100 protein-coding genes, 3 tRNA genes and 1 riboswitch (2 of these 104 cut by a window edge) are annotated in these 115,343 nt (G+C 44.0%); of the genes, 42 read left to right on the forward strand and 61 right to left on the reverse strand.

Translation table 11 applies throughout. From position 1 onward, the window contains the following. Both ITG09_10850 and ITG09_10855 read left to right on the forward strand, forming a co-directional pair. A protein-coding gene (locus ITG09_10850; GenBank protein UPR51206.1) for a DNA polymerase Y family protein crosses the window boundary here: on the forward strand, positions 1-212 show its end. Its footprint begins 1,258 nt before the window's first position; the window shows 212 of its 1,470 coding nt (coding positions 1,259-1,470); the start codon falls outside the window, past its left edge; its stop codon occupies positions 210-212. A 96-nt stretch (positions 213-308) separates the two neighbouring features. Beyond that, entirely contained in the window at positions 309-3,401 is a 3,093-nt protein-coding gene (locus ITG09_10855; protein UPR51207.1) for an error-prone DNA polymerase, read from the forward strand. A 333-nt stretch (positions 3,402-3,734) separates the two neighbouring features. Here ITG09_10855 and ITG09_10860 read toward each other — a convergent pair whose 3' ends face one another. Beyond that, positions 3,735-4,676 carry a chemotaxis protein CheV gene (locus ITG09_10860; GenBank protein ID UPR51208.1) on the reverse strand — a complete coding sequence of 314 codons (942 nt, stop codon included), beginning with the start codon at positions 4,674-4,676 and terminating at the stop codon, positions 3,735-3,737. A 167-nt stretch (positions 4,677-4,843) separates the two neighbouring features. Next, on the reverse strand, positions 4,844-6,061 hold the full coding sequence (locus ITG09_10865) for an ROK family protein (protein UPR51209.1): 1,218 nt from the start codon (positions 6,059-6,061) through the stop codon (positions 4,844-4,846). 319 nt (positions 6,062-6,380) lie between these two features. Between ITG09_10865 and pyk the strand changes: the two genes are divergently transcribed. Then, entirely contained in the window at positions 6,381-7,829 is a 1,449-nt protein-coding gene (gene pyk, locus ITG09_10870; protein UPR51210.1) for a pyruvate kinase, read from the forward strand. Positions 7,830-7,989: 160 nt separating this feature from the next. Here pyk and ITG09_10875 read toward each other — a convergent pair whose 3' ends face one another. Together ITG09_10875 and ynhF are read right to left on the reverse strand one after the other, a co-directional pair. Continuing rightward, a complete protein-coding gene (locus ITG09_10875) occupies positions 7,990-9,204 on the reverse strand; it encodes a patatin-like phospholipase family protein (protein ID UPR51211.1) in 1,215 nt (404 codons plus the stop codon). Between the two features lie 41 nt (positions 9,205-9,245). Then, positions 9,246-9,335, reverse strand: coding sequence for a YnhF family membrane protein (ynhF, locus tag ITG09_10880; GenBank protein ID UPR51212.1), 90 nt, complete (start codon positions 9,333-9,335; stop codon positions 9,246-9,248). Positions 9,336-9,480: 145 nt separating this feature from the next. Here ynhF and ITG09_10885 point away from each other — a divergent pair, with 145 nt between their 5' ends. Beyond that, positions 9,481-10,074: a porin family protein gene (locus ITG09_10885; protein ID UPR51213.1), complete on the forward strand. Its 594-nt coding sequence runs from the start codon at positions 9,481-9,483 to the stop codon at positions 10,072-10,074. 95 nt (positions 10,075-10,169) lie between these two features. On the opposite strand, the gene ITG09_10890 is transcribed toward ITG09_10885, so the two are convergent. The 15 genes from ITG09_10890 to yceD all read right to left on the reverse strand — a co-directional run bounded on the left by ITG09_10890 (position 10,170) and on the right by yceD (position 23,220). Further along, positions 10,170-10,574 carry a hypothetical protein gene (locus ITG09_10890; protein ID UPR51214.1) on the reverse strand — a complete coding sequence of 135 codons (405 nt, stop codon included), beginning with the start codon at positions 10,572-10,574 and terminating at the stop codon, positions 10,170-10,172. Between the two features lie 229 nt (positions 10,575-10,803). After that, a complete protein-coding gene (ptsG, locus tag ITG09_10895; protein ID UPR51215.1) occupies positions 10,804-12,234 on the reverse strand; it encodes a PTS glucose transporter subunit IIBC in 1,431 nt (476 codons plus the stop codon). A 445-nt stretch (positions 12,235-12,679) separates the two neighbouring features. Continuing rightward, on the reverse strand, positions 12,680-13,447 hold the full coding sequence (locus tag ITG09_10900) for a YchF/TatD family DNA exonuclease (GenBank protein ID UPR51216.1): 768 nt from the start codon (positions 13,445-13,447) through the stop codon (positions 12,680-12,682). Next, on the reverse strand, positions 13,438-14,403 hold the full coding sequence (locus ITG09_10905) for a DNA polymerase III subunit delta' (GenBank protein ID UPR51217.1): 966 nt from the start codon (positions 14,401-14,403) through the stop codon (positions 13,438-13,440). The genes ITG09_10900 and ITG09_10905 overlap by 10 nt, the downstream gene beginning before the upstream one ends. Positions 14,404-14,409: 6 nt before the next feature. After that, complete coding sequence (locus tag ITG09_10910) at positions 14,410-15,042, reverse strand: dTMP kinase (protein UPR51218.1); 633 nt, start codon at positions 15,040-15,042, stop codon at positions 14,410-14,412. A 10-nt stretch (positions 15,043-15,052) separates the two neighbouring features. Then, entirely contained in the window at positions 15,053-16,069 is a 1,017-nt protein-coding gene (gene mltG, locus ITG09_10915) for an endolytic transglycosylase MltG (GenBank protein ID UPR51219.1), read from the reverse strand. Further along, positions 16,066-16,890 (reverse strand): aminodeoxychorismate lyase, encoded by an 825-nt coding sequence (pabC, locus tag ITG09_10920; GenBank protein UPR51220.1) that lies wholly within the window; start codon positions 16,888-16,890, stop codon positions 16,066-16,068. Before pabC ends, mltG begins: the two co-directional genes overlap by 4 nt. A gap of 104 nt (positions 16,891-16,994) precedes the next feature. Then, positions 16,995-18,239: a beta-ketoacyl-ACP synthase II gene (gene fabF / locus ITG09_10925; GenBank protein UPR51221.1), complete on the reverse strand. Its 1,245-nt coding sequence runs from the start codon at positions 18,237-18,239 to the stop codon at positions 16,995-16,997. A gap of 93 nt (positions 18,240-18,332) precedes the next feature. After that, positions 18,333-18,566: an acyl carrier protein gene (gene acpP, locus ITG09_10930; GenBank protein UPR51222.1), complete on the reverse strand. Its 234-nt coding sequence runs from the start codon at positions 18,564-18,566 to the stop codon at positions 18,333-18,335. Between the two features lie 166 nt (positions 18,567-18,732). Continuing rightward, positions 18,733-19,467, reverse strand: a complete 735-nt coding sequence (gene fabG / locus ITG09_10935; protein UPR53628.1) for a 3-oxoacyl-ACP reductase FabG — start codon at positions 19,465-19,467, stop codon at positions 18,733-18,735. A gap of 25 nt (positions 19,468-19,492) precedes the next feature. Further along, positions 19,493-20,416 (reverse strand): ACP S-malonyltransferase, encoded by a 924-nt coding sequence (gene fabD / locus ITG09_10940; GenBank protein ID UPR51223.1) that lies wholly within the window; start codon positions 20,414-20,416, stop codon positions 19,493-19,495. Positions 20,417-20,495: 79 nt separating this feature from the next. Continuing rightward, the gene (locus ITG09_10945; GenBank protein UPR51224.1) at positions 20,496-21,446 is read right to left on the reverse strand and encodes a ketoacyl-ACP synthase III; all 951 of its coding nucleotides are present in this window, start codon (positions 21,444-21,446) and stop codon (positions 20,496-20,498) included. 5 nt (positions 21,447-21,451) lie between these two features. Then, positions 21,452-22,477, reverse strand: a complete 1,026-nt coding sequence (gene plsX, locus ITG09_10950) for a phosphate acyltransferase PlsX (protein ID UPR51225.1) — start codon at positions 22,475-22,477, stop codon at positions 21,452-21,454. Positions 22,478-22,486: 9 nt separating this feature from the next. Then, positions 22,487-22,657 carry a 50S ribosomal protein L32 gene (gene rpmF, locus ITG09_10955; GenBank protein ID UPR51226.1) on the reverse strand — a complete coding sequence of 57 codons (171 nt, stop codon included), beginning with the start codon at positions 22,655-22,657 and terminating at the stop codon, positions 22,487-22,489. 35 nt (positions 22,658-22,692) lie between these two features. Further along, entirely contained in the window at positions 22,693-23,220 is a 528-nt protein-coding gene (yceD, locus tag ITG09_10960; protein ID UPR51227.1) for a 23S rRNA accumulation protein YceD, read from the reverse strand. Positions 23,221-23,369: 149 nt separating this feature from the next. On the opposite strand from yceD, the gene maf reads away from it, so the two are divergent. Continuing rightward, entirely contained in the window at positions 23,370-23,951 is a 582-nt protein-coding gene (gene maf, locus ITG09_10965) for a septum formation inhibitor Maf (GenBank protein UPR51228.1), read from the forward strand. A 183-nt stretch (positions 23,952-24,134) separates the two neighbouring features. On the opposite strand, the gene rluC is transcribed toward maf, so the two are convergent. Beyond that, positions 24,135-25,079, reverse strand: coding sequence for a 23S rRNA pseudouridine(955/2504/2580) synthase RluC (rluC, locus tag ITG09_10970; protein ID UPR51229.1), 945 nt, complete (start codon positions 25,077-25,079; stop codon positions 24,135-24,137). Between the two features lie 618 nt (positions 25,080-25,697). On the opposite strand from rluC, the gene rne reads away from it, so the two are divergent. Both rne and ITG09_10980 read left to right on the forward strand, forming a co-directional pair. Beyond that, positions 25,698-28,832: a ribonuclease E gene (rne, locus tag ITG09_10975; GenBank protein ID UPR51230.1), complete on the forward strand. Its 3,135-nt coding sequence runs from the start codon at positions 25,698-25,700 to the stop codon at positions 28,830-28,832. Positions 28,833-29,090: 258 nt separating this feature from the next. After that, positions 29,091-30,638 (forward strand): SulP family inorganic anion transporter, encoded by a 1,548-nt coding sequence (locus ITG09_10980; GenBank protein ID UPR51231.1) that lies wholly within the window; start codon positions 29,091-29,093, stop codon positions 30,636-30,638. A 109-nt stretch (positions 30,639-30,747) separates the two neighbouring features. On the opposite strand, the gene ITG09_10985 is transcribed toward ITG09_10980, so the two are convergent. Then, positions 30,748-31,197, reverse strand: a complete 450-nt coding sequence (locus ITG09_10985; protein ID UPR51232.1) for a low molecular weight phosphotyrosine protein phosphatase — start codon at positions 31,195-31,197, stop codon at positions 30,748-30,750. 84 nt (positions 31,198-31,281) lie between these two features. On the opposite strand from ITG09_10985, the gene cobO reads away from it, so the two are divergent. Then, positions 31,282-31,887: a cob(I)yrinic acid a,c-diamide adenosyltransferase gene (gene cobO / locus ITG09_10990; protein UPR51233.1), complete on the forward strand. Its 606-nt coding sequence runs from the start codon at positions 31,282-31,284 to the stop codon at positions 31,885-31,887. 224 nt (positions 31,888-32,111) lie between these two features. On the opposite strand, the gene ITG09_10995 is transcribed toward cobO, so the two are convergent. From ITG09_10995 to apbC, 3 genes are all read right to left on the reverse strand, one after another. Next, positions 32,112-34,238, reverse strand: a complete 2,127-nt coding sequence (locus tag ITG09_10995) for an AsmA family protein (protein UPR51234.1) — start codon at positions 34,236-34,238, stop codon at positions 32,112-32,114. A 106-nt stretch (positions 34,239-34,344) separates the two neighbouring features. Next, a complete protein-coding gene (udk, locus tag ITG09_11000; protein ID UPR51235.1) occupies positions 34,345-34,986 on the reverse strand; it encodes a uridine kinase in 642 nt (213 codons plus the stop codon). 258 nt (positions 34,987-35,244) lie between these two features. Beyond that, complete coding sequence (gene apbC / locus ITG09_11005) at positions 35,245-36,321, reverse strand: iron-sulfur cluster carrier protein ApbC (protein ID UPR51236.1); 1,077 nt, start codon at positions 36,319-36,321, stop codon at positions 35,245-35,247. Between the two features lie 157 nt (positions 36,322-36,478). Between apbC and metG the strand changes: the two genes are divergently transcribed. Continuing rightward, entirely contained in the window at positions 36,479-38,539 is a 2,061-nt protein-coding gene (gene metG / locus ITG09_11010) for a methionine--tRNA ligase (protein UPR51237.1), read from the forward strand. 219 nt (positions 38,540-38,758) lie between these two features. Then, complete coding sequence (locus tag ITG09_11015) at positions 38,759-39,238, forward strand: DUF1456 family protein (GenBank protein UPR51238.1); 480 nt, start codon at positions 38,759-38,761, stop codon at positions 39,236-39,238. Between the two features lie 142 nt (positions 39,239-39,380). Here the strand turns inward: ITG09_11015 and fadR are convergent, their stop codons facing one another. Next, complete coding sequence (gene fadR, locus ITG09_11020) at positions 39,381-40,220, reverse strand: fatty acid metabolism transcriptional regulator FadR (GenBank protein UPR51239.1); 840 nt, start codon at positions 40,218-40,220, stop codon at positions 39,381-39,383. 638 nt (positions 40,221-40,858) lie between these two features. Between fadR and nhaB the strand changes: the two genes are divergently transcribed. Together nhaB and dsbB are read left to right on the forward strand one after the other, a co-directional pair. Beyond that, positions 40,859-42,451: a Na(+)/H(+) antiporter NhaB gene (gene nhaB / locus ITG09_11025; GenBank protein ID UPR51240.1), complete on the forward strand. Its 1,593-nt coding sequence runs from the start codon at positions 40,859-40,861 to the stop codon at positions 42,449-42,451. A gap of 147 nt (positions 42,452-42,598) precedes the next feature. Then, a complete protein-coding gene (gene dsbB, locus ITG09_11030) occupies positions 42,599-43,108 on the forward strand; it encodes a disulfide bond formation protein DsbB (GenBank protein UPR53629.1) in 510 nt (169 codons plus the stop codon). A 125-nt stretch (positions 43,109-43,233) separates the two neighbouring features. On the opposite strand, the gene ITG09_11035 is transcribed toward dsbB, so the two are convergent. Next, positions 43,234-43,854 (reverse strand): YecA family protein, encoded by a 621-nt coding sequence (locus ITG09_11035; GenBank protein ID UPR51241.1) that lies wholly within the window; start codon positions 43,852-43,854, stop codon positions 43,234-43,236. 177 nt (positions 43,855-44,031) lie between these two features. Here ITG09_11035 and dusC point away from each other — a divergent pair, with 177 nt between their 5' ends. Beyond that, complete coding sequence (gene dusC / locus ITG09_11040) at positions 44,032-44,988, forward strand: tRNA dihydrouridine(16) synthase DusC (protein ID UPR51242.1); 957 nt, start codon at positions 44,032-44,034, stop codon at positions 44,986-44,988. Positions 44,989-45,109: 121 nt separating this feature from the next. Here the strand turns inward: dusC and ITG09_11045 are convergent, their stop codons facing one another. The 4 genes from ITG09_11045 to ITG09_11060 all read right to left on the reverse strand — a co-directional run bounded on the left by ITG09_11045 (position 45,110) and on the right by ITG09_11060 (position 48,850). Continuing rightward, positions 45,110-46,576: a diguanylate cyclase gene (locus ITG09_11045; GenBank protein ID UPR51243.1), complete on the reverse strand. Its 1,467-nt coding sequence runs from the start codon at positions 46,574-46,576 to the stop codon at positions 45,110-45,112. Positions 46,577-46,767: 191 nt separating this feature from the next. Continuing rightward, positions 46,768-46,986, reverse strand: a complete 219-nt coding sequence (locus ITG09_11050; GenBank protein ID UPR51244.1) for a hypothetical protein — start codon at positions 46,984-46,986, stop codon at positions 46,768-46,770. 127 nt (positions 46,987-47,113) lie between these two features. Further along, the gene (locus ITG09_11055) at positions 47,114-48,079 is read right to left on the reverse strand and encodes an ABC transporter substrate-binding protein (protein ID UPR51245.1); all 966 of its coding nucleotides are present in this window, start codon (positions 48,077-48,079) and stop codon (positions 47,114-47,116) included. 318 nt (positions 48,080-48,397) lie between these two features. Next, entirely contained in the window at positions 48,398-48,850 is a 453-nt protein-coding gene (locus ITG09_11060) for a DUF412 domain-containing protein (protein ID UPR51246.1), read from the reverse strand. A gap of 341 nt (positions 48,851-49,191) precedes the next feature. Here ITG09_11060 and ITG09_11065 point away from each other — a divergent pair, with 341 nt between their 5' ends. Continuing rightward, entirely contained in the window at positions 49,192-50,388 is a 1,197-nt protein-coding gene (locus ITG09_11065) for an acetate kinase (protein UPR51247.1), read from the forward strand. Between the two features lie 147 nt (positions 50,389-50,535). Continuing rightward, the gene (pta, locus tag ITG09_11070) at positions 50,536-52,701 is read left to right on the forward strand and encodes a phosphate acetyltransferase (protein UPR51248.1); all 2,166 of its coding nucleotides are present in this window, start codon (positions 50,536-50,538) and stop codon (positions 52,699-52,701) included. 92 nt (positions 52,702-52,793) lie between these two features. Here the strand turns inward: pta and ITG09_11075 are convergent, their stop codons facing one another. The 11 genes from ITG09_11075 to moaA all read right to left on the reverse strand — a co-directional run bounded on the left by ITG09_11075 (position 52,794) and on the right by moaA (position 63,111). Then, positions 52,794-53,732 carry a glutathione S-transferase family protein gene (locus ITG09_11075; GenBank protein UPR51249.1) on the reverse strand — a complete coding sequence of 313 codons (939 nt, stop codon included), beginning with the start codon at positions 53,730-53,732 and terminating at the stop codon, positions 52,794-52,796. A gap of 365 nt (positions 53,733-54,097) precedes the next feature. Continuing rightward, positions 54,098-55,084, reverse strand: a complete 987-nt coding sequence (gene oppF, locus ITG09_11080; GenBank protein UPR51250.1) for a murein tripeptide/oligopeptide ABC transporter ATP binding protein OppF — start codon at positions 55,082-55,084, stop codon at positions 54,098-54,100. Then, the gene (locus ITG09_11085; protein ID UPR51251.1) at positions 55,081-56,052 is read right to left on the reverse strand and encodes an ABC transporter ATP-binding protein; all 972 of its coding nucleotides are present in this window, start codon (positions 56,050-56,052) and stop codon (positions 55,081-55,083) included. The genes oppF and ITG09_11085 overlap by 4 nt, the downstream gene beginning before the upstream one ends. Before the next feature lie 42 nt (positions 56,053-56,094). Next, the gene (gene oppC, locus ITG09_11090) at positions 56,095-56,997 is read right to left on the reverse strand and encodes an oligopeptide ABC transporter permease OppC (GenBank protein ID UPR51252.1); all 903 of its coding nucleotides are present in this window, start codon (positions 56,995-56,997) and stop codon (positions 56,095-56,097) included. A 12-nt stretch (positions 56,998-57,009) separates the two neighbouring features. After that, a complete protein-coding gene (oppB, locus tag ITG09_11095; protein ID UPR51253.1) occupies positions 57,010-57,930 on the reverse strand; it encodes an oligopeptide ABC transporter permease OppB in 921 nt (306 codons plus the stop codon). A gap of 114 nt (positions 57,931-58,044) precedes the next feature. Further along, entirely contained in the window at positions 58,045-59,676 is a 1,632-nt protein-coding gene (locus ITG09_11100) for an oligopeptide ABC transporter substrate-binding protein OppA (GenBank protein UPR51254.1), read from the reverse strand. Positions 59,677-60,308: 632 nt separating this feature from the next. Further along, positions 60,309-60,782 (reverse strand): molybdopterin synthase catalytic subunit MoaE, encoded by a 474-nt coding sequence (gene moaE, locus ITG09_11105; protein UPR51255.1) that lies wholly within the window; start codon positions 60,780-60,782, stop codon positions 60,309-60,311. Positions 60,783-60,784: 2 nt separating this feature from the next. Beyond that, positions 60,785-61,030 (reverse strand): molybdopterin synthase sulfur carrier subunit, encoded by a 246-nt coding sequence (gene moaD / locus ITG09_11110; protein ID UPR51256.1) that lies wholly within the window; start codon positions 61,028-61,030, stop codon positions 60,785-60,787. Beyond that, complete coding sequence (gene moaC / locus ITG09_11115; GenBank protein UPR51257.1) at positions 61,027-61,506, reverse strand: cyclic pyranopterin monophosphate synthase MoaC; 480 nt, start codon at positions 61,504-61,506, stop codon at positions 61,027-61,029. Before moaC ends, moaD begins: the two co-directional genes overlap by 4 nt. 12 nt (positions 61,507-61,518) lie before the next feature. After that, a complete protein-coding gene (moaB, locus tag ITG09_11120) occupies positions 61,519-62,031 on the reverse strand; it encodes a molybdenum cofactor biosynthesis protein B (protein ID UPR51258.1) in 513 nt (170 codons plus the stop codon). 90 nt (positions 62,032-62,121) lie between these two features. Next, positions 62,122-63,111, reverse strand: coding sequence for a GTP 3',8-cyclase MoaA (moaA, locus tag ITG09_11125; GenBank protein ID UPR51259.1), 990 nt, complete (start codon positions 63,109-63,111; stop codon positions 62,122-62,124). Then, positions 63,100-63,252, reverse strand: a riboswitch (molybdenum cofactor riboswitch). (Overlaps the previous gene by 12 nt.) Positions 63,253-63,446: 194 nt before the next feature. Between moaA and ITG09_11130 the strand changes: the two genes are divergently transcribed. Beyond that, a complete protein-coding gene (locus tag ITG09_11130) occupies positions 63,447-64,334 on the forward strand; it encodes a YvcK family protein (protein ID UPR51260.1) in 888 nt (295 codons plus the stop codon). 92 nt (positions 64,335-64,426) lie between these two features. Here ITG09_11130 and ITG09_11135 read toward each other — a convergent pair whose 3' ends face one another. From ITG09_11135 to uvrB, 3 genes are all read right to left on the reverse strand, one after another. Next, positions 64,427-64,771: an Hpt domain-containing protein gene (locus tag ITG09_11135; GenBank protein UPR51261.1), complete on the reverse strand. Its 345-nt coding sequence runs from the start codon at positions 64,769-64,771 to the stop codon at positions 64,427-64,429. 24 nt (positions 64,772-64,795) lie between these two features. Then, entirely contained in the window at positions 64,796-66,184 is a 1,389-nt protein-coding gene (locus tag ITG09_11140; protein ID UPR51262.1) for a sigma-54-dependent Fis family transcriptional regulator, read from the reverse strand. A gap of 302 nt (positions 66,185-66,486) precedes the next feature. Continuing rightward, complete coding sequence (gene uvrB / locus ITG09_11145) at positions 66,487-68,517, reverse strand: excinuclease ABC subunit UvrB (GenBank protein UPR51263.1); 2,031 nt, start codon at positions 68,515-68,517, stop codon at positions 66,487-66,489. A 509-nt stretch (positions 68,518-69,026) separates the two neighbouring features. Here uvrB and ITG09_11150 point away from each other — a divergent pair. The 8 genes from ITG09_11150 to nth all read left to right on the forward strand — a co-directional run bounded on the left by ITG09_11150 (position 69,027) and on the right by nth (position 76,406). Continuing rightward, positions 69,027-69,102: transfer RNA gene (locus ITG09_11150), tRNA-Asn, on the forward strand. A gap of 370 nt (positions 69,103-69,472) precedes the next feature. Then, positions 69,473-70,051, forward strand: a complete 579-nt coding sequence (gene rsxA / locus ITG09_11155) for an electron transport complex subunit RsxA (protein ID UPR51264.1) — start codon at positions 69,473-69,475, stop codon at positions 70,049-70,051. Between the two features lie 2 nt (positions 70,052-70,053). Continuing rightward, positions 70,054-70,647, forward strand: a complete 594-nt coding sequence (gene rsxB / locus ITG09_11160) for an electron transport complex subunit RsxB (GenBank protein ID UPR51265.1) — start codon at positions 70,054-70,056, stop codon at positions 70,645-70,647. A gap of 7 nt (positions 70,648-70,654) precedes the next feature. Next, positions 70,655-73,207: an electron transport complex subunit RsxC gene (gene rsxC, locus ITG09_11165; protein ID UPR51266.1), complete on the forward strand. Its 2,553-nt coding sequence runs from the start codon at positions 70,655-70,657 to the stop codon at positions 73,205-73,207. After that, entirely contained in the window at positions 73,207-74,253 is a 1,047-nt protein-coding gene (gene rsxD, locus ITG09_11170) for an electron transport complex subunit RsxD (GenBank protein UPR51267.1), read from the forward strand. Before rsxC ends, rsxD begins: the two co-directional genes overlap by 1 nt. Before the next feature lie 12 nt (positions 74,254-74,265). Beyond that, positions 74,266-74,895, forward strand: coding sequence for an electron transport complex subunit RsxG (gene rsxG / locus ITG09_11175; protein UPR51268.1), 630 nt, complete (start codon positions 74,266-74,268; stop codon positions 74,893-74,895). Continuing rightward, a complete protein-coding gene (locus tag ITG09_11180) occupies positions 74,895-75,587 on the forward strand; it encodes an electron transport complex subunit E (GenBank protein ID UPR51269.1) in 693 nt (230 codons plus the stop codon). Before rsxG ends, ITG09_11180 begins: the two co-directional genes overlap by 1 nt. 183 nt (positions 75,588-75,770) lie before the next feature. Continuing rightward, complete coding sequence (gene nth / locus ITG09_11185; protein UPR51270.1) at positions 75,771-76,406, forward strand: endonuclease III; 636 nt, start codon at positions 75,771-75,773, stop codon at positions 76,404-76,406. A 179-nt stretch (positions 76,407-76,585) separates the two neighbouring features. On the opposite strand, the gene ITG09_11190 is transcribed toward nth, so the two are convergent. Then, a complete protein-coding gene (locus ITG09_11190; GenBank protein UPR51271.1) occupies positions 76,586-79,339 on the reverse strand; it encodes a cation-transporting P-type ATPase in 2,754 nt (917 codons plus the stop codon). A gap of 765 nt (positions 79,340-80,104) precedes the next feature. On the opposite strand from ITG09_11190, the gene gloA reads away from it, so the two are divergent. Together gloA and ITG09_11200 are read left to right on the forward strand one after the other, a co-directional pair. Continuing rightward, a complete protein-coding gene (gene gloA, locus ITG09_11195) occupies positions 80,105-80,521 on the forward strand; it encodes a lactoylglutathione lyase (GenBank protein ID UPR51272.1) in 417 nt (138 codons plus the stop codon). A gap of 208 nt (positions 80,522-80,729) precedes the next feature. Further along, positions 80,730-81,164 (forward strand): DUF2753 domain-containing protein, encoded by a 435-nt coding sequence (locus ITG09_11200; GenBank protein ID UPR51273.1) that lies wholly within the window; start codon positions 80,730-80,732, stop codon positions 81,162-81,164. A gap of 95 nt (positions 81,165-81,259) precedes the next feature. Here ITG09_11200 and ITG09_11205 read toward each other — a convergent pair whose 3' ends face one another. Next, a complete protein-coding gene (locus ITG09_11205; protein UPR51274.1) occupies positions 81,260-82,141 on the reverse strand; it encodes an OmpA family protein in 882 nt (293 codons plus the stop codon). Positions 82,142-82,329: 188 nt separating this feature from the next. On the opposite strand from ITG09_11205, the gene rnt reads away from it, so the two are divergent. Together rnt and ITG09_11215 are read left to right on the forward strand one after the other, a co-directional pair. Beyond that, complete coding sequence (gene rnt, locus ITG09_11210) at positions 82,330-82,974, forward strand: ribonuclease T (protein ID UPR51275.1); 645 nt, start codon at positions 82,330-82,332, stop codon at positions 82,972-82,974. 65 nt (positions 82,975-83,039) lie between these two features. Further along, positions 83,040-84,365, forward strand: a complete 1,326-nt coding sequence (locus ITG09_11215) for a Na+/H+ antiporter family protein (GenBank protein UPR51276.1) — start codon at positions 83,040-83,042, stop codon at positions 84,363-84,365. Positions 84,366-84,563: 198 nt separating this feature from the next. On the opposite strand, the gene ITG09_11220 is transcribed toward ITG09_11215, so the two are convergent. Together ITG09_11220 and ITG09_11225 are read right to left on the reverse strand one after the other, a co-directional pair. Beyond that, positions 84,564-85,193 (reverse strand): DsbA family protein, encoded by a 630-nt coding sequence (locus tag ITG09_11220; GenBank protein UPR51277.1) that lies wholly within the window; start codon positions 85,191-85,193, stop codon positions 84,564-84,566. Between the two features lie 98 nt (positions 85,194-85,291). Continuing rightward, positions 85,292-85,630 carry a Grx4 family monothiol glutaredoxin gene (locus ITG09_11225; protein UPR51278.1) on the reverse strand — a complete coding sequence of 113 codons (339 nt, stop codon included), beginning with the start codon at positions 85,628-85,630 and terminating at the stop codon, positions 85,292-85,294. 269 nt (positions 85,631-85,899) lie between these two features. Here ITG09_11225 and sodB point away from each other — a divergent pair, with 269 nt between their 5' ends. The 3 genes from sodB (at position 85,900) to ITG09_11240 (ending at position 88,195) form a co-directional block, all read left to right on the forward strand. Next, positions 85,900-86,484 (forward strand): superoxide dismutase [Fe], encoded by a 585-nt coding sequence (gene sodB, locus ITG09_11230; GenBank protein UPR51279.1) that lies wholly within the window; start codon positions 85,900-85,902, stop codon positions 86,482-86,484. Between the two features lie 235 nt (positions 86,485-86,719). Then, positions 86,720-87,235: a hypothetical protein gene (locus tag ITG09_11235; protein ID UPR51280.1), complete on the forward strand. Its 516-nt coding sequence runs from the start codon at positions 86,720-86,722 to the stop codon at positions 87,233-87,235. Between the two features lie 276 nt (positions 87,236-87,511). Further along, positions 87,512-88,195, forward strand: coding sequence for an SDR family oxidoreductase (locus ITG09_11240; protein ID UPR51281.1), 684 nt, complete (start codon positions 87,512-87,514; stop codon positions 88,193-88,195). A 186-nt stretch (positions 88,196-88,381) separates the two neighbouring features. Here the strand turns inward: ITG09_11240 and adhE are convergent, their stop codons facing one another. Beyond that, positions 88,382-91,087, reverse strand: coding sequence for a bifunctional acetaldehyde-CoA/alcohol dehydrogenase (gene adhE, locus ITG09_11245; protein ID UPR51282.1), 2,706 nt, complete (start codon positions 91,085-91,087; stop codon positions 88,382-88,384). A gap of 639 nt (positions 91,088-91,726) precedes the next feature. Here adhE and ITG09_11250 point away from each other — a divergent pair. Beyond that, a complete protein-coding gene (locus ITG09_11250) occupies positions 91,727-92,365 on the forward strand; it encodes a YchE family NAAT transporter (GenBank protein UPR51283.1) in 639 nt (212 codons plus the stop codon). Between the two features lie 149 nt (positions 92,366-92,514). Further along, a complete protein-coding gene (locus ITG09_11255) occupies positions 92,515-93,360 on the forward strand; it encodes an ion transporter (GenBank protein UPR51284.1) in 846 nt (281 codons plus the stop codon). A 60-nt stretch (positions 93,361-93,420) separates the two neighbouring features. Here the strand turns inward: ITG09_11255 and ITG09_11260 are convergent, their stop codons facing one another. Then, on the reverse strand, positions 93,421-93,942 hold the full coding sequence (locus ITG09_11260) for a prepilin-type N-terminal cleavage/methylation domain-containing protein (protein ID UPR51285.1): 522 nt from the start codon (positions 93,940-93,942) through the stop codon (positions 93,421-93,423). Between the two features lie 120 nt (positions 93,943-94,062). After that, on the reverse strand, positions 94,063-95,181 hold the full coding sequence (gene asd, locus ITG09_11265; GenBank protein UPR51286.1) for an aspartate-semialdehyde dehydrogenase: 1,119 nt from the start codon (positions 95,179-95,181) through the stop codon (positions 94,063-94,065). 501 nt (positions 95,182-95,682) lie between these two features. On the opposite strand from asd, the gene nhaC reads away from it, so the two are divergent. Further along, complete coding sequence (nhaC, locus tag ITG09_11270) at positions 95,683-97,119, forward strand: Na+/H+ antiporter NhaC (protein ID UPR51287.1); 1,437 nt, start codon at positions 95,683-95,685, stop codon at positions 97,117-97,119. Between the two features lie 100 nt (positions 97,120-97,219). Here the strand turns inward: nhaC and ITG09_11275 are convergent, their stop codons facing one another. From ITG09_11275 to yejK, 3 genes are all read right to left on the reverse strand, one after another. Next, positions 97,220-98,398 carry a chemotaxis protein gene (locus ITG09_11275; GenBank protein ID UPR51288.1) on the reverse strand — a complete coding sequence of 393 codons (1,179 nt, stop codon included), beginning with the start codon at positions 98,396-98,398 and terminating at the stop codon, positions 97,220-97,222. A gap of 76 nt (positions 98,399-98,474) precedes the next feature. After that, positions 98,475-99,836 (reverse strand): Hpt domain-containing protein, encoded by a 1,362-nt coding sequence (locus ITG09_11280; GenBank protein UPR51289.1) that lies wholly within the window; start codon positions 99,834-99,836, stop codon positions 98,475-98,477. 105 nt (positions 99,837-99,941) lie between these two features. Continuing rightward, positions 99,942-100,946: a nucleoid-associated protein YejK gene (yejK, locus tag ITG09_11285; protein UPR51290.1), complete on the reverse strand. Its 1,005-nt coding sequence runs from the start codon at positions 100,944-100,946 to the stop codon at positions 99,942-99,944. A gap of 84 nt (positions 100,947-101,030) precedes the next feature. On the opposite strand from yejK, the gene ITG09_11290 reads away from it, so the two are divergent. The 6 genes from ITG09_11290 (at position 101,031) to ITG09_11315 (ending at position 105,627) form a co-directional block, all read left to right on the forward strand. Continuing rightward, positions 101,031-101,258 (forward strand): YejL family protein, encoded by a 228-nt coding sequence (locus ITG09_11290; protein UPR51291.1) that lies wholly within the window; start codon positions 101,031-101,033, stop codon positions 101,256-101,258. Positions 101,259-101,286: 28 nt separating this feature from the next. Beyond that, positions 101,287-103,095, forward strand: coding sequence for a DUF3413 domain-containing protein (locus ITG09_11295; GenBank protein UPR51292.1), 1,809 nt, complete (start codon positions 101,287-101,289; stop codon positions 103,093-103,095). 138 nt (positions 103,096-103,233) lie between these two features. Beyond that, positions 103,234-103,324: transfer RNA gene (locus tag ITG09_11300), tRNA-Ser, on the forward strand. A gap of 432 nt (positions 103,325-103,756) precedes the next feature. Further along, positions 103,757-103,847 (forward strand) — tRNA-Ser (locus ITG09_11305). Positions 103,848-103,934: 87 nt separating this feature from the next. Continuing rightward, positions 103,935-105,203: a site-specific integrase gene (locus tag ITG09_11310; protein UPR51293.1), complete on the forward strand. Its 1,269-nt coding sequence runs from the start codon at positions 103,935-103,937 to the stop codon at positions 105,201-105,203. Beyond that, the gene (locus ITG09_11315; GenBank protein UPR51294.1) at positions 105,196-105,627 is read left to right on the forward strand and encodes a hypothetical protein; all 432 of its coding nucleotides are present in this window, start codon (positions 105,196-105,198) and stop codon (positions 105,625-105,627) included. The genes ITG09_11310 and ITG09_11315 overlap by 8 nt, the downstream gene beginning before the upstream one ends. 85 nt (positions 105,628-105,712) lie before the next feature. Here the strand turns inward: ITG09_11315 and ITG09_11320 are convergent, their stop codons facing one another. Both ITG09_11320 and ITG09_11325 read right to left on the reverse strand, forming a co-directional pair. After that, positions 105,713-107,341, reverse strand: coding sequence for a hypothetical protein (locus ITG09_11320; GenBank protein UPR51295.1), 1,629 nt, complete (start codon positions 107,339-107,341; stop codon positions 105,713-105,715). Between the two features lie 166 nt (positions 107,342-107,507). Continuing rightward, complete coding sequence (locus ITG09_11325; GenBank protein UPR51296.1) at positions 107,508-108,500, reverse strand: tyrosine-type recombinase/integrase; 993 nt, start codon at positions 108,498-108,500, stop codon at positions 107,508-107,510. Positions 108,501-108,972: 472 nt separating this feature from the next. Here ITG09_11325 and ITG09_11330 point away from each other — a divergent pair, with 472 nt between their 5' ends. Further along, a complete protein-coding gene (locus ITG09_11330) occupies positions 108,973-109,569 on the forward strand; it encodes a type IV toxin-antitoxin system AbiEi family antitoxin domain-containing protein (GenBank protein ID UPR51297.1) in 597 nt (198 codons plus the stop codon). Between the two features lie 57 nt (positions 109,570-109,626). On the opposite strand, the gene ITG09_11335 is transcribed toward ITG09_11330, so the two are convergent. Beyond that, positions 109,627-109,971: a hypothetical protein gene (locus tag ITG09_11335; protein UPR51298.1), complete on the reverse strand. Its 345-nt coding sequence runs from the start codon at positions 109,969-109,971 to the stop codon at positions 109,627-109,629. A gap of 1,017 nt (positions 109,972-110,988) precedes the next feature. On the opposite strand from ITG09_11335, the gene ITG09_11340 reads away from it, so the two are divergent. After that, positions 110,989-111,219: a hexameric tyrosine-coordinated heme protein gene (locus ITG09_11340; GenBank protein UPR51299.1), complete on the forward strand. Its 231-nt coding sequence runs from the start codon at positions 110,989-110,991 to the stop codon at positions 111,217-111,219. A gap of 421 nt (positions 111,220-111,640) precedes the next feature. Here ITG09_11340 and ITG09_11345 read toward each other — a convergent pair whose 3' ends face one another. The 4 genes from ITG09_11345 to ITG09_11360 form a co-directional block, all read right to left on the reverse strand. Next, entirely contained in the window at positions 111,641-113,326 is a 1,686-nt protein-coding gene (locus ITG09_11345) for an IS66 family transposase (protein UPR51300.1), read from the reverse strand. A gap of 56 nt (positions 113,327-113,382) precedes the next feature. Next, positions 113,383-113,739, reverse strand: coding sequence for an IS66 family insertion sequence element accessory protein TnpB (tnpB, locus tag ITG09_11350; protein ID UPR51301.1), 357 nt, complete (start codon positions 113,737-113,739; stop codon positions 113,383-113,385). Beyond that, on the reverse strand, positions 113,736-114,089 hold the full coding sequence (locus ITG09_11355; GenBank protein ID UPR51302.1) for an IS66 family insertion sequence element accessory protein TnpB: 354 nt from the start codon (positions 114,087-114,089) through the stop codon (positions 113,736-113,738). The genes tnpB and ITG09_11355 overlap by 4 nt, the downstream gene beginning before the upstream one ends. Positions 114,090-114,379: 290 nt before the next feature. After that, positions 114,380-115,343 carry the end of a hypothetical protein gene (locus tag ITG09_11360; GenBank protein UPR51303.1) on the reverse strand. The gene runs 6,239 nt beyond the window's last position, so 964 of the gene's 7,203 nt are visible here — the last part of the coding sequence; its start codon lies beyond the right edge, outside the window — the gene reads right to left on this strand; it ends in the stop codon at positions 114,380-114,382.

The raw sequence follows: 115,343 nt of genomic DNA on the forward strand, positions 1-115,343 counted from the left end.
AACGACTCAGGCCCAGTATTTTACTGCCAGAGCCCGAAGCCTTAACCGAAAGCGTCACCTTATCTCAAGGCCCTGAGCGCATTGTGTCTGGCTGGTGGGACGGAGAGAAAGTCATTCGTGACTACTTTATTGCTCACAGTGAAAACGGCCGCAGATTATGGATATTTAGAACGCCAGATAAACAATGGTTTTTGCACGGTTTATTTAGCTAGCCGTAAGGCTGTTTGGTAAGTCGTTCTTACCACTTGTTCCATTTAAACGTCCCTTTTCAATCATGTTCACTCGCAATGGTTAAGTGAGATTACGTTATGTCTCAGCAATATTCAGAGCTCTTCTGTCAAAGTAATTACTCCTTCCTTGAGGGAGCCTCACACGCAGAGGAGCTTGTTTTACAGGCCGACTTCTTACGTTACAAAGCCCTTGCGGTCACCGACGAGTGCTCGGTCGCGGGCATCGTCAAGGTTCACTCTGCAATCAAGCAACATAAACTGTCGCTCAAGCAAATTGTCGGGAGCATGTTTTGGCTAAATGACGAGTGCCAAGTGGTTTTGCTATGCCCAAACAGACAAGCCTATGCCGAGCTGTGCCGTATTATTACCAACGCGAGACGTCGTAGCAGTAAGGGACATTATCAGCTCTCTGAGTGGGATATCATGTCGGCTAAGCACTGCTTTATTCTTTGGCTTCCTCAACAGAAAAATGAAGACGCGCACTGGGGGCAATGGCTTTCTCAACATCATTCAGGTCGATTGTGGATCGGCTTACAACGACACTTAAAGCAAACTGACCAGCAGTACACGGATTACTGTGTTGAGCTGTCCCAACATCACCATCTTCCTATTACTGCCTGTGGTGGCGTGCTGATGCACAACGCTAATCGCTTACCCTTGCAGCATTCACTCACTGCGATCAAGTATCAACGTCCCATTACTGAAGTGGGCAGTCACTTACTCGCCAATGCCGAGCGCTGTTTACGCAGCATCAATAAGCTCTCTCATATCTTCAAAGCTGAATGGCTAGAAGAGAGCAACCGAATCTCTGATCTGTGCGAATTTGATTTAGACAGCTTGCGCTACGAATACCCGAGCGAGCTGATTCCTCAAGGTGAGACACCCATGAGTTATCTGCGCATGTTAGTCGAGAAAGGAAAACAGGCTCGCTTCCCACAAGGTGTACCTAATGACATCCAACAAATCATAGATAAAGAATTGGGGCTGATTGATGAGCTCAACTACCCTTTCTTCTTTCTCACCATTCACGACATCGTGATGTTTGCCAAAAGCCAAGGGATTCTTTACCAAGGTCGAGGTTCAGCGGCCAATTCCGTGGTCTGTTACTGCTTAGAAATCACCTCTGTCGACCCAAGACAGATCTCAGTATTATTTGAACGCTTCATCAGTAAAGAACGTGATGAGCCGCCGGATATTGATGTCGATTTTGAGCATGAGCGCCGTGAAGAAGTCATCCAATACATCTACAAAAAATACGGTAGAGAACGCGCTGCGCTTGCCGCGACTGTCATTTCATATCGCTTCAAAAGTGCGGTAAGGGATGTAGGCAAAGCTTTAGGGTTACAGGAAACCCAGCTTGATTACTTTATTAAGAACACCAACCGCAGAGACAAAAACTTAGGTTGGCAGGCTCAGTTAACTCAATTAGGACTACAACCTGACTCTTTGAAGGGTCAGCAGTTTATCCATTTGGTTAATGAAATCATCGGCTTTCCACGTCATCTATCTCAGCATGTTGGTGGCTTTGTGATCTCTTCCGGGCCTTTGTACGAACTGGTTCCCGTCGAGAATGCGGCTATGCACGATCGAACCATCATTCAATGGGATAAAGATGATCTTGAAACCTTAGGGCTACTTAAAGTCGATGTACTCGCGCTTGGTATGCTTTCTGCTATTCGTAAGTGCTTCGACCTGATCAAACGCATTCATGGGCGATCACTCACCATCGCAGAGATCACTCGTCTCAAGGACGACCCTCTGGTTTACGGCATGATTCAACGAGCAGACACGGTCGGTATCTTCCAAATTGAATCACGCGCGCAAATGAGCATGCTACCAAGGCTTAAACCAAAGACTTATTACGACTTGGTGATCCAAATTGCTATCGTACGTCCTGGGCCTATTCAAGGCGATATGGTTCACCCGTTCTTAAAGCGCCGAGATGGTATTGAGCCAATCAGCTACCCATCTAAAGATGTGGAGTCGGTACTGTCGCGCACCTTAGGTGTTCCAATCTTCCAAGAGCAAGTGATTAAACTCGCCATGGTTGCCGCAGGGTTCACAGGTGGTGAAGCGGATCAACTCAGACGCGCCATGGCGGCTTGGAAGAAAAATGGCAACGTCTTTAAGTTTAAAAACAAACTCATCGAAGGCATGCAAAAACGCGGCTATGAAACCGAGTTTGCTGAACAGATCTTTAAACAGATATGCGGTTTTGGTGAATACGGTTTTCCAGAAAGCCACTCGGCTTCATTTGCAGTATTAGCGTATTGTTCCGCTTGGTTGAAATGTTACTACCCAGAGTGTTTTTACGCGTCTTTGCTAAATAGCCAACCTATGGGATTCTATAGCCCATCACAGTTGGTACAAGATGCGCAGCGACATAATGTGGTAATACTTCCGGTATGTGTGAACGCTTCTCAAAACGATCACACGGTTGTCTCTCATCAGAATGGTCTAGCAATTCGATTAGGGCTACGACAAATCAAAGGATTCAGCGAGCATGGAATACAAAGCGTGCTCGCCAATCGTCCACAATTCGGTTATCGCCACCCTAGCCAGGTGAAACAGTTATCGATGAATAAGAAAGATATCGAGCTACTGGCATCGGCCAATGCGCTACATAACGTTTCTGGAGACCGCTTCCAGACTCGCTGGGCGATCATGGACTCCGCTTCTGATTTACCTCTGTTTAGCCAGATCTATGACGATACCGAGGATGAGACTGGCGAACACACACTGCACAAGCCCAACGAGATGCAAGATCTACTCGAAGATTTCACCAGTGTCGGAATTTCATTAAACAAGCACCCAATCACTTTGCTCGAAGAAGCGGGGCGATTAGGTCGATTCACACACATGAAAGACTTAATACAACAAAGGCACAAATCTATGGTCACCGTTGTCGGATTAGTCACAGGAAAACAATCTCCCGGAACCGCGGCAGGTGTCACCTTTGTCACACTAGAGGATAGCACTGGCAATATTAATGTTGTGGTCTGGGGAGCAACCGCGCGCGCTCAACAACAAGCTTATCTCACAGCCAAGGCGTTAAAGGTACAAGGGATATTAGAAAAAGAAGGAGAAGTTGTGCACGTTATCGCGGGGAAACTTATCGATATTACCGACGAAATTGTTGGCTTGAAAACCAAATCTCGGGATTTTCATTAGCGAAGTACCAACTGTTCTCAATCGATCATTGGCTAAAGAAACGAGAGAAAGAGAAACGAAAAAGGGAAGCATCCGCTTCCCTTCAATTCCAATTGTTGAGTTATGACTCAACTTCAGCTTCCGTACGTCTTTTCTTAAATTCCCTATACAGTAATAAGCTCAAAGTCATGACAACTTTAGACGTTAACCATATCATTAAGAGGAACTACCTTAGATTGTGTGTGAAAAGTTACGCTAGTAGTTGAGCATATTTCGTTAAGAGAAATATGCTGCGTGAATATTAGCAAACGTTTTCTATAAGGTCACTCAAAACAAACCGTACAGCAGCATTAATTATAAAATCTGACGCATTCGCTCTTGAGTCACTTCAACCAAGAGGTCTGGCTGGAACTTAGAAATAAAGCGGTTACACCCTACTTTCTCCACCATGGCTTCATTAAAACTTCCACTTAAGGAAGTATTTAGCGTGATGAATAGGTCATGCATTCTTGGGTCAGTACGTACTTCGTGTGTCAGCTTGTAGCCGTCCATTTCAGGCATTTCAGCATCGGTGATCATCAACAATATTTCTTGATTGATGTCTTTGCCTTCATCACACCAGCCCTTAAGTAAGGTCAGTGCTTCTAAGCCATCACAACACTCAATAATATTCAAACCCAACTGCGACAAGGTGCCTTTGATCTGGTTACGCGCTGTTGAAGAGTCATCAACGATAAGCACGTTACGTCCTATCATCTCCTGAGCTAATTGTTCGTCCAAAACACCTTCAGAGATCGAGACATCGTAATCAATGATCTCAGCCAACACTTTCTCAACATCGATGATCTCGACGATCTTATGTTGCTCTTCTTCTTGAATATGCGTGATAGCGGTTAGGTAATTTGCACGACCCGTGGTCTTTGGCGGCGGCTGGATTTCAGTCCATGTTGTATTAACGATATTACGCACTTGCCCAACCAAGAAGCCTTGTACGGTTCGGTTGTATTCCGTAATGATCAGGTTGCTCTCTTGAGATTCCGCACGAGATGGCGGAAAGCCAATAGCACTACGCAAATCAATAACAGGCACCGATTCACCACGTAAAGACGCAACACCCGTAATATGATGATGAGAGCCCGGTAAGCGAGTGAGTACTGGCACTTTGAGGACTTCTTTCACTTTAAATACGTTAATCGCAAATAGTTGACGACTATTTAAGCTGAATAACAAGAGTTCCAGACGGTTTTCACCGACCAGCTTGGTTCTCTGATCAACCGAATTTAAAACGCCAGACATACAACACCTTAGTGACAAATAATAACTGTGGCTACAATAGCCTAATTCAATAGGTTAAAGCAAAGCGCCAATGCACAGAATGCTTAAACTAAGTACAACAAATGATGTTATACAAAGCTTAAGTACATGGAAAGGTTCAGGGTAAGGCTACAAGACGAGAAAAAGAGTTAGCCTTCAATAACTTTCATTAACAGTTGGCCATCGTATAAGGCCTGTTTGATGAGCGCAGCACCTGGCATGGTAGCCTGCTTATAAAAACGAGATTCCACCAGCTCTAAGTCTTTATGGTAAACCGATAGGCTCTGCTCTTCGATACACTTTTGAATCGCTGGATATAACACGCTCTTCGCCTGATTGATAACCCCACCCACCAAGATTTTCTCTGGGTTGAACAGGTTAATCACAATCGCAATCGCAGAACCTAGGTAACGACCTAACTGTTCAATCACTTCGACAGCTAACGGATCACCATCAGCAGCGGCAGCGCAGATCTGTTCAATAGTGACGTCTTCAAACACCGTTAGCGTTGATTCTTCACCATTGGCCAAACGCGCTTTGACTTGCTCACGGATTGCCTGAGAACTCGCCACCGTTTCTAAACAGCCTCGATTACCACAGTGGCAAAGTTTGCCTTCCTTATCGATCTGGATGTGCCCCAACTCACCGATGTTACCGTGACGCCCTTGCAGAACGCGACCATCAAGAATGATCCCGGCGCCTAAACCGTGGTGAATCGAAATAAGAACAGAGTTGTCGTTGTCTTGTGAGTTACCAAACAGCTTCTCTGCTAATGCCCACGCTCGGGTATCATTGGCAATAAAAACTGGCAGGCCCGTTTCTTTGTAGATCTCCGGCCCCAACGCTAAGTTTTCAACGTTGTAGTGCGGCATCTGCAACACAATACCTTGCTCTGAATTCACCAGACCAGGCAGTGTGATTGCGATACTCGTCACCCTGTCGAGTTGCTCGGCATAGGTTTGGAAGAACTCATCGATTTCATGGAGAAGACGCGCAAGCACATCATCTTGATCTCGTTCATGGATATCAATCTTGGTATCGATAAGCACGTCACCGCCCAATTCATGGAGCGCGATCGTCAAGTATCCACGACCAAGACGCATCGACAAAAATTGCCAACCTTCGTTATTGGTTTGTAGACCGACAGCAGGACGCCCACGAGTCGTGGCTTCTTGAACCGTCGTTTCGTGAATAAGGTGAGCTTCAATGAGTTCACGGGTAATTTTAGTAATACTCGCCGGAGCCAACTCACTTTGCTTGGACAGATCGATACGAGAAATAGGACCTTTAAGGTCAATTAGTTTATATACACGACCAGCATTGACCTGTTTGATATGATCAATATGGCCCGGTTGAGCCATGTACATTTTACGCTCCAGAAATCATCAACGAGGTAATTTTTTTACTTTGCGAAGTAATTGTGAAGTCACTTGGTATATCGCCGTGACCAGTATCACGTATATACATGAATCTTTGTGTATCGAGTCAAATAGTTCGAGGAAAATTAACACCCACATCGATAATTTGCGACTTAATTTTCAGAATAAAACATCGCGTTTGAGCCCTGAATTCAATAATTAAAGGCAAATCAAGAAATATCCTCCTAGCTCCCAATAAATTATCAATTAATGCATATACTTAATTCAGTCTTTCAAAAGATTACTTGGCCTCACTCTAGGAGTATTCATGACAACCGAATTAAGAAAAACGAAAATCGTCACAACGCTAGGCCCTTCTACTGATAAAGGTAACGTGCTTGAAGAGATCATCAAAGCAGGTGCCAATATCGTCCGTATGAACTTCTCTCACGGCACCAGCGACGACCATATTCAACGCGCAGAAAAAGTCAGAGCAATAGCAAAAAGACACGGTACTCAAATCGCCATTCTCGGAGACTTACAAGGTCCCAAGATTCGTGTGTCGACATTCAAAGATGGCAAAATTCAACTTGCCGTAGGCGACCTGTTCACTCTCGACAGCAGCCTAGGTTTAGGTGAAGGCAATCAAGAAGCCGTTGGCCTTGATTACAAAGAACTGCCTAACGATGTGTCCGCCGGCGATATCCTGTTGCTTGACGATGGTCGTGTTCAACTCAAAGTAACCAAAGTAGAAGGCTGTCGCGTTCATACCGAAGTCATCATTGGCGGCCCACTCTCAAATAACAAAGGCATCAACAAAAAAGGTGGAGGCCTTTCCGCTGAAGCACTAACAGAAAAAGACAAGCGCGACATCGTCACCGCCGCACAAATCAAAGTGGATTACCTAGCGGTGTCTTTCCCTCGTAATGGCGAAGACATGCACTATGCTCGTCAGCTTGCGCGAGAAGCCGGCTTAGAAGCTCACCTCGTCGCAAAAGTGGAGCGAGCAGAGACAGTAGCCACTGTTGAGAACATGGATGACATCATAATGGCCTCAGATGTGGTCATGGTGGCTCGTGGTGACCTCGGAGTGGAAATTGGCGACCCTGAATTGGTCGGAGTACAAAAACAGCTTATACGCCGTGCCAGAGCGCTTAACCGAACAGTGATCACCGCAACTCAGATGATGGAATCAATGATTTCTGCGCCAATGCCAACCCGTGCTGAAGTCATGGACGTTGCCAACGCCGTACTCGATGGAACAGATGCTGTGATGCTTTCTGGTGAAACCGCTGCCGGTGATTACCCTGTAGAAACCGTAAAATCAATGGCAGAAGTCTGTATTGGTGCCGAAAAAATGGCAGGCATTAATAACCAATCCAATTACCGTATTGACCGCACCTTTGTCACCGCCGAAGAAACCGTGTCGATGGCGACCATCTACTCTGCAAACCATATGGAAGGTATCAAGGGGGTGGTGACTCTAACCGAATCGGGTCGCACTGCACTGATGATGTCTCGCTTAAGTGCTGATATGCCTATCTATGCATTATCTCGTAACGAAGGAACACTTAATCGCTGTACCTTGTACCGAGGTGTGACACCGATCTACTTCGAGACAGAAGCCGAGGACAGCTTCGATATTGCACTATCGACTCTTGCTTGTCTGAAAGAAGCGGGACACCTAAAGTTTGGTGACTTAGTGATTGTCACTCAAGGCGACATTATGGATGTGGCAGGGTCAACCAACTGTATGAGAATCTTGCCTGTCACCTAATGTTTGGCTATCAGGCGAAACGATTTGCCTAATCTCAAAGGCAAAAAAGGGTTATCGAACCAAGTTCAATAACCCTTTTTCATTTTAGAACACGACTCACTAACGATCTGGTTAAACAGCATGATGAACTCACAGCATGCTAACTCATCAACTTCGAGGATTACTTGTCAGCAGCAATAGTGGCTAACTGTGATATATGCGAGTTGCGAGCGTTTTCCGTTGAGGTATAGGTTTCTATAAATCGGTAACCGGCTTCTAAACCCAGGTCGTAATCATACAACAAGTCTTCTTTATCACTCATTAATGAACTCGACTTGAGCGGTTGACTCGGCGCAATCTGCACCACAAACGCATCATCCGGCGGAGAGTTTAAAAAGTCTTGGGTTAAAGAGTATGTTTGGTAATGCACCATCAACATGTCAGCTAACCCTGAATCAAATTTATCTCCGATTAAATGGCTTAAGCGATAAATATCATCCGCACCAAACAGCCAGCGACCACCATTCAGCAGGTCCAAATGCCCACGGTCACGTTTCTGCTCTTTTGAGCGCATGATTTGTTGTTGGAAAAAAGAGGTCCAGTCGGTTTTCCACTGTTCCACCTTTTGCTGCCAATGACCTTGAACACTGTCGAAAGATTCACGGAACCATTCCAGTTCTTCGGCAGATATCGGTTTAGGCGCTTTGACTGAAGACCCATTGACTGGTCCTTCAACCAAATGGCCATTGCCTTCCTCAACCACAGGTTCAGTGCGAATCACCACAATAGAGCGAGCTTGTCTTCGCCACGCTTCTTGAACCGGTATACACGCTGATACACCACCGTCCACATAAGCACTGTCACCAATATAAATTTCATCATTGTACAAACGAGGAATGGCGCAGGTCGCGATCATCACCTTGTACCAATCTTCGCCCAGTAGCGGAAAGTAGTGGTCTCGTAAGTCTTTAGAATCCGTTACAGCCGCATAGAAATGGCGATCACCTAGCGTTTGTCGCCCTAAATCCAAGTCGAGCTTATATGGGTAAGCCATAATTTGTTCTAGCGCCCATTCTAATCCTAAGTTCTTTCTGTGTCGTATATACGAAAAGAGATTGAAGAACTCTGGTGAAGTTGTGAGGTCGAGAACAAAAGAACGGCCAAGGCCTTTATCGCGGCATAGATAAGCACATAAATTAAGAGCGCCTGCTGAGGTACCAAAAAATTCGTCGAAGGGGTCAAAATTAGAGAGAAGAAAGGCATCCAGCACTCCAGAAGTAAAAATACTTCTCTGTCCGCCACCTTGAGCGACCAGTGCTGTTTTTCCAGCAATAAACTTAGCGTAATAATCCAAGTCTATCGCTGTATCAATATTGGTTATAATCCCACTATTCATTATTCCCTGAGTATAAAAACTCAGCCTCGCAATCGATGGTATTAACTACCAATCGCAATAAAGCCAAATGAAAGAATGATTGTGTAGATAAACACTGTTATTTGTAGGGCATTTTTCAGATTATGGTCCATAGACACCTCTGGCTTATTATTAATTTGTCGAGTCTCTATTTAAGTACTATCAGGTGTGTGAAGTATCTTCAAGAATCGTCGAAATTAGTCGCACAATATTGATGTAACCATCACAATTAGTATGTGTATGGATAAGGATATACTCATGAATAACAAAGCAAATATGATGGCACTTATTACGCTTCTCTCCGCTTCAAACGCGTATGCTTCGCCGGAGATCATCATTACACCGATGGTGGGTTACACCGGCGGTGGCAGTGTCGAAGACCAGGATGGTAAAACCTATGACATGAAAGGCTCTGAAAACTACACCTTTGCAATCGAAACACCAGTTGACAAAGGACGTATCGGTTTCTTCTATTCCAATCAGAGTTCTGAATTAGAAACACTCAACCTAAGCTCCTCCATCCAATACCTGCACTTTCAAAGTAGCATCTACTACCCTGCTTCGCCTGTATTATCGGGTTATCTAGGGCTAGGCCTTGGTGCTTCTTACGTCGATGTAGATTGGGCAAAAGATAAGTATGGATTCTCAACTTCTATCTTTGGTGGCTTAGAATACAAATTTAGTGACCGATTAGCGTTGAACACACAAGTACGTTGGCTGGGTACAGTTGTCGATAACGATACCTCCGGCGTTTGTAACATCCCAAGTAACGGCCAAGAGTGCATCATTCGTTTTGATACCGACTGGATGAACCAATTCCAAGCCAATGTCGGACTGAGTTTTACTTTCTAATCGGCTCAATGAAGCAAAAAATATAAGATCGGCCCAAATGAAAAAACCAGCTAAATGCTGGTTTTATTTCATTATTAAAGTGGTTTTAGTTCAGGTTAGAACTTATAGGTAACACCTAAAGCGCCGCCCACTTGCAACTCAACACCTTTATACATATCGAGTTCAGGGTGAACTTGAGCGTAAGCATTCCAACCTTCGTAGAAATTCACTTTCACGCCTAATGGCAAGCGTAAGCCAAAGTCGTCATTCCATTCAGCCCAAGCACCAGCACCGACGTACCAGCTCAACGGAGCTTCAGTTTCGAACTGACCACGCTTAAAAATGTAATCAAATGCAGCGCCGTCATTGCCAATCGTAGCACGGTATTTCTGGTCAAATTCCACAACGACACTCAGGTCTTGGTCAATGGCGAGTCCAACTTCCAAAGCTGGAGCTTCAGAAGCTTGAGCAAACGAGGCTCCGCTGTAGCACATAAGGCCGATCAAGTAACGATGTTTCATAATATTCTCAGACTGTATTTAAAAAACGGGAGTCTACTGGAATCTCAACGAAAGGTGTCATCGCTAGGTAAAAGATAAAAGACACGAAAAACCTGAGAACGACCATCACCTGATCGAGCTTAATGGTAACTATTTGACTTAATAGGGATTAGACGCAGAAGGTGTTTCATAGAGCAGAAAACAAAAAAGGAGGCCTGTCGGCCTCCTTTCAATTTATTGAATCAGTGAATTAACCGTTGTTACGGATCCACTCATCCATGTCTGTTTTAAGGTTGTCAGACTTAGTACCGAAGATAGCTTGTACGCCACCAGCAACTACAACAACACCTGCAGCACCTAGTTTCTTCAGTTTGTCTTGGTCAACAACTGCTGTATCAGCAACTGCTACACGTAGACGAGTAATACAAGCGTCAAGACCAGTGATGTTCGCTTTGCCACCGAATGCAGCAACTAGCTCACCAGCAAGCTCTGTACCAGTTGCAACGATTTCGTCTTCTGACTCGTCTTCGCGACCTGGAGTTTTAAGGTCAAGTGCTTTAATCACAGTGCGGAATACGATGTAGTAAATTGCAGCGTAAGCAATACCACATACAACCATTAGGCCCATCTTAGACGCGTTGCCAGATAGAACTAGGAAGTCGATTAGACCGTGTGAGAAAGATGTACCGTGTACAAAACCTAGAGTGTTCGCAAGAACGTATGCAGAACCAGCTAGTAGAGCGTGGATTGCGTACAGTACTGGAGCAACGAATAGGAAAGAGAATTCGATTGGTTCAGTGATACCCGTTAGGAATGAAGTCAACGCAGCAGAAGCCATGATGCCCATTACTTTAGCGCGGTTTTCAGGCTTAGCTGAGTGTGCAATCGCGATTGCAGCAGCAGGAAGACCGAACATCTTGAACATGTAACCACCAGCTAGCTGACCGAAGCCATTGCCCGCTGCACGAGATGCGTCATCAGCAACTAGGTAACAAGTAAGAACACCGTTTTGAGTTTCGCCAGCAGCGTTTACACAAGTACCAGCTTCAAAGAAGAAAGGTACGTTCCAAACGTGGTGAAGACCAAATGGAATTAGAGAACGCTCAACGATACCGTAGATACCAAACGCCACTTGTGGGTTTTGGTGAGCAGCCCAATCAGAGAACGCAGAGATAGCGCCGCCAACTGGTGGCCATACTACAGATAGTAGGATTGCTAGACCAATCGCAGAGAAACCTGTGATGATTGGCACAGCACGCTTACCAGCGAAGAAGCCAAGGTACTCTGGTAGTTGAATACGGAAGAAACGGTTGAATGCCCAAGCAGCAACACCACCGACTAGGATACCACCTAGTACACCAGTATCGATTTTATCAACGCCCATTACACCAGCCATTACGCCAAGTGTAGCAGTCATGATGCCGTAACCAACGATAGCAGCTAGACCCGCTACACCATCGTTGTTAGTAAAGCCAAGTGCAACACCTACTGCGAACAGTAGTGCCATTTGACCGAATACTGAACCACCAGCTTGTTCCATTAAGTTTGAAACGATTTCTGGAATGAAAGGAAGATCTGCTGCACCGACACCTAGCAAAATACCCGCAACTGGTAAAACTGATACTGGAAGCATCAGAGACTTACCAACTTTCTGCAGGCTAGCAAAAAGGTTCTTAAACATGTTTATGCTCCTGATAAAGATAAAATAATTATATTGGGTTCTAACGGCACACCCCCGTAGCCTATATGTTAGCACCCTGCGAAAATGTAACCATGTATTGCATTATATTTTCTGCCGCTAAATATATATTGATGGGGAACTAACTTTCTAGTCACTTACGAAATTTAGTTTCAAAACACGTCTTGGATCACATGTCAAATCTAGAAATGCAATGCTTTACAAGCATTTAATTAATTGAAATATATAAGTATTTTTTAAGAGGCTTATTATTTTACTGGGTAAATAAAATAGGTTCGAATGTTATTTTTAGTAACAAAATTACAAATGTTATAATTAGCGCTCTCAAGTTCAACATAATTCGTAAACATTAAAAAAAAACGCATTTTTGGTGATCAAAAACACAAAAAGGGAGCTTTTGCTCCCTTTTATTTGTTTACTTAGATTTTTATCGCAAAAAAAGTTTTTGGTAATTTTTGGTCGTTTGTTCGGCAACCTCTTTCATCGACACACCTTTTAATTGCGCAATGTAGGCCGCCACTTCGACGACATATGCAGGCTGATTCTGCTTTCCACGATATGGGATGGGTGCCAAGTATGGAGAATCCGTCTCGATCAGTAACCTGTCTAGCGGTAGGTTTTTAACAACTTCTTTAAGTTCTTTAGCCTGCTTAAAGGTCACAATACCCGAAATTGAGATATAGAAACCTAGTTCCATTGCTGCTTCAGCGAACGCTTGATCTTCGGTAAAGCAGTGAATCACACCACCACACTTATCAGCTCCGCCATCACGTAAAATAGCTAATGTGTCTTCACGTGCGTTACGAGTGTGAATGATCAAAGGTTTATTCAGCTCAACAGCCAACTCAACATGCTGCTTAAATCGTAGCTGTTGTAGCTCTGCCGTCTCTGGTTGGTAGTGATAATCTAAACCTGTCTCACCAATCGCCACAACCTTAGGGTTGCTCGCGTATTCACGCATTGTCTCTAGGCTGAAATCACTTTCAACATCGAGAGGGTGGACGCCACAAGAGGCTTTAACGTTATCAAACGGCGAGATCATCTCGAGCATGTTTTCAAACGAATCTAGTGTCACACCGACAGAAAGCAGCTGGTCTACATTCGCTGCCTTCGCCTTGTTCACCACATCTTCTACGCTGGTGTGTAAATCTTGATAATCCAATTTGTCTAAATGACAGTGGGAATCTACGAACATGTTTCCTCGCAAGTGGCTATTAGCCAATTCATTATGAGTAGCTCCGTATTGAGCCCAGGGTGTTGCTTTAACTGCTCAATCAATATCAGCAGCTTATTCGATGCTGCGTAAGCATTTTGATAAGACATCACTTCGACCAGTGCTTTCGCGCTAGGAGTCATAGCCTGAGTCGCCAAGTCAAAATGCAGCTTCTGTACGTCAGACAACAAGTGCCATAGCCAACTCAATTGAATCAAAGGATCTTTGCTAAGCTCTGTCGAGAATTTTAGCATGTCAGGTTGAGTGCCCTTAATGACATTAACAAAGCCATCGAGCGCTTTGGTCGAAGCTTCAACTCCACCCTGCTCGAACATCGCCTTTGCTTTTAAAGGCGCGTTGTCATTCAGCGCTAAAATATATTGTGGAACAGCCTTACCAACTTCACCATCTAACCAAGCCGATCCTGCCTCTAACTGTGGGCTTACCACATTAAATTGTTGGCAACGGCTAATGATAGTTGGCATCAAGCGGTTACTGTTACGAGTAGACAGAATGAAAATGCACTTGCTTGATGGCTCTTCCAGAGTTTTCAGTAATGCATTGGACGCCGATTCGTTCATCGCTTCAGCGGGGTTAAGCAAGATAACGCGCAAGCCTCCTAACTGGGAAGATTGTTGAGCCCAGCGGTTACTCGCACGCACCTGGTCAACGGTAATCGACTTACCTTCTTTCTCAGGTTCAATCACATGGAAATCCGGATGACTCCCCGACTTCATTAATTCGCAGCTGTGGCAAAACCCGCACGACTCGCTTTCATAATTCGTGCATATCAAAGCGTCGGTAAGTTGGCTAATCAACGCATCAACGCCTAGCCCTTCCGGTGCATTAACAATCACAGAGTTAGGAAAACGCTCCGCATCGAGACTTTTTTTCCACTCACTCCATACCGGTGTGAGCCAAGAATACACTTCCGCCATGGTTACCTACTGTTTGTCGAGCCAAGCAGTTAGCGCGACTTTAATATCAGCGGCTACTTGCTCAATTTCTTGCTGCGCGTTAATCACAAGTACAGAATCATCTTGTTTTGCAATTTCTAGATAGCGCTCACGCGTACGATCAAAGAATGAGATGTCCATCTTTTCAATTCTATCAAGCTCACCACGGCCTCTAGCACGCTCTAGCCCTACTCTAGGGTCTAGGTCCAAATATAGCGTGAGATCGGGTTTAAAACCGCCTAGCGTAGTTTCTTTCAGTGATTCCATCGTAGTGCGTGCGATCTGACGGCCACCACCTTGATAAGCTTGAGATGACATATCATGACGATCACCCAACACCCATTTGCCACTGTCTAGTGCAGGCTTAATGACGTTTTCTACTAATTGAACACGCGCTGCGTACATCAGCAGCAATTCAGTCATGTCTTGAAGCTTCTCGCCTTCGTGCTCTTCTTTAACCAATGAGCGCATCTTTTCAGCTAAGACTGTACCACCCGGCTCACGAGTATTAACAATATCCTCAACACCCGATGCTTTTAATGTCTCAACGATGGCATTGATTGCTGTGCTTTTACCAGCGCCTTCAAGGCCTTCAACCACGATAAATTTCGACTGATTCATAATTATTTCTTTATCTGTTTTTTCTTAATTGCTTTAAGTAAGCTCGCACTGCACGGTTATGCTCAGTCAAACTCTTTGAAAATACGTGACCACCTGTCCCACTCGCAACGAAATACAAGTAGTTGCTCTTCTCTGGATTCAACGCCGCGTTGATAGACGCTTTGCCTGCCATAGCGATAGGGGTCGGTGGCAAGCCACTCATTGTATAGGTGTTGTACGGCGTTGGCGTGCGTAAGTCTTTTTTACGGATATTGCCATCGTAGCTGTCACCCATGCCGTAGATAACCGTTGGATCAGTTTGCAGACGCATACGCTTGTTCAAGCGGTTAACGAACACAGAAGAAACACGCTCACGTTCTGACGCAACGGCGGTCTCTTTCTCAATAATAGACGCAAGAATTAACGCTTCGTATGGCGATTTAAGAGGAAGCTTATCCGCTCTGTTTTCCCACTCGGCATTCACCACGTTCATTAGATCTCGGTGGGCGCGCTTCAACAGATCTAAATCCGTTGTGCCATAGGTGTAGTGATACGTTTCTGCTAAGAAAAGACCTTCAAGCTTTTCATTTTCAATACCCAACTTTTCAGCGATCTCTGTTTCAGACACACCGTCCAACGTCTGTTGAATGAATTCGTTGTCTTTAAGCTGAACAAGCCACTCATCAAAGCGACTGCCTTCTACGAAAGTAATCGTGAATTGATGCTCTTTCCCTTCGACCAGCACTTGTAGCGCTTGCTCGAGGGTTAAACCAGGCTCAAGCAGGAATGTACCCGCTTTTACGTCTACAAGCTCAGGATGTAACTTACGGATTAATTTCTCGTAAGGAGAAGCCTCAAATAGCCCCTCATTTATCAACTGTGCCAGAACACGATTAAAGCTGCTGCCTGAAGCAACAGTCACAACTTGTGGTTTTTCTAATTGAATAACTTGTTTCAGGTTACCTTGCGCTTGGTTATAAATGTAGAAACCAGCAGCACCGGCTGCAATTAGGCACAAGATAATAAAAATAAATAACTTTTTGATCACGAGTTTAGTTGTCCTTGAAGGCTACGAGTAACGTTTCCAATGTTAAATTGGGTATCACTTATACGGGTAACTGGGGCAACCCCTAAGATGGAGTTGGTCATGAAAACCTCATCAGCTTGCATGAGTTGAGATAAGCAGTAGTCACTAATAGTAACGGAAAGTTCAGCTTGATTCAGCGCGGTTAACACTTGCTTACGCATAACCCCAGCAACGCCACTTTGCGTCAGTTGAGGAGTGTGAATCGTCTGCCCTTTTCGCCAAAACAGATTGGCCATGGTGGTTTCAATCACATTACCTGAAATATCAAGAACCACACCATCAACTTCATTAACTTGATCCATTTCATCTTTCATCAAAATCTGCTCAAGACGATTATTGTGCTTATGGCCAGCAAGTAGTGGGCTCAAACCTAGCGCTTGATGACAGATACCGAGTTCAACACCGTAGTCTTGCCACGCTGAATAATGACTTGGGTAATCAAAGGTACTGATGGTGATTGTCGGCTTGGCGATATTCTTCGTACTGTAGCCACGCCCGCCTGCCCCACGGCTAACGTGCAGTTTGATCCCTGATTTTTCATTATGAAGATCGTTATCTTGGATATGTTGAAGCGCACTATCGAGCCAAAGGTTAACCACATCCCAATCAAGTGCGGAAATGCGTAACGCTTTAAGGCAATCATCGACACGACGCTGATGATCGTGAAAATGTTGTATCTCCCCATCACTCACGAGCATTGTCGTAAAACAGCCGTCTCCGTACTGAAACGAGCGATCCAAAATATCGATAGTTTGCTGGCTTTCTCCATCAACCCAAAACATGTTTTTCCCCATAAAAAGAAACGGCTCAATGCTAAAGCATCAAGCCGTTTAAAAACAAGTCTAATTGTGACTATCTACGAGTGTTTACGTCTTTAATAAGATGATTAAATCTTTTTGAAGATCAAACAGCCGTTTGTACCACCGAAACCGAATGAGTTACATGCAGCATATTCCATGTTGCTAACTTCACGCGCAGTGTGAGGTACTAAGTCAATATCTAAGCCTTCTTCAGGATCATCTAGGTTGATTGTTGGTGGAACAATTTGGTCAACCAGAGACATAGCCGTGATGATAGCTTCAGCAGAACCAGCAGCACCTAGAAGGTGGCCTGTCATTGATTTCGTAGAAGAAACCAATACTTGCTTGCTGCCTGCTTCGCCAAGAGCACGCTTGATGCCCTTAACTTCCGCTACGTCACCTGCAGGAGTCGACGTACCGTGTGCGTTTACATAACCGATTTGTTCACCAGTAATGCCAGCATCACGCATAGCCGCTTCCATTGCTAGTGCGCCACCTGAGCCATCTTCACTTGGAGATGTCATGTGATAAGCGTCACCCGACATACCAAAGCCAACTAGCTCACAGTAAATCTTAGCACCACGAGCTTTCGCATGTTCGTACTCTTCAAGAACCATCATGCCTGCACCGTCACCAAGAACGAAGCCATCACGGCCTTTGTCCCATGGACGAGAAGCTTTTTGAGGCTCATCGTTACGAGTAGACAGTGCTTTAGCCGCACCAAAACCGCCCATACCTAGTGGCGTTGATGCTTTTTCAGCACCACCCGCTAGCATTGCATCAGCATCGCCGTATGCAATCATACGAGCCGCGTGACCAATGTTATGTAGGCCAGTCGTACATGCAGTAGAAATCGCGATGTTTGGACCACGTAGGCCGCGCATGATAGACATGTGACCAGCAATCATATTCACGATCGTCGACGGTACGAAGAACGGGCTGATCTTACGAGGGCCTTTTTCAGTTAGAGCTTGGTGACCGGCTTCGATCAAACCAAGACCACCAATACCAGAACCGATAGCAACACCCACACGTGGAGCGTTTTCTTCAGTAATAGTTAGGGCTGAATCATCTAAAGCTTGAATACCTGCTGCGACGCCGTACTGGATGAACAAGTCCATCTTACGAGCATCTTTTTTAGTCATATACTCTTCGCAGTTAAAGTCTTTAACTAGACCTGCAAAACGAGTTGAGAAATTGGTTGCATCAAAATGATCGATATTAACGATACCACTTTGACCAGCTAGCAGGGCTTTCCAAGAAGATTCTACAGTGTTGCCTACCGGCGACAACATACCCATGCCAGTGACAACTACACGACGCTTGGACACGATATTACACTCCGGGGATTGAGGTGATTTAAGATGAGGATAGATGAGTTAGATAAAACACAGGCGGTCGAGGTGACCGCCTGGGAGAGATTATTACTGAGCGCTAGTTACGTAATCGATAGCTGCTTGAACAGTAGTAATTTTCTCAGCTTCTTCATCTGGGATTTCAGTGTCGAATTCTTCTTCTAGAGCCATTACTAGCTCAACTGTGTCTAGAGAATCTGCACCTAGGTCATCAACGAAAGAAGCTTCGTTTTTAACTTCAGCTTCGTCTACACCTAGCTGTTCAACAATGATTTTCTTTACGCGTTCTTCGAGGTTGCTCATTTTTTCTTTTCCTTTACAGAGTTCGCTTTATGCGATGTTTTCCGTAGTTTATTCAATCTATTGAAAGTTGCAAGGTCAACTTTTCTGGTCAAACCACAATTTTCACGATTTTAACCGAAATTACGTATGATCTTGACTTAAATCATGCACAAATGTTGCACATAATTTACACCATGTACATACCGCCATTGACGTGAAGTGTTTCACCTGTGATATAAGCTGCCGCAGGTGACGCCAAAAATACCACAGCTTCAGCGATTTCGCGAGGGTCACCTAGTCGACCTGCTGGTACATTCGCCAAAGTTGCTGAACGTTGGTCATCATTTAGCGCTTTAGTCATGTCAGTTTCGATGAAACCAGGCGCTACAGTGTTGACTGTAATGCCACGAGACGCAACTTCGCGTGCCATTGATTTAGTAAAACCAATTACGCCTGCTTTTGCAGCTGCGTAGTTAGCTTGACCAGCGTTACCCATAGTACCTACTACAGAACCAACGTTTACGATACGACCTTGACGCTTCTTCATCATGCCACGCAATACAGCTTTAGACATGCGGAAGATAGGCGTTAGGTTAGTATCGATGATGTCATTCCATTCGTCGTCTTTCATACGCATAAGTAGGTTATCACGAGTGATACCGGCGTTGTTAACTAGAATGTCAATCGCACCGAATTCATCGTTGATGGTTTTCAGTGTAGCAGCAATTGAGTCAGTATCAGTTACATTAAGAGCAAGACCTTTACCGTTCTCACCTAGGTACTCGCTGATTGCAGCTGCGCCGCCTTCAGATGTAGCAGTACCGATAACTTTAGCACCACGCTCAACTAAAAGTTCAGCGATTGCACGACCTATGCCACGGCTTGCGCCTGTAACGAGTGCAACTTTGCCTTCTAAATTCATCATAACTTCTCTATTAAGTGGTTATTTACTTAGCAGCTTCTAGTGATGCAGTGTCATTAACTGCAGCAGCTGTCATAGTTTTTACGATTCGTTTTGTTAGACCAGTAAGAACCTTACCAGGGCCTAATTCAAGTAGCTTCTCAACGCCTTGCTCATTCATCGCTTGTACACCCTCAGTCCAACGAACTGGGCTGTATAGCTGACGAACAAGTGCGTTTTTAATTTTTGCAGGGTCTGTTTCAGCAATAACATCAACGTTATTGATAACAGGCAATGCTGGCGTGTTGAACTCTAAAGCTTCTAGAGCAACCGCTAGCTTGTCTGCTGCAGGTTTCATCAGTGCACAGTGCGATGGCACAGAAACAGGTAAAGGAAGTGCACGCTTAGCGCCCGCTTCTTTACATAGTGCACCAGCACGCTCAACTGCCGCTTTGTTACCTGCGATAACAACTTGGCCTGGAGAGTTAAAGTTAACTGGAGACACAACTTCGTCTTGCGCCGCTTCTTCACACGCTTTAGCAATCGCTTCATCATCTAGACCGATGATTGCGTACATTGCACCAACACCCGCTGGTACTGCTTCTTGCATCACTTGACCACGTAGTTCAACCAGCTTGATCGCTTCTTTAAAATCGATAACGCCCGCACATACGAGTGCAGAGTATTCGCCTAGGCTGTGGCCTGCTAAGTTTGCAGGTTGCTCTAGACCAAGCTCTTGCCATACACGCCAAATTGCAACAGACGCTGTTAATAGAGCCGGTTGAGTGCGGAAAGTTTCATTTAGATTTTCTACTGGACCATCTTGAACCAATGCCCATAGATCGTAACCAAGTGCTTCTGAAGCTTCAGCAAATGTTTGTTTAACAACATCATACTGTTCGCCTAGGTCAGCAAGCATACCGATAGCTTGAGAGCCTTGGCCTGGGAATACGATAGCAAACTTGCTCATTGTAATTTTCCTTTAAGCAAAGCAAAAAATTGAATAAGGCACATAAGTATGTGCCTTGTTTATTGATTATCGCTTGGGGTTAGAATTTAACTAATGCAGAACCCCAAGTGAAGCCGCCGCCAAATGCTTCAAGTAGAAGCGTTTGACCACGTTTAATTCGCCCGTCGCGAACAGCCTCATCTAGGGCCGTTGGTACGGTAGCTGCTGAAGTGTTGCCGTGCTTATCAAGAGTAATCACTACTTGATCAAGCGACATTGTCAGCTTTTTAGCCGTTGCCGAGATAATACGGTAGTTCGCTTGGTGTGGAACTAACCAATCCAGCTCTGACTTATCCATATTGTTCGCAGCTAATGTGTCTTTAACTAGCTTAGAAAGCTGAGTTACCGCCACTTTAAATACTTCGTTGCCCGCCATGTGCAGCCATTTGTCTGCATCACCACCACGCTCTGGTACTTCTAGGCTTAGAAGCTCACCATACTTACCGTCAGAGTAAATATGAGTAGACAAAATACCTGGCTCTTCGCTTGCGCCTACAACCACCGCGCCTGCTGCATCACCAAATAGAATGATAGTAGAGCGGTCAGTCGGATCACAGGTTTTTGACAGTGCATCAGCACCAATTACCAAAACGTTCTTACACATGCCAGTCTTGATGTGTTGATCAGCAACAGACAGTGCGTAGACAAAACCAGAACACGCTGCAGCCAAATCAAACGCAGGACAGCCTTTGATACCAAGCTTGCCTTGTACCTGACATGCCGAAGACGGGAATGTGTGACTACTGCTGGTTGTCGCAACGATGATTAAATCAATCTCTTCTTTGTCGATACCTGCCATTTCAATGGCATTTTCAGCAGCGTAAAACGCCATATCCGCAACGGTTTCATTTTCCGCTGAAATACGACGCTCTTTAATACCAGTTCTAGCAACGATCCACTCGTCGCTAGTCTCTACCATTTTCTCTAAGTCTGCGTTAGTACGCACCTGAGATGGCAAGTAGCTGCCAGTACCTAAAATTTTGCTATACATGAAGACTAATAATGCCTCTCGAGTAAAACCGCTTCCAAACGATCGCTAATGCGGCTGGGGACTTGTCGTTTGACCTCGTGTACTGCTTCACCAATCGCGTTGACGACTGCAGACACATCAGCACTTCCATGACTTTTAATGACAATGCCGCGCAATCCTAACAAACTTGCGCCGTTATACTGGTCGGGGTTCAAGGTTTTTAATTCAGTAAATAGCTCAGAAAACAGCATTCTGGCTATCCAACCCTTTATTGTTGAAGCCATCATGCGCGTTTTTAGCTTATCAATAAAGAGCTGAGCTGTACCTTCGCACGTTTTTAAGCAGACATTGCCCACAAAACCATCACATACGACGACATCAGCAGCATCTTGAAGTAATTGATTACCTTCAATATAGCCTATGAAGTTCACAGACTGAGTATTAGACAACATTTCAGCGCATCGTTTTACCAGGTCATTACCTTTAATTTCTTCTGCGCCGATATTCAAGATAGCGACACGTGGTGCGCGACCTAAATGTTGTTCGGCTAATGCACTGCCCATGACAGCAAACTGAAAGAGTGAATCTGCGTCACTAGAAACGTTCGCCCCTAAATCAAGCATCCATGTGCGATTTCCGGATGCAGTAGGCAAGGCTGAAACTAATGCAGGCCTATCAATACCGGGAAGAAGCTTGAGTCTGAAACGGGATAAAGCCATCAGTGCGCCAGTGTTACCACCACTCACACAAGCATCAGCCTGTGATTCGGCAACCAGATCGATAGCGGCACGCATAGAGCTACCCTGACTATTACGTAAGGCTAGTGAAGGTTTTTCAGAATTGGAAATGACTCGATCACAATGCTGGATACTCAAACGAGAATCAGGCATTCGACCTAATGAAGATAATTGAGATGTGATCGCGTTTCGATCACCTATGAGAATGACTTTTAGCTCTGGGAAATACGACAGTGCCTGCACGGCGGCAGGCACTGTTACACGAGGACCGAAGTCCCCGCCCATTGCATCAAGCGCAACGGTTAGATTTTGCAAAGGTCAACCTTACTTGTTGATAACCTTTTTGCCGCGGTAGAAACCTTCGGCAGTCACGTTGTGACGTAGGTGAGTTTCACCTGAAGTTGCGTCTACAGAAAGTGCAGCTGTAGTTAGCGCATCGTGTGAACGACGCATGCCACGCATTGAACGTGATTTCTTGCTCTTTTGTACGGCCATTGACCCTACTCCTATGTAAATTCTTAAAGAAGCAATTACTTCTTTAAGCTTTTTAAAACATCAAATGGATTCGGCTTTTTGTCTTCCTCAATTTCTTCAGGAAGTTCACCAAACACCAAGTTATTTGAGTTAACGCTACATTTCGCATCGTCGTGCATTGCTATTTGAGGCAATCCAAGGATGAACTCGTCTTCAACTAATTGAATCAGGTCTAACTCACCGTACTCGTTCAGATCTACCAAATCGTACTCTTCCGGTGCTTCCTCTTCACTTTTCTCGCTGTAAACAGGAGTATAAGTAAATTGGACATCGCACTCATGTGCGAAAACCTCATTACAACGTTGACACTCTAAATCGACTTCGACGTTAGCTTTACCAGAGATAACGACTAATCGTTGTTCATCAAGCCCAAATGACATTGAGACTTGCGCGTCACGTTTTACGCCTTCAGTTGCTTCGGTTAAACGCTTTAAAAGACTGACCTGAATGATGCCATTCATATCGAGTCGTTTTTGAGCCGTTCTTGCCGGATCAACTGTACGCGGTATTTTTTCCTTTTGCATAGGGCGCGAATCTTATCTTCCAAATCGTGTTTAGTCAAAGGAAATGGCAAAAAAAATGTACTTTCCTGCCTTTCCTATTCAGAGCATTATGAATAGCAGGACAAGTTACGTTATCCTGAGATAAATGCTTCCTTGAATTGTAAATTAAAATGAGAAATTACCAACTAGTTTTAGCCTCTACATCACCATTTAGGCAAGAGATCCTCAAAAAACTACAGTTAAGCTTCATTACAGCCAAGCCAGACTGCGATGAAACGCCGCTTCCAGAGGAGACACCGCAACAGTTGGTGATGCGCCTTGCTGAAACCAAAGCTAAGTCTTGTGCTGTCGAGCAACCTAGCTTAGTCATTGGTTCTGATCAGGTTTGTGTCATTGACGGAGAGAGCATTGGTAAGCCTCATACTCGAGAAAAAGCGATCGAACAATTATCTCGTCAAAGCGGCAAGAGCATTACTTTTTATACTGGCCTTTCGGTTTGGAACAGCGAAACCAATAAAGCTGACACGCGTCTCGACACCTTTGTTGTGCATTTCCGTGATTTAACCGAACAGCAGATCATCTCTTATGTTGAGAAAGAACAGCCTTATTACTGCGCGGGCAGTTTTATGTGTGAAGGGTTAGGTATTGCGTTATTTAAGCAGATGGAAGGCAAAGATCCGAACACCTTAATCGGTTTACCACTGATCGACTTGGTCGATATGTTAGATACCCAAGGGATGAGCGTGCTTTAACTAGCGCTTACCACATTGACAGAGACTCCCTACTCCCTACTCCTTCCTTCGTCAGTCTAGGGAATACAGGAATAGCCACCCAACAAAAAAGGTTGACGATATTCGTCAACCTTTCTTATTTGTAGATACTTGATAACTAATTCAGAAAGCCTTCTTTCTTTTCGTATCTCGTATCTTTAGAAATTAAAGCTTACGCAAACCTGTGAGTGCTCTCTCTAGCCTTTTTTCCATTGGCGCCGAGATATCCATCTTCTCTTCACTACCCGGATGGGTAAACTTGATATTGGCTGCATGTAAGAACAGACGATTCAGTCCTACTTTACCCGTATAAGCATCGAAACGACGATCACCGTAGCGGTCATCCCAAGCAATTGGGTGGCCAGTGTATTGAGCATGCACACGAATTTGGTGTGTACGACCTGTAATTGGGCTAGCTTGAATCAACGTCGCCTCTTGGAATTTCTCCAAAACCTTAAAGCGGGTTTCAGAGGCTTTACCATTTGGGTTAACTCGTACAATGCTATTCACTTCATTTTTTAACAAAGGCGCGTTGACGACTTTACAGCTGTTCTTCCATTCGCCCATGACTAAAGCAAAGTAGTATTTTTGAACCGTTTTTTCACGGAACTGTGCTTGAAGGTGTCTTAGCGCCGAGCGCTTCTTAGCAACAAGCAAAATGCCTGACGTATCTCTATCGATACGGTGCACTAACTCTAGAAAACGAGCATCAGGTCGAAGAGCACGCAATGCTTCGATTGCGCCAAACTTCAGCCCACTACCACCATGAACCGCAGTGCCCGACGGTTTGTTCAAAATCAGCATGTGATCATCTTCATAAATGATGCATTGTTCTAATTCTGAAACCTTGTTGAGTTTCGTGCTTGGTACGTTCTCTTCTGTTTTCTCTTCGATAGTGACCGGAGGGATACGAACTAAATCGCCAGCTTTTAGTTTGTACTCAGCCTTGATGCGCTTTTTGTTTACGCGGACTTCGCCTTTACGCACGATTCTGTAAATCATGCTTTTCGGGATGTTTTTTAATTGGTTGCGTAAGAAGTTATCAATACGCTGACCAGCCATATCTTCGTCAATGTCGACGAATTGGACTTGGGTTCTAATTTCGCTCATTACACTATTGTATCACTGTCACTTTTGATAATTGATATTTTCTTAGCCCTATTCCAAACTTATTTATCCCTAATCCTTACCGATTTATCCCAAAATGGTCATTGAAGTTCTATATTTCTTTGATTCTTCGAACAAAAAAGCACCAAGATTCCTGCAAATTAAAATATCAATTGATAAATTATTTATAGACAGTGAGTTAGAGCTATCAAAACCCAAACAAAAACTGTTTTTTTTACAGCATTCCGACAAAGCAGATTGCTGTGTTTACCGACCGCTGCTATAGTTCACAGCTGCTATTAGTGGTTTGACTATTATTTAAACAGCTAACCATTCATAAGCAAGTAAATGAGTAGATAACTCAGATTAGACAGTGCTGCAATCGGCGTAAGACACGGTCAACTGAGTTCCTTATCGCTCTACTCACGTACGCTCATGTTGAGTATTCACCGCCACATCGCGGATCATAGGCTAACTTCCTATGATGACTGACGTGCCCCAGAGCATCCCTCTCCAGCCGGGAGGCTGCACCGATAAAGCCATGGGATCTGGCACCATGAGAAACGAAATAAAGCGATAAGAACAATGATGAAAATAAGAAAAGACAATGAGAATTTCTAAATGAAAAGAATGTTAATTAACGCAACTCAAAAAGAAGAGTTGCGTGTCGCTTTGGTTGATGGCCAGCGACTGTTCGATCTAGATATCGAAAGTCCAGGTCACGAGTCAAAGAAAGCGAATATCTACAAAGGACGTATTACCCGTATTGAACCAAGCCTAGAAGCGGCATTTGTTGATTACGGCGCAGAACGTCACGGTTTCCTCCCTCTTAAAGAAATTGCCCGCGAATACTTCCCTGAAGGTTATACATACCAAGGCCGCCCTAGCATTAAAGAAGTGCTAAGAGAAGGACAAGAAGTAATCGTACAAGTTGAGAAAGAAGAACGTGGTAGCAAAGGCGCTGCACTGACAACTTTCATCTCTTTGGCTGGTAGTTACTTAGTTCTTATGCCTAATAACCCTCGTGCTGGCGGTATTTCTCGTCGTATCGAAGGTGATGAACGCACTCAACTGAAAGCCGCATTAAGCACTCTTGAGCTACCTCAAGGCATGGGCTTAATCGTGCGTACAGCGGGTGTTGGCAAAAGTGCAGAAGAGCTAGAGTGGGACTTAAACGTTCTATTGAATCACTGGGGCGCTATCAAGCAAGCTTCTGATTCAAATGCAGCTCCTTTCCTTATTCACCAAGAAAGTAACGTTATCGTTCGCGCGATTCGTGACTATCTACGTCGTGATATTGGCGAGATTCTAATCGACAGCAACACTATTTTTGAACGTGCACAAGCGCACATTCAATTAATACGCCCAGATTTCATGAATCGCGTTAAGAAATACGATGGTGAAGTGCCACTATTCAGCCATTACCAGATTGAAAGCCAGATTGAATCTGCTTTCCAACGTGAAGTTCGTCTTCCATCTGGTGGCTCTATCGTAATCGACCCAACAGAAGCTCTGACTTCTATCGATATCAACTCTGCTCGTGCAACAAAGGGCGGCGATATCGAAGAGACAGCACTTAACACTAACTTAGAAGCAGCCGATGAAATTGCACGTCAATTACGTCTACGTGATCTAGGTGGTCTTGTTGTTATCGACTTTATCGATATGACTCCGGTTCGCCACCAACGCGAAGTAGAAAGCCGTCTACGTGATGCTGTTCGTTTAGATCGTGCACGAGTTCAGATTGGTCGTATTTCTCGCTTTGGTCTTCTAGAGATGTCTCGTCAACGTTTGAGCCCATCACTAGCAGAAGCAAGCCACCACATTTGTCCTCGTTGTACAGGTACTGGTGTTGTTCGTGATAACGAATCGCTAGCACTATCTGTTCTACGTCTGATCGAAGAAGAAGCACTAAAAGACAACACAGCGCAAGTTCTTGCTGTAGTACCTGTTCCTATCGCTTCTTACCTATTGAACGAGAAACGTCGCTCAGTAAACCACATCGAGAAGAACCAAGAAGTTAAGATCACTGTTGTTCCTAACTCTGACATGGAAACGCCGCATTTTGAGGTTATCCGTGTACGTGAAGGTGAAGAGTTCGATCTACTGTCTTACCTACTGCCTAGCAAGCTAGAAGCTCTAAAAGAAGCGGAAAGCAAAGAACCAGCAGAACAGACTATTCGTCCTAAGAAGATCGAAGAGCCAGCTCTGAAAGGTTTCGCGGCTCCAGCTCAATCAGCACCGACTCCGGCTCCAGCCCCTAAAGCTGTTGAAGAGAAGAAAGTTGAACCAGCTGCAGCAACGCAAGAACCAGGTCTAATTGGTCGTTTCTTCAAAGCTATCGGTAGCTTCTTATTTGGATCTTCAACTCAAGAAGAGAAGAAAGAAGAAGAGAAGAAAGAAGAAGAGAAGCCTAAGAACAACCGCAACAACGGCAACCGTCAACGCCGTGATCGTAACGACAATCGCCGTCGTAACCAACGTGGTGAGCGCGGTGAACGTAATGAGCGCAGCGAGCGTGGTGACAATCGTAACGAAAACCGTGACAACAAACGCCGTCGTAAGCCTGTACGTGATGAGAAGCCTGAAGAGCAAAAAGAAGCAGCTCCACAGCAAACTCGTCAGCCTCGCAAGCCTAAGCAAGATCGTCGCAACAAGCCACGTGAAGAGCAGAAGCAACAAGAAGACCAAGCTCCATCTAAATTAGCAGAAGAAGGCCTACAGCTAGCGGCAGAAGCACAAGCTGGTAAACCGGAAGCGCCTAAGGCTAAGCCTGAAGCGAAAGCAGCTAAGATTAAAGAGCGTCGCCAGCGTCGTAAGCTGAACAAGCAAGTTCGTGTTAAAGACCAACAAGCTCAAGCTGAAGACAACGCTTCGAAAGAACTATCTGTTTCAAAAGAACAGTCAGTAGCTCAAGAGCAGAAAGTTGCAGAACAAGTAGAAGCAACTCAAGCGAATACAGAGCAAACTGAACAGGAAGAGCCGAAACAACGTCGTAACCGTCGTTCTCCACGTCACCTACGTGCAAGTGGGCAACGTCGTCGTCGCGGTCGTGATCGCCGCCCTAACCCATTCCGCCTTCGTAAAGGTGGAGTAGCTTCTCCTGAGATGGCTATGGGTAAAGTGATGCCTCGCTTCATTCCAAAACCTCACCACAAGCAGACAAAACCTGAAGTGGCTGAAGTTCAAGTAGCAGCTGAAACTCAAACACCTGTTCAAGAACAGAATGATACTTTAGAGACGGCACCACAAAGCAACGTAGCTATGGCTGGCGGATTTGCATGTCCAGAGCTTGCTATGGGTAAAGTTATCATCCGTCGTGAAGATGCTGTTATTGCTGAAGAAGTGGCTACTGAAGCTCCTGCAATCATTGAAGAAGCACCAGTGGTCGTTGAGGCTGCGAAAGTTGAAGCTCCAGTGATTGTAGAAGCGACGAAAGTTGAAGCGCCTGTTGTAACAGAAGCTGTGCAAGCAGAAACAACACCAGTTGTTGAAGCTGAAGCACCTCAAGCTGAAAGTGCAAAATTTGAAGAAGTACCTGTTGTAAAAGCAGAAGCTCCTAAAGCGGCACCGAAGGCAACTGTTGCTAAGAAGCAAGCCGGCTCACCAATGACTAAAGCTCCTGGTCCACAAGAGATCAAAGAGATTGAAGTTGTTGCAGCTCCGTTCCGCACTGAGCGTTTTGTACCGAAAGGTGCAGGCAGTCAGGCAGCGTCGAACCAAGCTGGCGCAGGTATGACTAAGCCAAACTACTAGCGATTACTGATAGATAATCACAAGTAAATAGAATCAAAGGCTGCTTATTAAAGCAGCCTTTTTCATATCTACTAATCGAATAGAAATTAACAGATATATTACTCAAAGTTAGGTTCAACCTTGAACTTAATCACATTTTTGGGTAGCATTCGCGCACTTATCTTTTCGACACTTCGCTATTGCCGCTCTTTTCCATCACTGTTTGGCTACGCAATACACCTGTGTCGGTAAATCCATCTTAAGCATAGCTGAGCAAACATGTTCGAATTCCCAAAATTTTCAAAGCACTCTGTAAAGAATGACGTGCTTTCAGGTCTTACAGTAGCCCTAGCTCTGGTACCTGAAGCCGTAGCATTCGCCTTTGTTGCAGGCGTTGACCCAATGGTTGGTCTTTACGCAGCATTCATCGTAGGTTTAATCACTTCTGTCTTTGGCGGCCGTCCAGGTATGATTTCTGGTGCAACTGGCGCAATGGCCGTTGTAATGGTGAGCCTAGTGGCAACTCATGGCGTTCAATACCTATTCGCAGCCGTTATGCTGGCTGGCCTTCTTCAAATTGCAGCGGGTGTATTTAAACTAGGTAAATTTATCCGTATCGTTCCACACCCAGTAATGATTGGTTTCGTGAACGGTTTGGCAATTGTTATCTTCCTAGCTCAGCTTGGTCAATTTAAAGCGCCAGACGCAACAGGTGCGTTAACTTGGTTACCAAGCGGTCAAATGACACTAATGCTGGGTCTAGTAGCCCTTACAATGGCTATCATCCACTTTCTACCTAAGCTAACAACAGCAGTACCATCTTCATTGGTTGCTATTGTTACAGTAACGGCTTTGGTTGTGGGTCTTGACCTTGAAACTCGCACTGTTGTCGACTTCCTACGTACCATGTCTGGTGACGAAGCAGCTACGCTAGCGGGCTCTCTACCAACATTCTCAATTCCTGCTGTTCCGTTTTCTTTCGAGACACTACAGATCATCCTGCCTTACGCAATTATCCTTGCGGCTATCGGCCTGATTGAATCTCTGCTGACACTGACAGTACTAGACGAAATGACAAACACTCGTGGTCAATCTAACCGTGAATGTGTTGGTCAAGGTATGGCTAACGTAACGTGTTCTGTATTCGGTGCGATGGGTGGTTGTGCGATGATCGGTCAATCGATGATCAACGTAAACTCAGGTGGTCGTGGTCGTCTTTCAGGTATCGTAGCGGCAGTTGCACTACTGATGTTCATCCTGTTCGGTTCTGCACTGATTGAAATGATTCCTCTAGCAGCACTTGTGGGCGTAATGTTCATGGTTGTTATCGGTACATTTGAATGGGCAACCTTCAAGCTTGCGCGTCGCGTTCCTAAGCAAGACTTCTTCGTTATCGTTCTTGTTACCGTAGTAACCGTACTAACCGACCTTGCGGTCGCTGTTGGTGTGGGTGTTGTGGCTTCAGCGTTAATGTTCGCTTGGCAACATGCTAAACACATTTACGCAGATACATCAGTAAACGCTGAAGGCTCTAAAGAATACAAAGTTAACGGCCCAATCTTCTTTGGTTCAACCGCTAACTTCCTAGAGTTGTTTGACGCATACAACGATCCACAAGATGTAATCGTTGATTTCGCAAACTCACGCGTTACTGACCACTCTGCAATTGAAGCGATCGACACGATAGCTGACCGCTACGCGGCATTAGGTAAAACACTTCACCTTCGCCACTTAAGCCAAGACTGTGTTGCTATGCTGCACAAAGCGGGTAGCTTAGTTGAAGCGAACGTTGCAGAAGACCCAATCTACAAAGTAATGTCTAAGTAATTTTAGCCATCGCTTACCGTTAGATTTAGAGAGGCCGACATTGAATGTCGGCCTTTTTTATACCTGTCGTTTTATATCTATTGCGGAAACACGGAACATAGCTTCGGCGTTAAATAGATCGCAATATCGCTTCGCTAGACTCTTCAATTAAGTCCAAAACCAACTCAAAACCATTCCCTTCGCCATAATACGGATCGGGTATCTCTTGATATTGTGACTCTCCAAAGCTCAAGAATAACGCAAGCTTGTATTGGAGGTGAACCGGACACTGGCTCATTAAATCATCCAAATTTGCCTTATCAGCCGCGAGTATTAGGTCAAAGTCTTCAAAGTCATTCATCACGACTTTGCGTGACGTAATGCCTTTGAAGCTGTAACCACGTTTCTCACCTGCTGACTTTGAACGAGAGTCTGGTGGGTTACCTTGATGAAAGCCAATCGTCCCTGCAGAATCTACAATTACGTCTAGTTCTAGTTGATTAGCTTTCTTCCTCAATACTGCTTCACCTGTTGGCGAGCGACAAATATTACCCATGCAAACAACGAGTATCTTCTTCATTCGTAATCACCTGTTCTTCCGATGGTTTTTGCTATGGTTAAGTTAGGCTATGATAGGTGCAATCACAACTTAAAAGGATTTGTTATGTCGACTGAAGACAACAAAGAGCAACGCCATAAAGCAAGGCAACAGAAAGTAAAAGAACAAGTCGATGCACGTATCGCAGCCGCGCAAGAAGTGAAAGGCCTGTTGTTGGTTATCACTGGTAACGGTAAAGGTAAATCAACATCAGGGTTTGGCACCATTACTCGTGCTGTAGGTCACGGTAAGAAATGTGCGGTCGCTCAGTTTGTGAAAGGAACTTGGGATAACGGCGAAAAGAACGTTCTCCAAAAGTTGGATGTTGAATTCCAAGTCATGGGAACTGGCTTTACCTGGGAAACCCAAGACAAAACAAAAGATATTGAAGCAGCACAACGTATCTGGAAAGAATGTCAGCGTATGCTGGCTGATGAGTCCATTGACGTGATTCTGTTTGATGAGCTGACTTATATGGTGAGTTACGGCTACATCGAATTAGATGAAGTGGTAGAAGCTCTCAACAACCGCCCGAAAATGCAATCTGTGATCATTACCGGTCGTGGTGCGCATCGAACTCTGACAGAAATGGCGGACACGGTATCTGAAGTTCGTAACGTGAAGCACGCTTTCGAATCCGGTGTTAAAGCACTGCAAGGTGTCGACTGGTAATCACGTTCAACTAGAGATCCCCGACTCGGTCATTCTTCCCTCTCGAGGATGACGACTCTTCAGTGTTACTCCCCTAAATAAAGGACGAGCACCGATCGTCATTATCCCCTAGAACGAGGGACGAGTGTCATAGGTAATCTCTCGAAAGTATTGTAAGCATCCAAACAAAAGCGCCATCCCTACAGTAGGAATGGCGCTTCTTTTATAAGCGAGTCAGATAAAAATTAGTTAAAGAAACCTTTCAATAAACCATCAACCGCTTCTTTAGTCTTCTCGTCTTTGATCTTATCCGTTAGCTTATTCACTCCACGGTCGATCTCTTTCTGTGCTTTTTGTTTCAACACGTCATCAAAAACGAGCGCAAATTTCGGATCAGCCCACTGGCCTGTCACCTTAATAGGTATCGTCACATCTTTCAGGTCATCGATGTTCTTACCACCCTGACCTTCTAATGAACCAACAATTGATGTTCTTACTAGGAAGTCGACCGTTTCATTGATGAAGTTTGCTTTGCCTTGACCAGTCACACGTAACAGTGGCGACTGTGCCGATAGGTCGTTCGTTGAAACCCAACCTTTATCTACTTTCAGTGTTGCTTTCATTGCACTGAAATCAGTTTTTTGAGCTTCATCTTTGCTTTCGACTTTTTCGCCTTTGATCTTCGCGTAGTTTTCTCGAATCAGTTGAGCAACGTTAATGCCGTTCACCGCACCATCTTCGAAATTAATCGCAATCGTACCGACTAAGTTCTGTTTGATTCCTGTTGGTGTCAAGCTTTTACCTTTGACGTCAACATCGATATTACCAGTACCTTCTAGCATATTGTTTTCAGCGACATCAACCAGTAACGGCTGAACTTTCACACCTTTGATTTTCTTCTTAGCGGTGTAAGTCGCCGGTGTATTACGTGCATCTAATCGAGCTGTTGCAGAGATAGACCCATCGTAGAGATTCGATGTAAATGAGGTTAGCTCCGCGATACCACGATTAACAGAAAATGCTGTTTTAACATTCTGCATCTTCGCGTTGTTCGCTTTGAACTTATCAATCGTGATGTCACCTTTCACGTCGAGCGTTTTCAGTGCCGAAAGATCCGGTTCGACTTCTTTCGCTGGAGTCGAGCTGCCAGCATTTGACGTTGAACCACCAGCAGAATCTGAAGGCGCAGTACTCGCAGTTTCTGTTGGGTTACCTAAACCTAAAAATTCATCTAAATCAATGTTAGGGCTGTGAAGAGAAAAACGAACTTTGGGTATTTCAGATAACGTTACGTCGGCTTTACCATCTAACGCAATAGAGTTAGCTTGCAGCTTCTCTAACACAAAGATCAAGTGGCTCTTAGTTAGATCAAAGCTTAGGTCAGACAACATATCTACTTTCATTGGAGACTGAGGAAGCGTGTCGCCTTTAAATGTTGAGTCTAACGTTAATTTGTTCAGCGTTACTTTTGAAATCGCGCCATCAACCGTAAGTTCACCGCCACCTTTAAGATCAAGGTCAAGGCCTGCGGCGTTACCAACTACAGCATAAGTAAGTTGGTTTACCTTATCGAACTCAAACGTGTTCAAACCAATTTTTGCAGATTCAATCGACGTCGCAGGATCATTGAACTTAGCGTTTAGGTCAATATTGCGAAGTGCGTAACTTGCGAAGCCTTCAGCTAACTTGAATTCTGTACTGCCTTCTGCAGAGAACTTCTGTTGATTGTTCTCACCAGAAGCCGCAAATGTCGCGGTTGTCCATGTATCAACGGCAAACTCAGAAAGATTCAAAGACACATCGTATAGTTTAGTGAATGAACCCGCTTGCTTGTCGTCCATTTCAAACAATGCGTTTGATACAGTTACACCTGCAAGGTTGATCGTCCAACCCGATGCGTCTGTGGTCGTTTGTTCTTGAGGGGCAGGCGCTGATTCAGAACTTGTATCGGCTACAGGCTCAGATTCTTGAGGCGCTGACGCTTGCGTCAGTGCATCAATGTTCTTGCGACCATCTTTGAGCGTTTCTAAATAGAATTCTGCACCATCTAGGGTAATGTTGCCGATCTCTAGTTGGTTGCTAAATAGCGGAGTAACCGAAACATCAACACCAACCGTATCAACCTTAAATAGATTTGGTTGGGTGAACCCTTCAGGATTACGTAATTCAGTTTGACCAAGTTCAAAGCCAATAGATGGGAAGAATTGCCAACTGATATCACCCTCGATCACGAGCTCTAGGCCGGTGTGTTTTTGGGCTTGTTCGACAATTAATGGCTTAAATTGGTTGGGATTCACTAACAGCACTAGTGCCAGAATTGCTGCAATAACAACAAACACTGGTACAGCTATGAAAATGAGTAGTTTCTTCATCCGCATATTCCTTGCTTAGATTCCAAAAGAAAGTGGCACTATAAAAGTGCCACTGATTCGGTAAAAAATAAAGCTAAGTGAGTCACTTAGGCAAAATTTAATTCGATTAAGACTTCAACAACTTCGCAATGTGCGCTTTTAGCACATCAATCGCAATACGGTTTTTACCACCACGAGGAACGATGATGTCTGCGTGTTGTTTTGAAGGCTCGATAAACTGCATAAACATTGGACGCACTGTTTCTTGATATTGCTTAAGTACCGTGTCCATTGTACGACCACGCTCTTCTACATCACGTTTAACACGACGTAGTAGACAGATGTCTAATGGTGTATCCATAAACACACTTGCGTGCATTAGTTTACGAAGACGTGGGTCTGTTAGAAGCAGAATACCTTCTAAAATGATCACTTTCTTAGGTGTAAGTGTAGTCGTTTCAGAGGTACGTGTGTGCTCTGTGTAGCTGTATTCAGGAACTTCTACGGCGTTGCCACTCATTAGCTGCTGTAGATGTTCACATAAAAGATCATGATCTAGTGCATTTGGGTGATCGTAGTTAGTTTTAACACGCTCTTCCATACTCAAGTGGCTTTGGTCGCTGTAATAGCAATCTTCCGTGATAACACCAATTTGATGGTCGCCTACTTTTTCGCGCAATTCATTATAAATTGTACTAGCAATCAGACTTTTTCCTGAAGCTGAAGCGCCAGCGATACCTACGATGACACATTGATTATTATCAGACATTAATTTTGCACCCGATATGGTTTGGTGGTGGGAAGAGATAAACCGCCTGATTATAGGGGCTAAACAACATAGATTCTAGTCGCCATTTTAGCTAATTGCAGTCAAATTGATGATATCAATGCATTTAATGAATACAATCGTTTGCTTTCAAATAACTTACCTACAACTATTTGCACAACCCCAATGGCTATTTACCTAAATCCAAAAAGCCATTTATCTTACCAACCATTATTTACACGACATTGAGAGTGGCCAACTTTATTCAACCAAAGAAAAGTTAATCGCCTCTGGTCTCGCTTTACCCGTCCAGAACATTTTCGCCGCCACATTCTCAGCAAGCTCTAGGTAGTGACGAGTATGTTCGCTATCTGGTCGACGAACGACTGTCGGGCAACCAGCATCGATGTCTTCACGAACATCAATGTGCAGTGGGATTTGCGCTAAGATATCGAGGTAAAACTCCTCTGACATCGCTTCTGCACCACCTGCGCCAAAGATATGCTCTTTCTCACCACAGTGACTACAGATATGGTAGCTCATGTTTTCAACTAAGCCCGCCACTGGCACGCTCACTTTATCAAACATCGCGACACCTTTACGTGCGTCTGCTAACGCCAGATCTTGAGGAGTAGTAACAACAACCGCGCCTGTCACTGGAATCTGTTGTGACAATGTTAGCTGAATATCGCCGGTGCCCGGTGGCATATCGATAACTAGGTAATCCAATTCTGGCCATACGGTTTCGTTAACAAGCTGGCCTAAAGCCTTGGCCGCCATAGGGCCACGCCAGATTGCTGCATCGTCTTTCGACACAAGATAGCCAATAGAGTGAGTGAAAATGCCATGAGCCTCGATTGGCATCATCCATTTGTTGTTCTGTACTTCTGGTTTCGCGTCTAGTTGGCCGAGCATCATAGGCACTGATGGACCGTAGATATCCGCATCCAACAAACCCACTTTTGAACCAGACTTAGATAACGCGAGCGCAAGGTTTACTGAAGTCGTCGATTTACCCACCCCACCCTTTGCCGACGTCACAGCGATAATATTCTTAACACCCTTCAATGGTGTCGCGACAGTGGTTTCCAGCGCAGACGGCTTCACTTTTACTTCAAACTGAAAAGCGCTAACAAGCTGTTGTTCAATCTGAGAGTGGATCCACTGTTCCAATTCAACCGCAAGTTGATTAGCAGCAAAAGGTAAGGTGATAACAAATGATCCACGCGGATCAACCGATACAATATTTTGGTGTAGCGCCCACTCTGGTATGAGGATTGGTGACTCGAACTCATTCAACCATGAACAGAAATCTTGCTTAGAAGTAAAGTTACGCATTGGGGCTCCTTTTTTTATTTATGCTATCACCCACGAGATGAAGACTGAACCCCTAAAAAACTAGGGGAATCCTTTGTCTGATACCTTGGCGTATCACACGTTATAAAGTAGTATTACCTCTCAAATTTATACCTATCAAAAAAGCGAATTATTAAGTATGGCAACTGATCCAAGACAACTTTTGGTAACTTGTGCGCTTCCGTACGCTAACGGCTCTATTCACCTTGGCCATATGCTTGAGCATATCCAAGCTGATATTTGGGTTCGATACCAGCGTCTACGTGGCAACACTGTAAACTTCATCTGTGCTGACGATGCTCACGGCACGCCAATTATGCTTAAAGCTCAACAGATGGGTATCACACCAGAAGAGATGATCGCTGCTGTTAGTGAAGAGCACCAAAAAGACTTCGCTGGCTTTGATATCAGCTTTGATAACTACCACAGCACACACAGCGAAGAGAACCGTGAACTGGCTTCTCACATCTACCTAGAACTTAAAAAGAACGGCTTCATTTCTAGCCGTACTATTTCTCAGCTTTTCGATCCTGAGAAAGAGATGTTCCTACCAGACCGTTTCGTAAAAGGTACTTGCCCTAAGTGTAAGTCAGAAGACCAGTACGGTGATAACTGTGATAACTGTGGTGAGACATACAGCCCAACTGAACTGATTAACCCTAAATCAGCGGTTTCTGGCGCAACTCCAGTAATGAAAGACTCTGAGCACTTCTTCTTCGACCTACCTCAGTTCGAAAGCATGCTAAAAGAGTGGACTCGTTCTGGCTCTCTACAGAACGAAACTGCAAACAAAATGCAGGAATGGTTCGAGTCTGGCCTGCAACAGTGGGATATCTCACGTGACGCACCTTACTTCGGCTTCGAAATCCCAGGCGAAAAAGACAAGTTCTTCTACGTATGGCTAGATGCACCTGTTGGCTACATGGCTTCTTTCAAGAACCTATGTGACAAGCGTGACGACCTAAACTTCGACGAATACTGGAAGAAAGACAGCACAGCTGAACTTTACCACTTCATCGGTAAAGACATCGTTTACTTCCACAGCCTATTCTGGCCAGCAATGTTAGACGGCGCAGGCTTCCGTAAGCCAAACAACGTATTCGTACACGGCTACGTAACAGTGAACGGTGCGAAGATGTCTAAGTCGAAAGGCACATTCATCAAAGCAAGCACGTACCTAAACCATCTAGACCCTGAGTGTCTACGTTACTACTACGCTGCTAAGCTAAACAGCCGTATCGATGATTTAGACCTTAACCTTGAAGACTTCACTCAACGTGTAAACGCTGATGTAGTAAACAAGATTGTTAACCTAGCTTCTCGTAACGCCGGCTTCATCACTAAGCGTTTTGAAGGCAAGCTTTCTGCTGAATTTGCAGAACCTGAACTTTACAACGAATTCGTTGCTGCTGCTGAGCGTATCGGTCAGCTATACGAAACTCGTGAGTTCAGCCGCGCTATCCGTGAAATTACTGCACTAGCAGATAAAGCTAATCAGTACATTGACGAAAAAGCACCTTGGGTTCTTGCGAAAGAAGAAGGTAAAGAGAAAGAGCTTCAAGAAGTTTCTTCTGTCGGTATTAACCTATTCCGCGTGCTAATGGCTTACCTGAAACCAGTTATGCCAGAGCTTGCGGCTCGCACTGAGGCTTTCCTAAACGAAGAGCTAACGTGGGAAGCGATTGCGACTCCGCTAACTGATCACGAGATCACTAAGTTCAAAGCGCTATTTAGCCGTATTGATCCGAAGAAAGTGGAAGCAATGATTGAGTCTTCTAAAGAAGATGCAGCCGCTGAAGCAGCAGCGAAAGAAAAAGCAGAAGCTGAAAAAGAGCAAGCAAGCCAAACTGAGCTAGACAAAGAGCCAATCGCAGACGAGATTGAGTTCGATGCCTTTGCTGCAGTAGACATGCGTATTGCTCGTATCATCTCTTGTGAAGAAGTACCAAAAGCGAACAAACTACTGAAGTTCCAACTGGACATCGGTGGTGAGACTCGCCAAGTATTCTCTGGTATCAAATCAGCATACAAACCTGAAGAGCTAGAAGGCAAGCTAACTGTAATGGTAGCAAACCTAAAACCTCGTAAGATGAAATTTGGTATGTCTGAAGGCATGATCCTAGCAGCGGGCCCTGGTGGCAGCGACCTATGGATCCTTGAGCCACACGAAGGTGCTCAACCTGGTATGCGTGTAATGTAATTCTGACTCCAGTCAGATAACAAGCACTCATCACTAAATCCCTAATGCATTTTTGACTTGAAAGAGTTAATCAGCATTGGGGATTTTTTATATCTACCGAAAATTAGCGTTCTCTGTTAGAGTCGCCCTCAATTATGCTATGTAGAGTAGACATTGGTTCGTCAACAATAATGGGCTAACCAACACATCTTAACTCTAAAACCCTTTTAGGAATCCCCAGTGACTAACAATGAAATCTTGCGTCGTATTCAGCACGCACTAAACCTTAAAAATGCACAAATCATCAAAGCTATCGAACAAGCTGATGTGACTGTTGCTCATGACCAAGTGATTAACTGGCTGAAAGACGACAACGACAAGTCATGCTCTAAGATGAAAGATAAAGAGTTAGCGGTATTCCTAAATGGTTTCATCAACCTTAAGCGTGGCAAAAAAGAAGGCGAGCAACCTAAACCTGAAGTTGCATTAACGAACAACATGATTTTCATGAAGCTACGTATCGCATTAAATATGAAAGCAGAAGATGTTTTGGACGTACTAGAAGTAGTTGGCATTAGCTTGAGCAAGTACGAAATCGGCGCTTACTTCCGCAAGCCAGAAAACAAAAACTACAAAGTGTGTGAAGACCAACTACTTTGTGACTTTCTAAACGGTGTGCAATTTACTAACCGCCCAGACTCAGAGGAGTTTGCAGGTTAAGTTACTGACTATTGATAAGTTTTGACCAACTATCAATAAATAAAAAGCGGCGAGATAATTGGATTATCTCGCCGCTTTTTCGTTTTCTTTACATCGTTTACTTAATAAGTAAACGAATCTAGCAGTACTTTAATGAAAAGACTTAGCTGTCGTCTTCAGTAAAGTTTGTTGGTAACGTTGTTTTCATCTCGTTCCAAATCTGTGCGCTTGCGATACCGTAGTTACGAATCACAAGTGGCAAGTTTTCACGCTCACCACTTTCACAAATAACAAACAAGTCTTTATAGAACTCCATGGCTAAACGACGAGCTTCTGGGTTAGAGAAGTAATAGCTGCCCACACGGTCGTACAATTTACGAACACCGTTGAAGATCAGACCATAAATTTGGTTACCTGAATGGAATGCTAAACGCTGGAAAAGCATGTAATCGTAGAAGTTAAAAGTTTTGGCAACTAAGATCGTTTGACGTTTCGCTTCATCTTTTTCTGAATCTTCTTTTACCGCTTGTTTGATCTTGTCAGCGTATGGCGACGATTCTAAGAACTCATCCCAAGTTGGTGCCGCAAGTAGCGCTTCACAAGATTCAATTACGTTACTGATAGTACGCTCTGAAGCTTCTTTGTTTGCTTTGAATGCATAACGCATAAAAATCGGGCTGATATTAGTACGAGCAGCAAGCAGGTCTTCTACCATTTTACTTGCGTTATCAACGTCCAACGTCATTAGGGTATCAAGTATATGAAGACCTGAAGTCTCCATAAACTGGTTAACTTTTGTTGGTTTGCCGTGTTGGATTGTCAACCAACCATCACGAGCAAGACGTTGAAGTACTTCACGAAGCGTAGTACGTGTAACACCAATTAGCTCAGAAAGCTCACGCTCTGCTGGCAAGATAGAACCTGGAGGGAAACGGCCATTCCAAATACTTTCAATGATATACTTTTCTGCAAATCCTGCCGGGCTCTTAGCCTTAATGACCATCTACACTTCAATCCAATTTAATTATTCTGTTCTAATTTACTCATCATACCACTAGTTCACACCTCGCGGAAACACCCTCAAAAATTTTACTCACCCAAAACACCAATAGAGTTAAAACTCTAAAGTTCAGCACACGTTTGCACCTTAGGTTTGTATAACAAGCGACTCTAAACCACCATTTCAACAAATCGTTAACACAACAAATTCACTTTAAAATCAATGAGATTGGTCATATTTTTAAAGCTACTAATTTGCAATATTAAGTTGTAATAATCATATATAAACCGTCGTTATTCTGTTATTTTCAATCATTTCGCTGAAATATTGATTATAGTCGGTTTTTATCACATTTTAAGTGGTATGCTTGCGCTACTTTGATCGCGTTTCTCAACAAAAAAGAGGTATTTTTAGTACAGCAGGGCTTTTCCTGTTGACTAAATGTTATCTAAGAGTAGAGTTGCGCTCAAAAATTAGCAGTGCTTGAGTTTCTAAGGGAGTGACTTGGCAAGACCACAGAACATTACATGGAATGTAGTTTTTCTAAGTCACTGTTAGTTATGTATTTTAACAAATACATAACTCGATTCTCAAATGTTGTATTGCTTGTCTATTCATAATCAACATAAAAGAGTATTAACATGCCGATGTCTCTCGGAAACGCTTTTATCAAGAACTTCCTTGGTAAAGCTCCTGATTGGTATAAACTTGCCATCATTTCCTTTTTAATCATCAACCCGTTTGTTTTCTTCCTAGTTGACCCATTTGTTGCGGGCTGGCTATTAGTGGTTGAGTTTATTTTCACGCTAGCTATGGCACTAAAATGCTACCCTCTTCAACCTGGTGGTTTATTAGCAATTCAAGCCGTCGCCATTGGTATGACCAAACCTGAAATGGTTTATCACGAGCTACAAGCAAACCTCCCAGTATTACTCTTATTGGTGTTCATGGTTGCTGGTATCTACTTCATGAAAGAACTGCTTCTGTTCATTTTCACGAAGATACTACTCGGCATCCAGTCAAAAATTTTACTCTCTATTGCGTTCTGTGTCGCAGCGGCCTTCTTATCTGCCTTCCTAGATGCCCTGACAGTAATCGCGGTCGTTATTAGCGTTGCGGTTGGCTTCTACTCTATCTACCACAAGGTCGCATCAGGCAAGGGCACGACGTCTGCGCACGATCATACTCATGATGAAGAGATCTCCGAGCTAACTCGTGATGACCTAGAAAACTACCGAGCTTTCCTACGTTCACTGCTAATGCACGCTGGTGTGGGTACAGCACTGGGTGGTGTAATGACCATGGTAGGTGAACCACAAAACTTAGTCATTGCTAAGCAAGCAGGTTGGGAGTTCGGTGAATTTATCATCCGTATGCTGCCAGTAACACTGCCTGTTTTCTTCTGCGGTATTTTAACTTGTGCACTTGTCGAGAAATTCAAAGTGTTTGGTTACGGCGCTGAGTTACCAATAAATGTTCGCCAAATCTTAGTTGAATTTGACAACAAAGAACGTGCAAACCGTACAAAGCAAGACGTAGCAAAGTTATGGGTTCAGAGTGCAATCGCAGTTTGGCTGATTGTTGGCCTTGCGCTTCACGTCGCTGAAGTGGGTTTGATTGGCCTTTCAGTGATCATCTTAGCAACGGCGTTTACTGGTGTAATTGAAGAGCACTCGATGGGTAAAGCCTTTGAAGAAGCTCTGCCATTTACCGCACTTCTTGCCGTCTTTTTCGCGGTTGTTGCTGTAATCATCGACCAAGCTCTATTTAAGCCAGTAATCGATGCTGTACTTCACGTTGAAGATAAAGGCGCGCAGCTCGCACTCTTCTATGTTGCCAACGGTATTCTATCGATGGTTTCAGATAACGTATTCGTAGGTACGGTTTACATCAACGAAGTGAAAACTGCACTGGTTGAAGGCATCATCACTCGTGACCAATTCGACCTACTTGCTGTAGCTATCAACACAGGTACTAACCTACCTTCTGTTGCTACGCCAAATGGCCAGGCTGCATTCCTGTTCCTATTAACATCAGCACTTGCTCCGTTAATTCGACTGTCTTATGGCCGCATGGTTATCATGGCGTTGCCATACACCATCGTATTAGCACTGGTTGGCCTTGCAGGTATTGTGTTCTTCGTAGAACCGATGACAGCATGGTTCTATGATGCAGGTTGGATCATTCAGCGTACTGGTGAAGCTGTTGCTCCAGTTATCTCTGGCGGTCATTAAGCTAAACACTGTGTCGCAAACCATAAAATGTGTAACTCACTAATCAAAAATATTAGTTGATTAGGAAACTTATCCAAGATAAAAAGCTCTGAGTAATCAGGGCTTTTTTATTTTATAGACAGGATTCAATTCGTGAACTTTTTAGCAATGATCAAAGACTTCTCTAAGGGACGTTTATCTTGGCTTTTACTGCTGGCTTTTATTGTCTTTTTTGAAGCGTGCGCTCTCTTCTTCCAACACGTGATGATGCTTGGTCCTTGCGTGATGTGTATCTATGAACGCGTTGCTATGCTCGCTATCGGTGTCGCCGCAATGATTGGTGCTATTGCCCCGAATAACCCAATATCACGTTGGTTAGGCCTTGCTGGTTGGGGATTCGGCGCATACAAAGGTTTGATGCTTGCTTTGGAGCACGTCGATTACCAATTCAATCCGTCTCCTTTTGCAACCTGCGACTTATTCGTCACCTTCCCTAGCTGGGCGCCTTTAAACCAATGGGCTCCGTGGATGTTTGAAGCTTACGGTGATTGCAGCAAAGTGGTGTGGCAGTTCTTCGATCTTTCTATGCCTCAGTGGCTGGTGATTATCTTCGCGGGTAACTTAGTTGCTTTCGGTTTTGTGGTGATTTCTCAATTTGTGAAGTCGAAAAACGACTAACTGTAAGCCGCTGAAATTTAGACAAAAAAAGTCGACCACGAGGTCGACTTTTTTATTAACTAAGCTTTTGAAGATATAAAGGGAGTCTGTTACTCACTCAACCAAAGTTCATCAATAAACCGTGATTAGTTGTTTTTACCACAGCATTGCTTGAACTTTTTACCACTTTCACATGGGCAAGCATCATTGCGGCCGATATCTTTAAATGGATTCACGCTTTGGGACTTATTGCCCAACATAGCCTCATCCGCTGCCATTGCCACTTCTGAGATCATCAGATCGACTTGACCGATTAAATCGGCAAGCGATGGTGGATTGGTAAGTCCTGCAGCGATCATTTGTTGTTGAGTTTGCTCTTCATCAATCGCAAGCATCAAGGTTGTTAGGAGCGCTTGCAACATGCGTAGAGTGCCATCCGCGACGGTTACGCTCTGCCATTGCTCTTCAACTGTTGGCCAAACCATCATGAAGCCTTCAGAAAAATCGGCAAACTGCTCGTTAAAGTCACCTTCAGCCAATACGTCTGTCAGTAGGTATTCATTACGCTGAATCAGGTTGTGTTGGCGGTTAATCTGCTCTGTCACCGTTGTTACCAGCTCTTTACCCGCTTCAGGCGCAACGATAGCTAACCATTCTTCGGGATCAAGTGGCTTGGTCGCCAAGTTAGAGGCAAGGATTGCACCTTCCATAAACTGCGGAGTAATGTCAGTGATTGATTCTGATAGGCTTAATAATTGATATGTCATGAAAGCTCTAGATATTGGGCATTTTCGATATTATAACGCCATCCTCCCCAAGATGTCGCTATTAAGAGACGAAACCATCATTCAGACAGACACACCACACTCATAGTGACAATCCTGTAAGCAAACCGTACAATCACGCCTCGAATTTTTCGGTTCACTCAGTTTTGGTAAAGCAGCATGCGCGTAATACTTGGCCCTATGGAGGGCGTTCTAGACCACCTAATGCGTGAAATTCTCACAGAGATTAATGATTACGATCTCTGTGTGACAGAGTTTGTGCGCGTCGTGGATCAACTTCTTCCTCCGCATGTTTTCCACCGTATTTGCCCAGAGCTACATCAAGGCTCTCAGACCATGGCTGGTGTGCCAATCCATCTCCAGCTTCTAGGGCAACACCCAAATTGGATGGCCGAGAATGCTTTTCAAGCTGCTAGCTTAGGCGCTAAAGGTATTGACCTTAATTTTGGTTGCCCAGCAAAAGCGGTCAACAAAAGTAATGGTGGGGCTTCACTGCTAAAAGAACCAGAGCTCATTTATCAAGTGGTGAACGCCTGTCGAGAAGCAGTACCTGCACACATTCCTGTATCCGCAAAGATTCGATTAGGTTGGGAGCATCCGGAAGAGTGCTTTGAAATCGTCGATGCCATCGAACAAGCCAAAGCTGACGAACTCACCGTGCATGCAAGAACCAAAGTTGGCGGCTATAAAGCCAGCGAAATCAAATGGGATTTCATCAATCAAATAAGAGAAAAAACGTCTCTACCGTTGATTGCTAATGGGGAAATCTGGAACTATCAAGATGGTCAAGATTGCATAGAAGCAACAGGCGTCGATTCATTGATGGTCTGCCGTGGTGCTTTCAATATTCCAAACCTCGGTAACGTCGTTAAGCACAACCACCAGAAAATGCCGTGGGATAAAGTCATTGAACTTTTGCTGCGCTATTCAGAGTTTCAAATTAAAGGGGACAAAGGCATGTACTACCCCAATAGAGTGAAGCAGTGGTTTGTTTATCTAAGTAAAGGCTACCCTGAAGCAAACGAACTGTTTAAAGAGATTCGTACTTTCAAAAAGGCGCCGCCGATTGTAGATCGCCTTCAGCGTTATCAAGAAGAGCGCCGTCAACCTGTTTAAGATTAAAGTACTCAACGCTTCGAACGTGTTTACCGGCGCAAAAAAGCTTTGCTAGGCAGACACGTTCGCTTTCCCCTCTTTCCTTTTCCTTTTGATACAAAGCATCGATTCAATAACGTAGCTAAAATTCAAGACGGTCTTTACCCGTTGTCTTAGCCACGTACAGCTTTTCATCAGCGTACTTAAATATCTCATCGAAGTTAAGTTTACTTTGCTCAGTTTCAACAATGCAGACACCGCCAGATACTGTAAATCCATTTGGAATAATGTCGGCTGAAGTGGAACAAATCGCATTCTTCACTCGCTCTAATGTTCTCATCAAAGTTTCACGATCTTCGCCTTTCATGTAAACGACAAACTCTTCACCGCCAAACCTTGCTGCTACGTCACTGCTTCGTACACTGTTACTGATCTGACGCGACATGTAACGAATCACGTCATCGCCTTTATCATGGCCATAAGTATCGTTAATTGACTTAAAATCATCGATATCAAATACCGTTAAAGCAAACAGTTGATCGTGCTCTACACTGCGCCAGAACGCTTCTAAGCCACGACGATTCAATAACCCTGTCATAGGGTCTTTGGCTGCGAGATCTTTAAAGTAGCCACGTTCAATATTGGAATTGACGTAGAAAAAGATAGTTACTGAGAACAGATACACAATGATGGCAACAATAAGGCTGTCTTTCTCGTAGACGAAAAAATGCTCGACCTCTTTCGCGATATCTAATTCGTAATACATCGCATGATGAGACGCGACGCCATCCAGTTTGATCTCGTGATAAAAAGCCGCAGAGTCTATCGGGGTAGCTAAAGTGGTATCAATGATATCGATCCGACCTGCGAGATGCTCATTCGAGCTTGCAAGCAGCTTGTCAGCGTCAATATCAACCGAAAGCATTCCTTGATGTACGCCTTGGTGGAACACTGGGATCGTCATACTGATCATTCGATCTAGAGACTCAAATCGATAAGCAGGCCCAGTTAATGTTAATTGCTCTGGATTGTTGGCTGTTTTTTGCCAATAGGGACGACTTTTTATGGTTGAAAGCAATTCCTTGCTCAATTTCTTAGCAAACCCTTCAGGGGAAGAGATCACATAACCACGCGTATCAATAAAGTGCACGCCGTCGTGGTATTCATCAAGCTGAGATAAAAATGAAAGAATAGGAGCTAGAGCTATCTTTTCTGAGGCGCTCTTGTAGCTGTCACTGGTTTCGGAACACAAGGATTCTTGGCCGACCAGCATATAGTCGATATCGACAGAAGGAATGTCTGAAGTTTTACCATCCGCGAGGAGTAGCGCATCAATAGGCCAGATTTGGCAAAGCCCATCCACAACTTGCTTATTGTGATCAAGAAAGAGAGGGTTTCCTGATTTGTAGTAGTTAGAGAAGCTGTAGTCTAAGGCTGTCACCACTTTTGTGGTTCGTTTGAACACCTCTTCAATACGTTGGAACTCGCTGCTGATGTCTTTCTTCACCAAATCAAAATGATTCTTTCCTGTTAGGCCAAGTAATATTGCGGCGATCACAGCGGGAAACCCAAAGATAAAGGTAAGGCTAAAATGCCTGTTTACTTTCATATAGTGTGCTCTTAGCGTTCAGCTATTTTCATTTACCCCATTAATATTATTGCATTAATTGTCATTTTCCTCGAGGTAAAAGAGTGTAAATTGATATGAATCGGACCTAAACCTTGAACAGCGAATTCCTTTTGCAAAACTAACCTCGCATTAAGCAAGGTTAGAAGATACCGTTTAAGTCATTATAAAATTCAACGATTTACTACATCAAAAATCTTCGCCTGTATCGCTGGAACGGTAATATCAACTGTACCATTATCAATTGGTATACCCTTTCTTTCACTTGATAGCTCTACCAACTCTCCTAGCTCATGTCCAAGCATCCACACAGGCAAAGACAACGCCTTTTCACCTTGGGATAGGTTAAGCACAACCAGTGTTTTTTCGCCGTTGAGACTTCGGGCAAACACTAACGTCTCAGCATCACAATATAGCTCGAGGTAGGCGCCACTTTGTTTTCAGTAAGGCTGATTCCTCTCAAAATGCTCAAACGAGCCACCCATTTACGAAAGGGATATCAGGTTTAGAATTGCGCCATCAGCGGCTAATGACCGCCCGATCAATCACAGACTGAGGCACTGTCACTCCCAACTCACGAGCAGCGTCTAGATTCACCACCAGTTGTGAGCTTTGTGCGGTTTTAACACTCAACTTCCCTGGTTTTTGTCCGTTGAGAATAGCCGCTACATAGTCTGCTGTTTGTACCCCTACGTCATAGTAATCTAAGCCTAAGCCTGCAATGGCACCCTTTCCGACATAAGATGTGGCACCTGCGACGACGGGTGTATCTGCTTGATTCGCCGCTTTGATAAGACCTTCCATGCCGCTAGCAACCGTATTGTCGGTCAAGGCATAGATAACATCAGACTTCCTGGCGACGGATTCTGCTTTCGCTCCGACATCATCAATGGTCAGCGCTTTTTCGGTATGAAGTGTATAACCAAAATCACGGGTCGCCTTTCTCAATAGTCCAACTAACGCAACGGCATTCGCTTCGGCAGGGTTATAAACCACACCGATTGAGCTTGCCTCAGGAAGAAGCTCTTTGATCAAAGAGACATGTTGGACGATTGGAGAGAGATCAGAAAGACCTGTGACGTTTCGGCCCGGCATTTCTAGCTGTTTGACCAGCCTTGCACCGATGGGGTCGGTTACTGCGGTAAACACAATCGGTATTGAGCGAGTTGCCGAAACCAAAGCTTGAGAAGTTGGTGTCGCGATGCCAACGAGTACATGGGGGTTTTCGCTGACTAGTTCTCTGGCAATTTTGGCAGCTTGCGCTGGATTCCCATCCGCCATTTCATAAGAAAACTCTAAGTTCTTTCCGGGTTCATAGCCTTTAGCTCTTAATCCTTCAAGAAGCCCTAAGCGTGTTGCATTCAAATCTGGATGATCTACGACTTGTGACACCGATACCTTGGCAATATTTGCTGTTACATTGCTAGCCCATAGCAATAGGCATCCACTTAACGCTGCCGTTAATACTTTTCTTACAGAACCCATCAATACTCCCTTCATCAAGCGCTCGTTGTTATTGCTCGACCTAGAGAGATCACAACATTAAATCCACTATTGATATTATTACCAGTAATTTTTGATAACTTGAAGTGATATTTAACAAAAACACAACAAAGCTCGAATTATGCGTCAAAAGGCTGGTTGAGTTGAATCCCTTGGTAAGAAACGAAGTGAATAACAAAAGGCAAATAAAACGAACAACAAAGGGGAATATGAACGAAAAGTGTCACGAAGAACGAATCTGAGAACATGCTAACAGCGATGTGTAGCCGTTCTCAGACGATAGGGAGAAGTGAGATTTTCTTAGAACCAGCGTTCCATTGAAGATTTGTCTAACTGACGGAATGCTCGATTCAGAATAATCGCCAATTCCTTATAACGAGGGCGTGGCTTCATTGGCTCTAACGCAAAACCCGTTTCAGTGATCTTCTCGTGCAGTTCGCGGTACCACGATACTAACGCTGGCGGAAGTTGTGTATTTGAGCGGTTACCTAACCACCACATGCCTTGAAGTGGCAAACTAATAGCAAACAAAGCCATAACCACAGCTTGTGGCATCGCTTGGTAATTATTAAAGACCATTTGCGTAAGAACGCTGATAGCAGCTATCGCAGGCATCACCTTTACACCAAAGCGCGTCGCTTTAATGATGCGTTGTTCAGGGAAGATAGCGTTTAACTCTTTTCGAACAGGCCAGAGATCCATGTACTTTTGGCCATCTTTTAAACTGCTCGCTAAACCAACTCTATTACTCATATGAGTCTCCCATTAAAAAAAAGTTGAAATCATCAACTAAAAACACAAAAATTTGACGAAAAATAATATTCTTTCAAATTTTTTTGTTATATTTGCACAATATCGCTATTATTTGCAGACCTCAATCTCATTGTTGCCCTTATTTACAATTTAAGCAACTTTGGGAAGACTTCTGCAAGGAATGCACAAGCCTCTTTTTGATAAAGAGCGCTTTCACTTTATACGGAAATTAACGTTTTTTTGACCAAGGTTAGTACGCAAGCCTATGTGCTTCGACTATTCTTGAGATTAATTTTCATCCTTAACTGATTTCGATCAGAAAAATAAACAGGTAGTCATTAATGTCTAAGCTAGTTTTAGTTTTAAACTGTGGTAGTTCTTCTCTTAAATTCGCTGTTGTTGATGCAGAAACAGGTGCAGAGCACCTAACTGGTCTTGCTGAGTGTCTGGGTCTTCCAGAAGCTCGTATGAAGTGGAAACTTGATGGCAAACACGAAGCACAACTAGGCGCGGGCGCAGCTCACGTAGAAGCACTATCTTTCATGGTAGAAACTATTCTTGCTTCTAAGCCTGAGCTTAAAGCTAACCTTGGCGCTATCGGTCACCGTATCGTACACGGTGGCGAGCAGTTCACTTCTTCTGCACTTATCACTGATGAAGTTCTTAAGGGTATTCAAGACGCTGCGACTTTCGCACCTCTTCACAACCCTGCTCACCTTATCGGTATCGAAGCGGCTCAACAGAACTTCCCTGGTCTACAAAACGTTGCTGTATTTGACACTGCGTTCCACCAAACAATGCCTTCTGAGTCTTACCTATACGCTCTACCGTACAACCTGTACAAAGAGCACGGCATCCGTCGTTACGGCATGCACGGTACTTCTCACCTATTTATCACTCGTGAAGTTGCAGGCCTACTAAACAAGCCAGTTGAAGAAGTTAACATCATCAACTGTCACCTAGGTAACGGCGCTTCTGTATGTGCTATCAAGAACGGTCAGTCTGTAGATACTTCTATGGGTCTTACTCCTCTTGAAGGTCTTGTAATGGGTACACGTTGTGGTGACCTAGATCCTGCGATCATCTTCCACCTACACGACGCTCTTGGTTACTCTGTTGAAGAAATCAACAACATGCTAACTAAAGAGTCTGGTCTTGCTGGTCTAACTGAAGTGACTTCTGACTGTCGTTTCGTTGAAGACAACTACGGTGAGAAAGAAGAAGCAACTCGTGCAATGGACGTGTTCTGTCACCGTCTAGCTAAGTACGTTGCTGGTTACACTGCAACTCTAGAAGGTCGTCTAGACGCAATCACTTTCACTGGTGGCATCGGCGAGAACTCTGGCCCAATCCGTGAAATGGTTCTTAACCGCCTAGGCATCTTCGGCATCGAAGTTGACGGTGAAGCTAACCTTAAAGCTCGTTTCGGCGGCGAAGGTACTATCACTACAGCTAACAGCCGTATCCCTGCAATGGTTATCTCTACTAACGAAGAGCTAGTAATTGCTGAAGACACTGCGAAACTAGCAGGTCTTTAATTGATTTTCCTGACTAGCTTCACTCGAAGCTAGTCAGTTTTTCATATCAAGAAAATGGGGCTCAACTTCTATTCCTACCCCAATTTAAATATCGGTGGGAATAGCAGTTGAGCTTTTTTTATTTCCAATAGTTAAAGGTGTCCGTCAATGTCCCGTACTATTATGCTTATCCCTACAAGCGCTGGTGTTGGTCTTACTAGTGTTAGCATGGGTGTTCTTCGCGCTATGGAGCGTAAGGGCGTAAGTGTTTCTTTCTACAAGCCAATCGCTCAGCCTCGCAGCGGTGGTAACCAACCAGATCTAACGTCTACTATCATCAGCACAAACAGCGACATTAAGATTGGTGAGCCAATCGCAATGACTAAAGCTGAAGCTTTGATCGGTAGCGAAAAAATGGACGAGCTTCTTGAGTCTGTTGTTGAGCAATACAACAAGATCAACAAAGACGCAGAAGTAACGCTAATCGAAGGTCTAGTACCTACTCGTAAGCACCCATTTGCTAACCAAGTGAACGCGGAAATCGCGAAGACACTTGGCGCGGAGATCGTATTCGTTGCGACTCCTGGTACTGACAACCCTACGCAACTTAAAGAGCGTATCGAAGTAGCATGTTCTAACTTCGGCGGTACTAAGAACAAAAACATCAAAGGCGTAATCATCAACAAGCTTAACGCTCCTGTTGATGAAGCTGGCCGTACTCGCCCTGACCTATCTGAAATCTTTGATGATGCAGACAGCGCTCAGCAAGCGAACCTTGAAGTAATGCAAATCTTCAACTCTAGCCCTATTCGTGTTCTTGGCTGCGTGCCATGGAGCATCGACCTAATCGCAACTCGTGCGGTTGATATGGCTAAGCACCTTAACGCTGAAATCGTTAACGAAGGTGAAATCTCAACTCGTCGTATTAAGAGCATCACTTTTTGTGCACGTTCTCTACCGCACATGATTGAGCATTTCAAACCAGGTTCACTGCTAGTAACTTCTGCAGACCGTCCTGACGTTATCGTTGCTGCAGCTCTTGCTGCGAAAAACGGTGTTGAGATTGGCGCAATCCTACTGACTGGCGGTTACGACATTCCAGAAAGCATTGCTAACCTTTGTGCACCTGCATTCGCTTCAGGTCTACCGATCTTTAAGGCTCAAGGTAACACTTGGCAGACGTCTCTAAACCTACAGAGCTTCAACCTAGAAGTTCCTGCAGACGATAAAGAGCGTATTGAATTCGTTAACGATCACGTTGCAAGCCACATCGATGGCCCTTGGATTGACTCTCTATCTGAAGGCACTCAAGGTATCCGTCGTCTAAGCCCACCAGCATTCCGTTACCAGCTAACTGAATTCGCTCGTAAAGCGGCTAAGCGCATCGTTCTTCCTGAAGGTGATGAGCCACGTACAGTTAAAGCTGCGGCTATCTGTGCTGAGCGCGGTATCGCGACTTGTGTACTTCTAGGTAACCCAGAAGAAATCCGTCGTGTTGCTGCACAGCAAGGTGTTGAGCTTGGCGCTGGCGTTGAGATCATCGATTCTGCATCAGTTCGCGAAAACTACGTAGCTCGTCTAGTAGAACTTCGTGGCGCTAAAGGTATGACTGAAGTTGTAGCTCGTGAGAAGCTAGAAGATTCAGTATTCCTAGGTACTATGATGCTTGAAGCTGGTGAAGTTGACGGCCTAGTTTCTGGTGCTGTTCACACAACGGCGAACACTATCGTTCCTCCGTTCCAGATCATCAAGACGGCCCCTGATGCTTCTATCGTATCTTCAATCTTCTTCATGCTTCTGCCTGATCAAGTTCTTGTATACGGTGACTGTGCGATCAACCCAGATCCAACCGCTGAACAGCTTGCTGAAATCGCTATCCAATCTGCAGATTCTGCTGCGGCATTCGGTATCGACCCACGCGTTGCTATGATCTCTTACTCTACTGGTGAATCTGGTAAGGGTGCAGACGTAGATAAAGTTCGTGAAGCAACTAAGATTGCTCAAGAGAAACGTCCTGATCTAGTGATCGACGGCCCTCTACAGTACGACGCGGCTATCATGGAAAACGTTGCTGCTTCTAAAGCACCAAACTCTCCAGTAGCAGGTAAAGCAACTGTATTCGTATTCCCAGACCTAAACACTGGTAACACGACTTACAAAGCTGTACAGCGTTCAGCAGACCTAGTATCTATCGGTCCAATGCTTCAAGGTATGCGCAAACCAGTAAATGACTTGTCTCGTGGCGCTCTAGTAGACGACATCGTTTACACAGTAGCTCTAACGGCTATCCAAGCAGACCAAGCTGCACAAGCTGAAGAAAAAGTAATTAACTAATTTTTCTTTAGTAGAAAGCAAAAACCCTAGATTCTTATCTAGGGTTTTTTTATGTCTAATGTTTAAGGTTATTTGATGCTCTTAAGATAAATCTAACCTCGCCCATGGGCTGATTCTAAATCTAGAGCAGGTCCTTTCGGAATAACCTGAGTTGGATTAATACCTGTGTGGCTGTAGTAATAGTGACGCTTTATATGATAAAAATCGGTCGTCTCTTTGATGCCTTCGATCTGATACAGCTCTTTTAGGTAACCTTGAATATTTTCATAGTCCGCAATTCGCTGCTTGTTACACTTAAAGTGCCCTACATAAACCGCATCAAATCGAACTAAAGTGGTAAACAAGCGCCAATCCGCTTCTGTAATCTCGCTACCCGCTAAATAGCGATGTTCGCTAAGGTGAGCGTCTACTTTGTCTAGGGCTTCAAACAAGGCGTCATACGCTTCTTCATAAGCCTCTTGTGTCGTTGCAAAGCCGGTACGATAAACGCCGTTATTGATACTTGGATAGATGTAGTCATTCCACTCATCAATCTTCTTGGACAATTCCCACGGATAGTAATCATCGGTATTGCCTGTTAACTCATTAAATTCTGAATTGAACATGCGGATAATTTCAGAGGACTCGTTACTCACGATGGTGTTGGTTTTCTTATCCCACAGTACTGGAACTGTTACTCGGCCTGAGTAGTCAGGTTTGGCTTGAGTGTAGATTTGGTGCATACGAGTATGGCCAAACAGAGGTTCTGGTAACCCCATTTGCCATCCTTCACTCATCATGTCGGGGCAAACCACCGTCACATCAATATGATCGGTTAGGTCTTTCAGCTCTCGGAAGATAAGAGTGCGGTGCGCCCAAGGGCAAGCTAACGATACGTATAAGTGGTAACGACCACTTTCTGGCTCAAATTGCGCTCCGGCTTTGTTTTCAACCCAGTTGCGAAAGCCCGCATCTTCACGAACGAACTTACCACCGCTTTCTTTGGTGTCGTACCACACATCGTGCCAAACACCTTCAACTAACTTGCCCATATCCAAACCTCTGTCATCAAAAATTTTATATACCAATCACAGTAAGTAAATGTTCAGAAATAGCGCAGAGAAAAGGCTTGAGAACAAGGCAGAATTTTTCTGTTAGTAGTTATTCTACAATCAAAAATTCTAACGCCGTTATCAAGCATTTTAACAAGCTAGAATGAGCAGTTCTTTACTACGATTGGTATTAGTATAAGAAAAGCCAACTCTTTCAAAACTAGAAGAAGTTGGCTTAGTTGTTCGAATATTTTGATGAAGCTTGTTGAGCGGACCAATAAGCCTAAACCTAAGACAAAAAAAGCGCGACTCTAATAACTAGTCGCGCTTAAGCCTGTCACAGGCTGAACCGTTTTAAATAGGATCTAGACTTGTACGTGCAAGCAAGATACTGCGTGAACGTCATCGCCTTGAATCGATGGCTTAGTTTGCGCACACGCCTCTGTTGCTTGTGGGCAACGAGTACGAAACACACAACCTGATGGCGGGTTGATTGGCGATGGTAGATCACCTTCCAGCATCTGAATGGTTTTACTGCGCTCTAAACGTGGATCTGGAATTGGAACTGCAGACATCAACGCTTTGGTGTATGGGTGCTTAGGATCAGAGAACAATGCATCTGACTCACCAAGTTCTACCGCATTGCCTAAGTACATCACCAACACGCGGTCAGAAATGTGTTTAACAACCGACAAATCGTGCGCGATGAATACCAAGGACAAACCTAACTCTTTTTGTAGCTCCTTCAGAAGGTTAACTACTTGAGCTTGGATAGATACATCCAATGCCGAAACTGGTTCATCACAAATGATCATCTTAGGTTTTAAGATAAGAGCACGTGCGATACCGATACGCTGACACTGACCACCAGAGAACTCATGCGGGTAACGGTTGATTACGTTGGGTAGTAGACCAACCTTGGCCATCATCTCTTTAACTCGGTCCTTCACTTCCTGTTTAGAAAGTTCTGGGTAAAAAGTCTCTAGCGGCTCAGCAATGATGTCACCAACAGACATACGCGGGTTAAGCGATGCTAGCGGGTCTTGGAAGATCATCTGAATCTCTTTACGAGTTTCACGGCGCTTCACTTCCTGCATCTTAGTTAGGTCTTGACCTAACCACATCACTTGCCCTTCAGTCGCTTCAACCAAGCCGATAATCGCGCGTGCAAAAGTAGACTTACCACAACCAGACTCTCCTACTACACCTAATGTTTCACCTTCGTAAAGATGAACATCAACACCATCAACCGCTTTAAGGTTCGATGGTTTCGCCCAAGGCCAAGCTGACTTAGCCGCAATGCTAAAGTGAACTTTCAGGTCTTTAATATCTAATAGTAATTCTTTACTCATTTTGTCCAAGTCTCCCAATCAGAAAAACAAGCACGCTGACGGTCTTTAGCAAATGGCTGCAAAATTGGTGCTTCTTGCTTACAACGGTCCATTACACGGTGACAACGGTCTTGGTAAGGACAACCGGTTGGTAGGCGAAGTAAGTTAGGTGGGTTACCTGGAATCGTCGGTAGAATTTCACCTTCGGTATCCAAACGAGGAATCGCTTTAAGCAGGCCTTCCGCATAAGGGTGGCTAGGCTCGTAGAAGATTTCATCAACCGTGCCGTACTCCATTGTACGGCCCGCGTACATCACCAGTACTTTGTCACATGAACCTGCAACCACACCCAAATCGTGGGTGATCATGATGATTGCCGTGTTGAACTCATCTTTCAATTCGTTCAGCAATTCCATAATTTGCGCTTGAATAGTTACATCCAAAGCGGTTGTTGGTTCATCAGCGATAAGCAATTTAGGACGACACAATAGTGCCATTGCGATCATCACACGCTGACGCATACCGCCAGAAAACTCGTGTGGGTACATAGTGATACGCTTGCGCGCTTCAGGGATTTTAACCGCTTCAAGCATGCGTACTGATTCTTCAAATGCCTCTGCTTTACCCATGCCTTTGTGGAGCATAAGTACTTCCATCAGCTGATCACTTACTTTCATGTAAGGGTTCAGTGATGTCATAGGATCTTGGAAGATCATCGCGATCTGTTCAGCACGAACTTTGTTCAGCTCTTTCTCTGGAAGGTTAAGAATCTCTTTACCTTCAAACTTCGCGCTACCCGAGATGATGCCGTTCTTAGCCAGCAGCCCCATGATAGAGAATACAGTTTGTGATTTACCTGAACCGGACTCACCCACGATACCCAGCGTTTCGCCTTGGTTGAGTGAGAAGTTCAGATCGTTTACTGCGGTTACGATACCATCTTGCGTGGTAAATTCGACGCGCAGATCTTTGACATCTAATAAGCTCATTATTGCTTCCTTAATCTTTTATAGCTTTTAATTGCTATTTCTTTATCTGTCTTTTGGATCAAGCGCGTCGCGCAGACCATCACCTACGTAGTTAAAGCAGAACAGCGTAACTACCATGAATGCCGCAGGGAATGTCAGTTGCCAAATTGCAACTTCCATTGTTTGCGAACCTTCTTGAAGCAATGCGCCCCAGCTTGTCATAGGCTCTTGAACACCAAGACCAAGGAAAGATAAGAATGATTCTGTAAGGATCATGCTTGGAATAAGCAGCGTAGAGTAAACCGCTACGATACCCAGTACGTTTGGTACGATGTGACGTGTAATGATCTTCCATTTGCTCACACCACATACGTGTGCTGCTTCAATGAATTCTTTACTACGTAAGCTCAGCGTTTGACCACGTACAATACGCGCCATATCTAGCCAAGCAATCGCGCCGATAGCAACGAAGATTAGGATAATGTTACGACCAAAGAATGTTACTAGAACGATAACTAGGAACATGAATGGAACCGCGTACAAGATCTCTAGGATACGCATCATCACTCGGTCAGTACGACCACCGATGAAGCCAGAAGCGGCACCGTAAAGCGTACCAATCAGTACCGCTACGAATGCACCCATCACACCAACCATCAGTGAGATACGGCCACCGATAAGCGTACGAACGTACAAGTCACGGCCTAAGCTATCAGTACCAAACCAGTGATCCGCATTAGGACCTACGTGCATTGCGTACCAGTCAGTATCATCATAAGTGTACTGAGCTAGCATCGGTAAGAAGATAACCGCCAGTACCATAATAGTAAGGATGAACAGGCTGACCATCGCAGCTTTGTTACGCATGAAACGAATGCGTGCATCCTGCCACAAACTACGACCTTCAATCTCTAAACTCTCAGAGAACTTTTCGATCGCTTCTAAATTTTCTTTTTTCTTCAACATAACCAGTCCCTGTTAGTAGCGAATTTTCGGGTCAATCAGCGCTAGCAAAATATCAACGATTGCGTTGAACAAGATGAATAGGAAACCAATCAAGATGGTTACACCCATTACTAGCGAGTAGTCACGGTTAAACGCGGCGTTAACAAACAGCTTACCGATACCTGGTAGGCCGAAGATGGTTTCAACAACAACTGAACCTGTGATGATACCTACGAACGCAGGTCCCATGTAAGAAACAACAGGTAGCATTGCTGGCTTAAGTGCATGTTTTAGAATGATGTAACGGTAGCTTAGACCTTTTGCACGTGCAGTTCGGATAAAGTTACTGTTTAGCGTTTCAATCATGCTACCGCGAGTAATACGAGCAAAGGTTGCTACGTAAAGAAGAGACATCGCGATAACAGGCAGCACGATGTACATGAATGTACCGCCATGCCAACCACCTGCTGGGAATATATTCCAGTGCAGGGAGAAAAGGTAAATAAGCGCCGGTGCCAACACGAAGGATGGCATCACCACCCCGAGCATGGCGGTCGACATTATGGTGTAGTCGACCCAGGTATTGTGCTTCAAGGCAGCAATCGTCCCGACGGTGACCCCCATCAATAGTGTGAAGATAAAGGCAACGAAACCTACCTTCGCAGATACTGGAAGTGCAACCGCGATCAGCTCATTTACTGTGTAATCTTGGTATTTAAACGAGGGACCGAAGTCACCTTGTAAGATATTTGTCAAATACGTGGTGTATTGTTCAAATACTGGTTTATCTAAGCCGTATTTAGCTTCGATGTTAGCCATAACTTCTGGCGGTAATGGACGTTCGCTTGAAAACGGGTTACCCGGTGCGAAACGCATGAGAAAGAAAGATATAGTGATCAACACCAACATGGTTGGAATCGCTTCAAATATCCTTTTCATAATGAATTTAAGCATAAACTCACTCTTTCAGTCTGTGACAATTAAAATTAGAAAGACGCTACATGCGCGCCCTGCGCATGTAGTGTCTGTATCGTTATAGTTATATTAACTTTTTAGAATCGAAGCTTATTATTGAGCTTTGATGTATAGGTCTTTCGAGAAGATCTTGTCTTCCGCGTTGTTGATTGGGAAACCACCAACATGCGGGTTAAGTAGACGAGATTTAACGTATTGGTAGATAGGAGCGATTGGCATGTCGTTTGCCATTAGCGCCTCAGCTTCTAGGTAAAGTGCTTTACGCTCTTCTTCTGAAGTTGAGTTAAGTGCTTTATCGATGATTTGATCGTAAGCCGCGCTGTCGTAGTGAACACCACCGGTAGTGTTGTTACTCTTCATTAGCGTTAGGAACGAAGACGCTTCGTTGTAGTCACCACACCAACCAGCACGTGCTACTTCGAAATCACCAGAATCTTTAGAAGATAGGTACGTTTTCCACTCTTGGTTCTCAAGCGTTACAGAAAGACCCAGTGTTTTCTTCCACATAGAACCTAGCGCTACAGCAATCTTCTTGTGGTTCTCTGAAGTGTTGTAAAGTAGGTTGAATTTAAGTGGGTTATCTTTACCGTAACCCGCTTCTTCAAGAAGACGTTCTGCTTCTGCGTTACGCTCTTTTTGAGACATCTTACCGTAAGCTGGTAGCTCAGGATCGAAGCCAGCTGTGATTTCAGGCGTTAGGAAGTATGCAGGTTTTTGACCTTGCGCTAGGATAGCACCTGTTACGATATCACGGTCGATTGCGTAAGAGATTGCTTGGCGAACACGAACATCATCAAATGGTGCTTTCTTCGTGTTGAAGATGTAGTAGTAAGTACATAGGTTACCCGCTACAGATACATCTTCCGCGTACTCTTTTTGAAGACGCTTGAAATGCTCAGTTGGAAGTTCGTTTGTGAAATCGATTTCGCCAGATAGGAAGCGGTTCATTTCCGCTACTTGGTTTTCGATTGGTAGGAAGGTTACTTTATTTAGAACCGTCTTATCGTTGTTCCAGTATTGGTCGTTACGCTTTAAAACTAAACGCTCGTTAACAACCCATTTATCAACAGAGAATGCACCGTTGCCAACGAAGTGGTCAGGCTTAGTCCACTGGTCACCGTATTTTTCAACAGTCGCTTGGTGTACTGGCTTCATTGTTGTGTGGCCCATCATCATTACGAAGTATGGTACCGCTGTTTCTAATTCAACAACAAGTGTGTTTGCATCTACAGCTTTAACGCCTAGCTCACTCTTGTCTTTCTTACCCGCTACGATGTCCTTCGCATTCGCCATCTTGGTATATTCCATGTACCAAGCGTATGGAGAAGCTGTCGCTGGATCGACTGCACGTTTCCAGCTGTATACGAAATCTTGAGCTGTTACAGGATCGCCGTTAGACCATTTTGCGTCTTTACGTAGGTGGAAAGTGAATGTTTTGTTGTCTGTCGTTTCCCAGCTTTCAGCAACACCAGGGATAGTATTACCTTCGCCGTCTTGGTTCACTAGACCTTCTAGAAGATCACGAATTACGTGAGATTCTGGTACACCTTGAGATTTGTGTGGGTCGATAGTCGCAACTTCAGTACCGTTACCGCGAACAAGTTCCTGAACTTTTGCTAGTTCTGTGCCTGCTGGAACTTCAGCAGCGATAGAAAGAGTAGAAGTGGCAGCCACTGCCAAACCAGCACCTAGAAGAAGGGCCTGAGTAATTTTATTCTTGTACATTTAATAAACTCCAAGTTTTTCGTTTTGCATCCATGACTTCTTTGTTAGGTTCACTGAACGGCAGTGATTTAGGTTTATTTAGCTCAAAATATAAGCATAAAAACCTAAAACCTTACAAAGATTGAGGCACACACTATCAACCATTGAAGTAATTTGCCACAAACAAGTCGCAAAAAATCGGATAATTCTCCGAATTACTTAAGGTAATAGTGTAAATCTCTAATAAAAACCTAATGAATAGTGAGTTACACATAGGGATTAATTAAAAAACAGCCTTTAGTGTTGATGTATCTGTATTGATACTTTTTTTTAGCATCTTATGCTAGAACACTGTCAGCAAATTAACATTAATGCCACATTAAATCCAATTGCACATCACATATCCCCTAAATAGACTCCACTATTTGTGAGGGTTATCACTTTATACAAAACAGCATAAAGCACTGCACCAAAACAGATTTAGAAATGCACCAAGACAGACAAAATCACGCACCGAATTTATATGCAACATGAATGACTAACCATTTATTAATACGCTAATTATTTATAAATAACTTTGTAGCACGCACAAAAAAACCGACTTTAATAGTCGGCTTTTAATATTCGTTCTGAAGGTGAGTAACCTTGGGTGGTTATTTTTCCCAACGCTCTGCAGCTTTCGCATCTGAATCTCGAGAGTCAACCCAACGAGTTTCTTCAGTGGTACGTTCCTTCTTCCAAAACGGCGCTTTGGTTTTCAGAAAATCCATAACAAACTCACAGGCTTCAAAGGCCGCACCGCGGTGTGCACTGGATACACCAACGTAAACAATCTGGTCACCAATATCGAGGTCACCAACACGATGGATAACTCGCATCTTTTGGATTGGCCAGCGTGCTTCAGCTTGATCACAGATCTCGCTCAGTGATTTCTCTGTCATGCCCGGATAGTGCTCCAGAGACAAACCAATCACATTGTCGCCAAGGTTCATGTCGCGAACTTTACCAACGAACGTCACAATCGCTCCGGCAACTGTACCTTGAGCTAGATAATCGTATTCGCCACCCACAGAAAAGTCTTCAGCAGTAACCAATACTCTTGGATCTATAACTCGAGAATCATTCATGACTAGCCTCCGGTCACTGGTGGGAAGAAAGCGACTTCATCGCCGTCTTTCACTTCAGTCGTCAGAGGCACGATAGATTGGTTAAGCGCAGCCAGAAGCTTGCCCTCTTCCAGAGCGATATCCCATTTGCCTTCTTGTTCTACAAGGTAGCTGCGAATCGCTTCAATCGTCTTGAACTGTGCATCAACTTCAACGCTGTCCACACCAACAAGTTCACGAGTTTGAGCAAAGAAAAGTACTGTAATCATGATTCCACCTTAAAGTGACCAGATTTACCACCGGTCTTCTCTAACAGGCGTACATTCTCGATAACAATGTCTTTCTGAACAGCTTTACACATATCGTAAATCGTTAACGCAGCAACAGAAGCAGCCGTTAGCGCCTCCATCTCTACGCCTGTCTTACCAGCAAGCTTACATACCGACTCGATACGTACCTTGTTTTCAGACTCGATAGCTTCTAGCTGCACTTCTACTTTAGTTAATAGTAGAGGGTGACACAGTGGAATCAGATCCCACGTCTTCTTAGCCGCTTGAATACCTGCGATACGTGCCGTTGCGAAAACATCACCTTTATGGTGGCTACCAGAAACAATCAGCTTTAGCGTTTCAGCAGACATTTGTACGAAAGCTTCCGCTCTCGCCTCACGCACTGTCTCAGCTTTAGCCGATACATCGACCATGTTTGCTTCGCCAGACGCGTTAATGTGTGTAAATTGGCTCATACTCAAACCGCCTTATACAGAAAGGTGTGGCATGAAGTTACAAGGGCGGTGGCTAGCATCCATCTGTTGCTTGATGATCTTAGTCCAACCTGTGCGACAAGCGCCTGTTGAACCTGGCATCGCAAAGATTACTGTGTGGTTAGCAAAGCCCGCAATCGCACGCGATTGAATTGTCGATGTACCGATCTCTTCGTAAGACACTTGGCGGAATAACTCACCAAAACCTTCTACTTCTTTGTCGAACAGTGGCTTAAGCGCTTCAGGAGTACTGTCACGAGAAGTAAAACCCGTACCGCCAGTGATCATGATCGCTTGTACGCTTTCATCCGCGATCCATTTCGAAACGATCGCACGAATCTTATACATGTCGTCGATAACGATTTGCTTATCTACAACGTTGTGACCCGCTTCTTTAGCATGCTCAGCTAGGTAGCCACCTGACGTATCATTTTCTTCTGTACGTGTATCTGAAACCGTTAATACTGCGATGTTTGCTGCTTGGAATTTGCTTTCTGCGTGACCCATTTGTTCACCTATATAAATTTTTCAATGATTAGACTGATTCGCCCAGCTTAAAGAAGCTGAGCGATAAAATGCTTTAGAGTATATAACGGGTTAACCGCCGATTGACGCCAAGTTTGGAGTCATGCCGCTGTTGCCATCATGCAAGAAGTGGCTAACGGACTTGGTTTGAAGCTGAGCCTGAATTCGATCAATTAGCTCTTGCTCTTGTTGATCTTCTTGAATCAGATCTCTCAGTTCAACACCGTGGTCGCCAAACAGACATAGGTGAAGTTTACCGGTCGCAGAAACACGCAGTCGGTTACAACTCTCACAGAAGTCTTTCTCGTAAGGCATGATCAAACCAATTTCACCCTTGTAGTCTGGGTGGACAAACACTTGTGCTGGGCCATCGTTAACAGCTTTGACTTTTAACAGCCAACCGTTAGCAATAAGCTGATTGCGAATCGCAACGCCAGATACATGATGTTTATCGAACAACTCGTCCATCTCGCCGGTTTTCATCAGCTCGATAAAACGCAATTGAATAGGTTTGTCTTTGATCCAATTAAGGAAGGCTGGTAATTCCTGACTGTTGAGGTCTTTCATCAATACAACGTTGACTTTGACTTGTTCATAGCCAACCTCAAACGCTTTATCAATGCCTCGCATAACCTCAGTAAACTTATTCTCACCAGTGATCTGATGGAACATACGTGAATCTAAGCTATCCACGCTGACGTTTATATGGGTTAAACCAGCATCACGCCATTGCCCTACTTGTTTCTCCATGCGGTAGCCATTCGTTGTGGTGGCTACTTTTTCGATGCCAGGGGTAGAAGCGACGGTATGTATGATTTCAGGAAAGTCTTTACGCAGACTCGGCTCTCCGCCTGTAATGCGGATCTTTGAGGTACCACAATCTGCAAACGCTTTAACAACGCGTTTGATCTCGGGAACACTTAAAAAAGACGAGTTTTTTTGCCCTGACGGTCTATAACCATCTGGCAAGCAGTAAGTACATTTAAAGTTACAGACGTCTGTAACCGACAAGCGCAAGTAATAAAACTTGCGATGGAATCTATCTTCGAATTGTTGCGCCACGGAACACCTTTCCAAACACGGGAGGCATAATCATTTCCAATTAAGCCCTTGTGACAACATGTCACTGGCTCTTGATGCGTATCGGTACAGCAAATACCACTGTGCGACTTAGCATACGAGAGCTCGGAGTTATGGCAACTGAGCGTTATATTCACACGCGCAGTAGCTGAGTAATAAAATACTTAATATTTGTACGTGAATCTAGCTCTGATGGTAAAAAACGGGCCACATCGGCAAAAAAAACGTATCAAACCCTCAAAATAACTCTTGTTGAGTATATAGCGAGAAGCATTTAACCTAAATTATAGTTGGTAATAATCTAATAAGAACAAAAAATGAATATTTACGCTTCAAAGAAAGTCGTAGCAATCGGTGGTGGCCATGGCTTAGGTCGCATGTTAGCTGCATTAAAAGACTTTGGTCACAACGCAACTGGCATTGTTGCAACGACAGATAACGGAGGTTCCACTGGACGTATTCGAGATTGCCAAGGTGGTATCGCATGGGGAGATACACGTAACTGTATCAACCAATTGATCACCGAACCTTCAATCAGCTCGATGATGTTTGAATACCGCTTTCGTGGCCAAGGCGAACTCGATGGTCATAACTTAGGTAACCTCATGCTCACAGCATTAGACAACCTCTCAGTTCGTCCGTTGGAAGCAATTAACCTAATTCGAAATATGCTTAAGGTCGACGTTAATATCGTGCCGATGACAGAGCACCCTTCTGACCTCACAGCCCTATCAATGGACGGCCGCTGGGTAACTGGTGAAACCAATGTTGATGACATGACAGAAAAACTGCGCATGATGGACTTGTCGCCAGAAGTACCAGCAACCAAAGAGGCCGTTGCCGCGGTGGAAGAAGCAGACTGCATAGTGCTTGGCCCAGGCAGCTTTTTAACCAGTGTTATGCCTCCGCTGCTACTGCCAGAAATTGGTAAAGCCATCGCTGGAAACACTAAGGCAAAAGTTATCTTCATTGAAAACCTGTCTCCAGAACACGGTCCAGCAGGTAAAATGACGCTTCAAGAGCAATTGGAGTGGTGTGAACGTACCTGTAAAGCACGTAAGATAGACGTCGTACTAGGCAATGAACCGCATCCAGAGCTAGAAGGCCAATGGAATTGTGTGACCACAGATCTTGCATCAGCAAACCGAGATTGGCGACACGATCGCGTGAAGCTTCAAAAAGCGATCGAAGCTCAGTTGGCCTAATTCATAAGTTCGAGAGACAAAAAACGAAAAAGGAGCATCATGCTCCTTTTTAGTATCTGTATCTCTACCTGTAGATATAGCAATTCACCGCTTTAGAGATCAGTCATCAACTGTTGATATTCAGTATAAGTCGATAGCAGAAGCTCCTGCATATCTTGAAAATCAACCTCTGTCACAGGCAACGCTTGCTTCACTTTTGCGTCCAAGCTAATCGCAAAACTACACAAAGCATCCGCACCAAAGCTTGCTGCGCTGCTCTTAAGTGCATGACTTATATCAGCCAAGTACTTAGAGGTATCCGACTCTTTGTTTATCTCTAGGTGTTCGTAGTAGCCTTTCAACTCACCTAAAAAGATCTCCAGTAAAACCGGGACATTCTCTTGCCCTATTTCGCAGGCAAGCTCATCAACTTTTTGCTGATTTAATACTTTCGTCATTATTATTTTCTTATTGTTTGGTGATTACTGCTTCGCATTCCACGTTTGCAACTTACGGTATATCGTCGATGGACTGACATCTAAGAAACCTGCCGCACGAGGAATGTTGCCATCACACGCTTTAATGGCCTGTTCGATAGCCGTTTTCTCAGTGATCCACAATGGGAAAATATCTTTTACCGTAATGTCTTCATTCTGCTTCTCTTTCAACCGCAGACTGTTTTCAATCGGTTGGTTCAACGGTGGCGGAAGCATGTTGAGAGTAATCTCTTTACCGTTATTCAAAACCACCACGTTTCTCAACACGTTTTGTAGCTGACGAACATTACCCGGCCACTCATATTGATTAAAGCGATCAAGTACTTCCTGAGCAAAACGTACAAACGCCTTGCCTTCTTCAACCGACATGTAGCCCAATAATGAGTATGCAATCTCGATGACATCTTCACCACGTTCACGCAATGGCGGCAAGTGCAGAGGAATCACGTACAGGCGGTAGTATAAATCTTCTCTAAAGCGACCTTCTTGAACTTCTTTCCAAGGGTCACGGTTAGTCGCACACACAAAACGCACGTCGACACTCTTCATCTTCGAAGAGCCGACTTTTTGGAAAGTACCGGTTTGGATAAAACGCAACAGCTTGGTTTGTAGTTCAAGATCCATTTCACACAGTTCATCGAGGAACAGTGTACCGCCATCAGCTAATTCAGCTGCACCTTGACGGTCTGTTGCCGCGCCCGTAAACGCCCCTTTTACGTGGCCAAACAGCTCACTCTCAATCAGGTCTTTAGGAATTGCCGCACAGTTGATGGCGATAAAAGGCTTATCACCACGCTTACTCGCAGCATGAATGGCTTCTGCACATACCTCTTTACCGGTACCACTTTCACCAGTAATGAAAATGCTCGCCTTACTCGATGCAGCAGAATCGATAGTTCGGTAAACCTGCTGCATGGTCTGGCTACTGCCGATAAAGCCTTGGTAGTTCTGGTTTCCCGGGTGTTCCGAGCTGTTTTTAAGCTTGGTGGCTTTGCGGATCGCGTTGTTCACCGTAATACGGAGTCGGTCGGCTTCACACGGTTTGATCAGGAAATCTTGAGAACCATGACGCATCGCTTCTACGGCTGTATCAATCGAGCCGTGAGCCGTCATGAAGATCACAGGAACTTCTGGGTATTTTTGTTTTACAGCAAATAGCACGTCCATGCCCGTCATATCAGGCAGACGTAGATCTAACAAAATAAGGTCTGGGATTCGATGATTCAAACTTTCAATTGCGTCGCGGCCAGTGCCGACAATGTTGATATCAATTTCGAGCGGTGTAAGATACGAGCGATATAAAGCTGCTACCGAAGCGGTATCCTCTACCATCAACAAATACTTCGATTTGTTATCTAGCGTTTTTGATTGCATATCCTAGCCATTTATAATTTGCATTTCTTATTATAGTCGCATTCCGCTTTGCATTATGCAAATTAACCACAGTATTTGTGGAACATTTCTTTCTCTGTTTTAAACAATCAATGTGTTATCTATATGGCACGAACGATGCAGGTATCTACATGACCTTCGGGTCACCTAGCCAACTGACGTTGTTAGTGGACCGAGTGTTCACAAACGTAAGCCAGTAGAACATTTACTACTGGCTGTTTTTTTGTCTAAAACACTCTCAATTTTTGTATTGAGGGATTCAATTTTTTGAGTAAAAAGTGAGATTAGCTGTTGGTAATAAACTGCTTTCTTAGCTGCTCAATTTCATCACGCTTCTGTGCTGCCAATTCAAATTCCAGGTTCTGAGCATGCTGATACATCGCAGTTTCTAACTTGCTGATCTCTTTATCAAGCTGTTGCGGTGTAAGTACGGCATAACTTTCAGAAGGGTCTGCCACCTTAGATAGAGGAACTTGCTTCGATTGGCGCTGCTGCTTCGACTTGGTTAGATCACCCAGTTCCATAATATCTTTGATATTGCGTTTCAACGCTTGCGGCGTGATGCCTTGTTCTTCGTTGTAGGCTTGTTGTTTCTCGCGACGACGATCGGTTTCATCAATCGCTTTTCTCATCGACTTAGTAATCGAATCACCATAAAGGATTGCTCGACCTTCCAAGTTACGCGCAGCACGACCAATGGTTTGGATCAGAGAACGCTCAGAACGCAAGAAGCCCTCTTTGTCTGCATCAAGAATCGCCACCAGCGACACTTCAGGCATATCCAAACCTTCACGAAGTAAGTTAATACCCACTAACACGTCGAACTCGCCCAAGCGCAGGTCTCGGATGATCTCTACACGCTCAACCGTATCAATATCCGAGTGCAAGTAACGTACTTTAACGCCATGCTCGCTTAGGTATTCGGTTAAGTCTTCCGCCATTCTCTTGGTCAACGTGGTCACCAAAACACGCTCTTCTTTCGCAGAACGGATTCTGATTTCAGACAACAAGTCATCAACCTGAGTCGCGACCGGTCTTACTTCAATAATTGGATCTAACAGGCCAGTAGGACGAACGACTTGATCAGCAATCTCGCCATCTGATTTTTCAATCTCGTAATTACCCGGAGTGGCAGAGACAAAAATCGTTTGTGGCGCGATAGATTCAAACTCGTCGAACTTCATTGGACGGTTATCCAATGCAGAAGGCAAACGGAAACCAAACTCAACCAGAGTTTCCTTACGCGAACGGTCACCTTTGTACATGGCGCCAATTTGCGGCACGGTCACGTGTGACTCATCGATGATCAACAGACCATCATCAGGCAAGTAATCAAATAACGTCGGAGGCGCTTCCCCTTCAGCACGACCACTTAGGTATCGTGAATAGTTTTCGATACCAGAACAGAAACCAAGTTCGGTCATCATCTCGATATCAAACTGAGTTCTCTGAGAAATACGCTGCTCTTCCAAAAGCTTGTTGTTGTCTTTTAGGTATTGAGCTCGGTCTCGAAGTTCATCTTTAATGTTCTCAATCGCCTCAAGGATTTTCTCCCTTGGCGTTACATAGTGAGTTTTCGGATACACGGTAAAACGCGGTAAGTCTCTTTGCTTAACCGCACCAGTCAGGGGATCAAAGATACTGATGCAATCCACTTCGTCATCGAACATTTCGATGCGCACGGCATCTTGGTCAGATTCAGCAGGGAAAATATCAATCACTTCACCACGAACGCGGAACTGACCACGCTCAAACGCCACATCGTTTCTTGAATATTGCAGCTCAGCCAAGCGGCGCAAGATATCACGTTGGTCCATGACCTCACCGCGACTCAAGTGAAGCATCATCTTCAGGTAAGACTTAGGATCACCCAGACCATAGATAGCTGATACAGACGCGACGATGATGGCGTCTTTTCGTTCTAGTAAGGCTTTTGTTGCCGAAAGCCTCATTTGTTCGATATGAGCGTTCACCGACGCATCTTTCTCGATGAATGTGTCTGTGGTCGGAACGTAAGCTTCTGGTTGGTAGTAATCGTAGTAAGAAACGAAGTACTCGACGGCATTATTTGGAAAGAAGGATTTCATCTCACCATAAAGTTGAGCAGCCAACGTCTTGTTTGGTGCTAACAGAATGGCAGGTCTTTGCGATTGGGAAATGACATTGGCAAGAGTAAAGGTTTTACCTGAGCCCGTTACCCCTAATAGAGTTTGATGTGCCAAACCAGAATCTAATCCATCTAGTAATCGGGTTATCGCTGTCGGCTGGTCACCGGACGGGCTGTAGTCCGATACCAAGTCAAAGAGTTTACTCATAGGTCGCCATTTCCATACTGTTTTTTTAATCAGGTCATTGTCACTCTAGGAGGAGTGTCGTTGCAACAATTATCTAGAGAAATGCATCTTAAGATCAGATATCAGTTATAGCTTTTATTTTTAGAACTTGGTATTATCCGTGCCCCTGCAAGATCTTCTCAGCTAAATCACTCGATTTTTAATCCACTACTTTTCCCCAAAAAATCTAAAAATACCGCTTGTTTTACCGTTTATTTTATAATCTACAAAAGTTATACAATCGCAATATTTTCCTATAAATCTTTTAAATACATTACGTTAGATAAGATTTTTACATTTTTCGATTTATCCCAATTATTGTTGTTAAAGTTTCACACACACACTTATCCACAATTTTGGTGGATAACTAAAGCAAAGCTAAATCCAATAAGGCGTTCAAGAAAGTAAAGTTTTTTATCTTACTTTTTTCTGCTATTTCTTATTGACAGAAATTCGGACAATTATTAGAATTCGCGTCGCTAACAAGCAATTCCCCTTTAGTTCAGTTGGTAGAACGGCGGACTGTTAATCCGTATGTCGCAAGTTCAAGTCTTGCAAGGGGAGCCAAATTCAGGAAAAAAGCTCAATCGAAAGATTGGGCTTTTTTCGTTTTAGTGCTTTGGGGACGTATTCGACTCGCCTCTTTCCTTCTCTTTTTGATAGTTCTGAGTACTAAAACCCACAAATATGACCCTATTTGTAGGAAGCAGATCGAGTTCAATTCAAGAATGATCTTGTGAAAGATCCAGCCTAACCACTCCGATAAACTTGTCTAACCAAGTAGAAATTGGCCGTCTATACTTACCGTAACTTTAATAATCAAACGATTACCTGATGTTTTTTTCACCAAGTGTCTAAATCCCTAGTGATCCTTGGTTGTTATTAGGTGAGCAAAGCAGGATAATATCGGGATCGGAATCTCAAGAATTAATCCATTATGACCGAATACCTTTTGTTGTTGGTTGGCACAGTGCTGGTCAATAACTTTGTGCTAGTGAAGTTTTTAGGGCTATGTCCTTTCATGGGAGTCTCCAAGAAACTGGAGACTGCGATTGGCATGGGCCTCGCGACGACTTTCGTTCTGACGTTAGCGTCGGTATCTGCATACCTAGTAGAAACCTACATCCTTACCCCTCTGGGTATTGAATACCTGCGTACCATGAGCTTCATCTTGGTTATCGCAGTGGTTGTTCAATTTACGGAAATGGTCGTTCACAAAACCAGCCCAACGCTATATCGCCTATTAGGTATCTTCCTACCTCTTATCACCACCAACTGCGCGGTATTAGGTGTGGCACTTTTGAACATCAATGAAAACCACAACTTCATTCAGTCGATCATCTATGGTTTCGGCGCAGCGGTGGGTTTCTCTCTTGTTCTGATCCTATTTGCTGCGATGCGTGAACGTATTGCGGTTGCTGATGTTCCAATGCCATTCAAAGGCGCATCAATTGCGATGATCACAGCAGGCCTAATGTCTCTCGCATTTATGGGCTTTACTGGGTTGGTGAAATAAGCATGAGTACCATTTTAATTGCGATCATTGCGCTAGCCGTTTTAGCCGCTGTTTTTGGCGCTATTTTGGGCTTTGCTTCTATCCGATTTAAAGTAGAAGCTGATCCTATCGTTGATCAAATCGATACCATTTTACCGCAAACTCAGTGTGGCCAATGTGGCTACCCAGGTTGTCGTCCTTACGCAGAGGCGATCGCTAACGGAGACAAGATCAACAAATGTCCTCCTGGCGGCCAAGCAACCATTGAGAAGCTAGCAGACTTAATGGGCGTAGAAGTTGAAGACTCCGCTCATGACTTAGATAACAAAGTAAAAACCGTTGCTTTCATTCATGAAGATATGTGTATCGGCTGTACCAAGTGTATTCAAGCCTGCCCTGTCGACGCCATTGTTGGTGGCACCAAGGCACTGCACACAGTAATCAAAGATGAATGTACAGGTTGTGATCTATGTGTCGCACCGTGCCCTACTGACTGTATCGAAATGATTCCAGTGGCAACAACGACTGAAAATTGGAAATGGCAGATGAACATCATTCCTGTTACTGATATCACTAACCAAGCGACTGATGCAACTGCGTCAGAGCCTAAGGCGTAGGGTTAGTATGATCTCTTTAATTGAACAAATTCGCACGGGCTCTATTTGGAACTTCCCGGGCGGCGTGCACCCTGCTGAAAACAAGAAACAGTCCAATACCACTGACATCGTTCATTCAAGGCTTCCTGAGGAAATCGTTCTTCCTGTGAAGCAACACATCGGTAAGCCAGGTAACTTATTGGTTGCTGCGGGTGACACCGTACTAAAAGGCCAACAACTGACAGCCTTGGACACAGGTTTTACCTTGCCAGTACACGCACCAACATCGGGTGTGATTACCGCTATTGAACCAAGAACCACGGCTCACCCTTCGGGCTTAAGCGAACTCAGTGTCGTCATTAAACCTGATGGCTTAGACACTTGGATTGAAAAACACCCAGTTGAAGACTTTTCAACAAAGACCTCTGACGAACTGCTTGATGTGATTCGCCAAGCCGGTATCTCAGGTATGGGCGGTGCAGGCTTCCCTACCGCGAAAAAGCTTCAGTCAGGACTTGGTCGTACTGACATTTTGATCGTCAACGCTGCTGAGTGTGAACCTTACATCACCTCTGATGACAAGTTGCTTCAAGAACATGCCGAAGAAGTATTAAAAGGCATCGAAGTGGTTGAACACATCCTTCAACCAAAACTGACCGTGATTGGTATTGAAGACAACAAGCCAGACGCGATAAAAGCACTTGAGATTGCCGCAAAAGACAAAGACATCGTTATTCGTGTTATCCCAACCAAATACCCTTCAGGTGGTGAGAAACAGCTGATTAAGATCCTCACCAATAAAGAGGTTCCTGCTGGCGGCATCCCTGCTGACATCGGTGTTTTGGTTCAGAACGTTGGCTCTCTCTACTCGATTAAGAGAGCAGTAATCGACGGTGAACCTGTCGTTAACCGCGTTGTGACTTTAACCGGTAAGACCTTTAAACAACCTCGTAATGTTTGGGCGCTATTAGGCACGCCAGTACATGAGTTGCTTGAAGAGTTTGGCTACAAAGCCGATAAAAAGCTGCCGCGTTTGATTTTGGGCGGCCCTATGATGGGCTTCACCTTGCCACATGCCAATGTGCCAATCACTAAAACGTCGAACTGTATTTTAGCGCCAACGCGTCGTGAGATTTCTCCAAGCACTTACGAAATGGAATGTATTCGATGCAGTGCTTGTGCCGAAGCTTGCCCTGCCTCTCTACTTCCTCAACAGCTGCAATGGCACGCGAAAGCCAATGAACTGGACAAGTGCGAAGAGCTAAATATTAAAGACTGTATTGAATGTGGTGCTTGTGCGTTTGTGTGCCCAAGTGAAATTCCTCTTGTTCAGTACTATCGCCAAGCGAAAGCCGAAATCAAAACAAGAAAAGACGAAGCAACGGCCGCAGAGCGCGCCAAGGTTCGTTTCGAAGAGAAAAACGCTCGTATGGAGCGTGACAAAGCAGAACGCGAAAACCGCTTCAAGAAAGCCGCGGATAACCGTCGTAAAGACATGAAAGCGGCAGACGGTGACGATGCAATTGCTGCTGCGATTGCTCGTGTTAAAGCACAAAAAGCCGCTGCTGATCAGGCTTCAAGTGAAGAGCCAGCAGTGAAGCCTGCGGTTGCAGCTGCGATTGCTAAAGCAAAAGCGAAACAAGCTGCGGCTCAGAAAGCAGACAGTGCTGAACCAGACAACTCTGAAATGTCGAAACTACGTGAAGAACGTAAACGACAAGCTCGAGAACGCAAGGCACAACAAGCTGCTGCTGCTGACACTCCAACTGAAAGCTCTGGTGATGGCAAGAAAGATGCTGTTGCTGCCGCAATAGCTCGTGCTAAAGCCAAGAAAGCACAGCAAACAGAATCAGCTTCTGAAGCTCCGGTTGAAAAATCAGGTGACGCTAAGAAAGATGCAGTTGCTGCTGCAATAGCTCGTGCTAAAGCGAAGAAAGCACAACAAGCGGAATCAGCTTCTGATACTCCAGCTGAAAGCTCTGGCGACGCTAAGAAAGATGCCGTTGCTGCAGCTATCGCTCGCGCCAAAGCCAAGAAAGCACAACAAACAGAGTCAGCTTCTGATGCTCCGACTGAAAGTACTGGCGATGCCAAGAAAGATGCTGTCGCTGCGGCCATTGCTCGCGCTAAAGCAAAGAAAGCACAACAAACAGAGTCAGCTTCTGAAGCTTCAGCTGAAAGTAGTGGCGACGCTAAGAAAGATGCGGTTGCTGCGGCCATTGCACGCGCTAAAACGAAGAAAGTTCAGCAAGCGAAACAGACTGAGACAGCAGAAACGCCTGAACCAGTGATCGAAGTAGTAGCTGATGCTCAACCAGAAGCTGTCGATCCTAAGAAAGCCGCAGTTGCTGCCGCTATTGCACGCGCTAAAGCGAAGAAAGCTAAGCAGGTCGAAGCTGAAGAAATCGCTCCCGAAGCCGTGGCTGAGCCATTAATTGAAAAAGAGACTGTGGTTGAATCTGAGGCTCAATCAGAACCCGTCGATCCTAAGAAAGCAGCCGTTGCTGCCGCAATTGCTCGCGCTAAAGCAAGAAAAGCGCAGCAAGAGCAAGATAAAAAGAACAATGAGGAGAAAGAGTAGTGGCCTTCTTTATCGCCAGCTCACCGCACGCACACAATCGTAGAAGCACCCCAGATCTAATGAAATGGGTGGCTATTTGTGCATTGCCAGGTCTACTAGCTCAAACCTACTTCTTTGGATGGGGTACGCTCATCCAGTTAGTATTTGCTATCGCACTTGCTGTTACCTTTGAAGCAGCCGTAATGCTGCTAAGAAAACGTCCGCCAGTAATGGCGCTACGTGATTACAGTGCGGTTGTGACCGCTTGGCTACTCAGTGTCGCTATTCCTCCGCACTCACCGTGGTGGATTCTAGTGATTGGTATGTTCTTCGCTATTATTATCGCGAAGCACCTATATGGCGGCCTTGGGCAAAACCCATTTAACCCAGCGATGGTGGCTTATGTTGTTTTGCTGATCTCATTCCCAGTTCAAATGACCAGTTGGAATGCACCAGCCAGCTTAACGGCAGAAGCAACAAGCTTTGTTGACTCTTTCTTGATGATCTTTACGGGTTTCAATAATGAAGGTTTGTCTCTTCAACAAGCACGCCTTGGTATTGATGGCACCACAATGGCAACGCCGCTTGATGCATTCAAAACGGCCTTAACGGCAGGTAACACAGCGTCTGAAGCTCTGTCTCAACCGCAATTCAGCTGGCTAGCTGGCGTAGGTTGGGAATGGGTGAACCTTGCTTACCTAGTTGGCGGCTTGGTACTTATCAAGCAACGCGTAATTCAATGGCATATTCCTGTGGCGTTCATCGGCAGCCTTGCTCTGTTTAGCCTAGTATTCTTAATCCTAACGCCAGGTGAAACCGCTTCTCCAACGATTCACCTATTGTCTGGCGCAACCATGCTTGGTGCATTCTTCATTGCAACCGACCCGGTTTCAGCTTCAACGACAGTAAAGGGTCGGCTGGTGTTTGGGGCTCTGATTGGCGCATTGGTGTTTATTATCCGTAGTTGGGGTGGCTTCCCTGATGGCGTGGCGTTTGCTGTATTGTTAGCCAACATGTGTGTTCCACTGATTGACTACTACACCAAACCTCGCACGTACGGTCACTAAGGAGCGGATACCATGCTAAATGCTATTAAGAAAAACGGCCTTGTACTCGCGATTTTTGCGTGTGCTTCAACAGGTTTGGTGGCGGTAACGCACTACCTAACTAAAGATCAGATCAAACAACAAGAACAGGCTCAACTACTGTCTGTTCTTAACCAAGTGATCCCGCACGATCTTCACGACAACGAACTGTTTTCGTCTTGTACTTTGGTTCAAGCAGAAGAACTTGGTACTGAGCAAGCGATGCCAGCTTACATCGCTAAACTTAATGGTGAGCCAAGCGCGATTGCTATCGAAGCGATTGCACCAGACGGCTACAATGGCGCGATTAAAGTCATTGTTGGGATGAAAATCGACGGTACGATTTTAGGTACTCGCGTGCTTTCACACCAAGAAACTCCGGGCTTGGGTGATAAGATTGACCTACGTGTGAGTGATTGGATTCTTTCGTTTGCAGGTAAGCAAGTGACGGATTCTAATCTAGACCGTTGGAAGGTTCGTAAAGACGGTGGTGACTTCGACCAGTTTACTGGCGCAACCATTACGCCAAGAGCGGTCGTTAAGTCGGTTAAACAAGCGGTTCAGTACGTTAACCAAAACAACCAAGCATTGCTTGCTCAACCTCTAAATTGTGGTGGTGAATAATGAGTGACCATAAAACACTAATTAAAAATGGCATGTGGGCTAACAACCCAGCCCTAGTACAACTTCTTGGCTTATGTCCTCTGTTGGCTGTGTCTTCAACGGTGACCAACGCACTTGGACTAGGTATTGCTACTCTGCTTGTATTGGTAGGTTCGAACGTTGCTGTTTCTCTGGTTCGTAACCACGTGCCAAAAGAAGTGCGTATTCCAGTCTTTGTAATGATCATTGCATCACTGGTAACCTGTGTTCAGCTTCTGATGAATGCTTACGCGTATGGCCTTTACCTATCTTTGGGTATCTTCATCCCACTGATCGTAACCAACTGTATCATCATTGGCCGAGCTGAAGCCTTCGCTTCTAAAAACGAAGTGCTACCTGCTGCTCAAGATGGTTTCTGGATGGGTCTTGGCATGACATCGGTACTGGTTGTACTGGGTGCAATGCGTGAGGTTATTGGTAACGGCACTCTGTTTGATGGTGCAGACCTGCTTCTTGGTGATTGGGCTTCTGTGTTACGAATCCAGATATTCCAATTTGATAACAGTTTCTTGCTAGCCCTGCTTCCGCCAGGTGCCTTTATTGGTGTTGGTTTCTTGATTGCGTTGAAAAACATCATCGACAACCAAGCAAAATCTAGACAGCCTAAACAAGAAAAGCCAGTCATTGAACGCGCTCGCGTTACCAATGCTTAATAAGTTACAGTAGCTTAAAACCTGCTGAGTAGCTCAACCGCTCAGCAGGTAATTAGATTGACCAAGTACACATAATAATGACGCTCATAAGAGCGCGTAACCGATGATAAAGCCTGAGCATTGAGAGTTTATTGAATACCCACTCCGGAGCTCAAGCCCTAACTATTTGAAAGTAATGTCGCTATGAACAATGTAAAACGAGTAGAAATACTTGAGCGTTTAAGAGAAAACAATCCAAAACCAGAGACTGAGCTTAACTGGAACAGCCCTTTCGAGTTGCTGATCGCGGTACTTTTATCAGCACAGGCAACCGATGTCAGTGTCAACAAAGCAACGGATAAGCTTTACCCAGTGGCCAATACTCCACAAGCCATTTTCGACCTAGGTGTTGACGGCTTGAAAGAGTACATCAAGACAATCGGCCTATTTAATTCAAAAGCAGAAAATACGATTAAAACGTGTCGAATGCTGCTTGACCTACACAACGGTGAAGTACCGGAAGATCGTGCGGCATTAGAAGCCCTTCCTGGCGTTGGTCGTAAGACTGCCAACGTAGTATTGAACACCGCTTTTGGTTGGCCAACCATTGCCGTTGATACTCACATCTACCGTGTATCAAACCGTACTAAGTTAGCAATGGGTAAAACGGTCGACGATGTTGAGGCTAAGCTTCTTAAAGTCATTCCAAAAGAATTCAAACTGGATGTCCACCACTGGCTCATTCTTCATGGACGTTACACCTGTGTCGCGCGTAAACCACGCTGTGGCAGTTGTATCATTGAAGACCTATGTGAGTTCAAAGAGAAGACCGAAGATTAGTCTTTCCGTTCACAACGATTAATCAATACGGCAGCGCTTAAAGCGCTGCTTTTTATTATTACTCTCTAGAAGCCGCCTCTATATCAGTTTTCATTTCTAATTCTGCGTTCCCAAGATAATAGGCATAAAAAATCCCGCCTTTTATGGCGGGATTCAATTATTTAGCTAAAAAGTCTGTCTTAGATAAACTTCACTTTAGTCACTTCCTTGATAGCAGATAGAACAAATGTTGGTACTGCTGCAATGAAGATTAACGATATTAAGTGATCAAACTCTAGTGCTTCTGTGCTGAATACCAGCTGGCCGAAACTTGTGTAAACAACGCTTAAAGACAAGACAGCCGATACTGCCACCGCACCAAGTAGGTAGTGGTTAGTGAACGGATTCTTACGATAAATCGTTGTAAACGTACGTGCATCGAACAAGCTCCAAAGTTGAGCAAAGATCAGTGTTAAAAACGCAACGGTTTGTGCGTATTGAGCACTGTAACCACCGTCGAGTGCGTAAGAGAATGTCACAAAGCTTAGACCACCTAATGCGAGACCACGAGTTAGGATACGAGCGCCCAGGCCATTAGAGAAGAAGCCTTGGTCACGTTTACCTGGCTTACGCTCCATGAGATCTTTCTCTTCTGGCTCAACACCGAGTGCGAGTGCTGGTAGACCATCAGAAACGAGGTTAACCCATAAAATCATTAGTGGAGTTAGCGGAAGTACTACATCTGGTCCCATGAGTAGGAATGCAAATAGGATTACCGAAACCTCCCCCACGTTCGCTGTAAGTGCTTGGCGGATAAACTTACGTAGGTTATCGAAAATTTGACGACCCTGACGTACCGCCTTCACGATAGTACTGAAGTTATCATCCAACAGGATAAGGTCACCTGAGTCTTTCGCAACAGACGTACCTGTAATACCCATTGCAACACCAATGTCTGCACGACGCAGTGCTGGCGCATCGTTCACGCCGTCACCGGTCATAGAGGCAACTTCGTTGTTCTCTTGCTGCGCTTTTACGATACGCAGCTTGTGCTCTGGAGTAACACGTGCAAATACTGCAACCTGAGAACAGATAGACAACAGCTTCTCGTCATCCATTTGATCAAGCTCAGCACCCGCTACCACTAGATCATCTTCGCTACGGATGATTCCGATTTCACGAGCAATAGCTGCTGCCGTAACTGCGTGGTCACCGGTAATCATTACCGTACGAACACCAGCGCTATAACAGCTATTTACTGCATCACGCACTTCTGGGCGTGGTGGATCCATGATGCCATAGATACCCAGGATACTGACGTCTTTTTCAAGCTCAGGGAAATCTAACTCTAGTTCTTCTTCTTTTAATTCACGGAAACCAACGGCAAGTGTACGCAGAGCATCACCACCAAAGGTTTGGATTGCCGCTTCAAAGTCTAAATGAAGATCTTGAGACGGTGCAGTATCGAGAGCCAAGTTGCCTGAAACTTCACAGCCAACTGTTGGTACGAAACCACCGTCAATCATGAAGCTGGTTGATTTACCAAGAACAACATCGGGCGCGCCTTTCAATGCTAGGAAATGCTTACCTTGTGGGTCACGAACGATAACAGAAGCCATCTTACGACCAGAATCGAACGGGAACTTTTTAACAATTGAGTAGCCACCTGTTGATAGCATTTCATCTTGTTTAAGACCTGCTTTTGCCGCTGCAACAATTAGTGCACCTTCTGTCGGGTTGCCACGAACCGTCCATTTACCATCAGCATTTACATATTCAGCATCATTACAAAGTGTTGCAACTACAAGACCTTTCATCATTGCAGGGCTGTTTGTCGCTTCGACATTGTGACCTTTGGTAATGAATTCACCCTTTGGATCAAAACCTTTACCTGACACATCCCAGTAACGACCAGACACATCGTACGCTTTCATTACCTGCATTTGGTTTTGTGTCAGCGTACCTGTTTTATCTGAACAGATAACAGTTGTAGAACCTAGCGTTTCGATTGCCGCTAGCTGTTTAGCCAAAGCATTATTCTTAACCATCTTAGTCGAGCCCATCGTTAATACGATAGTAACCACCGTTGGCAAACCTTCAGGAATAGCAGCAACCGACAAAGAGATACCTGTTGTTAGGATTTCTAACCATGGCATACCGTGGTAAACACCGATAGCACAAACAATAGCAACAACCACAAGAGCAACAACCAATAATGCGAGTGCGATAGTGTCCATACGCTCTTGCATTGGTGTTTTCGTCTCTTCCGTTTGGTTCATCATATGAGCGATGTGACCAACTTCAGTTTGCATACCTGTGCTTGTTACAACAGCAAGGCCTGTACCCGTAGTCACGATTGTTGTCATGAAGCCCATGTTCTTCTGATCGCCAAGACCAAGAGTCTCATCTTCAAGGCGTTCGGACTGCTTATTCACTGGCTCAGATTCACCGGTCAGCGCTGCCTCATCGACCGTCAGACGGTTTGACTCAAGAATACGAACATCAGCAGGCAGAATATCGCCAGTATTAATTTTAATGATGTCACCAGGAACGAGGGTTTTCGCTGGAACACTGATCCATTTACCATCTCGCATCACTTCGGCTTCTGGAGCTGCCATTTCTTTTAGCGCTTCCATTCCTTTCTGAGCTTTAAACTCCTGCCAGAATGCAATACCAGTGTTAATAAGAATAATCACTGCAATAGCGATAGCATCAATGCTGTGGCCAGTAGACCAAGAAACGATTGCACCAACAGCTAGAATAAAAATCAGTGGGTTTTTATATTGATGAATATACAGTTCCCATGCAGACGCAGACTCTTGTGCTGTCAGCTCGTTGGTACCGTGTTTATCTAAGCGTGCATCCGCTTCAGAATTTGATAAACCTGTAGTTTGATCCGCGTTCAGTTCGTTTAAAACATCTGAACTTTGTTGTGTAAACCATTTACTCGTCATTTGAGTACTCCACATCAATGCCTCACACCGAGGCTAAATGTAATAAAATAATACTTATTCTTATGTGATAAAAAATCGCACAAATCAAAATTGAATATTTAGTCGATTTAGCGCGTTTGAAAAACTATATAGTAAGGATTCTCTATTTAGCAAAGATCACAAAAAAACACTTGATACACACTTGACAACCACTTTAAAAACATAAGCACCCAAAACATCAAACATAAAACCAACAATACAAACTCAAATCATTGTTTAATAAAAATAAGTTCAAAAAATGAACACCTCTTATTATTTCGTAAAAATCATTGGTTATTGGCGCTTTTTATCGAAAATTCCTTAATTACGAAGTGGGGCATCGGAATAACCTTTCTATAAACAGGGGAATATTGGCGCAATCATAAATTGATAAAATGGAAAGTTAGATGCTAATTGTAAAAACGAAGGAGGTTCAGTAACAAAATGGAGATACAAATCACAATTCAATAACTAAGGCTATTCTTGGACCTCACGAAAAAGAGCAACACTCGAACTTACTATTTATGCAAAATTTCGAATTTGGCTCTAGTGATGGACAAATTAAGATGGCCGTCGACTTTAATTTCTTGTAATACAAATAAGGAGGGGAAATTAGAGAAGGAGAGTAAGACAGATGATGGGAACAAGAAAATATGACCAAACTTATCATCTCTTTGGTGTTGCTTATGAGCTTGCTCATATATAGTGCTATAAAAGAAACAACTAATAACAAGCTAGGAGCAAATCATGTCAAACGGTCGTATTTTACACACCATGCTACGCGTGGGTGATCTAGACAAGTCTATCGAGTTCTACACAAAAGTAATGGGCATGCAGCTATTACGTAAGAACGAAAACAAAGAGTACGAATACACACTGGCTTTCGTTGGCTTTGGCGACGAATCTCAAGGCGCTGTGATTGAACTAACGTACAACTGGGGCACGACTGAATATGACCTTGGCTCTGCTTTTGGTCACGTTGCTATCGGTGTTGATGACATCTACACAACGTGTGACGCGATTAAAGCAGCAGGTGGTAACGTGACTCGTGAAGCCGGCCCAGTAAAAGGCGGCTCTACGCACATCGCATTCGTTAAAGATCCTGACGGCTACATGATTGAGCTGATTCAGAACAAACAAGCAAGTGCTGGTCTAGAAGGTTAATTCCTAATAAACCTCTATGAAGCTTGGCTTTGAAAATAAAAGCCTAAACCAACATCAAAAGAAGCGAGCACTATGCTCGCTTCTTTTTTATGTTTCCACGCATGAACAATATCCTTCACCAATTATTATTAACAATCTCACCAATGAAACTTTACATGATAATGATTATCATTTAAATTAACCACCTATTGATTAGTGAGGTAATACAATGATTAGCGAATGGGAAAAACACACGTTACTTGCCGATACTGCATTGCAGCTCGACGATCCTGTACGAAGTATTCTTCACTATCAGCAAGCGTTAAACTTAAGCGAAGAAATTACTGAACGCACCGATATTCAGGCTGATGAGCGTTTATTGATTTCGGTTATCTCTTGCCACAACCTTGCTCAGTTTTGGCGCTGGGCTGGAGATACTGAATACGAGCTTAAGTACCTTCAACTGGCTTCAGAAAAAGTACTGACTCTGATCCCTCAGTGCCCGAATACGCAATGTTCCAGCTTTATCGATTCTATTGGTTGCTGTAAGAAAGCACTGATCGATTTCATGAAACGCCATCCCAACCCAAAAATTGCTTCTATGGTGGAAAAGATCGATACCGCGACCAACTGTGAAATGATTGCTCGTTTCCGCCTGAACTAAACAAGTTACGTTGAAACAGCGACTTCAAAGTCAAAATACAAAAAAGCCCGTCATTACGACGGGCTATCTAATTTCCAAACGAGCAATTATTCTGCTTAAACCTGCGTACGACCTAATGAGATAACCACACGTCGGTTCTTATCTTTACCAATTGGCGAATTGTTATCGGCAATTGGGCGACGCTTACCATAGCCTTGTACTTGAATACGATCTTCTGGCAGGCCTAGAGATTTGAAGTACTCTCTTAATGATTCCGCTCTACGCTCTGAAAGGTTTTGGCTAATACCTTTGCTGTCGACAGAATCGGTGTACGTTGCCACCAGCACAAGGTCGATGTCTTGGTTATAGCGAACGTAATCAGCAATCTGGCTTAGCCTGTTACGCGACGACTTGTTCAACTGATCACTGTTGCGGTCGTAGTGCAAGATAGTGAAAGAGATGTCTTCGAAGCTGTAAGGTAATAAGTTAGCAACACAGTCACTGAACACATTGTATTTTTCTTGGAATAACACCGACGATAACGACACTTCGATACGCTGATCTCGGCTTTGCCACTCTTGGTAACTGAATGTCGGGTAGCGCCCTTTCTCCAATTCACTCAAGATCCCCCAAGCTGTTTGACCGCCAACGTAACCATCAAATTGTTGGAAGAATTTAATGGTCGTCATGCGATCGGCACTTTCGCCCGGACGCCAAGGTGGCGGCATCGAGATCAAGCTGACATTGCGTGTCGCACCCATTGGGCGGCGCATTTTAAGCTCAAAGTCCAAAATGATCTTTTTACTCGCGCGAGATGAGAACTCAGCATCGCCAAAATTGGGGATTGGATGCACTAAGCGACATTCTAGTGGCGTGTTAGCCACCATCTCCCATGTCGACTGTTGAGGAGATGCTCCGTAACGCTTTTCTTGTGCCATTACCGATGACGACATAAGAAGCGAAAATAGCATTGAACCTGTTATGAGTTGTTTCTTCATAAAGTGGAGTATCTCTTAAGCAATTCGTTTAACAATGCAGCCAATTGCCACATTTTTCTCTCGCGTTTAAATATGCAATTATCAAGCCGTAATGGGTCGGCTAATTTATGATTTATTGCCCTTCCCTAGTTTTTATCACTGCTATTATCTGCAATAATGCAGCCTTAATCACACTTATTTGGGCTAACATGACTGTAGAAAACGAAGCTCTGACCCTAAAAAAACGCTTTCGCGGCTATTTTCCAGTGGTCATCGACGTGGAAACCGCAGGGTTTAACGCAGAAACCGATGCATTATTAGAGATCTGTGCCATTACATTAAAAATGGATGAGAACGGAGATCTGCACCCTGCATCAACGCTTCATTTTCACATTGAGCCTTTTGAAGGCGCAAATATAGAGCAGGCAGCATTAGACTTTAACGGAATTAAAGACCCATTTAGCCCATTACGTGGTGCTGTGTCTGAACAAGAAGCCCTTAAAGAAATCTACAAGCTAGTGAGAAAAGAACAAAAAGCTTCAGATTGCAGTCGCGCAATCATGGTCGCTCACAATGCTACGTTCGATTTGAACTTCGTTAATGCAGCAAGTGAGCGTTGTAAGCTTAAACGCGTCCCTTTCCATCCATTTGCAACTTTTGACACAGCTGCCCTGAGTGGCCTTGCCTACGGCCAAACCGTTTTGGCTAAAGCTTGCCGCACTGCCGGGATGGAATTTGACAACAAAGAAGCACACTCTGCTTTGTATGATACGCAAAAAACCACAGAGTTATTTTGCGGCATAGTAAACAAATGGAAAGCCCTTGGTGGTTGGCCTCTTGTTGAAGAAGAATAAAAAATAGAGTCGGTAAACGTTCGTTCGTATTGCCTTCATAAAAAACACAACATCCAGAGAATAATATGAATCCTGTTGTAATTTCAGTTTGCATCATGCTTGTTTTAGCTTTGATGCGCGTAAACGTTGTCGTTGCTCTCACGTTCAGCGCAATTATCGGTGGCGTAGCCTCTGGTATGGGCTTAAACGACGCAGTCGCGGCTTTCGAAAGTGGATTAGGTGGCGGTGCAACTATCGCTCTTAGCTACGCTATGCTTGGTACATTCGCTGTTGCTATCTCACGTTCAGGTATCACAGATCTCCTTGCTCAAAGTGTTATCAAACGCATTCACGGCAAAGAGAACAGTGCGGCATCTAATGGTCTAAAATACGGCATCCTTGCGTCGTTGATCTTAGTGACCATGTCTTCGCAAAACGTGATTCCTGTACATATCGCCTTCATCCCAATCTTAATCCCACCTCTACTAGGCGTATTCGCGAAAATGAACCTAGACCGTCGTCTGGTTGCGTGTGTGCTTACTTTTGGTTTGATTACTCCGTATATGGTTCTACCTATCGGTTTTGGTGGCATCTTCCTAAACAACATCCTGCTTAAAAACCTTCACGACAACGGTCTTGAAAACGTAGTAGCAAGCCAAGTACCAATGGCGATGTTGTTACCGGCTGCAGGCATGATCTTTGGTCTTCTTACGGCAGTATTCTTTACTTACCGTAAGCCTCGCCAATACAAAGAAACCTCTCATACTGTTGTTTCAACCGAAGTGAAAGAGATCAACAAGAAGCACATCCTAGTAGCAGCGGCGGGTATCGTTGCAGCACTAACGGTTCAACTATCAACGGGTTCTATGATCATCGGTGCTCTTGCTGGTTTCATGGTATTCACCTTCGGTGGCGTTATTGCTTGGAAAGAGACACACGATGTCTTCACTAAGGGCGTTCACATGATGGCAATGATCGGTTTCATCATGATTGCAGCGGCAGGTTTCGCGGCAGTTATGAAGCAAACAGGTGGCGTTGAATCTCTGGTTGAAGCACTTTCAACAAGCATTGGCGACAACAAACCTCTAGCAGCACTGCTTATGCTCATCGTTGGTCTATTGGTAACTATGGGTATAGGTTCTTCGTTCTCTACGATTCCAATCCTTGCAACTATCTACGTTCCACTAGCGGCAGCATTTGGGTTCTCGCCAATGGCAACGATCGCTCTAGTAGGTACAGCAGCAGCACTTGGTGATGCGGGCTCTCCGGCTTCTGACTCAACATTAGGTCCAACGTCTGGTCTAAATGCTGATGGTCAACATGAGCACGTATGGGAAACCGTAGTTCCAACATTCCTACACTACAACATCCCACTGATCATATTCGGTTGGATTGCAGCGATGGTTCTGTAATTAGGTTCTGTAGTTAAAGAGTCCTACGCTCACTTTTATAAAGACCGCCCTGTGCGGTCTTTTTTTTGTCTCTGGGATTCATTCCATTCTTCTTTCCTCTCACTCTCAATGAACTAGCGACGCCAAACAAAAAAGGCTTACTCTTATTATGAGTAAGCCTTAGAAATCAATGCGTCAACACAGACAACTCTCGCTGAATTACGCAGCAGGAGCATTACTCACTAGAATTTCGCGAATAGACTTAAGCGTCGCTTCCGTTGAATGGTAATCCAATTCAACTTCACTAAAGATGCCGTTCACTTCAAGCATTAAGGTCGGGTAAGAGAATACTCCCATCGCTTCCTTAAAGCCTAACTGGTCATCTAACTCACTTTCCAATAACTTGCTAGAAAGGTCATTTTCAAACTGTTGAACATTCATACCTAGCTCTTCAGCCAACTGCAAATGCGTATCTTGGCTATGAGGCAGCATCGCACGAAGGTAGTAAGCATGTTGAATCGCTTCAAGCATCGCTTCGTAGTGATCTTGAAAACCAGCGGCAATCACAGCACGGCACGCAGGGTAAGTACTACGAACAGGTTGGCACTCAGTCCAAAACTCATGGTTAAACTCAGTACCTAGCTTAGCTTCGATCTGCTTCCAAATCGCTTGCAGCTTGTCTTTCATCTCTTCTGACATTGGCTCATCAGAATCCGGGGCCAAACCACCCACTACATAGTTAAACTCAATGCTCGCAGGCAATTGTTGTTTCAATAACTCAAGTGTTGGCTTGTAACCCCAGCACCAGCTGCACATTGGATCATGCACATAATGAAGTTTTACGTTCATTGTTCATTCCTTATCGAGTCAATGATTCGATCAATTCAAACAAAAAAGGAGCCTGATTAAGGCCCCTCATTTTAACTATTCAGCGCAAAGGCTAGAACTTATTCAGCGTCATCGCCAGCAACTTTAGCGGCTGCTTCTTTAACGATTGGCTGAAGTTCACCTTTTTGGAACATCTCAAGAATGATGTCACAACCACCGATTAGCTCACCTTCAACCCAAAGTTGTGGGAAAGTTGGCCACTGTGCGTAAGCAGGAAGCTCTGCACGGATATCAGGGTTTTGTAGGATATCTACGTAAGCAAATTTTTCGCCACATGCCATTAGAGCTTGAGACGCTTGAGAAGAGAAACCACAGCTAGGTAGCTTAGGAGAACCTTTCATGTACAGTAGAATAGTGTTTTCTTCAATTTGCTGTTTGATTTTATCGATAGTTTCCATTGCTTCCTCGTTAATGGATTACGGCTTTTATTGCCTTTATTCTACCCCAAACTAAAAGAATAAAAACCATATAAAAAAAGCGGTTAACAGGCTAAGCTAACAATTCACACAAAAGTAATGAAATAAGCTTTTAATAAAGTAAAAACTTGCTAAACTATATCGCAAGTCAGCAAATTGACCATGGTTGGCAGTATAGCGAGCCATGAATAATAATATCACTGGAAGCAATCGAAAGAGTTAACTCTTTCATATCAATGGAGAATTGAGCAATGGCATTTGAACTACCGGCTCTTCCTTACGCGAAAGACGCACTAGAACCACACATCTCAGCAGAAACGCTAGATTTCCACCACGGTAAGCACCACAACACTTACGTTGTTAAGCTAAACGGTCTTATCCCAGGTACTGAGTTTGAAGGCAAAACACTAGAAGAGATCGTTAAGACTTCTACTGGTGGTGTTTTCAATAACGCTGCTCAAATCTGGAACCACACGTTCTACTGGCACTGTCTTGCTCCTAAAGCAGGCGGCGAACCAACTGGCGCTGTTGCAGAAGCTATCAACGCTGCATTCGGTTCTTTCGAAGAATTCAAAGCGAAATTCACTGATTCAGCAATCAACAACTTTGGTTCTTCTTGGACTTGGTTAGTAAAGAAAGCTGACGGTTCTTTAGACATCGTTAACACTTCTAACGCTGCAACTCCTCTAACAGAAGAAGGTGTTACTCCACTTCTAACTGTTGACCTATGGGAACACGCTTACTACATCGATTTCCGCAATGTTCGCCCTGACTACATGGCTGCATTCTGGAACCTAGTAAACTGGTCTTTCGTAGAAGAGAACCTAGCTAAGTAATTATTACTTATGCTTCGCTATTTATAGCGAGTTACCTGTTAAAAGCTCATGCCTCGGCGTGAGCTTTTTTGTATCTGTCGTATTCCTATCAATACGAACATTACGAAACAAATTAGCCAATCAAGCCTGCTTTTTAACCGATTCTTACCTTTCTTAATCGCCCTGCATAAATTCTCTATTCGCCTGTAATTAAAGACTAAAGTTTGCCGACTCCATGCCGTTAAAGGTGTATCCAATGAGAGGCGACATGCAAATACATACTTTAGACAAAGCAGGAATCATCAACGAACTGAAGTTCGGTATCGGGATCAGCCAAGCGGTTGAGCAAGGTCGCCGTGCAGATTTCGCGTTGCTGTTATCTATGTTTTCTAATGATGTTCGAGATTGTACGCCAATTGACACCATTGAAATCACAGAGACAAATGAAGATCGCCTGCGCAAACAATTTGGCGTAGCAGAACCTCAACAACTGCGTTCAAACCAGTCGTCGTATGAGATTTCAGCTCAGCAATCTAATCATTTTCATCAAGCTAGCCTTGCCAGTGCTAAGCTTAGCCATTACTTGAAACCGGAAGCGCTTGCCTTCATGCCTGAAGATACGGCCGACTTACCCGAAGAGGTTTACCAAAACCTTTCTGGTCATGAGCGACGCAGACTCGCAAACAAGCATTTCCCTGATTTGCCTCATACCACGCTCTATAATGAGCTAACAACCGCGCAACGTCAGTATCAAATTCAAGCTCAGGTGTAGTCAACGGCTCCCCTTTCAGACTTTCTCTTAAGGCTCCTCTTTTCCCATCTTGTGTGCACCTGCGAATTCATTGACGCGAGTGATATGAACCACTAGCCTTAGGCATCTATAATTTCCAGTTTGTCGATTACCTCTTGAAGTTACTACAAAATGTGACCTGCCACTAAGTTCATAAAAACTTATTAACTGGCGCACCTTAGTTTGAACCAATTCACACCCATTGTATAAAATTTAACCCATCCTTATCCGACATGGATGATTTGTTTAGGTACTGGGATGGAAATAAAAAGCTCAATCATATTGGTGACATCTGCCGGCTCGCGACTGGGAGGGACGATTGCGAACCACTTTGTTAACCTTGGAGCGACCGTTATTCTTTGTGATAACGACCCAGACGCCCTTCAGGCAACCTATGAACAATGTGCTCATTTTTCCGAATCTGTATACAGCTACACACTCAAAGGTAACGACAATCAAGATATCTTGAGCGTGTTTGATTTCATTCAAACCACCTTCAACACCACACCCGATGTATTGGTCAATAACTGGATCAGTTCACCAATGCCGAGTTTAATTGGTGATCAACCTGTCAGTAGTTTTATTAATGATCTCTCATCGATGGCATCGACCCTATTCGCATTTGGGCAAATCAGTGCTGAAAGGTTACGAGAAGAAGATAAAGAAGGTGTCATCGTGAATGTAATATCCCATGACGATTTCCATGATGTGTCCGGCTTAGAGAGCGCAAACTCAATGATCACAGGCTTTACTCACAGCTGGGCGAAAGAGCTAACCCCATTTGGTATTCGAGTCGGTGGTGTTGTCCCCGCTGTTCATAACTCCGATGGTAAGCTCAACCGATGTCACTGGGCGCAGCTACAAGACGAGTTGACCCGAACCACTGAATACATTGTCTCGAATGACTACTTCAGTGGGCGCGTAGTGGCAGCAGAGGTTTAACTCCCTATTCCAATTGAATATGGCTGACTCCGCTCATATTAAGTAACAGAGCTATTGCCTCTCAATCCGTTTCGCAAACGAACCAAACATAAAAAAAGCCCCAGTCTCTCGACTGGGGCTTTCATCTTTTCCCGATAGATAAGGTTCGTGCTAGCGAAAACTTATCTCAAAACTAATGCTTACTTACTATGCGTTAGCTTTTTCTTTTTTAGCTTTTGGCGCTTTCGCTTCAGTTGGCTTTTGGTCTGCTTTCTTAAGGATAACTGTAGTACCTTCGAAAGTTTCGCCTTCAACGTATGGTTGACCGAAGTAAGAAGTTGTTAGAACTTCTTTTAGCTCAGTGATTAGAGGGTAACGTGGGTTAGCACCTGTACACTGGTCATCGAACGCTTCAACAGCTAGCTCATCTAGTTTAGCGATGAAGTCAGACTCGTTAACACCCGCAGCTTGGATAGATAGTGGGATGTCTAGGTCAACTTTCAGCTCTTCTAACCAAGTCAGTAGACGTTCAATCTTCTGAGCAGTACGGTCACCAGCTTGGCTTAGGCCTAGGTGGTCAGCAACTTCAGCATAACGACGACGTGCTTGTGGACGGTCGTACTGAGAGAATGCAGTCTGCTTAGTTGGGTTATCGTTCGCGTTGTAACGTACAACGTTTGAGATAAGTAGTGCGTTAGCAAGACCGTGTGGTAGGTGGAACTCAGCACCAATTTTGTGAGCCATTGAGTGACACACACCTAGGAATGCGTTCGCAAATGCTACACCAGCGATAGTTGCTGCGTTGTGTACTTTCTCACGAGCGATTGGGTCAGCCGCACCATTTTTGTAGCTTGATGGTAGGTATTCTTTAAGCATCTTAAGTGCTTGAAGAGCTTGACCGTCTGAGTACTCGTTCGCTAGAACAGATACGTAAGCTTCAAGAGCGTGAGTTACTGCATCGTAACCACCGAACGCTGTTAGAGACTTAGGCATGTTCATTACTAGGTTCGCATCAACGATAGCCATGTTTGGCGTGATTTCGTAGTCAGCTAGTGGGTACTTAGCACCAGTCTTGTCGTCTGTAACAACAGCGAATGGAGTAACCTCTGAACCCGTACCTGAAGTTGTAGTGATACATACAAGCTCAGCTTTTTGACCCATTTTAGGGAACTTGTAGATACGTTTACGGATGTCCATAAAGCGCATTGCTAGTTCTTCGAAGTGAGTTTCTGGGTGCTCGTACATAACCCACATGATCTTAGCAGCGTCCATTGGAGAACCACCACCTAGAGCTAGGATTACGTCAGGTTGGAAGCTCTTCATTGCTTCAGCGCCTTTCTCAACAACAGATAGCGTTGGATCCGCTTCTACGTCGAAGAAAGTTTGAACTTCGATGCCTTGTGCTTTAAGCAGGCTAACTACGTCATCTGCGTAACCGTTGTTGAATAGGAAACGGTCAGTTACTAGGAATGCGCGTTTCTTACCTTCTAAGTCGCTCATTGCGATTGGAAGGCTACCACGACGGAAGTAGATAGACTTAGGTAGTTTGTGCCACAACATGTTTTCAGCTCGCTTCGCTACAGTTTTCTTGTTGATAAGGTGCTTAGGACCTACGTTCTCAGAGATAGAATTACCACCCCATGAACCACAACCTAGAGTTAGAGAAGGTGCAACGTTGAAGTTGTACAGGTCACCGATACCACCATGAGTAGTCGGGATGTTGATTAGGATACGAGCAGTCTTCATCTTGTCACCGAAGTAACGGATGCGGTCTGCGTTAGTATCTTGGTTAGTGTAAAGACCAGATGTGTGACCGATACCACCGATTTCAACCATAGTTACCGCTTGAGCAACTGCGTCTTCGAAGTCGTCTGCGCGGAATAGACCTAGAGTTGGAGATAGTTTCTCGTGAGCGAACTCGTCATCGTAAGAAACTTTACCAAGACCTTCACCTACAAGTACTTTTGTATCAGCAGGAACTTTAACACCAGCCATTTCAGCGATTGCTGGAGCAGGTTGACCTACGATTTTAGCGTTTAGGTTGCCGTCGATAAGAAGCACTTTACGTACTTTATCAGCGTCAGCTTTAGATAAAACGTGAGCTTTGTGAGAAGCGAAACGCTCTTTAACTTCGTCATATACTTCACTAACAACGATTGCAGCTTGCTCAGAAGCACATACAACGCCGTTGTCGAATGTTTTAGACATAAGAATAGATGCTACAGCACGTTTGATGTCAGCTGTTTCATCGATAACTACAGGAACGTTACCAGCACCAACACCGATAGCAGGCTTACCTGAAGAGTATGCTGCTTTAACCATGCCTGGACCACCAGTAGCTAGGATAAGCGCGATACCGTCGTGCTTCATCAGCGCGTTAGAAAGCTCTACAGATGGTTGGTCGATCCAACCGATGATGTCTTTTGGAGCGCCCGCTTTAACAGCCGCGTCTAAAACAAGTTTAGCAGCGTCGTTAGTTGAGTTCTTTGCACGTGGGTGTGGTGAGAAGATGATACCGTTACGTGTCTTAAGAGAAATTAGAGATTTGAAGATTGCTGTAGAAGTTGGGTTCGTTGTTGGAACGATACCACAGATGATACCTACAGGCTCAGCGATTGTCATTGTGCCTAGGTTGTCATCTTCTTCTAAGATGCCACATGTTTTTTCGTCTTTGTATTTGTTGTAGATAAATTCAGATGCAAAGTGGTTTTTGATAACCTTATCTTCAACAATACCCATTCCAGATTCAGCAACGGCTTGTTGAGCCAAAGGAATACGAGCATGGTTAGCAGCAAGAGAAGCTGCGCGGAAGATTGCGTCAACTTGCTCTTGAGAGAATGTAGCAAACTCTTCTTGTGCTGCTTTAACGCGTGCTACTAGAGCATCAAGTTCCGCTAGGTTAGTTACAGGCATGGTGGATCTCCTAAAATAATAAATATTAAAAACTTTTTATTAAATTCGCTGCTTGCCTTTAACCTTAAACATCAGCGTTCTTAGTAAATTGCTTTCAGGGCTGAGTATATTATTTCACGGTGTGAAAAAAATTGACCCAGATCAGTTACCCAAAAAGAATTAACCAGAAAGTAGTAAGGCAATCGGAAAAGTGAACTTAAGATCATGATTTAAATAGATTAAAGTCACATTTTTCGTACGCACAAAAAACAAGCAAACAGACAATTTTTTTCTACATAGCGTAATAAACTGTAAAAAAGTTTCATTTTTAGTCCGTTAAATTACATGTATACAGCTATATTCGTGCTACTGAGAGTATATCCATACCGTTGCACGGGCTAGATTCTGACATAATTTTTATTAATTTCGTGCGCGAGTTAACAGTTACTCAATAAGAAGTCACAAAATAAAACACTAACGACTAGCTCGCAACAAGGCTAAAACAAAAGTGAGATTCAATTAGTTTTTCTAAAAAGAATCGCCTATTTCAAGTTAGTTTTTTTCATTCGTGAAAATTTGGTTTGTCCCTTACATTACGCGCCTAGACTATTCACAGATCAACCCTTCAACCTTAAAGTACGCTAACTGGAGATCGCTCTCATGCAAGGCTTAGAACTCGCAATCTTTATGCAATTCTTCCTTGGGCTTGTTGCTGCCGTAAACCCTATCGGCATCATGCCTGTTTTTGTTTCTCTTACGGCTCATATGCCGCCGGAAGAGAGGAACAGGACAGCCTTGCAAGCAAACATTGCTGTTGCCGTGATCTTGATTGTGTCGCTTGTTGCGGGGCAAATGCTGCTTGATATGTTCAGTATTTCACTAGACTCATTTCGTGTTGCTGGTGGCTTGCTATTACTGAGCATCGCGTTTTCGATGATGAGCGGTAAGCTCGGTGAAGATAAACAGAACAAGCAAGAGAAATCAGAATACATCAGCAAAGAGCAAATCGGCGTTGTTCCACTTGCTATGCCGCTAATGGCAGGTCCGGGGGCAATCAGCTCGACCATTGTTTATGGATCTCGCTACCCTGCTGCTATTGATACAGTAGGCATAGGTATTAGTATTATTGCTTTCGCAACCTGCTCTTGGCTTTTGTTCCGTTCAGCGCCGGTTATCGTTCGCTTCCTAGGGCAAACGGGTATCAACGTTATTACACGTATCATGGGCTTAATTCTTGGCGCATTGGGCATCGAGTTCATCGCCAATGGCCTACGTAATCTGTTCCCAGGTTTGGCATAACGTTTAGCGATATTTCGGTTGCTCTATAAAGGGCAACAATATTGAAATATAGATGAGGCGAGTAAAGCGATTGGGCTTTCACTCGCCTCATTATTATGAAGCTTGTATAATCACAGTTAATATATTTAACAAAAGATGATCCTTAACCTATGTCACGTCAGCCTCTTAAGCATCATTTGTACGTCATTATCTTTGGTACTCATACGCCAGCTGGACGTGCATTTGATATATCATTGATCATTGCAATATTAGTTTCACTATTGGTGCTGATCTTAGAATCGATCCCCAACGTCATGACAGAGTGGTCGCAAGAGCTTCGCTACATTGAATACAGTTTTACAGCCCTCTTTACGCTTGAATACTTACTGCGACTATATTGTTCTCCGAAACCAAAATCTTATGCCACCAGCTTTTATGGTGTCGTTGACTTATTGGCGATTCTTCCAACCTACCTAGCGATCATCTTCCCAGGCGCTTCATTTATGGGTGTGGTAAGACTGCTACGTGTGATGCGTATTTTCCGAATCCTAAAGCTAGTTCGCTACCTTCAAGATTCCAACATATTACTGCGTTCACTGTTGATGGCGAGACGGAAGATACTGATCTTCTTTAGCACTGTAGGTATCTTAGTCGTAATCTTTGGTGCTTTGATCTTCGTTATTGAAGGTCCCCACAATGGCTTCACCAGTATTCCTCACAGTATCTATTGGGCCATCGTGACTATCACAACCGTGGGTTACGGTGATATGGTGCCACAAACCGCATTAGGTAAAGCTATCGCATCTCTGACTATGCTCTTGGGTTACTCAATCTTAGCCGTGCCGACTGGGATTATTACTGCAGAGCTCAGCAATGAAATGAACTCGCACAAGGAGTTGGTCAAATGCCCAAACTGCAATCGCTCTGGGCATGATTCAGATGCCATCTATTGTAAACACTGTGCAAGTGAACTGGCTGATCCAGACAAGCGTGTCGTCACCGAAGAGACCGAATAAAAACCAAAAAAAGAGCTCCTAAGAGCTCTTTTTATTTTCTTAACTATCTAACTAAAGCAACTAACAGCCGTCTGTGAACACTTCCACTTGGTAGTTATCATTTGCTTCCATTGCAGCCGTGTATTTCACATAACATTGGGTATTCTCAATAGCAGTATTGAAATCATTAGGAAGAACATCCGACAAATATTCCGATCGGGTAATCAACCACAGGTCTGGATCGCTCACTGGCCCATTATTATGTGCAGCCCATGTCCACTCTGTTGTCAGGTCATGAAACCCTGAATCAATCGCTAAAAAGTTTTCCATTCCCCCTTTTTCAACTGCGGGGTAACCAAACTTCACACGCCCATACTCCGGAATCAAATATGATTCTTGGTCTTCCATACCTTCAACTGCGGCTTTTTCGAATGCCAAATCAGCAGCGGTATGGACCGATGCTCCTAGCCCTTCCATAACCGAAGCCCTAGCATCATGTTGTATATTTAAAAACCTAGGTGCTGCAACAACCGCTAAAACACCAAGAATGACGATAACAACAACTAACTCGATAAGAGTAAAACCTTTGTGAGTTGCTTTCATTTTTGACTCCAAACTTTAAGACGTACGAAATGTAAGGTTTTAAAGTCAGGCTTCTGTCATCAGATACAAAAAAAGCGCCTTGAGGCGCTTCTTCATTAATTATTCTCAAAAATGAGGCAGTTACGCTTTCTCAGCAAGGATAATACGCAGAGTACGACGTAGTGGCTCTGCAGCACCCCAAAGCAGTTGATCACCAACTGTGAATGCGTTTAGGAAGTCGTTACCCATAGACATCTTACGTAGACGACCTACTGGTACAGACATAGTGCCTGTTACTTTAGCCGGAGTCAGTTCTTGCGCAGTGATGTCACGGTCATTAGGAACTACTTTAACCCAATCATTGTGCGTCGCGATGATCTCTTCGATCTCGTCCATTGGCACGTCTTGCTTAAGCTTAATAGTGAGTGCTTGAGCGTGACAGCGCATTGCACCAATTCGTACACAAGTACCATCGATAGGGATTGGCTGACCATCTAGGCCAAGAATCTTGTTTGCTTCAACGCCCGCTTTCCACTCTTCTTTGCTTTGGCCGTTTTCACGCTTCACATCGATCCAAGGAATCAATGAGCCTGCAAGAGGAGCACCAAATTGGTCTGTTGGGAATGAAGATGAACGGATCGTGTCTGCAACTTTCTTATCAATATCAAGAATCGAGCTTGAAGGATTTGCTAACTCAGAGCTTACGCTGTCGTTGATTACGCCCATCTGTGAGATAAGCTCACGCATGTTTTTAGCGCCAGCGCCCGATGCCGCTTGGTAAGTCATCGCACTCATCCACTCGACCATGCCTTTTTCATATAGGCCGCCTAGTGCCATAAGCATCAAGCTCACAGTACAGTTACCGCCAACGAAAGTATTGGTGCCGCTGTGAATGCCTTGTTGGATCTGAGCCAAGTTAACAGGATCAAGAGTGATGATTGAATCAGCGTCCATTCGCAGAGTAGAAGCCGCATCAATCCAGTAGCCTTTCCAACCTGCTTGACGCAGCGCTGGGTATACTTTTGACGTGTAGTCGCCACCTTGACAGGTAATCACTGCATCTAGCTGTTTTAAGCTATCAATATCAAAAGCGTCTTGAAGTAGACCCGCATCTTTACCGCCTAGAACAGGGGCAGGAATACCAATCTGAGATGTGCTGTAATAAACAGGCTCAATCAGGTCGAAGTCTTTCTCTTCCACCATACGTTGCATCAGTACAGAACCCACCATACCGCGCCAACCAACTAGACCTACTCTCATCGCTCACTCTCCATGTATAAAATTAAAAATTGCTCTCCCCCATCTATAAGTTTTTCAGAAACAGAACTCAAGTGCTTTTTGTCAAAAAGTGTAACTTTTTCGTTTCTTTTAAGTGAACGTAATGAATCGTGCAGTTATCCCTGTATCGACACTCAATATCCTCATTACCAGTAAAGAGCTCAATATCGGCAAATTCAAACATTTGCACTGTAGAAATCGTTGAAATTCAGCCAGAACACAAACAGCAATTCCCTCTTTAAGATCAAGGTTACTTAGAATTATATTTTACAAAACGAAAACAACGTGCGACAGAAATCAACATGTAACAATAATGAATTTAACAATATTTTAGATTATGAAACCAAAATTAATTCAGTTAACAGTCAAATATCACAACTTAGACGTATTATTTCGATATAATAAACTAATTACTGTAGTGTCCGTTTCGTACCACACACTATAACGAAGCACTATAAATGCTCGAAATCACAAGAGGCTTTTATGAAGCAGAGTAAAACTCGCCTACCGAACCTATTACAGGTATTCATCGCGTTAGGACTATTTCTATCCCTTGCTTTTTCCTTTACTGCAAAGTTTGACCTTCCAATCCAACTTGCCTTGTATATTGGCTGGTTCATTATCATGGTTCTTGGTGTTCGTCTTGGCCATCAATACAAAGACTTAGAAAAAGCAGCACTCAAAGGAATATCTAATGGCTTAGGCGCAGTTTTAATACTTTTAGCCGTTGGCGCTCTTGTTGGTACTTGGATCTCAGGCGGTATTGTACCCACTATCATTTACTACGGTCTGAAAGCTATCCACCCTTCTATTTTCCTTTTGGCGACAATGATCATCTGTTCTCTAACTGCATTGGCGACCGGTACTTCTTGGGGTGCTGCGGGTACAGCAGGTATCGCTATGATGGGTATCGGCCAAGGCTTAGGAGTTCCAGCACCGATTACTGCAGGTGCTGTGCTGTCCGGTTGTTACTTCGGTGACAAGATGTCTCCACTTTCTGATTCAGTGATTCTGGCTTCTTCAATGTCTGGTGTTGAAGTGGTTGAACACATCAAGGGCATGCTTCCCGTCGCGTTAATCAGCTACGTGATTACTGGCATCATGTTTACTGCGTTTGGTTTCCACTACGCGGGCAACGTTGACATGAGCCAAGTTGACTCTGTAATCAAAGCGATGGAAGTTCAGTTCTACATCACGCCTTACTCATTCGTTCCGGTACTTATCGTGCTTGGTTTATTGGCCTTCCGCATGCCGTCATTCCCAGTGATCAGCTTTGGTTCTCTGCTGGGTATTATCTGGGCAGTGATGATCCAAGAGATCGACTTCCTTACTGCATTTAACACAGCATGGGCACCGTTCTCTATCTCATCTGGCGTGGAGTTCATTGATTCGATTCTTAACCGTGGCGGCATGTCTTCAATGCTTGGTTCGGTTGCGGTTATCGTGTTTGGTTTAGGTTTCGGTGGCTTGCTGGATAAAGTCGGCGTGCTAGAGACGATCGCTAAAGTGTTTGAGCGCCGCGTAAACAGCGCAGGCTCGCTAGCAACCAGCACAATTGGTACGGCTTTCATGGGTAACGTGTTTGGTTCAGCAATGTATGTATCGCTAATCCTTACGCCAAAAATCTGTGCAAAGAACTACGACCGCTTAGGCTACAAACGTAAAAACCTTTCTCGTAACGCTGAGTTTGGTGGCACTTTAACGTCAGGCATGGTTCCTTGGAGTGATAACGGCATCTACATGGCGAGTATTCTAGGCGTTGCGACGCTGTCTTACGCGCCGTTCATGTGGTTAAGCTTCATCTGCATCATCGTGACTATCGTAACGTCTTACATGGGTTGGTTCGTTGATAAGTGTGAACCAACAGCGCCAGCACTTGAAACTGAAGAAGCAACTGAGCTGACTAAGCAACAAGCCTAGCGCTTCATCGTTCAGGGCGTTAGAAGATAAAAACCAAACGTTAGTTGTATAAATGCAAAAAGAGCGCCCTAGAGCGCTCTTTTCTTATCTGATGATTTGTTTATTTTTTGGTGGTTCGTTTACCCAGCCAATAACCGATACCTAACGGTGCAAAGAACACCACTAAGATAAACAAGATGAAGTAGATAATTACACCTTTGATTAACTCCATCAGCTTATCAATCGCAAGCACCACAACCTCTTGAGACACACGATCTAGATCTTGAGTGAATAACTCTCTTTCTGAAGTCACAATGCCTGCAATCTCGATGCGCTCTTTCGCAATCATCTCTACCAGTGCTTCTCTTTCACGTGTCACCATTTTTTCTAATGCTACACGTTCATCACTCAGCATCGCTAACTTTTGATCGGTTTTATCGCTAAGGTCGTTGAGCAATGGCTGCATTTCTGTCGACATAATCGAAGCTAGCGTTTGCATGTATTCAGGATTGTTTTCGATGAAGTCCTGCATGCTTGCTGATGTTTGACGAAGGCTTTCCAGCGTCATAGACAGGTCTTCACCTGTTAGCGAGCTATTCAGAGCGACTAACTCTGCTTTCCACGACATCAATTTTGGTGTTTGTTCCGCCATCAAGCTTAAACGGTCTGATGCATCGTTCATCGCCTCTGGCATCGTTCCTAAGCTCTGAACGATTTGTGATTCGTCTTTACCAAGGTAACTTAGCCATTCACGGTAAGCAGGTGTGCTTCTGAATGTTAGGTCTTTAAATGGGTGGCTAGCAGCAAACTGAGCAACGAACGCTTTGCTGTTCTTGAAATCACTCGAGCTCAATACACCCTTTGCCAGTTTCTCGGCTTCTTGGTCAAGAAAACGAGCTGTTTCTACTGCATCATCCGTCGCGAATAGATCCGCGCCGTCGCCTTGGCTATAAAACTGATTCATTTGGGCGGTGAAAACCCACGAATCAATTAATGCAGACATAGGGGAAGTTTGGTAAGCCGCTTGTTGTAAGCCCTGCTCTGCATGGATCTTCCAAAGCAACACATAAGATTGATGTAAGGTGTCATCAGCAGGGTAAGATTGCGCGATGAGATCGGCTGAGTCTTCTACTCGCGTAAAAAACATCTTGGCGTATTCACGCGTCATGATCCGAGCATTTAACTCTTGTTGAGTGAGAGGCGTCGTTTGACTATCTAACTTAACTTCTAAGAGAGAACAACCACTTAGCACAATGCTAAGCACCAACACCATCCAACTTCGACTCGAAACTCGTAACATATAAACCTCTGACAAAGACTAAGGGCGCGGATTGTATGAGCACTTCGTCAGAGTATTGTCAAAAATCCTGTAAAAGTTAACGCTGACTGTCTAAATATTCATGAGCAGAATCCACAGAGGCTTTTATAGCCTGCTCTAGTTCAGTCAAATCATGTTCACTGATCGCTCGGGACTGCTTCATTGTCATTTCAATACTTGCGGCAATGATGGCTAAACGAGACGCTTTGATGCTGCCAGCCACACCTTTTAAGCTATGTACAATGCGAGCGGCGGAGGTTTCATCTTTGGTCAGCAAAGACTTAAACTTCTCGTAGTCACCTGCGTGGTCTTGTACAAACACACCAAGCAAGAGTTCGACAGACTCCGCATCACCATCGAGCGTTTCTAACATGTCTTCGATATCAATCGCAGGCTTTGAATCTGTCACACTGGCAATGTGTTTCTCTAGTACTGGAACCTGTTCAGGGGTTCGCTGAATAGAGTCTTGCTTTACAAATGTTTGCCTCGTTGACGTGTTCTCGGAGACATCGTTATCTGCTTGTATCACTGCAGAAGACATAACATCGCTAGAAGAAGCAGAGAACGCCTCTTCTTTAGTTGAATTGATTTCAGGCCCTGAGCTGAGTTCGTGACCGACTTCTGTAACCGTTTTTTTGGATCTAACACCCCACACAACTATCCCGCTCATCGCCAACAAACTTAAGCCTAGCATCACCAGCAATAGATTGAATTGACGATCATGGAACTCAGCTTCGAGTTTAATGATCTGCTCATTCACTGAGTTTTTCTTAATCTTATCGACCAAATAGTTAAGCTGAGCATAATCACTCAACAATGCTGAAGCATCAGCCAATAACTGTTGGAGTGCATCTTGCTCTTCGGTTTTTAGTGAGTAAGATTTTTCTAGAATAGAATCAAAGGCACGATAAGTCGCTGACGAGCTTTGACTGTCAGAATACATAGCTTCGAATACAACAACGCCGAATTCATTGAGTAGCGGTTTTAGCTTAGGAGAAAGGTCTTTATCAGCACGTAAGATCTTAATGTTATCAACGATGTCTTGAACTTGGCTTTCGATCGGGATGAACTCATCGAACTTTTCTAGGAACTGATCAGCTACGTACAACAGCTGGTTCACATCAGGGCGAAACAAGGCGTTTTGGAAATCAGATTCAATCTGCAGTCGGATCGAATAAACCAACTGAGCATCGAGTGCTAGATCATTGATACGAGAGACTCGAAGCGGTTCTGAGAAATAAAGTGATTGCCTCAATTCGTTGACTCGAATACCGAGCTCTTCGATTTGAGCAAGTGAATTGGTGTAGGAACGGCTTAGATTAAGAAGAGCCAATGAAGGCAATAGCCACAGAGCCAGGAGCACAACCAAGAAGGTGGCTGGTTTTTTAAAGCGTTTGGCCTTTGCTACTGATTGTTCCATCTATATTCCTTGTGCGTGTTAACTTGAAGCCATGACAATAGCTAAAAGATTAAGCACAAAATAAGCGACAACATCCTGTTGCCGCTTTTATCCGTTAACTTCGGACTATGACTTATTGCGAGTCAGTTGGTCACGTAAGTTCGGTGGCGTGCCTTTAATCGTTAGCGTGTCAGTCTCCGGATCGTAAAAGATACGTTCGCCTAGAAGCAGACTATCAAAACTAACATTCAAACCGCCACCAGCACCAACAAATTTTGTTAGTTTACGCATAGTTGCGCGATCGGCCGGGAAGCTATCTTCTAACTCATAGCCTTGCTCACTAGTATAGTCAAAGAAGCTTGTGCCATCTGTGCTTGCTGGCAACTCACCAGAAAGTTCACGAACTTGAACTTCGTCGCCCGCTTTAAGCTGCTCGTTACAGTAATCCGCAACCTGCTTTTTGTAGCTGATCGCTTCTTCTTTCTCTAATTTAGAGTCAGAAACGAAGTCTTCTACCGCTTGCATCAGTACTTGGTTTTGCTGCTTAGCATCCAAACCCACTTCAGCTTGTAAGAAATCTAAGAAGAAATCCGCGACTTTACGGCCAACACGTCCTTTAATATAAGTTAAGTAACGGTTTGACTCTTTATCGGTCTCGTAAGTCGACAAGTCTAGGCGCGCCGCGATATCCATTTTTGAGATATCTAGGTAGTCAGTTGCGCTAATATCTAGCCCTTCTGTCACTTTTAGACTTTGGTTTGAAGGCAGCAGGCCGATGAAAAGGTAATCTGTCGCAAGTGACTGATATTCAGCCATTACCAAGATACCTTCGTCAGCGAATGGGTACTTTGATAGCTCGTCTTTTAAACGTTGCGCACTCTTTTGAGAAAAATCGTAAAAGTTTGTCTCACCAGCACGAAGTTGATGCAACCACTGCTGGAATTCGCTGTCAGATTTGAAAGAACCAAACCCTTTGCCTGCTTTTGAATTAAAAACACGGTGAAGTTCAGCAACTAGGCTTTCAGTTGAAGCATCGTTTTCTAGAGATTCAGCACGATAGTTAACAATCAGCTCATCCTGATCGTTCTTGCTCAGCTGGTGTAAAATTACGTTGGAAAGGTGAAGGCTCATAGTGAAAATATTACCGTTCAGGTTTCAGTTGTCGTGCATAGTAGGTTATCATAAGCCGCTTTTACTATCATTATTAGAGTCCTTATGCCGATTATATCTAAATACACAGATGATCAAGTTGAAAAAATCCTAGCTGAAGTAGGTGCTGTACTAACTAAGCACAAAGCTTCGCCAGAACTTTCACTGATGATCGCTGGAAATATCGCAACCAATGTCTTAAATCAGAATGTTGCTGCTTCACAACGCAAAGGAATTGCTGAAAAATTTGCCGAGGCTTTAATTTCTTCTCTTGAAGATAAAAAGTCTCACTAAATTTGATTGACGGATAAAAGAATTATAAATGGTAGACAGCGCAAACTCATATAGCGATCGTGTATCTCGACTGGTTGGTTGGGGTCACTGGTTTGCATTTTTCAACATCATTGCTGCGATGTTGATTGGTACTCGTTATATTACTCAATCTGCTTGGCCAGAAACCTTGCTGGGTCAATTCTATTTGGCTGCATCGTGGGTTGGTCATTTTGGCTTTTTAGTGTTCGCGCTCTATCTATTAGTGCTGTTCCCGCTCACTTTTGTTCTTCCGTCGAGGAAGTTATTACGTTTGGTTGCCGTTATCTTCGCAACCATAGGTTTAACTGTCCTACTGATTGATACCCAAACGTATCAAAATATAAACCTCCACCTGACACCTGTCGTGTGGGAGGTTTTATTCAGTGGAGAGGAATCTGCATTCACGTCTGATTTGCAGCACCTCTTCATTGTTATGCCATTTATCTTCTTGTTACAGCTAGGTCTGTCTGAGTGGGTTTGGCGTAAGCAGCGTAAACTGTCTCATAAACACATTGGCCGTCCGATTACCGCCGTCTTCTTCTTGTGTTTCATCAGCAGCCATTTGACCTACATGTGGGCTGATGCGTATTTCTATAACCCGGTTACTAGCCAAAAAGCGAACTTCCCACTGTCTTACCCAATGACAGCGAAAAGCTTTATGGAAAAACATGGCCTATTAGACCGTGAAGAGTACCTTGAGCGTTTAGAAGCGAACAAAGAGAACGTAAATCTAGTTAGCTACCCGCTAGAAAAAATTCAATACAATCGCCGCAGTGATGATCTTAATATCCTGATGGTGAGTGTGAACAACCTTCGCTCTGACGCACTTAATGCTGCAGCGATGCCAAACAGCTACGCCTACTCGCAACAGTCGATCAACTTCACCAACCATTACAGTTCAAGTAACGATATGTTTGGTATTTTCGGGCTGTTCTATGGCCTTCCGAGCAGTTACGCAAGCAGCATCGAAGCACAAGGCTCAAGCGCAGTACTGTTGGATGTTTTAGACAATCATAATTATAAGTTTGCCGCTTTCAGTGGCGACAACTTTGACGATACACTTTACTCGGAAATCATCTTCCGAGGCCGTGACGTTATGCCAGAACAAGCAACTTATGATGACCAAAGTGCAATAAAAGCTTGGGCTGACTGGATTCAATCACCGCAAGCTAAACGCCCTTGGTTTAACTTTATTGAACTGACCACACTGGATAATTTCGCCAGCTACGATTCAAGTTCAGAGTCAAACTCTACGTTAACCACAGCGGAACGTTTTGCTGCAGATTATCAAAAGTCGGCGACAGCGGCTGATACTCAATTAGCAACTATCTACGCTGAACTGGAACGCTTAGAGCTCTCCGACAATACGGTAGTTATCATTACCTCTAACCACGGTACTGAGTTTAACGAAACCAAAACCAACAGCTGGGGTGCAAACTCCAACTACAGTCGTTATCAGTTACAGGTGCCACTGTTTATCAGCTGGCCTGGTAAGTCTGCTTCTGAATACACTCACCGCTCTAGTCATCTAGATGTATCAGTAACACTGATGCAAGAACTGTTGGGCGTATCTTCGAACCCAACAGATTTTAGTAGTGGTCGCAGCCTGTTTAATGAGCGTAATAGAAAATGGATCCTCGCGGGCGACTCTCGTGAGCTTGCTCTTGTTACTGACCAGCAAACAACGGTGTTAGATAAATTTGGTAACTACAAATTGTACGACCAGAACTACAAACGCCTGAAAAACGTAAGCCCTCGCTTACCTGTGTTGATGCAAGGCCTAACTGAGCTACAGCGTTTCTACACAAAAAATGACTAAATAATCAGCAAACAGAAAAGGGAAGCCAATGGCTTCCCTTTTTTATTGCCGTGAATGATTAGAAAACAAGCAACCAAACAAAATTATGAAAATTAAGGGTTTACAAGATCCTCCACCCCTTATATTATTCACGCCAATGGAGGGATGGCTGAGTGGTCGAAAGCACCGGTCTTGAAAACCGGCAACCGTTAATAGCGGTTCTAGGGTTCAAATCCCTATCCCTCCACCACATTAAAGAAAGCCGCTGAGAAATCAGCGGCTTTTTTGCATCTGGAGCTTTTTAAAATTTGAAGTTAAGTTATCGACGTTCGTCCTTGTCATAACAAGCCACACACCTACCAGTCTTATTTGTCGTACTTTCCTTATCTGTCGTACTTTCCTTATCTGTCGTACTTTATTGTTGTCCTCAACTCGCGCTCAGCCAACAAATCGATATCTGAACTAGACCATCGATTACCTGCGATTGGTTTATCACACAGACCAAAGCTCATAGCGAATATTACAACGATGATTTTAGCCGCAGAACTTCGTCTCTTTATTCGATAAAAAGCACAAAAAATAGCCATTCAACACAAAATTATCGAAAAGCGTTCATAAAAAACGCAGTCAGTTGATAAGGGTATTTACAAGCGAAAGCCACCCTTATATTATACGCGCCATTGGAGGGATGGCTGAGTGGTCGAAAGCACCGGTCTTGAAAACCGGCAACCGTTAATAGCGGTTCTAGGGTTCAAATCCCTATCCCTCCACCACTATTCATCAAAAAAAGCCTTTGATTATCAAAGGCTTTTTTTGTATCTGTAAGACTTGAATTTGCTTCGAACCAACGAGGTAAGTCAATGTATATACAAAAATCTCCCCACGGTGTCTATTACGCACGAATCTGTACTCCAGCACAGTTGAAAGCGTTGGGATTCCCATTCGATCTAAAAATCAGCCTTCGAACAAAAGACCCTAAGCTAGCTAAAGTCATTGGCTTAAGCCTTGTCAGTGCTGTCAAAGAGGCCTTTCGTACTACAGACTCTCTGTGCTTTTCAGAGTTTCAGTTGCATCTAAAAGGCATTTTGTCCCACCACCTGAACTTACAATCACAAAAGCAGGACGATCGCTTACATTTAGGTTGTATAACTTCCATAAGTCATACTTCTAAGCGTTTGAGTGAAGAAAAGCATTGGAGTGAAGCGTTAGAACACTTTCTAGAGTTCAAAGGGGTTCAAGGGGTCAGTGCATTGACTGTCCATCAGTTGAAACAGCGCATTACCTTTTTCTTTGAGAGCACTACGCCATCTGGTTTATCAACAATAACTGCGATGGCACTGATGGAGTACATTAAGACTCTCAATAGCTCTAGTCTTTCAGCAAAAAGCTGTAAAGATTACTACGCCGCGCTGAGTCAATTTATACGTTGGTGTGCGACCATGTCTTTGATTGAAAGAAACGTGTCTGCAGATATCAAAGCGACTTTCAAGAAGTCTATAAAAGCTGATAAGCAGCGCTCAAGGTGGTCAGAGAGTCAGCTTTCAACACTCTTCTCATCTGAGCAGTTTCAGCAAGTGGATAATGGTTTCTACTGGGTTACTTTATTGCTCACGTACATGGGGATGAGGCCGAATGAAGTGTGTCAGCTACGTACAGAAGACGTGGTCGTTAGCGGTCCAGTCCCTTACTTAAACGTAACAGATGAAGGTCACGGACAGCGGATCAAGAATCGTTATGCTCTGCGACAAGTCCCCATTCATCAGAGTCTAATCAAACATGGCTTTCTTGAGTATGTTGAGCTTCGTAAGAACAATAGCAAAACCGATCTATTCGATTACAAACCACTGGGTCTCAACAAGGACTGGAGCCAACAATATTGCCAACAATTCGGCAGACTCCTATCTAAGATCGGATTGAAAGCAGGGCAACGCCCTACTGCGTACTCCCTCCGTCACACTTTCATTGATGTTCTTAAGCAAAAGGAAGTGGCTGAGTCTACAGTCGCTGATATCGTTGGCCATCATCACCCCTCAATGACATTTGGCCGATATGGTAAGCAAACAAAACTGAAACTTATGCTTAGTGCGGTGAACCAGTTCTCACTTCAACTGGGAGGCTCACATGAGTAAGTTCAACTATGATGAGTTGCACACGGTTTATAAGGCGTTCAAGCAAAGCTATTTTGAAGGGGATGAAACCTCGTTGCTTGCGTTATCAAAACAGTATGACTATCAAGATATCCACTGCCTCTATCAGCTTTTTGAGCGCCTCGAAGATAAGCCAAGCACAACATCTATGTCATTAATGGCATTAGGAATAGGTTGGCAAACACAGCAGGCACTGTTTGGTGACTTTGAAACACTGAGAGAGATTGCAGGGCTCGTAAGCCCTCCTCCCATGTCACACGTAGAGTGTTTTGATGCCTTTGTTCTACCTTATTGGACCATTATGTCAAAGAAAGGGATTGTTCTTATTAGCACTAGAAGCCAAGAGCATTTTACTTTCGTACATCGTGTGTCAGGAGTAGAAATTCAAGTTAATATAAAGCGCTGACTCTCAATGTCATTTTGAAAAACCAAATCTCGTGAACACCTTAGAGCTCACGAGATTTACCTTTTAAATTATTATGAAGACCTTATCAATCGAACTCTCGGTCGGCACTCATTCTCCGTTTTTTGGGGGAAGCAGTGTTCAGGTTTTCCCTATTATCTAGGAGGGCGTCTTTCATCCCACATACAAGTGCCTGCTGTATTGGGTTTCCATCCAATTTTGTCATGTGAGCTGACATCCTTCTTTCTAATAAAGTCAGTAGTTCTTTCTCATCCCTTTGTTCAAAGACAAATGATTTCATCAGATCTTGAAAGATGGGAGCTAACGTCTCAATAACGGTATGAGTCAGTTTAGCAATCACCTTTTTTAGATATGAGATCGATTTCTCTAACTGTTCATTTTTTTCTTCACTGTGTAGAGCTTTTGATTCTGCCGTTTTGAGCTGTTCTTTGACTGTTGATAGATCGGTTAAGGTTGTATCCAGTTGATTGGTTGCAGTGTTTGTGGCCGATCGTAGTAAGTCTATATCTACATGTAATCTCCTTATTTTTTCTTGTTCCTCCTTTTGTTTATTTTTAACTTCGTTGATGTGTTGATTTAATTGGCTCAACTCCTCGAGCTTCAATGCGATTATTTGCTCAATTTGCAGTTGCTCGTTTTCCAGCATTCTAGTGTGATAATTATAATCCCTTTCACTTTTTTTTTGCTTTCCTTGCCGGCGCATTTCTTTTACTTTTTGTTTATCTTTCTGAAGTTCTTGATTGAACTCCATGCTCAATCCTTTTTCTATGAAGAGGTTTTTATTCATAAACCGCCGAAAACATTCCTGCAACAGCGCTCCATGCTCTGATTGCTCCCTTCTTGTAAAGCACGCTCCTTTCCTGTATTGAATTGGCGAGTGTGAGTGGTCCAAGAAGTTCTTCATCATTTGAGCTAGATTTGCTTTGGCTACTCTAAGATCCCACTCTTTAGTTCGGCTATTTTGCGCGTTAAGGAAGAGGTGGACATGTTCCCCAGTATCTTCATTGAGACTTCTTTCATCGCTATGAACAAACACTGAGATGATTTCATATTCTTTGAAGTAGAGGCGGTAATAATCCATCAGTGCTTCAGCCATTTCACGGCCACAAACAAGGTCCTGAGAAACTTCATTTCGGTGTGGGATGACAAAAATCGACTCTTCTACCAAGTTTGAGTTCAAATTTTTAGGGAACGAAACCAGTTTGTTATGAAGTGAAATGTACTTCTCAAAAGCGTTCAGCCTCTGCTTCTTGCGAGAGAAATCAATACTCCTAGCTTCATTAAGCAAAGAGTCGAGTTTAAGCGGGACATGTTCAGGGGTGCCTAAAATCTTAGCGATAAAATTAGTCCCCTCGGGATTTCCCTTTTCTGATTGTAAAGCGGCTTTTAGTTTCTTCTTATATGCTCTCTTTCTTTGTTTACATTTAGTTAGGCCTTCTTGAGGTTTCTGAGGAAGTCTTATAGATTCGATAAACTGGGATTTATCGTCATTGCTCAATTCATCAAGTTTCGTCCATTGGTTATTGATATATACTTGGTTGAGGTGACTGAGATCTGGATTCCATTCAATGGTTTCAGATTTCGCATTTTCATCTCGGATACTATGTCCTGCTGACTTCTTAAGCTTGGCCTGTTTTTCTGCTGTGCCGGAATACGGAAGCGTTGAAAAAAAGCATGTGATGGCTTTATTTTTCATTGTGTAGTCCTCGGGTTGTGTGTTGTTGTGTTGGGGTTGAGGGGCGTAGCCCCCACCAAGAAGCTTTCGTTCATCTTTTACGCAGTAAAAGTGTTGCGAAAGTGTCCTTGGTTACGATGTCGTTATCTTTTTGAAAGCCGGTGTCGAGACACCGGAATGAGGCAAATTAAAGGATGGGTTTGTCGACCGAATTTGCAGCTTTCTGAAAGTGCAAATCAATCAGGTTGGGGTAGTCTTTTGCGTCTTCTTCAATCCACTTTGAGTAATGCTTATAAAGCATATCTAGCGTGTTGTGCCCTAGTTGAGACCTTATCCAATAAAGATTTGCCCCACTCAAAATAGCTTGAGATGCGAATGTATGACGGGCCTGACTCGCACCTCGATGAGCGACGTTGGCTGTAACGAGCCAGTTTTTAAAGGTGCGATCTATTGCTTTATCTTTTTGGTAAAATTTCCCTGTATCAAGATTAGGGAATAGAGGTTTTGCGGTAAGTTTGGTTCGGGTCTTTTGATCACTTTCGGTGATATGGATTTCTTGAGCCGCTAAGCCAAAGATTGAACTTAACTGGTTTTCAATTATCTTTTGGGCTGTCTTAGACAATTGAATCCTACGCTTTGATCCCGTAGTTTTTGGCCTTTTAAAGTGATTAACTACGCAAGCTCTCTCGACTTTAAGCTCTCTTTTTACTGGGTCATAATCATCAACAACTAGTGCCAACCACTCACTTTTTCGAAGCCCTGTATGGCAAGCCAGAAGGACCCCATTTTTAACACTTGAGCAAGCTGCTGCTTGGTGAGTTAAACGGGTTATATCATTCAGTGTGAATGGATTACAGCTAATGGGAGCATTTTGTAAGTTATGGATACCATCAACTGGAGATTGTGTAATAAGCCGATCCCCAACTGCAAACGTGAATACTTTTCGGATAAGTGTCAGGTCTTCATTTAGTGTTTTGTTTGTAAGATCATTGTGTACATGTAAGTAGCGAAGAATACAGCTTCGTACGATATCTCGTATGTCGAGTTCTCCGAAAAACGTTACGATACGTTTTAACTTAGATCTCCATGCTTTTATTGTTGAGTTAGCGTAAGTTCCTTTTTCAAGTTCGAACATTGTTTCTGCTACCGTGCGAAACAAAAACTTATCTCTGCATTTCATGATGCAAACCTCATTTTTATTTGAGATCTACGTTACAGATTTACAAAAAAACCGTCAATAACACTGGCAAATCATAAGTGCATGATTTTACTATAAAATAATTACACACCCCAACATTATTGCTTAAATAACAATTGCTTAAAAAAGTAATTAAGCGATATCGCATAATATAACCAACCAATCTATTTAACTTATTAATGAATTTTAACCAGCAAAAACCACCATAATTAACCACTAAAATTAGTTAATGATGTTGAATTGGTTATATTTTTAAACATGATCTATTGAAATATGAAATTCATAATTTTTTGTTTATCTTAATCACTTTGATATGTAGGAAGTTGGCTATTTTTAATGGGTTTAGCTATTTTCGCTCAATAGCAGTGTTGTTTGCACCATCTAAGGAATGAAAGAAAAATGTTACGTTTTGGCATATAGTACAAATTAAGTATGACAAAACGTATCATTAAAAATGAATCCATCACAACTCGATAAGCTTAAAAAGCTATCCATATTCACCACCTCAGACGCTGCAAAATTCAATGTAACTCGTGCCGCCCTTTCTCGCGCTGTGGAAAAAGGTGACATAGAAAAACTACAGCGAGGGCTCTACGGGTATATAGGTAGAGAAGAATCGGAGATGCACTCTTTTGCTGAGGTCAGTGTCAGAGCGAAAAAAGGGGTTATCTGCCTTCTATCAGCACTCAGTTACCACAATCTCACTACCCAAGCACCTTTTCAGATATGGCTCAGCATTAAAAAAAATGATAGAGCTCCCAATATTGAGTACCCAAGCATTAAGATTGTTCGTACCAGGGACGTGAAGGATTTGGGGGTGATCTCAACACAAGTTGATGGCATCCCTATTTTAGTAACGGACGTTGAGCGGACGATTGTTGATTGCTTTAAGTTCCGCAACAAGATCGGGATTGATGTCGCGATTGAAGCACTTACAGAGGCAAAAAGAGCTAACAGATTAGAGCAAGGGAAGCTCTGGGAGTATGTAAAGCATTACAGAATGACAAATGTAATGATGCCCTATATGGAGATAATAAACTACAGTGGGTAGTCACTTACTTCTAACACGTTGTTACCTTCTTTTATAGAGTGCTAGATTGAACATTGATCATATTGTAAAAAGCCCAGCAATTGCTTCGACGGTTATATTCTCAGGACAATGACCATAACGCTCCTCTAAAGCGTGGAATTGCTCAAGTGTGAAGCATATAGCCAAAGAATTTAAGCGTTTTCCTTTGAGGGTTTCCAGAGGAAAAGCAGCGGTAGAGCAACTTATATCAACTTCTCCCCAAATAACACGCTGACCGTCGCGCTTTTTATAGCGTTCATCTTGCTTGAGGATGCTTCTGCCTTTCAAGGTATCAATTATAAATCTTAAAGGGAGGTCGTTTATCTTTGCTAAATGCAGCAATGTGTTGACCTTCGTTTTATAGCGCTTACTAAAATATCGCATAGTTTTCCTGATACAGTTTCTTGAATACTTGTGTAGTTTTATAACTAACCACAGACGATTAAACTGCAGCAGTGACATTACCTAGTTTAAACCCCTTGATTCTATTTTGCTGGTTAACGAATGTCAGGTTAACTGTCGATAGCTGCTTAGCAAATTCATATAACTCAAAATTCACAAAGTATGAAAATGGGCATAATTGTGCGGTTCTTTCATAAAAGTAACATGTTGATCTTTGAACTGTAAATCGCTCAAAAAGCGCCACAAACTCACAAGGGTGTGTAATTTCGTGGGGTTAAATCTAGAACCTACGATTAGATTTGCTACATTCACTTCCTCTCGCAACTGTATGCCTAAACCTCATTTCAAAATAACCAAATGGAAGCAATACGGTCTTAACCATGCAGCCCTCAGAGTTAGTTCCACTTCGCTAAATATAGACTAACTGAGGGAGTGGGTTCCATAAATCGTGTTAACGTATTTACTATGTGGCTTATTTTTCAAACCCACCACATACCTACGGTGCTCAGGAAGGTTAAATCTTTTACCTTATTTACCTGCGCCCACTGAATGGCAAATACAGGCGCAATTGAGCCCGAAATAATCACCTCTTCGATAATCTCGGTCACGTGGTTTTTACTAATAAATGACCGCTGGTTCAAACTATTTCAATTACTAAATCAGCTGCAAAATGACGGAAGTTTAACCAGTCTGTGCGGTGAACAAATATCAGAAGTGTTTGTCGAGGTGATGGGAGTTAATATGGATTATGAGCAAGTGGTATAAGCATTAAATTCATTGTGGGTTATGTACTTACTACTTGGTGTAAGAAGTAGAAGGTAATTCTGTGCTCAATTAAGTTCAAAGTAGCTGTGTAGTTACGAATTTGGTGCTATAGAGAACAAACTTGTTAACAAAGTGTGATTCAGCCCTATTAAAAGCTCGATTTTAAAGTTAACCTTATCAGCTTGAATGTGGTATTAATTTCCCTCCATCATCTAATAAAGCAAGGAATAAATAATGGAGCAATGGTTACCTAGTTTAATCACAGAAACGCCTAGTGAGGGTTTTGAACTGGCGATTAAGTTGAGCAGAATGGGAGTAAAGAAAACTCAACCAGACATGGAGGTTTTACATAAGTTAAGACCCGAATACTCAGAAAGTGCATCGCTGCTTATTGAATCATCAAAGACAATTGCAATGCATTTTCAGACAGTATCTCAGGCTAATAACTATTGGAGAGATAATTAAATTCACATAAGGCCTTGTGATTGTAGAGGCCATTTAACGTTACACTCGTTGTGCGTAGGTAAAATGACATGGTCGATTTACCATAATCACTTGGTGTGCACCTCAACCAAGCCTATTAACTAGTGCGATTATACTCATCGCACTAGCTCTTCAAGCATGTGTGGAACAAACTTTTGTCGGATAAGCGACACCTATTACCGAGGTAAACACCCCGGCTTTGTTGCGTAATTCAATGGAACTAAATCCAGAGCCTACGAGCTGATCAGCTACGTCCACTATCTCTCGTAGCCCTCATGCCTAAACCACGTTACAAAACAACCAACTGGAAGCAATACATCGTAAGCATCTACGAACCGACTCATTGATTTTCTAATATCAACACAGATACTGCCAACTAAGGCGGTATCTGTCATGCTGAACGCTATTCGGGAATGGGGGACTTGTCCGTTTTTGGCATGTTCCAAGGAAGAAGATGACCATGGTCGTCCTCACTCTTCAGTTTCGGGATTTCTCGTAGCACGTATTCGAGGTACTCATACGGCTCACAGTCGTTAGCCTTCGCGGTTTCGATAAGACTGTACAGCACGGCACTGGCGCGGGCACCATTATGAGTCTTCGAGAACAACCAGTTGTTCCGACCCACCGTGAACGGACGTACTGAACGTTCCGCTCGGTTATTATCCATGCTTAACCGGCCATCATCGATAGCTCGTACTAGCTTCGACCATTGATTGAGACTGTAGCTAATCGCCTCTCCCAGTTTACTTTTAGGGGGCACTTGAGTGACCGATTTATCTAACCACGCCTTGAACTCATTGAGCAGAGACTGAGTCTTTGATTGGCGGGTAACATATCGCTCTTCCCTCGTCTTATCTTTGAGTGCTTGTTCAACACGATAGAGCTTTTGGAACCAACTGACTGCCCACTGGATTTTACCCTCTTTACCTTGCTTGCCTTTTGGTTGGCTCTGCTCTGCCTCTATGAACTTGCGTCTTGCATGTGCCCAGCAACCCACTAGCTTCGCCTCTGTCTTTTCATACGCTTTATACCCATCAACATGAAGGTATCCAGTGTAGTTTGACAGGTACGATTGAGGGCAGTGGTGACCCCGACTCCCTTCCTGGTAGTCGAACAAGACGATACCGGGAGATTGCGCATTACCGCCCCGGTCTGGACCACACCCATACAACCAGATGTAACTTTTCTTTCTTTCGTCATCGAGCACGGTCAATGTGGTCTCGTCCGCGAACAGAACATCTTGAGTAAGAAGGGTTTCTTTCAGTAAGGCGATTAACGGCTCTACCTTATCAGCGCAACGCAGTATCCACTGACTCATCGTTTTTCGGCTGAGCGCTAACCCATATTGTCTAAACAGCGATTCTTGACGATAGAGAGGCAGGGCATAGTGGTATTTGTTCGTGATAATTTGCGCAAGCAAAGAGGGAGTCGCGATGCTTTTCGGGATAATCGATGCTGGCGGTGGAGCCATTGCAACAACGCTCTTCTCTCCTAACGCATCACATTGACGGCAGACGTATTTGGGCCTTTCGGTGATTTCGACATACAACCTGGCTGGAATATACACCAGTTTTTCACTGGTGCTTTGTCCCATCCTGCAGAGCATCGACTGGCAACACGAGCATGTTTTTTCTGATTCTGATATGTCCACCACAACACGCTCTCGTGGTAGGTCTTCGGGAAGCTTTGGGCGACCACGACGTTTGGTCTCGGAGGAAGTGTTTTCCGCTTCCGAGGCGTCATCATTCGGATTATCGGGCGCTTCTTCTTTTTCTATCGTATTGGCATGAGTCTCCGCTTCATTGAACTCTAAGTCCTGAGGGGGCAGGGTTTCACTACGACTACCAAAGCGTTTACGCCGCGCTAGGTTGAGTTTTTCAACCAGAGATTGGATGGTTAATTCGCTCTCGCTTAGAGATTGGCGAAGTGTGAGTACGTTCGATTTACTCTCGTCTAGAGATTGTCGAAGTGTGAGTATGTTCGATTCACTTTCGCCTAGAGATTGGTGAAGAGTGAGTACCGTAGATTCAAGCTCAGTCACTTTTGAACGTAAGAGCGCTAGCTCATCTTCTTTATTTTTGTTTGGCATATAAGGAAGATCGCAAAGACCCGCGAAAGTTCCTTATACGCTATTATTTTTTTAATTTAATTAAGACTTTGGTAATTCAATGTTTGATGGGGTTTCATTTTTTCGATGTCGAGTCCATCGAGCAACCAATGCCACTGCTCTTCCGTTAATGAGAGTGTTTGCCCTGGCATTTTTCTTGGCCAAGCGAACTTGTCTTTTTCGAGTCGCTTTTGCCAGAGGCAAAAGCCATTACGCTGCCAGTAGAGAACTTTGATCTTATCCCGCGTACGATTACAGAAGACGAATAGCGCTTCGGAGAAGGGATTAAGGTTCATATTCTGTTCAACGATAAAGCTCAAGCCGTTAATGCCCTTTCTAAAATCGACGGGCGCCTTGTGGAGATAGACGACATAGGTATCAGGGAACATTTTCATACAACAGCAAGCTCCTTCAATAAAAGAGCCAGCCACCGTGAACTGACATCACGGGGTATACGAAGAGAGCAGGCCCCCGCTTCCAGGCGTAATTCCGTGGGTAACGTAGAGGTTGGCTGTTGCTCGGTTTTGGTGTTTGGCTTGGCTGTTTTTTCAACGGCAACGAATTCAGAAGGTGAATCTTCTCGTTTTTTAGGCATGTTGACTAAGTGGTGTAGTTTGCGACGGTTGTTGTCAAACGTTTTTGGGTGAAGATTATGCTCTAAACAAAACTGAGCGGAAGACCGCTCACTATTGTAATACTTCAGCACAAGGCGTAGCCATTCTTGTTGAGATCTATGCTGAGACATTTTCGAGTACCTTTAACGATCAAAGTTAAAGGTTACGACGTTTATTGAAAGGGTTGAATGAGTCGATTTAAAGACGCTTACCTTACATTATATTTAAATTAGGCAGTTACACAAAACCTGTTACCAGCTCCTCAATGTTCTGGTTACTACGGAGCTCCTAAGATAAAAAAGCGACAAAGCCTTACCTTGTCGCTTTTTAAATAATGCTGTTAATTGCTAGTGTGCTCTATAGCATAAACAAACTTAGCAGCATGTAGCGATATCTATTCCCTTCTGATATCGCACCTTGCTTAGGATTTAGGCATCCAAAGTGTCTCTAATTGCTGCGCAACAGTTTGCCCACCGCTGGTTACGGCATCCATATCACCCACATCATGGCCTGCCATGGCTTGTACTAGAAGGTTAATATTGGCCGTGTTCAAGGTTTTATCACCCAGTTGGATTTCTTCAATATCCCCTTTTATGCGAATACTGCCATCCGGCTGCCCTTGCCAATCAGCACCATTTTGCGAATCACCAAATTGAACCAGCAGTTCACCATCAGTATTACGGCTTAGCCATACATCATCCATATCAAGATTATTCAAAACTAAGCGGTTGTCACCACCTGTATCCTCAACCATATCGTTACCGTCACCTTCACGGTAATAGAAGGTATCATCTCCTTTTCCGGCTTTGATTACGTCGTTACCCATCCCTCCCGTTACGTGATTATCTTTTCCTTGCTCTACTAAAATAAGGTCGTCACCACCAAGCCCGTCAATCCAGTTGCTTTCTGCATGGCCTTTAATTCTATCATCTAATATAGTTCCATCTAGACGTTCAAAACTTGTTAAGTCAAGCTCAGTTCCCTTAACGCCGTTAACAGTCACACTTCCGTGGTTCTCGTAGAGGTTGAGAAAACTGCCAGTGCCATCTCCAGTTGTTCTATAGAGGTTACGAATTCCGCTGCGTATTAGCGCAGCGAAATCGTCGACTCCGTGAATTTGAAGTCTGCGCCTAAATACATAATTGCTATTAGTGTTAAGACTACGTGTATCTATACTAAGATTAGAAACTTGAACATCGCTATTACCACTATTACTAAGCCTAATACTTAATTGTTGATTAAAAGCAGCGTTTAGCTGTGCTGACGTCAAATCTTCAGCTTTAACTACCAATTCATTCCCTTGAGTAGCCTCTTTCAATAAAACATCTCCAGCGTATAAAGCGATGGTAATTTGTTCATCATTTCCTAGTGTGTCGGCACTTACT

Source organism: Vibrio cyclitrophicus (assembly GCA_023206055.1).
GTDB lineage: Bacteria > Pseudomonadota > Gammaproteobacteria > Enterobacterales > Vibrionaceae > Vibrio > Vibrio cyclitrophicus_A.

Excerpts from the sequence above, each read along its gene's own strand:
- ITG09_11180 (UPR51269.1), top strand. The coding sequence starts at position 74,895 with ATGAGTGACCATAAAACACTAATTAAAAATGGCATGTGGGCTAACAAC.
- rsxB (UPR51265.1), top strand. The coding sequence starts at position 70,054 with ATGAGTACCATTTTAATTGCGATCATTGCGCTAGCCGTTTTAGCCGCT.
- ITG09_11290 (UPR51291.1), top strand. The coding sequence starts at position 101,031 with ATGCCGATTATATCTAAATACACAGATGATCAAGTTGAAAAAATCCTA.
- ITG09_11035 (UPR51241.1), bottom strand. The coding sequence starts at position 43,854 with ATGACATATCAATTATTAAGCCTATCAGAATCAATCACTGACATTACT.
- fabG (UPR53628.1), bottom strand. The coding sequence starts at position 19,467 with ATGAATTTAGAAGGCAAAGTTGCACTCGTTACAGGCGCAAGCCGTGGC.
- ITG09_11130 (UPR51260.1), top strand. The coding sequence starts at position 63,447 with ATGAATATTTACGCTTCAAAGAAAGTCGTAGCAATCGGTGGTGGCCAT.
- ITG09_10875 (UPR51211.1), bottom strand. The coding sequence starts at position 9,204 with ATGAATAGTGGGATTATAACCAATATTGATACAGCGATAGACTTGGAT.
- rpmF (UPR51226.1), bottom strand. The coding sequence starts at position 22,657 with ATGGCCGTACAAAAGAGCAAGAAATCACGTTCAATGCGTGGCATGCGT.
- ITG09_11065 (UPR51247.1), top strand. The coding sequence starts at position 49,192 with ATGTCTAAGCTAGTTTTAGTTTTAAACTGTGGTAGTTCTTCTCTTAAA.
- ITG09_10855 (UPR51207.1), top strand. The coding sequence starts at position 309 with ATGTCTCAGCAATATTCAGAGCTCTTCTGTCAAAGTAATTACTCCTTC.
- oppF (UPR51250.1), bottom strand. The coding sequence starts at position 55,084 with ATGAGTAAAGAATTACTATTAGATATTAAAGACCTGAAAGTTCACTTT.
- ITG09_11280 (UPR51289.1), bottom strand. The coding sequence starts at position 99,836 with ATGGAACAATCAGTAGCAAAGGCCAAACGCTTTAAAAAACCAGCCACC.
- sodB (UPR51279.1), top strand. The coding sequence starts at position 85,900 with ATGGCATTTGAACTACCGGCTCTTCCTTACGCGAAAGACGCACTAGAA.
- ITG09_10905 (UPR51217.1), bottom strand. The coding sequence starts at position 14,403 with ATGGCGGAAGTGTATTCTTGGCTCACACCGGTATGGAGTGAGTGGAAA.
- ITG09_11335 (UPR51298.1), bottom strand. The coding sequence starts at position 109,971 with ATGCGATATTTTAGTAAGCGCTATAAAACGAAGGTCAACACATTGCTG.
- gloA (UPR51272.1), top strand. The coding sequence starts at position 80,105 with ATGTCAAACGGTCGTATTTTACACACCATGCTACGCGTGGGTGATCTA.
- cobO (UPR51233.1), top strand. The coding sequence starts at position 31,282 with ATGTCGACTGAAGACAACAAAGAGCAACGCCATAAAGCAAGGCAACAG.
- ITG09_11260 (UPR51285.1), bottom strand. The coding sequence starts at position 93,942 with ATGAAAGCAACTCACAAAGGTTTTACTCTTATCGAGTTAGTTGTTGTT.
- oppB (UPR51253.1), bottom strand. The coding sequence starts at position 57,930 with ATGCTTAAATTCATTATGAAAAGGATATTTGAAGCGATTCCAACCATG.
- nhaC (UPR51287.1), top strand. The coding sequence starts at position 95,683 with ATGAAGCAGAGTAAAACTCGCCTACCGAACCTATTACAGGTATTCATC.
- oppC (UPR51252.1), bottom strand. The coding sequence starts at position 56,997 with ATGTTGAAGAAAAAAGAAAATTTAGAAGCGATCGAAAAGTTCTCTGAG.
- ITG09_11215 (UPR51276.1), top strand. The coding sequence starts at position 83,040 with ATGAATCCTGTTGTAATTTCAGTTTGCATCATGCTTGTTTTAGCTTTG.
- ITG09_11100 (UPR51254.1), bottom strand. The coding sequence starts at position 59,676 with ATGTACAAGAATAAAATTACTCAGGCCCTTCTTCTAGGTGCTGGTTTG.
- ITG09_10890 (UPR51214.1), bottom strand. The coding sequence starts at position 10,574 with ATGAAACATCGTTACTTGATCGGCCTTATGTGCTACAGCGGAGCCTCG.
- ITG09_11055 (UPR51245.1), bottom strand. The coding sequence starts at position 48,079 with ATGGGTTCTGTAAGAAAAGTATTAACGGCAGCGTTAAGTGGATGCCTA.
- ITG09_10865 (UPR51209.1), bottom strand. The coding sequence starts at position 6,061 with ATGTACATGGCTCAACCGGGCCATATTGATCATATCAAACAGGTCAAT.
- yejK (UPR51290.1), bottom strand. The coding sequence starts at position 100,946 with ATGAGCCTTCACCTTTCCAACGTAATTTTACACCAGCTGAGCAAGAAC.
- ITG09_11330 (UPR51297.1), top strand. The coding sequence starts at position 108,973 with ATGAATCCATCACAACTCGATAAGCTTAAAAAGCTATCCATATTCACC.
- pabC (UPR51220.1), bottom strand. The coding sequence starts at position 16,890 with ATGTTTTGGGTTGATGGAGAAAGCCAGCAAACTATCGATATTTTGGAT.
- pta (UPR51248.1), top strand. The coding sequence starts at position 50,536 with ATGTCCCGTACTATTATGCTTATCCCTACAAGCGCTGGTGTTGGTCTT.
- ITG09_11045 (UPR51243.1), bottom strand. The coding sequence starts at position 46,576 with ATGAAAGTAAACAGGCATTTTAGCCTTACCTTTATCTTTGGGTTTCCC.
- ITG09_10910 (UPR51218.1), bottom strand. The coding sequence starts at position 15,042 with ATGAATCAGTCGAAATTTATCGTGGTTGAAGGCCTTGAAGGCGCTGGT.
- ITG09_10900 (UPR51216.1), bottom strand. The coding sequence starts at position 13,447 with ATGTTCGTAGATTCCCACTGTCATTTAGACAAATTGGATTATCAAGAT.
- ITG09_11295 (UPR51292.1), top strand. The coding sequence starts at position 101,287 with ATGGTAGACAGCGCAAACTCATATAGCGATCGTGTATCTCGACTGGTT.
- ITG09_10860 (UPR51208.1), bottom strand. The coding sequence starts at position 4,676 with ATGTCTGGCGTTTTAAATTCGGTTGATCAGAGAACCAAGCTGGTCGGT.
- ITG09_11275 (UPR51288.1), bottom strand. The coding sequence starts at position 98,398 with ATGTTACGAGTTTCGAGTCGAAGTTGGATGGTGTTGGTGCTTAGCATT.
- ynhF (UPR51212.1), bottom strand. The coding sequence starts at position 9,335 with ATGGACCATAATCTGAAAAATGCCCTACAAATAACAGTGTTTATCTAC.
- ITG09_10885 (UPR51213.1), top strand. The coding sequence starts at position 9,481 with ATGAATAACAAAGCAAATATGATGGCACTTATTACGCTTCTCTCCGCT.
- ITG09_11220 (UPR51277.1), bottom strand. The coding sequence starts at position 85,193 with ATGAACGTAAAACTTCATTATGTGCATGATCCAATGTGCAGCTGGTGC.
- dsbB (UPR53629.1), top strand. The coding sequence starts at position 42,599 with ATGATCAAAGACTTCTCTAAGGGACGTTTATCTTGGCTTTTACTGCTG.
- ITG09_11310 (UPR51293.1), top strand. The coding sequence starts at position 103,935 with ATGTATATACAAAAATCTCCCCACGGTGTCTATTACGCACGAATCTGT.
- ptsG (UPR51215.1), bottom strand. The coding sequence starts at position 12,234 with ATGTTTAAGAACCTTTTTGCTAGCCTGCAGAAAGTTGGTAAGTCTCTG.
- ITG09_11140 (UPR51262.1), bottom strand. The coding sequence starts at position 66,184 with ATGCAATCAAAAACGCTAGATAACAAATCGAAGTATTTGTTGATGGTA.
- rsxG (UPR51268.1), top strand. The coding sequence starts at position 74,266 with ATGCTAAATGCTATTAAGAAAAACGGCCTTGTACTCGCGATTTTTGCG.
- dusC (UPR51242.1), top strand. The coding sequence starts at position 44,032 with ATGCGCGTAATACTTGGCCCTATGGAGGGCGTTCTAGACCACCTAATG.
- metG (UPR51237.1), top strand. The coding sequence starts at position 36,479 with ATGGCAACTGATCCAAGACAACTTTTGGTAACTTGTGCGCTTCCGTAC.
- ITG09_10985 (UPR51232.1), bottom strand. The coding sequence starts at position 31,197 with ATGAAGAAGATACTCGTTGTTTGCATGGGTAATATTTGTCGCTCGCCA.
- rluC (UPR51229.1), bottom strand. The coding sequence starts at position 25,079 with ATGAGCGAAATTAGAACCCAAGTCCAATTCGTCGACATTGACGAAGAT.
- ITG09_11235 (UPR51280.1), top strand. The coding sequence starts at position 86,720 with ATGAGAGGCGACATGCAAATACATACTTTAGACAAAGCAGGAATCATC.
- ITG09_11250 (UPR51283.1), top strand. The coding sequence starts at position 91,727 with ATGCAAGGCTTAGAACTCGCAATCTTTATGCAATTCTTCCTTGGGCTT.
- ITG09_11255 (UPR51284.1), top strand. The coding sequence starts at position 92,515 with ATGTCACGTCAGCCTCTTAAGCATCATTTGTACGTCATTATCTTTGGT.
- ITG09_11325 (UPR51296.1), bottom strand. The coding sequence starts at position 108,500 with ATGAAATGCAGAGATAAGTTTTTGTTTCGCACGGTAGCAGAAACAATG.
- moaD (UPR51256.1), bottom strand. The coding sequence starts at position 61,030 with ATGATTACAGTACTTTTCTTTGCTCAAACTCGTGAACTTGTTGGTGTG.
- moaE (UPR51255.1), bottom strand. The coding sequence starts at position 60,782 with ATGAATGATTCTCGAGTTATAGATCCAAGAGTATTGGTTACTGCTGAA.
- ITG09_10995 (UPR51234.1), bottom strand. The coding sequence starts at position 34,238 with ATGAAGAAACTACTCATTTTCATAGCTGTACCAGTGTTTGTTGTTATT.
- ITG09_11320 (UPR51295.1), bottom strand. The coding sequence starts at position 107,341 with ATGAAAAATAAAGCCATCACATGCTTTTTTTCAACGCTTCCGTATTCC.
- rne (UPR51230.1), top strand. The coding sequence starts at position 25,698 with ATGAAAAGAATGTTAATTAACGCAACTCAAAAAGAAGAGTTGCGTGTC.
- moaC (UPR51257.1), bottom strand. The coding sequence starts at position 61,506 with ATGAGCCAATTTACACACATTAACGCGTCTGGCGAAGCAAACATGGTC.
- nth (UPR51270.1), top strand. The coding sequence starts at position 75,771 with ATGAACAATGTAAAACGAGTAGAAATACTTGAGCGTTTAAGAGAAAAC.
- ITG09_11205 (UPR51274.1), bottom strand. The coding sequence starts at position 82,141 with ATGAAGAAACAACTCATAACAGGTTCAATGCTATTTTCGCTTCTTATG.
- ITG09_11085 (UPR51251.1), bottom strand. The coding sequence starts at position 56,052 with ATGAGCTTATTAGATGTCAAAGATCTGCGCGTCGAATTTACCACGCAA.
- rsxA (UPR51264.1), top strand. The coding sequence starts at position 69,473 with ATGACCGAATACCTTTTGTTGTTGGTTGGCACAGTGCTGGTCAATAAC.
- ITG09_11240 (UPR51281.1), top strand. The coding sequence starts at position 87,512 with ATGGAAATAAAAAGCTCAATCATATTGGTGACATCTGCCGGCTCGCGA.
- ITG09_11340 (UPR51299.1), top strand. The coding sequence starts at position 110,989 with ATGGAGCAATGGTTACCTAGTTTAATCACAGAAACGCCTAGTGAGGGT.
- ITG09_11200 (UPR51273.1), top strand. The coding sequence starts at position 80,730 with ATGATTAGCGAATGGGAAAAACACACGTTACTTGCCGATACTGCATTG.
- ITG09_11190 (UPR51271.1), bottom strand. The coding sequence starts at position 79,339 with ATGACGAGTAAATGGTTTACACAACAAAGTTCAGATGTTTTAAACGAA.
- yceD (UPR51227.1), bottom strand. The coding sequence starts at position 23,220 with ATGCAAAAGGAAAAAATACCGCGTACAGTTGATCCGGCAAGAACGGCT.
- udk (UPR51235.1), bottom strand. The coding sequence starts at position 34,986 with ATGTCTGATAATAATCAATGTGTCATCGTAGGTATCGCTGGCGCTTCA.
- pyk (UPR51210.1), top strand. The coding sequence starts at position 6,381 with ATGACAACCGAATTAAGAAAAACGAAAATCGTCACAACGCTAGGCCCT.
- nhaB (UPR51240.1), top strand. The coding sequence starts at position 40,859 with ATGCCGATGTCTCTCGGAAACGCTTTTATCAAGAACTTCCTTGGTAAA.
- ITG09_11315 (UPR51294.1), top strand. The coding sequence starts at position 105,196 with ATGAGTAAGTTCAACTATGATGAGTTGCACACGGTTTATAAGGCGTTC.
- ITG09_11355 (UPR51302.1), bottom strand. The coding sequence starts at position 114,089 with ATGTCTCAGCATAGATCTCAACAAGAATGGCTACGCCTTGTGCTGAAG.
- tnpB (UPR51301.1), bottom strand. The coding sequence starts at position 113,739 with ATGAAAATGTTCCCTGATACCTATGTCGTCTATCTCCACAAGGCGCCC.
- fadR (UPR51239.1), bottom strand. The coding sequence starts at position 40,220 with ATGGTCATTAAGGCTAAGAGCCCGGCAGGATTTGCAGAAAAGTATATC.
- fabD (UPR51223.1), bottom strand. The coding sequence starts at position 20,416 with ATGAGCAAGTTTGCTATCGTATTCCCAGGCCAAGGCTCTCAAGCTATC.
- maf (UPR51228.1), top strand. The coding sequence starts at position 23,370 with ATGAGAAATTACCAACTAGTTTTAGCCTCTACATCACCATTTAGGCAA.
- ITG09_11135 (UPR51261.1), bottom strand. The coding sequence starts at position 64,771 with ATGACGAAAGTATTAAATCAGCAAAAAGTTGATGAGCTTGCCTGCGAA.
- uvrB (UPR51263.1), bottom strand. The coding sequence starts at position 68,517 with ATGAGTAAACTCTTTGACTTGGTATCGGACTACAGCCCGTCCGGTGAC.
- adhE (UPR51282.1), bottom strand. The coding sequence starts at position 91,087 with ATGCCTGTAACTAACCTAGCGGAACTTGATGCTCTAGTAGCACGCGTT.
- ITG09_10980 (UPR51231.1), top strand. The coding sequence starts at position 29,091 with ATGTTCGAATTCCCAAAATTTTCAAAGCACTCTGTAAAGAATGACGTG.
- rnt (UPR51275.1), top strand. The coding sequence starts at position 82,330 with ATGACTGTAGAAAACGAAGCTCTGACCCTAAAAAAACGCTTTCGCGGC.
- rsxC (UPR51266.1), top strand. The coding sequence starts at position 70,655 with ATGATCTCTTTAATTGAACAAATTCGCACGGGCTCTATTTGGAACTTC.
- moaB (UPR51258.1), bottom strand. The coding sequence starts at position 62,031 with ATGGGTCACGCAGAAAGCAAATTCCAAGCAGCAAACATCGCAGTATTA.
- ITG09_11060 (UPR51246.1), bottom strand. The coding sequence starts at position 48,850 with ATGAGTAATAGAGTTGGTTTAGCGAGCAGTTTAAAAGATGGCCAAAAG.
- ITG09_11345 (UPR51300.1), bottom strand. The coding sequence starts at position 113,326 with ATGCCAAACAAAAATAAAGAAGATGAGCTAGCGCTCTTACGTTCAAAA.
- ITG09_10945 (UPR51224.1), bottom strand. The coding sequence starts at position 21,446 with ATGTATAGCAAAATTTTAGGTACTGGCAGCTACTTGCCATCTCAGGTG.
- ITG09_11075 (UPR51249.1), bottom strand. The coding sequence starts at position 53,732 with ATGGGCAAGTTAGTTGAAGGTGTTTGGCACGATGTGTGGTACGACACC.
- acpP (UPR51222.1), bottom strand. The coding sequence starts at position 18,566 with ATGAGCAACCTCGAAGAACGCGTAAAGAAAATCATTGTTGAACAGCTA.
- asd (UPR51286.1), bottom strand. The coding sequence starts at position 95,181 with ATGAGAGTAGGTCTAGTTGGTTGGCGCGGTATGGTGGGTTCTGTACTG.
- ITG09_11225 (UPR51278.1), bottom strand. The coding sequence starts at position 85,630 with ATGGAAACTATCGATAAAATCAAACAGCAAATTGAAGAAAACACTATT.
- apbC (UPR51236.1), bottom strand. The coding sequence starts at position 36,321 with ATGCGTAACTTTACTTCTAAGCAAGATTTCTGTTCATGGTTGAATGAG.